This window comes from Cellulomonas sp. KU4C, assembly GCF_056868065.1.
The window spans coordinates 1,886,161-1,996,969 of the sequence record NZ_CP200322.1; the positions used below are offsets into that span (position 1 = coordinate 1,886,161).

111 protein-coding genes, 6 pseudogenes and 1 riboswitch (2 of these 118 running past the window's edge) are annotated in these 110,809 nt (G+C 74.7%); of the genes and pseudogenes, 82 read left to right on the forward strand and 35 right to left on the reverse strand.

Translation table 11 applies throughout. The features are described 5' to 3' along the window. The 27 genes from rplB to AC1VL8_RS09100 all read left to right on the forward strand — a co-directional run. Window positions 1-502, forward strand: partial view of a 50S ribosomal protein L2 gene (gene rplB / locus AC1VL8_RS08970; RefSeq protein WP_389225937.1) — the 3' portion only. The gene continues 335 nt to the left of window position 1, outside the view; the window shows 502 of its 837 coding nt (coding positions 336-837); its start codon lies off the left edge, out of view; the stop codon is at window positions 500-502. Window positions 503-517: 15 nt separating this feature from the next. After that, on the forward strand, window positions 518-799 hold the full coding sequence (gene rpsS / locus AC1VL8_RS08975; protein WP_146838615.1) for a 30S ribosomal protein S19: 282 nt from the start codon (window positions 518-520) through the stop codon (window positions 797-799). A 55-nt stretch (window positions 800-854) separates the two neighbouring features. Further along, on the forward strand, window positions 855-1,220 hold the full coding sequence (gene rplV, locus AC1VL8_RS08980; RefSeq protein WP_146838613.1) for a 50S ribosomal protein L22: 366 nt from the start codon (window positions 855-857) through the stop codon (window positions 1,218-1,220). A 2-nt stretch (window positions 1,221-1,222) separates the two neighbouring features. Next, entirely contained in the window at window positions 1,223-2,065 is an 843-nt protein-coding gene (gene rpsC / locus AC1VL8_RS08985; RefSeq protein WP_389225942.1) for a 30S ribosomal protein S3, read from the forward strand. A gap of 3 nt (window positions 2,066-2,068) precedes the next feature. Further along, the gene (gene rplP / locus AC1VL8_RS08990) at window positions 2,069-2,485 is read left to right on the forward strand and encodes a 50S ribosomal protein L16 (protein ID WP_389225945.1); all 417 of its coding nucleotides are present in this window, start codon (window positions 2,069-2,071) and stop codon (window positions 2,483-2,485) included. Beyond that, window positions 2,485-2,724: a 50S ribosomal protein L29 gene (gene rpmC / locus AC1VL8_RS08995; RefSeq protein WP_309032072.1), complete on the forward strand. Its 240-nt coding sequence runs from the start codon at window positions 2,485-2,487 to the stop codon at window positions 2,722-2,724. The genes rplP and rpmC overlap by 1 nt, the downstream gene beginning before the upstream one ends. A 7-nt stretch (window positions 2,725-2,731) precedes the next feature. Beyond that, a complete protein-coding gene (gene rpsQ, locus AC1VL8_RS09000; RefSeq protein ID WP_389225948.1) occupies window positions 2,732-3,025 on the forward strand; it encodes a 30S ribosomal protein S17 in 294 nt (97 codons plus the stop codon). Between the two features lie 80 nt (window positions 3,026-3,105). Further along, window positions 3,106-3,474 carry a 50S ribosomal protein L14 gene (gene rplN, locus AC1VL8_RS09005; RefSeq protein ID WP_389225951.1) on the forward strand — a complete coding sequence of 123 codons (369 nt, stop codon included), beginning with the start codon at window positions 3,106-3,108 and terminating at the stop codon, window positions 3,472-3,474. Between the two features lie 2 nt (window positions 3,475-3,476). Then, the gene (rplX, locus tag AC1VL8_RS09010; protein WP_389225954.1) at window positions 3,477-3,824 is read left to right on the forward strand and encodes a 50S ribosomal protein L24; all 348 of its coding nucleotides are present in this window, start codon (window positions 3,477-3,479) and stop codon (window positions 3,822-3,824) included. Then, window positions 3,824-4,399 carry a 50S ribosomal protein L5 gene (gene rplE, locus AC1VL8_RS09015; RefSeq protein ID WP_389225957.1) on the forward strand — a complete coding sequence of 192 codons (576 nt, stop codon included), beginning with the start codon at window positions 3,824-3,826 and terminating at the stop codon, window positions 4,397-4,399. Before rplX ends, rplE begins: the two co-directional genes overlap by 1 nt. 1 nt (window position 4,400) lies before the next feature. Further along, a complete protein-coding gene (locus AC1VL8_RS09020; protein ID WP_122147680.1) occupies window positions 4,401-4,586 on the forward strand; it encodes a type Z 30S ribosomal protein S14 in 186 nt (61 codons plus the stop codon). Window positions 4,587-4,668: 82 nt separating this feature from the next. Further along, window positions 4,669-5,067, forward strand: a complete 399-nt coding sequence (gene rpsH, locus AC1VL8_RS09025; RefSeq protein ID WP_389225961.1) for a 30S ribosomal protein S8 — start codon at window positions 4,669-4,671, stop codon at window positions 5,065-5,067. Between the two features lie 25 nt (window positions 5,068-5,092). Next, window positions 5,093-5,632, forward strand: coding sequence for a 50S ribosomal protein L6 (gene rplF, locus AC1VL8_RS09030; RefSeq protein WP_389225964.1), 540 nt, complete (start codon window positions 5,093-5,095; stop codon window positions 5,630-5,632). Between the two features lie 2 nt (window positions 5,633-5,634). After that, the gene (gene rplR / locus AC1VL8_RS09035) at window positions 5,635-6,006 is read left to right on the forward strand and encodes a 50S ribosomal protein L18 (RefSeq protein ID WP_389225967.1); all 372 of its coding nucleotides are present in this window, start codon (window positions 5,635-5,637) and stop codon (window positions 6,004-6,006) included. 37 nt (window positions 6,007-6,043) lie between these two features. Beyond that, complete coding sequence (rpsE, locus tag AC1VL8_RS09040) at window positions 6,044-6,694, forward strand: 30S ribosomal protein S5 (protein ID WP_483074937.1); 651 nt, start codon at window positions 6,044-6,046, stop codon at window positions 6,692-6,694. Continuing rightward, window positions 6,694-6,876 (forward strand): 50S ribosomal protein L30, encoded by a 183-nt coding sequence (gene rpmD / locus AC1VL8_RS09045; protein ID WP_146838591.1) that lies wholly within the window; start codon window positions 6,694-6,696, stop codon window positions 6,874-6,876. Before rpsE ends, rpmD begins: the two co-directional genes overlap by 1 nt. Window positions 6,877-6,878: 2 nt before the next feature. Then, window positions 6,879-7,592: a 50S ribosomal protein L15 gene (rplO, locus tag AC1VL8_RS09050; RefSeq protein WP_483074938.1), complete on the forward strand. Its 714-nt coding sequence runs from the start codon at window positions 6,879-6,881 to the stop codon at window positions 7,590-7,592. A gap of 243 nt (window positions 7,593-7,835) precedes the next feature. After that, window positions 7,836-9,131: a preprotein translocase subunit SecY gene (gene secY, locus AC1VL8_RS09055; RefSeq protein WP_483074939.1), complete on the forward strand. Its 1,296-nt coding sequence runs from the start codon at window positions 7,836-7,838 to the stop codon at window positions 9,129-9,131. Next, window positions 9,128-9,712 (forward strand): adenylate kinase, encoded by a 585-nt coding sequence (locus tag AC1VL8_RS09060; RefSeq protein ID WP_389225981.1) that lies wholly within the window; start codon window positions 9,128-9,130, stop codon window positions 9,710-9,712. The genes secY and AC1VL8_RS09060 overlap by 4 nt, the downstream gene beginning before the upstream one ends. 25 nt (window positions 9,713-9,737) lie before the next feature. Beyond that, window positions 9,738-10,583, forward strand: coding sequence for a type I methionyl aminopeptidase (map, locus tag AC1VL8_RS09065; protein WP_483074940.1), 846 nt, complete (start codon window positions 9,738-9,740; stop codon window positions 10,581-10,583). Between the two features lie 255 nt (window positions 10,584-10,838). Next, on the forward strand, window positions 10,839-11,060 hold the full coding sequence (infA, locus tag AC1VL8_RS09070; RefSeq protein ID WP_483074941.1) for a translation initiation factor IF-1: 222 nt from the start codon (window positions 10,839-10,841) through the stop codon (window positions 11,058-11,060). Window positions 11,061-11,148: 88 nt separating this feature from the next. Further along, the gene (rpmJ, locus tag AC1VL8_RS09075) at window positions 11,149-11,262 is read left to right on the forward strand and encodes a 50S ribosomal protein L36 (protein WP_013117849.1); all 114 of its coding nucleotides are present in this window, start codon (window positions 11,149-11,151) and stop codon (window positions 11,260-11,262) included. Between the two features lie 210 nt (window positions 11,263-11,472). Beyond that, complete coding sequence (rpsM, locus tag AC1VL8_RS09080) at window positions 11,473-11,853, forward strand: 30S ribosomal protein S13 (protein WP_483074942.1); 381 nt, start codon at window positions 11,473-11,475, stop codon at window positions 11,851-11,853. Window positions 11,854-11,953: 100 nt separating this feature from the next. Then, window positions 11,954-12,355 (forward strand): 30S ribosomal protein S11, encoded by a 402-nt coding sequence (gene rpsK / locus AC1VL8_RS09085; RefSeq protein WP_389226002.1) that lies wholly within the window; start codon window positions 11,954-11,956, stop codon window positions 12,353-12,355. Between the two features lie 153 nt (window positions 12,356-12,508). Further along, window positions 12,509-13,519 (forward strand): DNA-directed RNA polymerase subunit alpha, encoded by a 1,011-nt coding sequence (locus AC1VL8_RS09090; protein ID WP_389226005.1) that lies wholly within the window; start codon window positions 12,509-12,511, stop codon window positions 13,517-13,519. Window positions 13,520-13,586: 67 nt separating this feature from the next. Further along, window positions 13,587-14,105, forward strand: a complete 519-nt coding sequence (gene rplQ / locus AC1VL8_RS09095; protein ID WP_483074943.1) for a 50S ribosomal protein L17 — start codon at window positions 13,587-13,589, stop codon at window positions 14,103-14,105. A gap of 88 nt (window positions 14,106-14,193) precedes the next feature. Then, window positions 14,194-14,922 carry an alpha/beta fold hydrolase gene (locus AC1VL8_RS09100; RefSeq protein ID WP_483074944.1) on the forward strand — a complete coding sequence of 243 codons (729 nt, stop codon included), beginning with the start codon at window positions 14,194-14,196 and terminating at the stop codon, window positions 14,920-14,922. Here the strand turns inward: AC1VL8_RS09100 and AC1VL8_RS09105 are convergent. Next, a complete protein-coding gene (locus AC1VL8_RS09105) occupies window positions 14,919-15,680 on the reverse strand; it encodes an ROK family protein (protein ID WP_483076219.1) in 762 nt (253 codons plus the stop codon). The genes AC1VL8_RS09100 and AC1VL8_RS09105 overlap by 4 nt on opposite strands. A gap of 62 nt (window positions 15,681-15,742) precedes the next feature. Here AC1VL8_RS09105 and AC1VL8_RS09110 point away from each other — a divergent pair, with 62 nt between their 5' ends. After that, window positions 15,743-17,095 carry an ADP-ribosylglycohydrolase family protein gene (locus tag AC1VL8_RS09110; protein ID WP_483074945.1) on the forward strand — a complete coding sequence of 451 codons (1,353 nt, stop codon included), beginning with the start codon at window positions 15,743-15,745 and terminating at the stop codon, window positions 17,093-17,095. Next, complete coding sequence (locus tag AC1VL8_RS09115; RefSeq protein ID WP_483074946.1) at window positions 17,092-17,985, forward strand: tRNA pseudouridine synthase A; 894 nt, start codon at window positions 17,092-17,094, stop codon at window positions 17,983-17,985. The genes AC1VL8_RS09110 and AC1VL8_RS09115 overlap by 4 nt, the downstream gene beginning before the upstream one ends. Window positions 17,986-18,129: 144 nt before the next feature. Here AC1VL8_RS09115 and AC1VL8_RS09120 read toward each other — a convergent pair whose 3' ends face one another. After that, window positions 18,130-18,528: a DUF5709 domain-containing protein gene (locus AC1VL8_RS09120; protein ID WP_389226020.1), complete on the reverse strand. Its 399-nt coding sequence runs from the start codon at window positions 18,526-18,528 to the stop codon at window positions 18,130-18,132. A gap of 111 nt (window positions 18,529-18,639) precedes the next feature. Between AC1VL8_RS09120 and AC1VL8_RS09125 the strand changes: the two genes are divergently transcribed. The 7 genes and pseudogenes from AC1VL8_RS09125 (at window position 18,640) to AC1VL8_RS09155 (ending at window position 25,692) form a co-directional block, all read left to right on the forward strand. Next, window positions 18,640-20,337: an ABC-F family ATP-binding cassette domain-containing protein gene (locus tag AC1VL8_RS09125; RefSeq protein ID WP_483074947.1), complete on the forward strand. Its 1,698-nt coding sequence runs from the start codon at window positions 18,640-18,642 to the stop codon at window positions 20,335-20,337. Between the two features lie 208 nt (window positions 20,338-20,545). Continuing rightward, the gene (gene rplM / locus AC1VL8_RS09130) at window positions 20,546-20,992 is read left to right on the forward strand and encodes a 50S ribosomal protein L13 (RefSeq protein ID WP_483074948.1); all 447 of its coding nucleotides are present in this window, start codon (window positions 20,546-20,548) and stop codon (window positions 20,990-20,992) included. Between the two features lie 40 nt (window positions 20,993-21,032). Next, on the forward strand, window positions 21,033-21,521 hold the full coding sequence (gene rpsI / locus AC1VL8_RS09135; protein ID WP_389226029.1) for a 30S ribosomal protein S9: 489 nt from the start codon (window positions 21,033-21,035) through the stop codon (window positions 21,519-21,521). A 157-nt stretch (window positions 21,522-21,678) separates the two neighbouring features. Continuing rightward, window positions 21,679-23,026 (forward strand): annotated as a pseudogene (glmM, locus tag AC1VL8_RS09140) (phosphoglucosamine mutase). Window positions 23,027-23,136: 110 nt separating this feature from the next. Then, window positions 23,137-23,721 (forward strand): annotated as a pseudogene (locus AC1VL8_RS09145) (peptide deformylase); the annotation flags it as partial. Window positions 23,722-24,023: 302 nt separating this feature from the next. Continuing rightward, on the forward strand, window positions 24,024-24,761 hold the full coding sequence (locus tag AC1VL8_RS09150) for a DedA family protein (protein WP_483074949.1): 738 nt from the start codon (window positions 24,024-24,026) through the stop codon (window positions 24,759-24,761). Window positions 24,762-24,981: 220 nt separating this feature from the next. Further along, complete coding sequence (locus AC1VL8_RS09155) at window positions 24,982-25,692, forward strand: hypothetical protein (protein WP_483074950.1); 711 nt, start codon at window positions 24,982-24,984, stop codon at window positions 25,690-25,692. 14 nt (window positions 25,693-25,706) lie between these two features. Here AC1VL8_RS09155 and coaA read toward each other — a convergent pair whose 3' ends face one another. Continuing rightward, entirely contained in the window at window positions 25,707-26,669 is a 963-nt protein-coding gene (gene coaA / locus AC1VL8_RS09160) for a type I pantothenate kinase (RefSeq protein ID WP_389226041.1), read from the reverse strand. An 84-nt stretch (window positions 26,670-26,753) separates the two neighbouring features. Between coaA and glmS the strand changes: the two genes are divergently transcribed. Beyond that, a complete protein-coding gene (glmS, locus tag AC1VL8_RS09165) occupies window positions 26,754-28,610 on the forward strand; it encodes a glutamine--fructose-6-phosphate transaminase (isomerizing) (RefSeq protein WP_483074951.1) in 1,857 nt (618 codons plus the stop codon). After that, a complete protein-coding gene (locus AC1VL8_RS09170) occupies window positions 28,607-28,960 on the forward strand; it encodes a holo-ACP synthase (RefSeq protein WP_389226047.1) in 354 nt (117 codons plus the stop codon). Before glmS ends, AC1VL8_RS09170 begins: the two co-directional genes overlap by 4 nt. Window positions 28,961-29,067: 107 nt before the next feature. Here the strand turns inward: AC1VL8_RS09170 and AC1VL8_RS09175 are convergent, their stop codons facing one another. Next, complete coding sequence (locus tag AC1VL8_RS09175) at window positions 29,068-30,054, reverse strand: LLM class F420-dependent oxidoreductase (RefSeq protein ID WP_483074952.1); 987 nt, start codon at window positions 30,052-30,054, stop codon at window positions 29,068-29,070. A gap of 59 nt (window positions 30,055-30,113) precedes the next feature. Between AC1VL8_RS09175 and AC1VL8_RS09180 the strand changes: the two genes are divergently transcribed. The 6 genes and pseudogenes from AC1VL8_RS09180 to rimI all read left to right on the forward strand — a co-directional run bounded on the left by AC1VL8_RS09180 (window position 30,114) and on the right by rimI (window position 35,405). Then, window positions 30,114-31,727 carry a bifunctional ADP-dependent NAD(P)H-hydrate dehydratase/NAD(P)H-hydrate epimerase gene (locus AC1VL8_RS09180; protein ID WP_483074953.1) on the forward strand — a complete coding sequence of 538 codons (1,614 nt, stop codon included), beginning with the start codon at window positions 30,114-30,116 and terminating at the stop codon, window positions 31,725-31,727. 100 nt (window positions 31,728-31,827) lie between these two features. Then, window positions 31,828-32,448, forward strand: a complete 621-nt coding sequence (locus tag AC1VL8_RS09185) for a nucleoside/nucleotide kinase family protein (RefSeq protein WP_483076220.1) — start codon at window positions 31,828-31,830, stop codon at window positions 32,446-32,448. 26 nt (window positions 32,449-32,474) lie between these two features. Continuing rightward, window positions 32,475-33,642: pseudogene (gene alr, locus AC1VL8_RS09190) on the forward strand (alanine racemase). Then, window positions 33,639-34,178 (forward strand): tRNA (adenosine(37)-N6)-threonylcarbamoyltransferase complex ATPase subunit type 1 TsaE, encoded by a 540-nt coding sequence (gene tsaE, locus AC1VL8_RS09195; protein ID WP_483074954.1) that lies wholly within the window; start codon window positions 33,639-33,641, stop codon window positions 34,176-34,178. Before alr ends, tsaE begins: the two are co-directional and overlap by 4 nt. A 37-nt stretch (window positions 34,179-34,215) precedes the next feature. Beyond that, on the forward strand, window positions 34,216-34,935 hold the full coding sequence (gene tsaB, locus AC1VL8_RS09200) for a tRNA (adenosine(37)-N6)-threonylcarbamoyltransferase complex dimerization subunit type 1 TsaB (protein WP_483074955.1): 720 nt from the start codon (window positions 34,216-34,218) through the stop codon (window positions 34,933-34,935). Further along, the gene (gene rimI / locus AC1VL8_RS09205; RefSeq protein WP_483074956.1) at window positions 34,932-35,405 is read left to right on the forward strand and encodes a ribosomal protein S18-alanine N-acetyltransferase; all 474 of its coding nucleotides are present in this window, start codon (window positions 34,932-34,934) and stop codon (window positions 35,403-35,405) included. Before tsaB ends, rimI begins: the two co-directional genes overlap by 4 nt. A gap of 58 nt (window positions 35,406-35,463) precedes the next feature. On the opposite strand, the gene AC1VL8_RS09210 is transcribed toward rimI, so the two are convergent. Next, on the reverse strand, window positions 35,464-36,099 hold the full coding sequence (locus tag AC1VL8_RS09210; protein WP_483074957.1) for a malonic semialdehyde reductase: 636 nt from the start codon (window positions 36,097-36,099) through the stop codon (window positions 35,464-35,466). A gap of 85 nt (window positions 36,100-36,184) precedes the next feature. Here AC1VL8_RS09210 and tsaD point away from each other — a divergent pair, with 85 nt between their 5' ends. Beyond that, entirely contained in the window at window positions 36,185-37,243 is a 1,059-nt protein-coding gene (gene tsaD, locus AC1VL8_RS09215; protein ID WP_483074958.1) for a tRNA (adenosine(37)-N6)-threonylcarbamoyltransferase complex transferase subunit TsaD, read from the forward strand. Here the strand turns inward: tsaD and AC1VL8_RS09220 are convergent. After that, window positions 37,240-38,386 (reverse strand): annotated as a pseudogene (locus AC1VL8_RS09220) (glutamate--cysteine ligase). The gene tsaD and the pseudogene AC1VL8_RS09220 sit on opposite strands and share 4 nt — an antisense overlap. Beyond that, a complete protein-coding gene (locus tag AC1VL8_RS09225; RefSeq protein ID WP_389226074.1) occupies window positions 38,383-39,588 on the reverse strand; it encodes a class I SAM-dependent methyltransferase in 1,206 nt (401 codons plus the stop codon). Before AC1VL8_RS09225 ends, AC1VL8_RS09220 begins: the two are co-directional and overlap by 4 nt. 246 nt (window positions 39,589-39,834) lie before the next feature. On the opposite strand from AC1VL8_RS09225, the gene groES reads away from it, so the two are divergent. Then, window positions 39,835-40,131, forward strand: a complete 297-nt coding sequence (gene groES / locus AC1VL8_RS09230; protein WP_122149810.1) for a co-chaperone GroES — start codon at window positions 39,835-39,837, stop codon at window positions 40,129-40,131. Between the two features lie 395 nt (window positions 40,132-40,526). Here the strand turns inward: groES and AC1VL8_RS09235 are convergent, their stop codons facing one another. Next, window positions 40,527-40,829, reverse strand: a complete 303-nt coding sequence (locus AC1VL8_RS09235; RefSeq protein ID WP_389226077.1) for a WhiB family transcriptional regulator — start codon at window positions 40,827-40,829, stop codon at window positions 40,527-40,529. A 339-nt stretch (window positions 40,830-41,168) separates the two neighbouring features. Here AC1VL8_RS09235 and AC1VL8_RS09240 point away from each other — a divergent pair, with 339 nt between their 5' ends. The 3 genes from AC1VL8_RS09240 to guaB all read left to right on the forward strand — a co-directional run bounded on the left by AC1VL8_RS09240 (window position 41,169) and on the right by guaB (window position 44,730). Then, a complete protein-coding gene (locus AC1VL8_RS09240; protein ID WP_483074959.1) occupies window positions 41,169-42,299 on the forward strand; it encodes a MerR family transcriptional regulator in 1,131 nt (376 codons plus the stop codon). 147 nt (window positions 42,300-42,446) lie between these two features. Further along, window positions 42,447-43,133, forward strand: a complete 687-nt coding sequence (locus tag AC1VL8_RS09245) for a response regulator transcription factor (protein ID WP_389226083.1) — start codon at window positions 42,447-42,449, stop codon at window positions 43,131-43,133. A gap of 67 nt (window positions 43,134-43,200) precedes the next feature. Further along, complete coding sequence (guaB, locus tag AC1VL8_RS09250; protein ID WP_483074960.1) at window positions 43,201-44,730, forward strand: IMP dehydrogenase; 1,530 nt, start codon at window positions 43,201-43,203, stop codon at window positions 44,728-44,730. Window positions 44,731-44,796: 66 nt separating this feature from the next. Here the strand turns inward: guaB and AC1VL8_RS09255 are convergent, their stop codons facing one another. Then, window positions 44,797-46,353 carry a helix-turn-helix domain-containing protein gene (locus AC1VL8_RS09255; RefSeq protein WP_483076221.1) on the reverse strand — a complete coding sequence of 519 codons (1,557 nt, stop codon included), beginning with the start codon at window positions 46,351-46,353 and terminating at the stop codon, window positions 44,797-44,799. A 152-nt stretch (window positions 46,354-46,505) separates the two neighbouring features. After that, window positions 46,506-47,366 (reverse strand): exonuclease domain-containing protein, encoded by an 861-nt coding sequence (locus AC1VL8_RS09260; protein ID WP_483074961.1) that lies wholly within the window; start codon window positions 47,364-47,366, stop codon window positions 46,506-46,508. A 170-nt stretch (window positions 47,367-47,536) separates the two neighbouring features. On the opposite strand from AC1VL8_RS09260, the gene AC1VL8_RS09265 reads away from it, so the two are divergent. The 7 genes from AC1VL8_RS09265 (at window position 47,537) to ptsP (ending at window position 55,315) form a co-directional block, all read left to right on the forward strand. Then, window positions 47,537-48,091: a type 1 glutamine amidotransferase domain-containing protein gene (locus AC1VL8_RS09265; RefSeq protein WP_483074962.1), complete on the forward strand. Its 555-nt coding sequence runs from the start codon at window positions 47,537-47,539 to the stop codon at window positions 48,089-48,091. A 91-nt stretch (window positions 48,092-48,182) separates the two neighbouring features. After that, entirely contained in the window at window positions 48,183-49,307 is a 1,125-nt protein-coding gene (locus AC1VL8_RS09270) for a GuaB3 family IMP dehydrogenase-related protein (protein ID WP_389226094.1), read from the forward strand. Between the two features lie 500 nt (window positions 49,308-49,807). After that, complete coding sequence (locus AC1VL8_RS09275) at window positions 49,808-50,569, forward strand: DeoR/GlpR family DNA-binding transcription regulator (RefSeq protein WP_389226097.1); 762 nt, start codon at window positions 49,808-49,810, stop codon at window positions 50,567-50,569. Beyond that, window positions 50,566-51,513, forward strand: coding sequence for a 1-phosphofructokinase (pfkB, locus tag AC1VL8_RS09280; protein ID WP_483074963.1), 948 nt, complete (start codon window positions 50,566-50,568; stop codon window positions 51,511-51,513). The genes AC1VL8_RS09275 and pfkB overlap by 4 nt, the downstream gene beginning before the upstream one ends. A 2-nt stretch (window positions 51,514-51,515) precedes the next feature. Continuing rightward, window positions 51,516-51,971: a PTS sugar transporter subunit IIA gene (locus AC1VL8_RS09285; RefSeq protein WP_389226103.1), complete on the forward strand. Its 456-nt coding sequence runs from the start codon at window positions 51,516-51,518 to the stop codon at window positions 51,969-51,971. Further along, window positions 51,968-53,506, forward strand: a complete 1,539-nt coding sequence (locus AC1VL8_RS09290; RefSeq protein ID WP_483074964.1) for a PTS fructose transporter subunit IIC — start codon at window positions 51,968-51,970, stop codon at window positions 53,504-53,506. The genes AC1VL8_RS09285 and AC1VL8_RS09290 overlap by 4 nt, the downstream gene beginning before the upstream one ends. Before the next feature lie 78 nt (window positions 53,507-53,584). Beyond that, window positions 53,585-55,315, forward strand: coding sequence for a phosphoenolpyruvate--protein phosphotransferase (gene ptsP / locus AC1VL8_RS09295; protein WP_483074965.1), 1,731 nt, complete (start codon window positions 53,585-53,587; stop codon window positions 55,313-55,315). Between the two features lie 25 nt (window positions 55,316-55,340). On the opposite strand, the gene AC1VL8_RS09300 is transcribed toward ptsP, so the two are convergent. Then, window positions 55,341-56,258 (reverse strand): helix-turn-helix domain-containing protein, encoded by a 918-nt coding sequence (locus tag AC1VL8_RS09300; protein WP_483074966.1) that lies wholly within the window; start codon window positions 56,256-56,258, stop codon window positions 55,341-55,343. Between AC1VL8_RS09300 and AC1VL8_RS09305 the strand changes: the two genes are divergently transcribed. Then, a complete protein-coding gene (locus AC1VL8_RS09305; protein ID WP_483074967.1) occupies window positions 56,257-56,781 on the forward strand; it encodes a VOC family protein in 525 nt (174 codons plus the stop codon). The genes AC1VL8_RS09300 and AC1VL8_RS09305 overlap by 2 nt on opposite strands. A gap of 21 nt (window positions 56,782-56,802) precedes the next feature. On the opposite strand, the gene AC1VL8_RS09310 is transcribed toward AC1VL8_RS09305, so the two are convergent. The 10 genes and pseudogenes from AC1VL8_RS09310 to AC1VL8_RS09355 all read right to left on the reverse strand — a co-directional run bounded on the left by AC1VL8_RS09310 (window position 56,803) and on the right by AC1VL8_RS09355 (window position 68,422). Then, entirely contained in the window at window positions 56,803-57,399 is a 597-nt protein-coding gene (locus AC1VL8_RS09310; RefSeq protein WP_483074968.1) for a hypothetical protein, read from the reverse strand. After that, complete coding sequence (locus tag AC1VL8_RS09315; protein ID WP_483074969.1) at window positions 57,396-57,857, reverse strand: hypothetical protein; 462 nt, start codon at window positions 57,855-57,857, stop codon at window positions 57,396-57,398. The genes AC1VL8_RS09310 and AC1VL8_RS09315 overlap by 4 nt, the downstream gene beginning before the upstream one ends. A 162-nt stretch (window positions 57,858-58,019) precedes the next feature. Further along, entirely contained in the window at window positions 58,020-58,817 is a 798-nt protein-coding gene (locus AC1VL8_RS09320; protein WP_483074970.1) for a hypothetical protein, read from the reverse strand. Beyond that, entirely contained in the window at window positions 58,814-60,088 is a 1,275-nt protein-coding gene (locus AC1VL8_RS09325; RefSeq protein WP_483074971.1) for a hypothetical protein, read from the reverse strand. Before AC1VL8_RS09325 ends, AC1VL8_RS09320 begins: the two co-directional genes overlap by 4 nt. Further along, the gene (locus AC1VL8_RS09330) at window positions 60,085-60,345 is read right to left on the reverse strand and encodes a hypothetical protein (protein WP_483074972.1); all 261 of its coding nucleotides are present in this window, start codon (window positions 60,343-60,345) and stop codon (window positions 60,085-60,087) included. Before AC1VL8_RS09330 ends, AC1VL8_RS09325 begins: the two co-directional genes overlap by 4 nt. Before the next feature lie 241 nt (window positions 60,346-60,586). Then, window positions 60,587-60,802 (reverse strand): hypothetical protein, encoded by a 216-nt coding sequence (locus AC1VL8_RS09335; protein ID WP_483074973.1) that lies wholly within the window; start codon window positions 60,800-60,802, stop codon window positions 60,587-60,589. Beyond that, the gene (locus tag AC1VL8_RS09340; RefSeq protein WP_483074974.1) at window positions 60,799-62,331 is read right to left on the reverse strand and encodes a diguanylate cyclase; all 1,533 of its coding nucleotides are present in this window, start codon (window positions 62,329-62,331) and stop codon (window positions 60,799-60,801) included. Before AC1VL8_RS09340 ends, AC1VL8_RS09335 begins: the two co-directional genes overlap by 4 nt. A gap of 113 nt (window positions 62,332-62,444) precedes the next feature. Continuing rightward, on the reverse strand, window positions 62,445-63,632 hold the full coding sequence (locus AC1VL8_RS09345) for an acetate/propionate family kinase (protein WP_483074975.1): 1,188 nt from the start codon (window positions 63,630-63,632) through the stop codon (window positions 62,445-62,447). Continuing rightward, window positions 63,629-65,704: a phosphate acetyltransferase gene (gene pta / locus AC1VL8_RS09350; protein ID WP_389226140.1), complete on the reverse strand. Its 2,076-nt coding sequence runs from the start codon at window positions 65,702-65,704 to the stop codon at window positions 63,629-63,631. Before pta ends, AC1VL8_RS09345 begins: the two co-directional genes overlap by 4 nt. A 230-nt stretch (window positions 65,705-65,934) precedes the next feature. Then, a pseudogene (locus AC1VL8_RS09355) lies at window positions 65,935-68,422 on the reverse strand (phosphoketolase family protein). Window positions 68,423-68,677: 255 nt separating this feature from the next. Here AC1VL8_RS09355 and AC1VL8_RS09360 point away from each other — a divergent pair. Further along, window positions 68,678-69,553, forward strand: coding sequence for an SURF1 family protein (locus tag AC1VL8_RS09360; protein ID WP_483074976.1), 876 nt, complete (start codon window positions 68,678-68,680; stop codon window positions 69,551-69,553). 6 nt (window positions 69,554-69,559) lie between these two features. Here AC1VL8_RS09360 and AC1VL8_RS09365 read toward each other — a convergent pair whose 3' ends face one another. Beyond that, window positions 69,560-71,293, reverse strand: a complete 1,734-nt coding sequence (locus AC1VL8_RS09365) for an ABC transporter ATP-binding protein (protein WP_483074977.1) — start codon at window positions 71,291-71,293, stop codon at window positions 69,560-69,562. Further along, entirely contained in the window at window positions 71,274-73,190 is a 1,917-nt protein-coding gene (locus tag AC1VL8_RS09370; protein WP_483074978.1) for an ABC transporter transmembrane domain-containing protein, read from the reverse strand. Before AC1VL8_RS09370 ends, AC1VL8_RS09365 begins: the two co-directional genes overlap by 20 nt. A 108-nt stretch (window positions 73,191-73,298) precedes the next feature. Between AC1VL8_RS09370 and AC1VL8_RS09375 the strand changes: the two genes are divergently transcribed. Next, entirely contained in the window at window positions 73,299-73,727 is a 429-nt protein-coding gene (locus tag AC1VL8_RS09375; protein WP_483074979.1) for a DUF3817 domain-containing protein, read from the forward strand. Here the strand turns inward: AC1VL8_RS09375 and AC1VL8_RS09380 are convergent. Continuing rightward, the gene (locus AC1VL8_RS09380; RefSeq protein ID WP_483074980.1) at window positions 73,711-74,823 is read right to left on the reverse strand and encodes an acyltransferase family protein; all 1,113 of its coding nucleotides are present in this window, start codon (window positions 74,821-74,823) and stop codon (window positions 73,711-73,713) included. The genes AC1VL8_RS09375 and AC1VL8_RS09380 overlap by 17 nt on opposite strands. 165 nt (window positions 74,824-74,988) lie before the next feature. Here AC1VL8_RS09380 and AC1VL8_RS09385 point away from each other — a divergent pair, with 165 nt between their 5' ends. From AC1VL8_RS09385 to AC1VL8_RS09395, 3 genes are all read left to right on the forward strand, one after another. Continuing rightward, entirely contained in the window at window positions 74,989-75,408 is a 420-nt protein-coding gene (locus AC1VL8_RS09385) for a MerR family transcriptional regulator (RefSeq protein WP_389226161.1), read from the forward strand. 19 nt (window positions 75,409-75,427) lie between these two features. Then, entirely contained in the window at window positions 75,428-77,035 is a 1,608-nt protein-coding gene (guaA, locus tag AC1VL8_RS09390) for a glutamine-hydrolyzing GMP synthase (protein ID WP_483074981.1), read from the forward strand. A gap of 327 nt (window positions 77,036-77,362) precedes the next feature. Next, the gene (locus tag AC1VL8_RS09395; protein WP_483074982.1) at window positions 77,363-77,857 is read left to right on the forward strand and encodes an aromatic ring-opening dioxygenase LigA; all 495 of its coding nucleotides are present in this window, start codon (window positions 77,363-77,365) and stop codon (window positions 77,855-77,857) included. A gap of 90 nt (window positions 77,858-77,947) precedes the next feature. Here the strand turns inward: AC1VL8_RS09395 and AC1VL8_RS09400 are convergent, their stop codons facing one another. Both AC1VL8_RS09400 and AC1VL8_RS09405 read right to left on the reverse strand, forming a co-directional pair. Continuing rightward, window positions 77,948-78,550, reverse strand: coding sequence for a hypothetical protein (locus AC1VL8_RS09400; protein WP_389226170.1), 603 nt, complete (start codon window positions 78,548-78,550; stop codon window positions 77,948-77,950). Continuing rightward, window positions 78,550-80,064 carry a PspC domain-containing protein gene (locus AC1VL8_RS09405; protein WP_483074983.1) on the reverse strand — a complete coding sequence of 505 codons (1,515 nt, stop codon included), beginning with the start codon at window positions 80,062-80,064 and terminating at the stop codon, window positions 78,550-78,552. Before AC1VL8_RS09405 ends, AC1VL8_RS09400 begins: the two co-directional genes overlap by 1 nt. 135 nt (window positions 80,065-80,199) lie before the next feature. On the opposite strand from AC1VL8_RS09405, the gene AC1VL8_RS09410 reads away from it, so the two are divergent. Then, window positions 80,200-81,546, forward strand: coding sequence for a PspC domain-containing protein (locus AC1VL8_RS09410; protein WP_483074984.1), 1,347 nt, complete (start codon window positions 80,200-80,202; stop codon window positions 81,544-81,546). Continuing rightward, the gene (locus tag AC1VL8_RS09415) at window positions 81,543-82,202 is read left to right on the forward strand and encodes a LuxR C-terminal-related transcriptional regulator (protein WP_389226179.1); all 660 of its coding nucleotides are present in this window, start codon (window positions 81,543-81,545) and stop codon (window positions 82,200-82,202) included. The genes AC1VL8_RS09410 and AC1VL8_RS09415 overlap by 4 nt, the downstream gene beginning before the upstream one ends. 30 nt (window positions 82,203-82,232) lie before the next feature. Here AC1VL8_RS09415 and AC1VL8_RS09420 read toward each other — a convergent pair whose 3' ends face one another. Next, window positions 82,233-82,703, reverse strand: a complete 471-nt coding sequence (locus AC1VL8_RS09420) for a DUF4190 domain-containing protein (protein ID WP_483074985.1) — start codon at window positions 82,701-82,703, stop codon at window positions 82,233-82,235. A 267-nt stretch (window positions 82,704-82,970) separates the two neighbouring features. Between AC1VL8_RS09420 and AC1VL8_RS09425 the strand changes: the two genes are divergently transcribed. From AC1VL8_RS09425 to AC1VL8_RS09435, 3 genes are all read left to right on the forward strand, one after another. Continuing rightward, window positions 82,971-83,174, forward strand: a complete 204-nt coding sequence (locus tag AC1VL8_RS09425) for a hypothetical protein (RefSeq protein ID WP_483074986.1) — start codon at window positions 82,971-82,973, stop codon at window positions 83,172-83,174. A 66-nt stretch (window positions 83,175-83,240) separates the two neighbouring features. Further along, window positions 83,241-85,808, forward strand: coding sequence for a DNA helicase PcrA (gene pcrA / locus AC1VL8_RS09430; protein ID WP_483074987.1), 2,568 nt, complete (start codon window positions 83,241-83,243; stop codon window positions 85,806-85,808). 90 nt (window positions 85,809-85,898) lie between these two features. Continuing rightward, the gene (locus AC1VL8_RS09435; protein WP_389226191.1) at window positions 85,899-86,567 is read left to right on the forward strand and encodes an AIM24 family protein; all 669 of its coding nucleotides are present in this window, start codon (window positions 85,899-85,901) and stop codon (window positions 86,565-86,567) included. A gap of 130 nt (window positions 86,568-86,697) precedes the next feature. Here the strand turns inward: AC1VL8_RS09435 and AC1VL8_RS09440 are convergent, their stop codons facing one another. Further along, window positions 86,698-87,246, reverse strand: coding sequence for a Clp protease N-terminal domain-containing protein (locus tag AC1VL8_RS09440; RefSeq protein WP_483074988.1), 549 nt, complete (start codon window positions 87,244-87,246; stop codon window positions 86,698-86,700). Window positions 87,247-87,276: 30 nt separating this feature from the next. Beyond that, the gene (locus tag AC1VL8_RS09445) at window positions 87,277-87,501 is read right to left on the reverse strand and encodes a helix-turn-helix domain-containing protein (RefSeq protein WP_389226196.1); all 225 of its coding nucleotides are present in this window, start codon (window positions 87,499-87,501) and stop codon (window positions 87,277-87,279) included. Between the two features lie 165 nt (window positions 87,502-87,666). Here AC1VL8_RS09445 and sucC point away from each other — a divergent pair, with 165 nt between their 5' ends. The 3 genes from sucC to AC1VL8_RS09460 all read left to right on the forward strand — a co-directional run bounded on the left by sucC (window position 87,667) and on the right by AC1VL8_RS09460 (window position 91,238). Then, the gene (gene sucC, locus AC1VL8_RS09450) at window positions 87,667-88,848 is read left to right on the forward strand and encodes an ADP-forming succinate--CoA ligase subunit beta (RefSeq protein WP_389226199.1); all 1,182 of its coding nucleotides are present in this window, start codon (window positions 87,667-87,669) and stop codon (window positions 88,846-88,848) included. Between the two features lie 49 nt (window positions 88,849-88,897). Beyond that, the gene (gene sucD, locus AC1VL8_RS09455; protein WP_389226202.1) at window positions 88,898-89,794 is read left to right on the forward strand and encodes a succinate--CoA ligase subunit alpha; all 897 of its coding nucleotides are present in this window, start codon (window positions 88,898-88,900) and stop codon (window positions 89,792-89,794) included. Window positions 89,795-89,936: 142 nt separating this feature from the next. Next, window positions 89,937-91,238, forward strand: coding sequence for a cell division protein PerM (locus AC1VL8_RS09460; RefSeq protein WP_483074989.1), 1,302 nt, complete (start codon window positions 89,937-89,939; stop codon window positions 91,236-91,238). Between the two features lie 16 nt (window positions 91,239-91,254). Here AC1VL8_RS09460 and AC1VL8_RS09465 read toward each other — a convergent pair whose 3' ends face one another. After that, window positions 91,255-92,001, reverse strand: a complete 747-nt coding sequence (locus tag AC1VL8_RS09465) for a hypothetical protein (protein WP_483074990.1) — start codon at window positions 91,999-92,001, stop codon at window positions 91,255-91,257. A 40-nt stretch (window positions 92,002-92,041) separates the two neighbouring features. Between AC1VL8_RS09465 and purN the strand changes: the two genes are divergently transcribed. From purN to AC1VL8_RS09480, 3 genes are all read left to right on the forward strand, one after another. Then, a complete protein-coding gene (gene purN / locus AC1VL8_RS09470) occupies window positions 92,042-92,686 on the forward strand; it encodes a phosphoribosylglycinamide formyltransferase (RefSeq protein WP_389226211.1) in 645 nt (214 codons plus the stop codon). Window positions 92,687-92,738: 52 nt separating this feature from the next. After that, window positions 92,739-92,829: riboswitch (ZMP/ZTP riboswitch) on the forward strand. A 49-nt stretch (window positions 92,830-92,878) separates the two neighbouring features. Then, window positions 92,879-94,513: a bifunctional phosphoribosylaminoimidazolecarboxamide formyltransferase/IMP cyclohydrolase gene (gene purH, locus AC1VL8_RS09475; protein ID WP_483076222.1), complete on the forward strand. Its 1,635-nt coding sequence runs from the start codon at window positions 92,879-92,881 to the stop codon at window positions 94,511-94,513. A 105-nt stretch (window positions 94,514-94,618) separates the two neighbouring features. Then, on the forward strand, window positions 94,619-95,869 hold the full coding sequence (locus AC1VL8_RS09480; protein WP_389226217.1) for an ROK family transcriptional regulator: 1,251 nt from the start codon (window positions 94,619-94,621) through the stop codon (window positions 95,867-95,869). A 9-nt stretch (window positions 95,870-95,878) separates the two neighbouring features. Here AC1VL8_RS09480 and AC1VL8_RS09485 read toward each other — a convergent pair whose 3' ends face one another. From AC1VL8_RS09485 to AC1VL8_RS09495, 3 genes are read right to left on the reverse strand one after another with little or no spacing between them, the layout of a single operon-like run. After that, entirely contained in the window at window positions 95,879-96,847 is a 969-nt protein-coding gene (locus tag AC1VL8_RS09485; RefSeq protein ID WP_483074991.1) for an NAD(P)-dependent alcohol dehydrogenase, read from the reverse strand. Then, window positions 96,844-97,071, reverse strand: a complete 228-nt coding sequence (locus AC1VL8_RS09490) for a helix-turn-helix transcriptional regulator (RefSeq protein WP_389226223.1) — start codon at window positions 97,069-97,071, stop codon at window positions 96,844-96,846. The genes AC1VL8_RS09485 and AC1VL8_RS09490 overlap by 4 nt, the downstream gene beginning before the upstream one ends. Further along, on the reverse strand, window positions 97,065-97,493 hold the full coding sequence (locus AC1VL8_RS09495; RefSeq protein ID WP_389226226.1) for a hypothetical protein: 429 nt from the start codon (window positions 97,491-97,493) through the stop codon (window positions 97,065-97,067). Before AC1VL8_RS09495 ends, AC1VL8_RS09490 begins: the two co-directional genes overlap by 7 nt. A gap of 219 nt (window positions 97,494-97,712) precedes the next feature. Between AC1VL8_RS09495 and AC1VL8_RS09500 the strand changes: the two genes are divergently transcribed. The 5 genes and pseudogenes from AC1VL8_RS09500 (at window position 97,713) to AC1VL8_RS09520 (ending at window position 104,531) form a co-directional block, all read left to right on the forward strand. Continuing rightward, window positions 97,713-99,068 carry an extracellular solute-binding protein gene (locus AC1VL8_RS09500; RefSeq protein WP_483074992.1) on the forward strand — a complete coding sequence of 452 codons (1,356 nt, stop codon included), beginning with the start codon at window positions 97,713-97,715 and terminating at the stop codon, window positions 99,066-99,068. Continuing rightward, entirely contained in the window at window positions 99,068-99,994 is a 927-nt protein-coding gene (locus AC1VL8_RS09505) for a carbohydrate ABC transporter permease (RefSeq protein WP_483074993.1), read from the forward strand. Before AC1VL8_RS09500 ends, AC1VL8_RS09505 begins: the two co-directional genes overlap by 1 nt. After that, window positions 99,994-100,887 carry a carbohydrate ABC transporter permease gene (locus AC1VL8_RS09510; RefSeq protein WP_483074994.1) on the forward strand — a complete coding sequence of 298 codons (894 nt, stop codon included), beginning with the start codon at window positions 99,994-99,996 and terminating at the stop codon, window positions 100,885-100,887. The genes AC1VL8_RS09505 and AC1VL8_RS09510 overlap by 1 nt, the downstream gene beginning before the upstream one ends. Before the next feature lie 84 nt (window positions 100,888-100,971). Beyond that, a pseudogene (locus tag AC1VL8_RS09515) lies at window positions 100,972-104,051 on the forward strand (alpha-mannosidase). A 75-nt stretch (window positions 104,052-104,126) separates the two neighbouring features. Then, window positions 104,127-104,531 (forward strand): DUF4259 domain-containing protein, encoded by a 405-nt coding sequence (locus tag AC1VL8_RS09520; protein WP_483074995.1) that lies wholly within the window; start codon window positions 104,127-104,129, stop codon window positions 104,529-104,531. 29 nt (window positions 104,532-104,560) lie between these two features. On the opposite strand, the gene AC1VL8_RS09525 is transcribed toward AC1VL8_RS09520, so the two are convergent. Further along, window positions 104,561-105,928, reverse strand: coding sequence for an NAD(P)/FAD-dependent oxidoreductase (locus AC1VL8_RS09525; RefSeq protein ID WP_483074996.1), 1,368 nt, complete (start codon window positions 105,926-105,928; stop codon window positions 104,561-104,563). Between the two features lie 123 nt (window positions 105,929-106,051). On the opposite strand from AC1VL8_RS09525, the gene AC1VL8_RS09530 reads away from it, so the two are divergent. Continuing rightward, window positions 106,052-106,408, forward strand: coding sequence for a DUF3017 domain-containing protein (locus tag AC1VL8_RS09530; protein WP_483074997.1), 357 nt, complete (start codon window positions 106,052-106,054; stop codon window positions 106,406-106,408). A 158-nt stretch (window positions 106,409-106,566) separates the two neighbouring features. Here AC1VL8_RS09530 and AC1VL8_RS09535 read toward each other — a convergent pair whose 3' ends face one another. Further along, window positions 106,567-107,637, reverse strand: a complete 1,071-nt coding sequence (locus AC1VL8_RS09535) for an aquaporin (protein WP_483074998.1) — start codon at window positions 107,635-107,637, stop codon at window positions 106,567-106,569. A 212-nt stretch (window positions 107,638-107,849) separates the two neighbouring features. Between AC1VL8_RS09535 and AC1VL8_RS09540 the strand changes: the two genes are divergently transcribed. From AC1VL8_RS09540 to AC1VL8_RS09550, 3 genes are all read left to right on the forward strand, one after another. Beyond that, window positions 107,850-109,067 (forward strand): NADP-dependent isocitrate dehydrogenase, encoded by a 1,218-nt coding sequence (locus AC1VL8_RS09540; protein WP_483074999.1) that lies wholly within the window; start codon window positions 107,850-107,852, stop codon window positions 109,065-109,067. Between the two features lie 199 nt (window positions 109,068-109,266). Next, on the forward strand, window positions 109,267-110,385 hold the full coding sequence (locus AC1VL8_RS09545) for an ROK family transcriptional regulator (protein WP_483075000.1): 1,119 nt from the start codon (window positions 109,267-109,269) through the stop codon (window positions 110,383-110,385). 46 nt (window positions 110,386-110,431) lie between these two features. Further along, window positions 110,432-110,809, forward strand: partial view of an ATP-binding cassette domain-containing protein gene (locus AC1VL8_RS09550; protein WP_483075001.1) — the 5' portion only. Its footprint extends 417 nt past the window's final position; the window shows 378 of its 795 coding nt (coding positions 1-378); the start codon lies at window positions 110,432-110,434; its stop codon lies beyond the right edge, outside the window.

The window sequence follows — 110,809 nt, forward strand, 5'->3', positions numbered from 1 at the left end:
GCAGGGCGACGTCGTCGAGAACGGCGCCGGCGCCGACATCAAGCCCGGCAACAACCTGCCGCTGCGCAACATCCCGACCGGTACGACCATCCACGCCATCGAGCTCAAGCCCGGTGGCGGCGCCAAGATCGCCCGCTCCGCGGGTGCCTCGGTGCAGCTGGTCGCGAAGGACGGGCCGTACGCCCAGCTGCGCATGCCGTCCGGCGAGATCCGCAACGTCGACCTGCGCTGCCGCGCGACGATCGGCGAGGTCGGCAACGCCGAGCAGTCGAACATCAACTGGGGCAAGGCCGGCCGCATGCGCTGGAAGGGCAAGCGCCCCTCCGTCCGTGGTGTCGCGATGAACCCGATCGACCACCCGCACGGTGGTGGTGAGGGCAAGACGTCCGGTGGTCGTCACCCGGTGAGCCCCTGGGGCCAGCCGGAGGGCCGCACGCGTCGTCCCAACAAGCCGAGCGACAAGCTCATCGTCCGTCGCCGCCGCACCGGCAAGAAGCGCTGATAGGGAGCCTCGAGAATGCCTCGCAGCCTCAAGAAGGGGCCCTTCGTCGACGGGCACCTGCAGAAGAAGGTCGACGCGCAGAACGCGGCCGGCACGAAGAACGTCATCAAGACCTGGTCGCGTCGATCGATGATCACGCCGGACTTCCTGGGTCACACGTTCGCCGTGCACGACGGTCGCAAGCACACGCCGGTGTTCGTGACGGAGTCGATGGTCGGGCACAAGCTCGGCGAGTTCGCCCCGACGCGCACGTTCCGCGGCCACGAGAAGGACGACCGGAAGGGCCGTCGCCGCTGACCCCCGGGTCAGCCAGGCGACTGCCCTGACGGCAGAGACAGAAGGCAGGACAGCAATGGAAGCCAAGGCGAAGGCGCGGTTCGTCCGCGTCACGCCCCAGAAGGCCCGGCGCGTCGTGGACCTCATCCGTGGCAAGCAGGCCGGCGAGGCCGTGTCGACGCTGAAGTTCGCGCCGCAGGCCGCGGGTGAGACGGTCCTCAAGGTCGTCGAGTCCGCGATCGCGAACGCCCGCGAGGGCGCCAAGCGTGCCGGTGAGCGCTTCGACGAGACCAACCTCTACGTCGCCGAGGCGTACGTGGACGAGGGTCCGACGCTCAAGCGGTTCCGCCCCCGGGCACAGGGACGCGCGAGCCAGATCCTCAAGCGCACGAGCCACATCACCGTGGTCGTCGCCGAGCGTGAGACGAAGGGAAGGGCCTGACAGTGGGACAGAAGGTCAACCCGCTCGGGTACCGCCTGGGCATCACGACCGACCACCGTTCGCGGTGGTTCGCCGACTCGACCAAGCCTGGTCAGCGGTACCGCGACTACGTCCGCGAGGACGTCCAGATCCGCAAGCTCATGGCCACGGGCCTCGAGCGTGCCGGCATCGCCAAGGTGGAGATCGAGCGGACGCGTGACCGCGTGCGCGTCGACATCCACACGGCGCGCCCGGGCATCGTCATCGGTCGCCGCGGCGCCGAGGCCGACCGCATCCGCGGCGAGCTCGAGAAGCTCACGGGCAAGCAGGTCCAGCTGAACATCCTCGAGGTCAAGAACGCCGAGATCGAGGCCCAGCTGGTCGCCCAGGGCATCGCCGAGCAGCTGGCGAGCCGTGTGTCCTTCCGTCGTGCGATGCGCAAGGGCATGCAGTCCGCGCAGCGCGCCGGCGCCAAGGGCATCCGGGTGCAGGTCTCCGGCCGCCTCGGCGGCGCGGAGATGAGCCGCACGGAGTTCTACCGCGAGGGCCGCGTGCCCCTGCACACGCTCCGCGCGAACATCGACTACGGCTTCTTCGAGGCCCGCACGACCTTCGGCCGCATCGGCGTGAAGGTCTGGGTCTACAAGGGCGACATGACCGAGCGTGAGTTCGCTCGCGAGCAGGCCACCCAGGCGCCGCGTCAGAACCGTGGTCCGCGTGCGGACCGTGGCGACCGTGGCGGCGACCGTGGCCCGCGCGGCGGCGGCCGTCGGAACGAGCGGACCGAGGCCCCGGCCGAGGCGACCGCTGCTCCGGCTGCGGCCACCGGCGAGGCGACCGCTCCTGAGACCGGAACGGAGGCCTGAGCCGTGCTGATCCCGCGCCGGCTGAAGCACCGCAAGCAGCACCACCCCGGGCGCTCCGGCGCCGCCACGGGTGGCACCGCGATCGCGTTCGGTGAGTTCGGCATCCAGGCTCTCGAGCCTGCGTACGTGACGAACCGCCAGATCGAGGCTGCTCGTATCGCCATGACCCGCCACATCAAGCGTGGCGGAAAGGTCTGGATCAACATCTACCCGGACCGTCCGCTGACGAAGAAGCCTGCCGAGACCCGCATGGGTTCCGGTAAGGGTTCGCCCGAGTGGTGGATCGCCAACGTCAAGCCGGGTCGAGTGATGTTCGAGCTCGCCGGCGTCCCGGAGCCCCTGGCTCGCGAGGCCATGCGCCGCGCGCAGCACAAGCTCCCGATGAAGACCCGTTTCGTGGTTCGCGAGGGTGGTAACTGATGGCTATCGGCACCAAGGACCTGGCTCCTTCCGAGCTGGACGCCTTTGACGACGAGCGCCTCGTGGCCGAGCTGAAGAAGGCCAAGGAGGAGCTGTTCAACCTGCGGTTCCAGTCGGCCACCGGCCAGCTCGAGAGCCACGGGCGCCTCAAGGCCGTGCGTCGTGACATCGCGCGGATCTACACGATCCTGCGCGAGCGCGAGCTCGGCATCCGGACCGCCCCCACGGCGAGCGAGTGAGGACTCGATGAGCGAGAACACCAACGAGACCACCACCGCCCTGGCGGAGAGCCGCGCGTACCGCAAGACGCGCCGTGGCTACGTGGTCAGCGACAAGATGGACAAGACCGTCGTGGTCGAGGTCGAGGACCGGGTCAAGCACCCGCTCTACGGCAAGGTCATCCGGCGGACCAGCAAGGTCAAGGCGCACGACGAGGCCAGCTCGGCCGGCGTCGGTGACCTGGTCCTCATCATGGAGACCCGCCCGCTGTCCGCCACCAAGCGGTGGCGCGTGGTCGAGATCCTCGAGAAGGCGAAGTAAGGCTCGCGCCTCCTCACCACATATCCGTTCGGCCAGGCTCGCCCTCGTGCGAGAACCGGCAGACGACAGGAGTTCTGTAGATGATTCAGCAGGAGTCGCGACTGCGGGTCGCCGACAACACGGGCGCGAAGGAAATCCTTTGCATCCGCGTTCTCGGTGGCTCCGGCCGTCGCTACGCCGGTATCGGTGACGTCATCGTCGCCACCGTCAAGGACGCGATCCCGGGCGGCAACGTCAAGAGGGGCGACGTCGTCAAGGCGGTCGTCGTGCGCACCCGCAAGGAGCGTCGGCGCGTCGACGGCTCGTACATCAAGTTCGACGAGAACGCCGCGGTGATCCTCAAGAACGACGGCGAGCCCCGTGGGACCCGCATCTTCGGCCCCGTGGGCCGCGAGCTGCGCGACAAGAAGTTCATGAAGATCATCTCGCTGGCTCCGGAGGTGCTCTGAACATGGCGAAGATCAAGAAGGGCGACCTGGTGGTCGTCATCTCCGGCTCCCGCAAGGACCGGGGCAAGCAGGGGCGCGTCCTCGAGGTGCTCGCCGAGCGGGACCGCGTCCTGGTCGAGGGCATCCACCGCGTCACGAAGCACACCAAGGCGGGCCAGTCGCAGCGCGGCACCCGCACCGGTGGCATCGAGACGGTCGAGGCGCCCATCCACGTCAGCAACGTGATGCTGGTGGACCCGGAGACCAAGCGTGGCACCCGGGTCGGCTACCGCACCGAGCAGGTCGAGCGCGACGGCCGGACCCGCACCGTGCGCGTCCGCGTCGCCAAGCGTTCCGGTAAGGACATCTGATGACCGTCATCGACGAGAACCGGACCTACCCGATGCCGCGCCTGAAGGTGCGGTACAACGAGGTCATCCGTGGCGCGCTCCGCGAGGAGTTCGAGCACGGCAACGTGAACCAGGTCGCACGCCTGGTGAAGGTCGTCGTGAACATGGGCGTCGGCGACGCGGCCAAGGACTCGAAGCTGATCGAGGGCGCCATCCGCGACCTCCAGCTCATCACGGGTCAGAAGCCGCAGGTCACCAAGGCCCGCAAGTCGATCGCCCAGTTCAAGCTGCGTGAGGGCATGCCGATCGGCGCGCACGTCACGCTGCGCGGCGACCGTGCCTGGGAGTTCCTGGACCGCCTGCTGTCGACCGCTCTCCCGCGCATCCGCGACTTCCGCGGGCTGTCGCCGAAGCAGTTCGACGGCCACGGCAACTACACGTTCGGTCTGACCGAGCAGTCGATGTTCCACGAGATCGACCAGGACAAGATCGACCGGGTCCGCGGCATGGACATCACGGTGGTCACGACCGCCACGACCGACGCGGAGGGCCGGGCGCTCCTCAAGCACCTCGGCTTCCCCTTCAAGGAGAACTGACATGGCGAAGACCGCCCTGATCAACAAGGCCGCGGGCAAGCAGAAGTTCGCCGTGCGGGCCTACACCCGGTGCCAGCGGTGCGGTCGTCCGCACTCGGTGTACCGCAAGTTCGGCCTGTGCCGGATCTGCGTGCGCGAGATGGCCCACGCGGGTCAGCTCCCCGGCGTGACCAAGAGCAGCTGGTAAACAACGACGTCGCAGGTCCGCGGTCGCTCGCCCCTCGGGGCGGGCGCCGCGGAAACCACGGTGAGGAAGGGCGATAGCCCCCATGACGATGACCGACCCGATCGCAGACCTCCTGACGCGTCTGCGTAACGCGAACTCGGCGCACCACGACACGGTGACCATCCCGTACTCGAAGCTGAAGTCGCACATCGCGGAGATCCTGCAGGCCGAGGGATACATCTCCGGCTGGACCGTCGAGGACGCCCGCGTGGGCAAGAACCTCGTGGTCGAGCTGAAGTACGGCCCGAGCCGCGAGCGTGCGCTCGCCGGCATCAAGCGCGTGTCCAAGCCCGGTCTCCGGGTGTACGCGAAGTCGACCAACCTGCCGAAGGTCCTCGGCGGCCTGGGCGTGGCGATCCTGTCCACGTCCTCGGGTCTCCTGACGGACAAGCAGGCCGCCAAGAAGGGCGTGGGTGGGGAAGTCCTCGCCTACGTCTGGTAAGTCCGAGACGGAAAGGAGCTAGCCAATGTCTCGTATCGGCAGAATCCCCGTCCCGGTCCCGGCCGGCGTGGATGTCAACATCAACGGCAACATCGTGACGGTGAAGGGCCCCAAGGGCACCCTCACGCACACGGTCGCGTCCCCCATCGAGGTCGCTCGCGACGACGAGGGGGCCCTCGTGGTCACCCGTCCGAACGACGAGCGCCTCTCGCGGTCGCTGCACGGCCTGACCCGCACCCTCCTGGCCAACCTCGTCACCGGCGTCACCGCCGGCTACGAGAAGAAGCTGGAGATCGTCGGCACCGGTTACCGCGTCGCGGCGAAGGGTGACACGCTCGAGTTCGCGCTCGGGTTCAGCCACCCCGTGTCCGTCACGCCGCCCGCCGGCATCACCTTCGCGGTCGAGAGCCCCACCAAGTTCTCGGTGGCCGGCATCGACAAGCAGCAGGTGGGCGAGGTCGCCGCCAACATCCGCAAGATCCGCAAGCCCGAGCCCTACAAGGGCAAGGGCGTGCGTTACGCGGGCGAGAACGTCCGCCGCAAGGTCGGAAAGGCTGGTAAGTAGCCATGGCGATCACGGTTATGGGCAAGGGCAAGTTCAAGGCCCGCAAGCGCCGCCACCTGCGGCTGCGCAAGAAGGTCGCCGGCACCGCCGCGCGTCCCCGTCTGGTCGTCACCCGGTCGAACCGCAACCTCGTGGCGCAGGTCGTCGACGACGCCGTGGGTCGCACGCTGGTCTCCGCGTCCACCCTCGAGGTGGACCTGCGGGCCGCGGACGGCGACAAGTCCGCCAAGGCGCGTCGCGTCGGCGAGCTGATCGCCGAGCGCGCGAAGGCCGCCGGTATCGACGCGGTGGTCTTCGACCGCGGCGGCAACAAGTACCACGGCCGGGTGGCCGCGGTCGCCGACGCCGCCCGCGAAGGCGGTCTGGCGCTGTGACGACGACCATCCCCGCACGGAAGAAGAGGATCCACTGATGGCTGCTCCTCAGCGCAGCAACACGGGCGAGCTGCCCCAGGGCCAGGGTGGCGGTGACCGTCGCGACGGCGGTCGTCGCGACGGCGGCCGCCGGGGCGACGCCGCGGAGAAGAGCGCGTTCCTCGAGCGCGTCGTCTCCATCAACCGCGTGGCCAAGGTCGTCAAGGGCGGCCGCCGCTTCAGCTTCACCGCCCTGGTCGTCGTCGGCGACGGCGACGGCACGGTCGGTGTCGGCTACGGCAAGGCCAAGGAGGTGCCCGCGGCGATCGCCAAGGGTGTCGAGGAGGCGAAGAAGAACTTCTTCCGCGTCCCCCGCATCCAGGGCACCATCCCGCACCCCATCCAGGGTGAGGCCGCTGCCGGTGTCGTCTTCCTGCGTCCCGCGTCGCCGGGTACCGGTGTGATCGCCGGTGGTCCGGTGCGTGCGGTGCTCGAGTGCGCCGGCGTCCACGACATCCTGTCCAAGTCCCTGGGCTCCTCCAACGCCATCAACATCGTGCACGCCACGGTGGCGGCGCTGCAGGGCCTCGAGGAGCCGGCTGCTGTCGCCGCGCGTCGCGGTCTGCCGCTCGAGCACGTCGCTCCGGCGCCGCTGCTGCGTGCGCAGGCTGCCGGCATCGCGGCGAAGACCGAGAAGGTGGGTGCCTGATGGCTCGCCTGAAGGTGACCCAGACCAAGTCCGCCATCGGCGGCAAGCAGAACCAGCGCGACACGCTGCGCACCCTGGGCCTCAAGCGGATCGGCGACGTCGTCGTCAAGGAGGACCGTCCCGAGATCCGCGGCATGGTCAAGACGGTGACGCACCTGGTCGCAGTCGAGGAGGTGGAGTGACGATGGCAGAGGACAAGGACACTGCCAAGGTCGACGGCACCGCGGCTCCGAAGGCGACCAAGGCGAAGGCCTCGAAGGCGGCGACCACCGAGTCGTCCGCCGCCGAGAAGCCGGCTGCCAAGAAGCCGGCCGCCCGCACGACCAAGGCCAAGGCCGAGGCCGCCGCGGCGGAGGAGAAGCCCGCTGCGAAGGCCAAGGCTCCGGCCAAGGCCGAGTCGAAGGCTGCTGCGCCGAAGGCCGACAAGGCCGAGGCGAAGGCCCAGACCGGCGCCGGTGGCACCCTCAAGGTGCACCACCTGCGTCCGGCCCCCGGCGCCAAGACCGCCAAGACCCGCGTGGGTCGTGGTGAGGCGTCGAAGGGCAAGACGGCCGGTCGTGGTACCAAGGGCACCAAGGCCCGGTACCAGGTGCCGACGCGCTTCGAGGGTGGGCAGATGCCGCTGCACATGCGGCTGCCCAAGCTCCGCGGCTTCAAGAACCCGTTCCGGGTCGAGTACCAGGTCGTGAACCTGGACAAGCTGTCGGCGCTGTACCCCGACGGCGGCGACGTCACCGTCGCCGACCTCGTGGCCAAGGGTGCCGTCCGCAAGGGCGCCCCGGTCAAGGTGCTCGGGACCGGCGAGCTCACGGTGCAGGTGGCCGTGGCCGTCGACGCGTACTCCGGCTCCGCCAAGGAGAAGATCCTGGCGGCCGGCGGCAGCGTCGCGCAGGACTGATCCCAGCGACACGGGGTCGGCGAGGGCGTCCACGCCCCCGCCGGCCCCGTTTCGTCTTCACCGGACCTCGTGACGGGAGTCCGGACGCCCCGTGCGACCCGGCACGGGACGATGTTCACCCGCGGACCGAAGTCCGTTAGGGTTCACCGCGGCGTCGGGCGGACCCGCCCACCACCGTGAGGCCGGGAGCCGCAGTCACCGGCCGGTCAGACGACATCCCGCTTCGGCGGAGCAGGAGGACACGTGCTCAGCGCATTCGTGCGGGCGTTCAGGACCCCGGACCTGCGGCGCAAGCTGCTGTTCACCATCGGCATCATGGTGGTGTTCCGGATCGGCTCGTTCTTGCCGACCCCCGGCGTGTCCTACCCCAACGTCCAGGTCTGCATCGACCAGAGCCAGTCGAACTCGCTGCTGGGTCTCGTGAACCTGTTCAGCGGCGGCGCGCTGCTGCAGCTGTCGGTGTTCGCGCTCGGGATCATGCCGTACATCACGGCGAGCATCATCATCCAGCTGCTGCGCGTGGTGATCCCCAAGTTCGAGGCCCTGCACAAGGAGGGCCAGTCCGGCACCGCGAAGCTCACGCAGTACACGCGGTACCTGACGATCGGCCTGGCCGTCCTGCAGTCGACGACCGTCATCATCACGGCCCGCAACGGGCAGCTGTTCCAGGGCTGCACCGTGGACGTGATCCCCGACGGCGGGATCGTCACGACGCTCATCATGATCGTCACGATGACCGCCGGTACCGGCCTCATCATGTGGCTGGGCGAGCTCATCACCGAGCGCGGCGTCGGCAACGGCATGTCGCTGCTCATCTTCACCTCGATCGCCGCGTCCTTCCCGGGTGCGATGTGGTCGATCGCGGGCGGCTCGGGCGGCATCGGCGCCTTCCTCGTCGTCATGGCGATCATCGTGCTGGTCATCGCGCTCGTCGTGTTCGTCGAGCAGTCCCAGCGCCGCATCCCCGTGCAGTACGCGAAGCGCATGGTCGGCCGCCGCACCTACGGCGGGTCGTCGACCTACATCCCGATCAAGATCAACATGGCGGGCGTCATCCCGGTCATCTTCGCCTCGTCGCTGCTGCAGGTGCCGGCGCTGCTGGCCGGGTTCGGCGACCAGACGGCGGACTGGAAGCAGTGGGTCGCGGTCAACGTCGCCGACCCGGGCGCGCCCCTGCACATCGCGATCTACGTCGTGCTGATCATCTTCTTCTGCTACTTCTACACGGCCATCACGTTCAACCCGGACGAGGTGGCGGACAACATGAAGCGCTACGGCGGCTTCATCCCCGGCATCCGCGCCGGGCGTCCCACGGCCGAGTACCTGGACTACGTGATCACCCGCATCACGGCGCCCGGGTCGATCTACCTGGCCCTGGTCGCGCTGATCCCGACGATCGCGTTCATCATGCTCGGCGTGGGGACCAACATCCCCTTCGGCGGCTCCTCGATCCTCATCGTGGTGGGCGTCGGCCTCGAGACCGTGAAGCAGATCCAGTCGCAGCTCGAGCAGCGGCACTACGAAGGGTTCCTGCGATGAGCTCCACCGCCCGCCTCGTCCTCCTCGGCCCTCCCGGGGCCGGCAAGGGCACCCAGGCCGCGCGCCTGGCCGAGCAGCTGGGCGTCCCGGCGATCTCGACCGGCGACATCTTCCGCGCCAACATCAAGGGCGGCACGGAGCTGGGCAGGAAGGTCCAGGAGTACACGTCCCGCGGTGCCCTGGTGCCCGACGAGGTCACGAACGAGATGGTCCGCGACCGGCTCGCGCAGCCCGACGCCGCGCAGGGCTTCCTGCTCGACGGCTACCCGCGCAACGTGGCCCAGGTCGCGGAGCTGGAGCGGATCCTCGAGGAGACCGGCCGCACGCTGGACGCCGCGCTCGAGATCACCGCGGACGCGGACGTCGTGGTCGAGCGCCTGCTCAAGCGCGCCCAGATCGAGGGCCGCGAGGACGACACGGAGTCCGTGATCCGCCACCGGCTCGACGTCTACGCCGAGCAGACCGCGCCGATCTCCGACGTGTACGCCGAGCGCGACCTGCTGGTGCAGGTCGACGGCATCGGTGCGGTCGACGAGGTGACCGAGCGGCTGCTCGCGGCCCTCGCGTCGCACGTCGGCTGACGCGCCGCGAGCGAGGGAGACCCCCGTGTTCGGACGTGACCGCGTCGAGCTGAAGACCCCCGAGCAGGTGCTGCTCATGCGGCGCGCCGGGCTGGTCGTCGCCGACGCCCTGGCGGCGGCCCGCGCGGCCGCCGTGCCCGGTGCGACCACCGCCGACCTCGACGCGGTCGCCGCGCGGGTCATCGCGGACGCCGGCGCGCAGCCGTCGTTCCTCGGCTACCACGACTACCCGGCGACGATCTGCGTGTCGGTGAACGACGAGGTCGTGCACGGCATCCCGTCGGCCCGCGTGCTGCGGCCCGGGGACGTCGTGTCGATCGACTGCGGCGCGATCGTCGAGGGCTGGCACGGCGACTCGGCGCTGACCGTGGTGCTGCCGGAGGCGGACCCCGCCGACGTCCAGCTGTCCGCGGTCACCGAGCGGGCGATGTGGGACGGCATCGCCGCCCTCGCGTCCGGCGCGGGGCTGGCGGACCGGCTGGGTGTCGTGGGCGAGGCCGTCGAGCAGGCCGTCGAGGCGGCCGCGGCGGACGGCGGCCGGCAGCTCGGCATCGTGCAGGACTACGTCGGGCACGGCATCGGCTCGGCCATGCACCAGCCGCCCGACGTCCTGAACTACCGGACGCGCGAGCGCGGCATCCGGCTGAAGCCCGGCATGTGCCTGGCGATCGAGCCGATGATCACCCGCGGCGACCCCGCGACGGACGTCCTCGACGACGACTGGACCGTGGTGACCGGCGACGGTTCCCGGGCCGCGCACTGGGAGCACTCGGTCGCGCTGCACGAGGGCGGGATCTGGGTGCTCACGGCCGTCGACGGCGGCGCGGCGGAGCTCGCCGCCCGCGGGGTCGCGGTCGCTCCGCTCGCCTGAGCCGCGCGGCGCGCCCGGGGGAGCCCGGGGGACCGGTTTCGCCCGTGCGGTGGTATGGCGTATGCTCGTCCGTTGGGTGTGCGCCCAGTCGTCGCCGCACGTCCCGCCTCCGCCACGACCGTCCCGACGGTCGACCGGAGCGGGCGGTGCACGGCGACCGGACCAGCGGGCACCACGCCACGTGAGTCACCGGCCGGTCGTGCCGGACGGCGCCGCGCGTGGGTCGGAAGTTCAGGACAAGAGTTAGCGGAGGACATGGCGAAGAAGGACGGTGTCATCGAGATCGAGGGCAGCGTGATCGAGGCTCTGCCGAACGCGATGTTCCGCGTGGAGCTGACCAACGGTCACAAGGTGCTCGCCCACATCTCGGGCAAGATGCGCCAGCACTACATCCGGATCCTCCCGGAGGACCGGGTGGTGGTGAAGCTGAGCCCGTACGACCTGTCCCGCGGGCGCATCGTCTACCGCTACAAGTAAATCGACCGAACGAGCATCGCCGTCAGCACGCGTCTTCCCTCGCCCCGGCGACGGGAGACGGGGGCGTTCGGCGGCGGAGGAACAGGCCATGAAGGTCAAGCCCAGCGTCAAGAAGATCTGCGACAAGTGCAAGGTGATCCGCCGGCACGGTCGCGTCCAGGTGATCTGCGAGAACCTGCGCCACAAGCAGCGCCAGGGCTGAGCACGCGAGCCCTGCCGCTCGGCCCAGGCTGAGCAGCACCCCGGTCGCCCCCTGAACCCAGGGGAGGACCACCAGCGCACCGCCGAACCGGCGACGCACCCGCACGACGGGACGTGACCGGTGAACCCCTGGCTCGGAGGCCGGGGCCCGCTGCCAGGCGGGAGGACGGTGCGGCAGACCTCCGAACGAAGTACAGGAGCCGGAAGGCACATGGCACGTCTTGTCGGCGTCGACCTCCCCCGCGAGAAGCGGCTCGAGATCGCGCTCACCTACATCTACGGCGTCGGCCGTACCCGCGCCCAGCAGACGCTGGCCGCGACGGGCATCAGCCCGGACGTCCGGGTCAAGGACCTGGACGACTCCCAGCTCGTCACGCTGCGTGACTACCTCGAGGGCAACTACAAGCTCGAGGGTGACCTGCGACGCGAGGTCGCCGCGGACATCCGCCGCAAGGTCGAGATCGGCAGCTACGAGGGTCTGCGTCACCGCCGCGGGCTCCCCGTGCGCGGACAGCGCACGAAGACCAACGCGCGTACCCGCAAGGGCCCGAAGCGCACCGTCGCCGGCAAGAAGAAGGCCGGCCGGAAGTAGCCCGGGACCGGCCCGCCGCCCCTGCGCCCTCACGGACGCGACGGCCGGGCCGACTCGGACGCACCGACCTCACTGAGCAGCAGCGAAAGAGAACGAGCAGATGCCTCCCAAGACCCGCAGTTCCGTGCGCAAGCCGCGCCGCAAGGAGAAGAAGAACGTCTCCCACGGCCAGGCGCACATCAAGAGCACCTTCAACAACACGATCGTCTCGATCACCGACCCGAGCGGCGCCGTGATCTCCTGGGCGTCCGGCGGCGACGTGGGCTTCAAGGGCTCGCGCAAGTCGACCCCCTACGCCGCGGGCATGGCCGCCGAGGCCGCCGCGCGCAAGGCGCAGGAGCACGGCATGAAGAAGGTCGACGTCTTCGTCAAGGGCCCCGGCTCGGGCCGCGAGACGGCGATCCGGTCGCTGCAGTCCGCCGGCCTCGAGGTCGGCTCGATCCAGGACGTGACCCCCCAGGCGCACAACGGCTGCCGTCCGCCGAAGCGCCGCCGGGTCTGATCGCCCGATCCGTCGCCGGGCCGTCGCGGGCGCAGGGGAGACCTTGCGCCCGCGACGGTGCCGGCCGGTCGTGCGGGTAGACCGAGACCCGTCCGCCCACAGAGTCACCTGCGCTGCGTCATATGGCGGACGCACGCTGAGAGGAACCCCGAAGTGCTCATCGCACAGCGCCCCACCCTGACCGAAGAGGTCATCTCGGAGTACCGGTCGCGGTTCTCCATCGAGCCGCTCGAGCCCGGCTTCGGCTACACGCTCGGCAACTCCCTGCGCCGGACCCTGCTGTCGTCCATCCCGGGCGCGGCCGTGACGAGCATCCGGATCGACGGCGTGCTCCACGAGTTCAGCACGGTGCCGGGCGTCAAGGAGGACGTCACCGAGATCATCCTCAACATCAAGAACCTCGTCGTCTCCTCGGAGAACGACGAGCCCGTCGTGATGTACCTGCGCAAGCAGGGTGCGGGTGACGTGACCGCCGCGGACATCGTGCCGCCGGCCGGCGTGGAGGTCCACAACACGGACCTGCACCTCGCCACGCTGAACGAGAAGGGCAAGCTCGAGATCGAGCTGACCGTCGAGCGCGGCCGTGGCTACGTGTCGGCCAACCAGAACAAGTCCTACGAGGCCGAGATCGGCCGCATCCCGGTCGACTCGATCTACTCGCCGGTCCTCAAGGTGACCTACAAGGTCGAGGCGACGCGTGTCGAGCAGCGGACCGACTTCGACAAGCTCATCGTCGACGTCGAGACCAAGCCGGCCATCAGCCCGCGTGACGCGCTCGCCTCGGCGGGCAAGACCCTGGTCGAGCTGTTCGGCCTGGCGCGCGAGCTGAACGTCGAGGCCGAGGGCATCGAGATCGGTCCGTCGCCGACGGACGCGGCGCTGGCCGCGGACCTGGCGCTGCCGATCGAGGACCTGCAGCTGACCATCCGGTCGTACAACTGCCTCAAGCGCGAGGGCATCCACTCGGTGGGCGAGCTCGTGGCGCGTTCCGAGGCCGACCTGCTCGACATCCGCAACTTCGGTGCGAAGTCGATCACCGAGGTCAAGGAGAAGCTGGCCGAGCTCAACCTGTCCCTGAAGGACAGCCCGCTCGACTTCGACCCGAGCGCCGCCGCGTACTACGACGGCGACGAGGGCGACTTCACCGAGGACGAGCAGTACTGACGCCGGGGAGGCGGCGCTCGCCTGACGCGCGCCGCCAGCCCATCACTGGAACCAAGGAGTAAAGACCATGCCTACGCCCACCAAGGGTCCCCGGCTCGGTGGCGGCCCGGCGCACGAGCGGCTGATCCTGGCCAACCTGGCCACGGCGCTGTTCGAGCACAAGCGCATCACGACGACGGAGGCCAAGGCCAAGCGCCTGCGCCCCCTCGCCGAGCGCCTCGTCACCTTCGCCAAGCGCGGTGACCTGCACGCCCGCCGCCGCGTCATGACCGTCATCCGCGACAAGTCGGTCGTCCACGAGCTGTTCGTGGAGATCGCCCCGCAGGTGGCCGAGCGCCAGGGTGGCTACACCCGCATCACGAAGATCGGCCCCCGCAAGGGCGACAACGCGCCGATGGCCGTGATCGAGCTCGTGCTCGAGCCCGTCTCGCCGAAGCAGGCCGTCGTCCGCGAGGCCACCAAGGCCACCGCGAAGGCCGCGCCGAAGAAGGTCGAGGAGGCGCCCGCCGCCGACGAGACCGTCGAGGAGACCACCGGGGCCCCGGCCGAGGAGTCCGCCGAGACCACCGAGGCCGACAAGGCCTGATCCACCGGTCGCACCGACAGGGCCCGGACCGCGAGCACCCGCTCGCGGTCCGGGCCCTGTCGCGTGCGTGCCGCGTTAGCGTCGGGGGATGAGCGTCCCCGTCGTGCTCGTGCACGGGCTGCGCACCTCCCGCACGATGTGGCGCGCCCAGGTCGCCGCGCTGGCGGACTACGGGCACCCGGCGCTCGCGATCGACCTGCCGGGGCACGGTGCCCGCCGGGGCGAGCGGTTCACGCTGGCCGGCGCCGTCGACGCGGTGGCGGCGGGCGTGGACGCCGTCGGTGGTCGCGCGCTGGTGGTCGGCCTGTCGCTCGGCGGCTACACGGCGATCGCGCACGCCGCCCGGCACCCGGAGCAGGTCGCGGGCCTGTTGGCGGCGTCGTGCAGCACGCGGCCGCTGCCCGCCCTGGTGGGCGGCTGGTCGGTGCTCGCCCGGGGGATCGCGCGGCTCCCGGACGCGGGGGCGGGGCTGAACCAGCAGATGGTCGACCGGGTGCTGTCGGCCGAGGCGGCGCGCGACGTCGCGGCGGGCGGGTTCGCGCTGGACGTCGTCGACGACGTGCTGCGGGAGATGCGCGCCGCCGACCCGCTGGGGGACCTGGCGCGGGTCGAGGTGCCGGTGTGGTTGGTCAACGGGCGGTTCGACCACTTCCGGGGCGAGGAGCGCCGGTTCCTGCGGGTGTGCCGGGACGGGCGCCTGGTGGTCGTGCCCGGGGCGACGCACCTGGTGTCGCTGACCGCGCCGGTGCGGTTCACGCGGGTGCTGCTGGACGTGGTCGACGCGGTCGAGGCGGCCCCCGCGCCCCCGGCCCGCTAGACCCCGAGCTGCCAGGCCCGGACGCCGCCGACGATGCCCGCCTGGTTCGGCACCACGACGACGTCGTCGCCGAGCCGCGCGAGCACCTGCGGCGTGATCTGCCGGGAGTTGCCGCCGCCGAGGTACAGCCGGTCCCAGAGCACCACCGGGCGCAGCCCCTCGACGACCTGGCGCACCCGCCGGGACCAGAGCGCGTCCCCGAGCCGGGCCCGCTGGATCTGCCCGATGTACTCGTCGTACGTGGTGCTGCGCCGCACGGGCGCGTGCGACCACTCCAGGTGCGGGGCGACGCGGCCGCCGTCGAACAGGGCCGACCCGAGCCCGGTCCCCAGCGTGAGCACCAGCTCGACGCCCGTGCCGGACACGACGCCGGCGCCGTGCACCTCGGCGTCGTTGAGCACCAGGGTCGGGACCGCGAACCGCTGCTCCACCGCGGCCCGGATGTCGAAGCCCGCCCACGCCGCGACGAGCTCCGGGTCGACCCGGGTGTGCGGGCCCGAGCGCGTCACGTAGTGCGGGGTGGCCACGACGACGCCGTGCCGGATCATCCCCGGCATGCCGACCGTGGCGCGCTGGAAGGCCGGGAGCCGGCCGGCGATGTCCGCGATGGTGTCGACGAGCCGCTCGGGCGGGAGCGGGTACGGCGTGGGGACGCGCAGCGCAGGGGCGTGCAGCGTGCCGGACGCGTCGAGCACGGAGGCCTTGACGCCCCCGCCCCCGCAGTCGACGGCGAGCGTGTACGGGGTGGACGGGGGCACGGGCACCCGACCACCGTAGAGCAGCGCCGGACGACTGCACGCCGCCCCGTAGGCTCGGGGGCGTGCACGACCAGTCCCACGCCGCAGCCCGACCGCTCGACCGCGACGTCCGCCCCACCGAGGTGCTGGACCGCGCGACCGCCGTCCTCGTCGCCCAGGCCGCGGGTGACGCGCTGGGCGTCCCGTACGAGTTCGCCCGCCCGCCCGGCGCCGCCGAGCTGCCCGAGATGCGCGGCGGCGGCCTCGGCCCCTACGCCCCGGGGGAGTGGAGCGACGACACCCAGATGTCGGTGTGCGTCGCGTGGGTCGCCGCGCGCGGCGGCGGTCTGGCGTCCGAGGAGGAGCTCGACGACGTCGCCGCCCGGTTCGAGGCGTGGCGCACCGGTGGCGCCACCGACGTCGGGACCCAGACGGCCGCCGTGCTCGGGTCGGCGTCCCGACGTGCCGGGCGTCCGGCGGAGCGCCTGCGCGCCGCCGCCGCGGAGCTGCACGCGACCACCGGTCGGACCGCGGGCAACGGCGCCCTGATGCGCACCGGGGTCGTCGGCCTGGTCGCGCTGGACGACCGGTGGGCGACCGCGCGCGCGGCACGGGCCGTCGCGGAGCTGACCCACCCGGACCCGCTCGCGGGCGACGCGTGCGTGCTGTGGTCGGAGGCGATCCGGGTCGCGGTGACCGAGGCGCGCCTCGACGTCCGCGCCGGCCTCGACCTGCTGCCCCCCGAGCGCCGCGCCGCGTGGTCCGGGTGGGTCGACGACGCCGAGCGCCCCGAGCCCGCGACCGACCTGACCGGCAACGGGTTCACGGTCACCGCGCTCCAGGCGGCCTGGCACGCGATCACGGTGCAGCCCCCGCTGCCCGACGGGGTAGCCCTGCCCGGTCAGGTGCACCTGCCCCTCGCGCTCGCGGCCGCCGTGCGGATCGGGCAGGACACGGACACCGTGGCGGCGATCGCGGGCGCGCTGCTCGGCGCGCGGTACGGCACCGCGGCGGTGCCCGCGACCTGGGCGACCGCGGTGCACGGCTGGCCGGGGATGCGGGCCCGGCGCCTGGGTGCGCTGGCCCGGGTGACGGCCCAGGGCGGTCCGGGGGTCCCCGGCACGCCGGGGCAGCAGGCCTGCCCGCTGTGCGGCACGCGCGAGCGGCTCGTGGAGCGCTACCCGGACCACGTCTGCTCCTGGTGCGCGCACGGGGTCACCGACCGCGCCGGGCGGCCCGTGCGGCTGTTCAACGCGTCGATGAGCGGAGGGTTCACCGCCCAGTACGAGGACGGCACGACCGCCGCCGACGAGGTGCTCGCGGGCCGTGTCTGGGTGGACGGCGTCGAGCTGCACGCGCAGGAGGCCCGGTTCGGCGGCACGGTCGTGGTGCTGCCCGCCGGGACGGTGGCGGACCCGACGGCGGTGCGGCCGTGACCGCGCAGGTCCGCGTCCGCGTCGACCTCCGGTACGACGGGACGGAGTTCGCCGGGTGGGCGCGGCAGCCCGGGCTGCGCACGGTGCAGGGGGTCGTCGAGGACGGCCTGGGCGTCGTGCTGCGGGCGGCGCACCGGGGTGAGGGGCCGCCGCGGGTCACCGTCGCAGGCCGGACGGACGCGGGCGTGCACGCGCGCGGCCAGGTGCTGCACGTCGACGTGCCGTCCGAGGCGTGGGCGGCGCTGCCGGGGCGGTCCGACCGCGGGCCGGAGGAGTCGCTGGTGACCCGCCTCGCCGGGGTGCTGCCCGGGGACGTCGTCGCCACCCGCGCGCGCGTCGTGACCGAGGACTTCGACGCGCGGTTCTCCGCGCTGGCCCGGCGGTACGTCTACCGGATCTGCGACGACCCGCGGCTGCGCGACCCGCTGCGGCGCCACCACGTGCTGTTCACCCGGCGCCCGCTGGACGCCGCGGCGATGCACGAGGGCGCGGCGCGGGTGCTCGGGCGGCACGACTTCGCGGCCTACTGCAAGCCCCGGCCGGGCGCGACGACGATCCGGACCCTCGACGAGCTCACGTGGGAGCGGCCGTCGGACGGGCCGGACGCGGGGCTCGTCGTCGCGACGGTCCGCGCCGACGCGTTCTGCCACAGCATGGTCCGCGCCCTGGTCGGCGCGAGCATCGCGGTGGGGGAGGGACGCCGTGGGGTGGACTGGCCCGCGGAGCTGCTGGTCGGCGGGCGCCGCGACCCGTCGGGCACCGTCGTCGCGGCCCACGGTCTCACCCTGGAGGAGGTCGTCTACCCGCCGGACGCCGACCTCGCCGCCCGCGCCCGCACCACCCGCGCCCCCCGCGCGCCCCACGACGTCGACCCCCACCCCCTGCGCTGACCCCACCCCCCACCCCCCACCCCCCCGCGCTGACCCCACCGCCGCCAGGGCGCACGAGACACCACGAGGGCGCATCCCGTGGGATGCGCCCTCGTGGTGTCGCCTACGCCCTCGGTGGGGGCGGGCGCGGGGTCAGAGGCGGGGTCAGTCCTCGTCGACGACGTGGACGGCGGCCTCTTCGGCGCTCGCGGCGCCGCCGTCGATGCCGGAGTCGACGGCGAACTGGTCGTTGCCGCCGGCCTCGACCGCGTCGTCGTCCTCGGCGAGGCGGCCGGCGCGGTTCGGGTCGGACTGCTGCGGGGCCTCCCAGACCTCGGGCTCCTCCTGGGCGACGCGCTGGTCGAGCGTCTCGCCGCGGGACTCCTCCCAGGGGGTCTCGCCCCAGTGCGCGGACGCCGGGCGCGGGCGGTCCGGGACGGTGTAGCCCTCGTCGAGGGGGTCGACGCCCCGGTCGGAGAGCGTGTCCTCGCCGGGCAGCTGGTCGGCGTCGCCCTCGGTCCCGGTCGCCGGGTCGGTGCTGGTGGCAGGGGTGTTCTCGGTCATGGCACCGAGCGTGGCACCGCGGGGGCCCGGGTGCCACCGGTGTGCCCCTTTCTCCGTCGCGCGCGGGTATCCGGTTGGGTCCGGCGGGCCCGGCCTGGGACCATCGGCGGCATGGGTCATCTGGAGGCGCACGACGTGCGCTACGTGCTCCCCGACGGTCGGCCGCTGCTGGGCGGGGTCGACCTGCGCGTCGGCGAGGGGCAGCGCACCGCGCTGGTCGGGCCGAACGGCGCGGGCAAGTCCACGCTGCTGCGGATCATCGCCGGCGACGAGCAGCCGCACGAGGGCGCCGTCGTGCGCACCGGCGGGCTCGGCGTGATGCGGCAGGACGTCGGCCGGATCGCGGACGACCGCTCGGTGCGCGACCTCCTGGCGTCGCTCGCGACGGGCGCGGTGGGCGCGGCGGCGCTGGAGCTCACCGCCGCCGAGCTGCTGATGATGGAGGTCGACGACGAGCCGGCCCAGATGCGGTACGCGCAGGCGCTCGCGGACTGGGCGGACGTCGGCGGCTACGAGGTCGAGTCGGACTGGGACCGGGTGACGGACGCGGTGCTGTCCATCCCGTTCGACCAGGCGCAGCACCGGTCGGTGCGGACCCTGTCGGGCGGCGAGCAGAAGCGCCTGGTCCTGGAGGCGCTGCTGCGCGGCCCGCAGGAGGTGCTGCTGCTCGACGAGCCCGACAACGCCCTCGACGTCCCGACCAAGCGGTGGCTGGAGCGCCGGCTGATCGAGAGCCCGAAGACGGTGCTGCTGGTCAGCCACGACCGGGAGCTGCTGTCCCGGGTGCCGACGCACGTGGCGACGCTGGAGCCCGCGCGCGCGGGGGCGACGGTCTGGGTGCACGGCGGCACGTTCGTCAGCTACGCGCAGGCCCGGGACGCGCGGCGCGAGCGGCTCGCGGAGCTCGCGCGCCGCTGGGACGAGGAGCACCAGAAGCTCGTCACCCTGGTCAACACCCTGAAGACGAAGGCGGCGTTCAACGACGGGCTGGCCTCGCGGTACTCCGCGGCGCAGACCCGGCTGCGCAAGTTCGAGGAGGCCGGCCCGCCGGAGGTCGTGGCCCCCGACCAGCAGGTGCGGGTCCGGCTGCGCGGCGGGCGTACCGCGAAGCGCGCGGTCGTCGCCGAGCGGCTGGAGCTCACCGGGCTCATGCGGCCGTTCGACCTCGAGGTCTGGTTCGGCGAGCGGGTGGCCGTGCTGGGGTCGAACGGGTCGGGCAAGTCGCACTTCCTGCGGCTGCTCGCGGCGGGCGGCACCGACCCGCAGCCGGAGCAGGCCCTCGCCGACGGCGAGCTGCCGATCGACCCGGTGCCGCACACCGGTGCGGCGCGGCTGGGCTCGCGCGTCGTGCCCGGGTTCTTCGCGCAGAACCGCCAGCACGCGCAGGACGCGGCGTTCGCGGGCCGGACGCTGCTGGAGATCCTGCACCGCGGCGAGGGCCGCCGGCCGGGGATGGGTCGCGAGCCCGCGAGCAAGGCCCTGGACCGGTACGAGCTGGTGGCGTCCGCGGAGCAGCGGTACGACACGCTCTCCGGCGGGCAGCAGGCGCGGTTCCACATCCTGCTGCTCGAGCTCGGCGGGGCGACGCTGCTGCTGCTCGACGAGCCGACCGACAACCTCGACCTGCACTCGGCGGAGGCGCTGGAGGTCGGGCTCGCGGCGTTCGAGGGCACGGTGCTCGCGGTGACCCACGACCGGTGGTTCGCGCGGGGGTTCGACCGGTTCCTCGTGTTCGGCGCGGACGGGGAGGTCGTCGAGACGCCGGAGCCGGTGTGGGACTCGGGCCGGGTGGTCCGCGCGCGGGGGTGACCGAGGTCGCACCCCGGCGGCAGGGCCGCGCTTTGACCCCCGGTGAGGCGGCGGCTACCCTGGTGAGTCGTTGTGCTTGCAGTCCGCGTCGACCGGTGCGTTCCCATTCACCGGTCCGTGGACGAAGTGCAGACGGTACTCATCGGCTGACCCCGGCTTCTACGGGATTGCCGTGGACACAGTCAGAGACACAGAGAAGGCAACGACCGTGCGCACGTACACCCCGAAGCCCGGCGACATCCAGCGGAACTGGTACGTCATCGACGCGACCGACGTCGTCCTGGGCCGTCTGTCCACCCACGTGGCGACCCTGCTGCGCGGCAAGCACAAGGCGACCTTCGCCCCGCACGTGGACGGTGGCGACTTCGTCATCGTCATCAACGCGGAGAAGGTGGCCCTGACCGGCACCAAGCGGGAGACCAAGCTCGCCTACACCCACTCGGGCTACCCGGGTGGTCTGCGGGCGACCGCGTACTCCGACCTCCTCGAGAAGCACCCCGAGCGTGTGATCGAGAAGGCCGTGCGCGGCATGCTCCCGAAGACCTCGCTGGCCCGCCAGCAGCTCTCCAAGCTCAAGGTCTACGCCGGTGCGGAGCACCCGCACGCCGCCCAGCAGCCCCAGCCCTTCGAGATCACCCAGGTCGCGCAGGGCTGACGCCCGCGAGGACTCCGAGACAGGACGCGAGGACACACCAGTGGCCGAGACCACGGTCGACATCGACCTTGAGGGCGGCGAGACGCCCAGCAGCTACACCTCCGAGAGCAGCGCTCCCGCGGGCCGGGGCCAGAGCCTCACGGCTCCGGGCCAGGCGCTGGGCCGCCGCAAGGAGGCGATCGCCCGCGTGCGCCTGGTGCCCGGCACCGGCCAGTGGAAGATCAACGGCCGCACCCTCGAGGACTACTTCCCGAACAAGGTGCACCAGCAGATCGTCAACTCCCCGCTGAAGCTGGTCGACGTCGAGGGTCGCTTCGACGTCGTCGCCCGCATCAACGGTGGCGGCGTGACCGGCCAGGCCGGTGCGCTGCGCCTGGGCATCGCCCGCGCGCTGAACGCGATCGACGAGGAGCACAACCGTGCGACCCTCAAGAAGGCCGGCTTCCTGACCCGCGACCCCCGCGTCGTGGAGCGCAAGAAGGCTGGTCTCAAGAAGGCCCGCAAGGCTCCGCAGTACTCGAAGCGCTGATCCGCGGATCAGCGTCGACGGCCGACGGCCCCGGGGGTCCGACCCCGGGGCCGTCGGCTGTTCTGTGCCCTGACGGGCACCGCGGCGCGCCACCGACGGCGCGCCGCTGGCAGGATGCTGGGGGCCGCGTGCGCGGCCGACGACGAGGGGGTCCTCGATGGGACGACTGTTCGGCACCGACGGAGTGCGGGGCCTGGCCAACCGGGACGTGACGGCGGAGCTCGCGCTCGACCTGTCCGTCGCCGCGGCGCACGTGCTGGGCTCCCTGGGGGCGTTCGAGGGGCACCGCCCGCGCGCCGTCGTCGGCCGTGACCCCCGCGCCTCGGGCGAGTTCCTCTCCGCCGCCGTCGCGGCGGGCCTGGCGAGCGCGGGCGTGGACGTGCTCAACGTCGGCGTGCTCCCCACCCCCGCCGTCGCGCACCTGACTGGCGCGCTCGACGTCGACCTGGGCGTCGTGCTGTCGGCCTCGCACAACGCCATGCCGGACAACGGCATCAAGTTCCTCGCCAAGGGCGGCCACAAGCTCGACGACGAGCTCGAGGACGCCATCGAGCAGCGCCTGCGCGAGACCTGGGAGCGACCGGTCGGCGCCGCGGTCGGGCGGATCCGCTCGGACACCGGGCGCGCGGGGGAGCAGTACGTCGAGCACCTGGTGTCGACCCTCGGCAACGACCTCACCGGCCTGCGCGTGGCCGTCGACTGCGCGAACGGCGCGGCCAGCGAGGTCGGTCCCGCCGCCCTGCGCGAGGCCGGCGCGGACGTGGTCGTCATCAACGCGTCCCCGGACGGCCGCAACATCAACGAGGCCTGCGGCTCGACGCACCCCGAGCAGCTGCAGGCGGCCGTCGTGGCGTCCGGCGCGGACCTCGGCGTCGCGTTCGACGGCGACGCGGACCGGTGCCTCGCGGTGGACCACACCGGCACCCTGGTCGACGGCGACCAGATCATGGGCGTCCTGGCGCTGGACCTGCGCGAGCGCGGCCTGCTGGCCCACGACACCCTCGTCGTCACCGTCATGAGCAACCTGGGTCTGCGGCTCGCGATGCAGGCGGCCGGCGTGCGGACCGTCGAGACCGGGGTGGGCGACCGCTACGTGCTCGAGGCCATGCGTGCGGGCGGCTTCAACCTGGGCGGCGAGCAGTCCGGCCACGTGATCCTCGCGGACCACGCGACGACCGGGGACGGCACGCTCACCGCGCTGCAGCTCGCGGCGCGCGTCGCCGCCACCGGGCAGAGCCGGCGAGCTCGCCGCGGTCGTCCGCCGGCTCCCGCAGACGCTGGTCAACGTGCCGGGCGTCGACAAGGCGAGGGCGGCCACCGACCAGCCCCTGGCCGACGCGGTCACCGCCGCGGAGACGACGCTCGGCTCCACCGGCCGGGTGCTGCTGCGCCCGTCCGGCACGGAGGCGCTGGTGCGGGTCATGGTCGAGGCCGCCACGCAGGCGGACGCCGACCGCGTCGCCGGCGACCTGGCCGACGTCGTCCGCGCGCGCCTGGCGCTCTGACCGACGTGGCCGCGCCCCAGGCCCGGATGCCCGCCGCGCTCGTCCGGGAGCACGTGCTGCGGCTGGTCGACGCCGCCGCGGCTGACCCGTCCGGCACGGTGCCGATCGTCCAGGCCGGGCACCCCGCGCTGCGGCTGCGGGCCGTGCCGTTCGACGGGCAGGTCGGCGACGACGAGCTCGGGGCGCTGGTCGCGCTGATGCGCCGCACGATGCACGCGGCCCCGGGGGTCGGACTGGCGGCGCCGCAGATCGGGCTGCCGCTGGCCGTCGCCGTGCTGGCCGACCCCGGCGCCGCGGGCACCGAGACGGGCGCCGTGCGCGAGCGGCCCGCGCTGCCGTTCCGCGTGCTGGTGAACCCGCGCTACGAGCCTGTGCCCGACGAGGGCGACGCCCCGCAGCGGGTCGGCTTCTACGAGGGCTGCCTGAGCGTCGTCGGCTACCAGGCGGTCGTGGCGCGGCTGCGCCGGGTGCACCTCACCGGGCACGACCTGGACGGCACCGCCCTGGACGAGGTCCTCGAGGGCTGGCCCGCGCGGATCGTGCAGCACGAGACCGACCACCTGGACGGGACGCTGTACCTGGACCGCGCGGAGCTGCGGTCGCTGTCCGCCACGGACGAGATCGGCGCGCACTGGGCGTCGGAGCCCCGGCCCGCCGAGGCCGCGCGGACGCTGGGGTTCGACCTCGACGCCTGAGCGCCGGGCGTGGCGTGCGTGCGCGCCCACGAGGAGTTCACACGGCCGTCGCCGAAACGCCGTGACCTCTGTCGGTGCCGCGTGGTGCACTGGGCCGACGGCCGGTCCTCCGTGAGGGGGAGGACGCCGGGACGGATGTCGACCCTGGGGGCGATGCTCGCGTGCGAGCCCCCGGACCACGATGGGGGGAGGACCAGGGGCCGATGGGGGGAGTCCCCCATGTCGGGGCCCGTGCCCACCCACCTAGCGTGGAGCCCGGCGGTTCGTCCGGGCCGCCACGACCACCCAGGAGCTGATGTCACGTGCTGCAGGACTGGATCAGCGCCGTCGAGGGCTGGATACCGAGCCTCGCGGAGTCGCTCTGGGTGTACCCCGCGCTGACCCTGCTGGCGACCGTCGACGGGTTCTTCCCGCCCGTGCCGAGCGAGTCCGTCGTGATCGCCCTGGCGTCGCTGTCCGTCGCGCACGGCGAGCCGCACCTCGCGCTGATCGCGCTGGCCGGGGCGGTGGGGGCGTTCGCCGGTGACCAGATCGCCTACACGATCGGCACCCGGGTCGACGTGCACCGGCTGCGGATGTTCCGGTCCCCGCGCGGCCGCAAGGCGCTCGCGTGGGCCGAGCACGCCCTCGCGCACCGCGGGTCGTCGTTCATCCTCGCCGCGCGGTACATCCCCGTGGGGCGTGTGGCGGTCAACATGACGGCGGGCGCGCTGGGCTACCCGCGCAAGCGGTTCGTCGGGCTGACCGGGCTGGCGGCGGTGACCTGGGCGGCGTACGGCACGCTGGTCGGCGCCGGTGCCGGCCTCTGGCTGGCGGACCACCCGGTGATCGCCGTCGTCGCCGGCGTCGTGGTGGGCACCCTCGTCGGCATCGGGATCGACTGGGTGCTGCGCCGGTGGACCGGTCTCGGCCGCGCCGCGTCGGGATCCGCCCCGGAGGGCGAGCCCGTCGTGCTCAGCCGCGCCGCGGCCCCCGCGCCCGCTCCGACCCCCGCGCCGGCACCCGTGGCCGCCGGCGTGTCCTGCGACCCGACCGACTGACCCCGGGTCACGGACCGGCAACGATCGGGTCACACCCGCTAACGATCCGGTCTCACGGCCCGTCCGCGCCCGGACGCGCACCTACGCTCGAGTCCGGGCCACGACGGCGTCGCCCCCAGCGACGGAGGTCGGGCGGTCCGCCCGCCTCCGTCCCGGGCAGGGTCCCGGTCCGGGGCCCGTCCAGGGTCCCGTTCGGCGGGCGACGAGAGGCGACGGGACGATGGCAGCACCGCACGCCCGCGCGCGCACGAGCCGCGCCACCGGCCGGCCCGCCGGTCGTGCCGCGGGCCCGGTCGCGGTGCTCGGCGCGCTCGGCGTCCTCGGCGTGCTGCTGGCCGGCTGCTCCGGCGGCACGCAGGCCGCGGACGAGGCGGCCGACGTCGCGGCGCCCGGGTCGGCGCGCAGCGCGGTGGCCACGGGTGCGGACTGCCTCGCCCCCCAGGTGCTCGACGCCCTCGGCTTCGACGCCGCGGAGTACACCGGGTCGCGGCACCCCGACGCGCCCGACGCCGGCGTGGTGCCGGACGGGTTCACCGCCGTGTCCGCGGTGACGTGCAGCACGGGGGAGACCCTGACGGACGCGGCCGGCCGGTGGGCCGCCGTGACCGCGCGCCGCCTCGAGGGCGACGTCCGGCCGCTGCTCACCGCGCTGGGCACCCCGGCGACGCTGCCCGCGACGGGGACCGCGCCCACGGCCTGCGCACCGACCGCGCCGCGGACCGCGCTGTGGCTGGTCGACGCGGTCGGCGCGGCGGTGCGGGTCGCGCTGCCCGCCGACGGGTGCGGACGGCTGCCGACGGCCCTCGCGGACGGGATCGCCGCGCTGGACGCCGTCGACGTCGAGCACTACCCGGTGGCGCTGGTCGAGCCGCGCCCCGGTCCCTCGGGCGGCACGGCCTCGGACGGCACGGACGGGTCGGCCGGCGGCTGAGCGCCCCGCCGGCGTCAGAGCTTGCGCAGCCGGGCCCGCCGCACCGAGTGGTCGGCGCCCTTGGTGAGCACCAGCGTCGCGCGGCTGCGCGTCGGCCGGACGTTCTGCACGAGGTTCGGTGCGTTGATCGCGTCCCAGATGCTCTCCGCGCGCGCCACCGCCTCCTCGTCGGACAGGTCGGCGTACCGGTGGAAGTACGACTCCGGCTTCGCGAACGCCGTCGACCGCAGGGACAGGAACCGGTCCACGTACCACTGCCGCACGTCCTGGGTGCGGGCGTCGACGTAGATCGAGAAGTCGAAGAAGTCGCTCACCGCGAGGTTCGACCGCCCGGACACGCCCGCCGCGACGGGCGCGGGCTGCAGCACGTTCAGGCCCTCGACGATCAGCACGTCCGGGCGGCGCACCACGACCTCCGCGCCCGGGACGATGTCGTACGTCACGTGGTCGTACACCGGGGCCCGCACCTCGGCGTGGCCGGCCTTCACCCGGGAGACGAACTGCAGCAGGGCCCGGCGGTCGTACGACTCGGGGAACCCCTTGCGGCCCATCAGGCCGCGCCGCTCGAGCTCCGCGTTCGGGTGCAGGAACCCGTCGGTGGTCATCAGCGCGACGTTCGGGGTGGCGGGCCAGCGCGCCATCAGCTCGCGCAGCAGCCGCGCGGTGGTCGACTTCCCGACGGCCACCGACCCGGCGACGCCGATCACGAACGGGGTGCGCGGGGTGTCCTCGCGCAGGAACGTCGACGACGCGGCGTGCAGCCGACGGGTCGCCGTCACGTACAGGTCGAGCAGCCGGGACAGCGGCCGGTAGATCGCGTCCACCTCGGCCAGGTCGATGGGGTCGCCCAGGCCCCGCAGCCGCGTCACGTCCGCGTCGGTGAGGGGCAGCGGCGTCGACTCCGAGAGCCGGACCCAGTCCTCGCGGTCGAGCTCGACGTAGGGCGACGGCTGCACGGGGGCGTCAGTGGCTCGCACCTGTCGATTCTGCACGACGTGCGGCGGGGCGCCCGACGACGGTCCGCGCCGGGTGCGCCCCCGCGCGCGGCTAGACTCGCGCCCATGTGTGGAATCGTCGGGTATGTCGGTGACCATGAGCCGGACGAGCGGCCGCTCGGCGTCGTCCTGGAGGGCCTGCGCCGCCTGGAGTACCGCGGGTACGACTCGGCCGGCGTCGCCCTGGTGACCGGGGCCGGCGGCCTCGCGACCGCCAAGAAGGCCGGCAAGCTCGCCAACCTGCTCGGGCTGCTCGACGAGCAGCCGCTGCCCGCCGCGACCGCGGGCATCGGGCACACCCGGTGGGCCACCCACGGCGGCCCGACCGACGTCAACGCGCACCCGCACGTCGCCGGTGGCGTCGCGCTGATCCACAACGGCATCGTCGAGAACTTCGCCGTGCTGCGCGAGGAGCTGCTCGCGGACGGCGCGGTGCTGCTGTCGGAGACCGACACCGAGGTCGTCGCGCACCTGGTGTCCCGCGCCTACGCCGAGGTCAAGGACCTCGGCGAGGCGATGCGGATGGTCGTGCGCCGCCTGCACGGCACGTTCACGCTGCTCGCCGTGCACGAGGACCACCCCGACACCGTCGTCGGCGCGCGGCACGACTCGCCGCTGGTCGTCGGTCTCGGTGACGGCGCCAACTACCTGGGCTCGGACGTGGCCGCGTTCATCGCGGAGACCCGCCGGGCGCTCGAGCTCGCGCAGGACCAGGTCGTCGTCATCACGCCGCGGTCCGTGACCGTCACCGACTTCGACGGCAACCCCGCGCAGGGCCGCGAGTACACGATCGACTGGGACGCCGCCGCCGCCGAGAAGGGCGGCTTCCGCTCCTTCATGGAGAAGGAGATCGCGGACCAGCCGCAGGCCGTGCAGGACACCCTGCTGGGCCGGACCGACACCCACGGCCGCCTGGTGCTCGACGACCTGAAGATCGACGAGGCCGTGCTCCGCGCGGTCGACAAGATCATCGTCATCGCCTGCGGCACCGCCGCGTACTCGGGCCACGTCGCCAAGTACGCCATCGAGCACTGGTGCCGGATCCCCGTCGAGGTCGAGCTCGCGCACGAGTTCCGGTACCGCGACCCGATCCTCAACGCCCGCACCCTGGTGGTCGCCATCTCGCAGTCCGGCGAGACGATGGACACCCTGATGGCCGTGCGGCACGCCCGCGAGCAGGGCGCCAAGGTCCTCGCGATCTGCAACACCCACGGCTCGACCATCCCGCGCGAGTCCGACGCCGTGCTCTACACGCACGCCGGCCCGGAGATCGCCGTCGCGTCGACCAAGGCGTTCCTCGCGCAGATCACCGCCGCCTACCTGCTCGGCCTGTACCTGGCGCAGCTGCGCGGCAACAAGTTCTCCGACGAGATCGTCGAGATCCTCGACGACCTGCGCGCGATGCCCGGCAAGATCCAGGAGGTGCTGGACCGTTCCGGGCGGGTGCGCGAGATCGCCCGCTGGATGGCCGACACGTCCTCGGTGCTGTTCCTCGGCCGGCACGTCGGGTTCCCGGTGGCGCTCGAGGGCGCGCTGAAGCTCAAGGAGATCGCGTACATCCACGCGGAGGGCTTCGCGGCCGGCGAGCTCGAGCACGGCCCGATCGCGCTGATCGAGCCGGGCCAGCCGGTGTTCGTCATCGTGCCGAGCCCCCGGGGCCGCGACTCGCTGCACTCGAAGGTCGTCTCCAACATCCAGGAGATCCGCGCCCGCGGGGCCCGGACGCTCGTGATCGCGGAGGACGGCGACGAGGCGGTGCGCGCGTACGCCGACGAGGTGTTCTACGTCCCGCAGAGCCCGACCCTGCTCGCGCCGCTGCTGTCCGTGGTGCCGCTGCAGATCTTCGCCTGCGAGCTCGCGACGGCCCGCGGCCTGGACGTCGACCAGCCGCGGAACCTCGCGAAGTCCGTCACCGTCGAGTGATCGTCGGCGTCGGGGTCGACGTGGTCGACGTCGCCCGGTTCCTGGCGACCGTCGAGCGGGTGCCCGCGCTCCGGGAGCGGCTGTTCACCCCCGAGGAGCGGGACCTGCCGCCGGCGTCGCTCGCCGCGCGGTTCGCCGCCAAGGAGGCCATCGCGAAGGCGCTCGGCGCACCCGCCGGGATGTCGTGGCAGGACGCCACCGTGCGCCGGGTCCGTGGCGAGCAGCCCGTGGTCGAGGTGGTCGGCACGGTCGCGGCCCGCGCCGCGGCCCTGGGCGTGACGCGCTTCCACCTCTCCCTGAGCCACGACGCGGGCATCGCCTCCGCCATGGTCGTCGCCGAATCCGCCTGACCCCCCACACCCCGCGAGGGCGCACGAGACACCACGAGGGCGTACTCCGCGGAGTACGCCCTCGTGGTGTCGGTACCGCCCTCGCATCCCGGGGCAGCGAGCAGGGGTCAGCGGAGGGCCGGGGCCACCTCGCGCTCGAAGAGCTCGATGCCGCTGCGGTCGTAGGCGGCCTCCGCGAAGTAGGTGATCGCGTAGGTCATGCCCAGGTCGCGCAGCTCGGTCAGCTTCGCCACGACCTGCTCCGGGGTGCCGACGAGCGGGCCGCGCCGGAAGTCCTCGGCGATGCCCGGGGCCTTGTCGGGGACGGTGCGGGCGTAGTGCTCCTCGATCCACGCGATCCGGTCGTCGACCTCCGCCTCGGTCGCCCCGATCACCACGTTGTAGTTGGCCGAGCGGGTGATCTCGCCGAAGTCCCGGCCGAGGTCGGCGCAGTGCTGCCGCAGCACCGCGGACTTGTGGGCGAAGCCCTCGGGCGTCCCGTCGAAGTTCGTGTACTGCGCGTGCTCCGCGGCGATCCGCAGGGTCTTGCGCTCGCCGCCGCCCGCGATCCACAGCGGGGGGCCGTCGACCTGCAGCGGCAGCGGGGCGAGCTGGGCGCCGTCGACCTGGTAGTGGGTGCCGTGGTGCGTCGCGACGCCGTTCGTCCACAGCTGCTTCATGATCTGGACGCCCTCGTCGAGCATCGCGATCCGCTCGCCGGCCCGCGGGAACCCGTAGCCGTACGCCCGCCACTCGTGCTCGTACCAGCCGGCGCCGATGCCCATCTGCACGCGGCCGCCGGAGATGACGTCGGCCGTGGCCGCGACCTTCGCGAGGTAGGCGGGGTTCCGGTACGCCATGCACGTGCACATCTGGCCCAGCAGGACGCGGCTGGTCGTCGCCGCGTACGCGTTCACCAGGCTCCACGCCTCGTGCGTCGCCTCGCCGTTGGGCTCGGGGACGGCGTGGAAGTGGTCGTAGACCCAGATCGAGTCGAACGTGTCGCCCGTGTCGGCGTGCTGGGCGAGCCCGTTCATGACGGACCAGTGGTCGCGGGTCTCGATGCCGGTGAGGTCCTGCCGCCAGCCCTGGGGGATGAAGAGTCCGAAGCGCATGGCCCGAACCTAGCCCCACGCCGCGCGCGCGTCCCGACGACCTCGGCCAGGATGGGCGGATGATCCTCGGGTACACGGCAGCAGAGGTCCGCGCGGCGGAGGAGCCGCTGCTCGCGCAGGACGTCCCGCTGATGCAGCAGGCGGCCTCGGCCCTGGCGACGCACGTGCTGCGGGAGGTGGCCGAGCGCCGCGGCGGGGAGCCCGGCGGCGCGCGCGGCGGCGTGCAGGGGGCGACCGTCGTCGTGCTGGTCGGGTCCGGCAACAACGGCGGCGACGCGCTGCACGCGGGGGCGCTGCTGGCGCGCCGCGGGGTGCAGGTGCTCGCGGTGTGCACGACGGACGCCCCGCACGCCAAGGGGCTCGCCGCGCTGCGGGCCGCGGGTGGCCGGGCCGTCCGGGCGGTCGACCCGGCGGACGGTGCCTCCGGCGTGGTCGCGGGTGGTGCGGCGGGCGGCGACGGGCTGCCGCCGGTGTGGCTGGGCGACGCGGTCGCGGAGGCCTACGCGGCGGACGCGGTGCTCGACGGGCTGCTGGGCATCGGCGGTCGCGGGGCCGCCCGCGGCGTGGCGGGGTTGCTCGTCGGGCTGCTGGCGGACCTGCTGGACGACGAGGACGCCCCCGCGGGCGGCGCGGCCGGGCCGCTGGTCGTGGCGGTCGACGTGCCCAGCGGCATCGGCGTGGACGACGGCGCGCTGCCGGACGCCCCGGTGCTGCCGGCCGGGCTCACCGTGACGTTCGGTGCCGCGAAGCCGGGCCTGCTGCTGCCGCCCGCGTCGCGCCGCACCGGCCGGCTCGAGGTGGTCGACCTGGGGCTGCCGCTGCCGGAGCGGCCCGCGGTGGCGCGGCTGGCCCCGGCGGACGTCGCGGGGCTGTGGCCGGTGCCGGGCCCCGAGGACCACAAGTACAGCCGCGGGGTGCTCGGCGTGGTCGCCGGGACGCCCGCCTACCCGGGCGCGGCCGTGCTGACGACGTCGGCCGCGGTGCTGGCGGGGGCGGGCATGGTCCGGTACCTCGGCCCGGGATCGGTGACCCGGTCGGTGCTCGCCGCGCGCCCCGAGGTGGTCGCCGCGCGTGGGCGGGTGCAGGCGTGGCTGCTCGGACCGGGCGTGGACCCGGCGCACCCGAAGCAGGCCCGGCGGGTGCGCCGGGCACTGGACGAGGCGCTCGCGGGCGGGCTGCCCACGGTCCTGGACGCCGGCGCGCTGACCCTCGCGCCGCGGGAGCTGGCGCCGTGGTGCGTGCTGACCCCGCACGCCGGCGAGCTCGCGGCGCTGCTGGCCCGGTGGGGCGAGGACGTGGACCGGGCGGCCGTCGAGGCGGAGCCGCTGCGCTGGGCCCGCCGCGCCCACGACCTCACCGGCGCCACCGTGCTGCTCAAGGGCAGCACGACCGTCGTCGTCGGGGCCGGCGGCGCGGTGTACGCGCAGGCGGACGCCCCCGGCTGGCTCGCGACCGCCGGGGCGGGGGACGTGCTCGCCGGGGTGCTCGGCACCCTGCTCGCGGGCCGGGCGGCGCAGGTGCTGGAGGACCCGCCGCTCGCCGCCGCCCTCGCGGCCGCCGCCGCGCTCGTGCACGGGCGGGCCGCCGCCGAGGCCGTGCCGGGCGGTCCGGTGTCGGCGCTCGCGGTCGCGCACGCGGTGCCGGCGACGGTGGCCGCGGTGCTCCGTGGCTGAGCCGGTCGGGGGACCGGTGCCGGACGCCGCGCCCGCCCCGCTGCCGGACGCCGCGCACGCCCCGCTGCCGGACGCCGCGCTCGCGCCCCTGCCGGACGACCTGCGCCGGCGGGTGGAGGCGCTGCTGGCGAGCACCACCGCGGACGGCGTGCCACGGCGCCGGCTGCTCGGCGTGACGGGCCCGCCCGGTGCGGGGAAGTCGACGCTGTCCGCCCGGCTGCGCGCGGCGTTCGCGGACCGGTGCGTCGTCGTGCCGATGGACGGGTTCCACCTCGCGCAGACCGAGCTCGAGCGGATCGGCCGCGCGGACCGCAAGGGCGCCCCGGACACGTTCGACGCGGCCGGGTACGTGGCGCTGCTGCGGCGGCTGCGGGAGCCGGCGCCCGGCCAGACCGTGTACGCGCCCGAGTACCGCCGGGACCTGCGCAACGGCGTCGCGGGGGCGATCGCGGTGCCCGCCGACGTGCCGCTGGTGGTCACCGAGGGGAACTACCTGCTGCTGGACGACCACGGGTTCGCCCCGGTGCGGGACCTGCTCGACGCGTGCTGGTACGTCGAGCTCCCCGAGGAGGTGCGGGCCGAGCGGCTGGTGGCCCGGCACCGGCTCTTCGGGAAGTCCGCGGACGCGGCGACGGCCTGGACCCACGGGCCGGACCAGCGCAACGCGGACCTGGTCGCCGGCACCCGCGCCCGTGCGGACCTGGTGGTCGAGGTCCCCTGAGCCGGTGGGAGACTGGTCCGGTGAGCATGTTCCCCGCGCGGGCGGTCGTCGACCTCGGTGCCGTGCGCGCCAACGCGCGGGTCCTCGGCGACCTCGCCCCGTCGTCGCAGCTCATGGCCGTGGTCAAGGCCGACGCGTACGGGCACGGGCTGCTGCCGGTCGCCCGGGCGGCCGTCGAGGGCGGCGCGACCTGGCTCGGCGTCGCGCAGCTGTCCGAGGCGCTGGCCCTGCGCGCGGGCGGGATCTCCGCGCGCGTCCTGACCTGGCTGTACGCGCCCGGCGCGCCGCTGGCCGAGGCGGTCGCCGCCGACGTCGACCTGTCCGTGTCCGCGCCGTGGGCGCTGGACGAGGTGGCCGCCGCCGCGCGCGCCACCGGCCGGACCGCGCGGATCCACGTGAAGGTCGACACCGGCCTCGGCCGCAACGGCATCCCCCCGGCGGACCTGCCCGCGGTGCTGGACGCGGCCCTGCGCCTCGAGGCCGAGGGCGTCGTGCGGCTGGTCGGGATGTGGTCGCACCTGGCGTTCGCCGACGAGCCCGGCCACCCGAGCCTGCACGCGCAGGGCGACCTGCTCCGGGCCGCGGCCGACGACGCGACGGCCCGCGGCGCCCGCCTGGAGGTGCGGCACATCGCGGCATCGGCGACGACGCTCACGGACCCGGAGCTGCACCTGGACCTCGTGCGGCCCGGCATCGCCCTCTACGGGCTGACCCCGGTGCCGCAAGCTCGGCGGACCGGACCGGTTCGGGCTGGTGCCGGCGATGACGGTCGAGGCGGAGCTCGCGACGGTCAAGCGGCTGCCCTCGGGGCACGGGATGTCCTACGGGCACCACTACGTCACGGACCGCGCGACGACCGTCGGAGTCGTCCCCCTCGGCTACGCGGACGGGGTGCCCCGGCACGCGTCCGGCGAGGACGGTCGCCCCGGTGCGCCGCTGGGCGTCGGCGACCGACGCCTGGCGATCGCCGGGCGGGTCTGCATGGACCAGGTGATGGTGGACCTCGGCCCCGGCGCGACCGAGCGGGCCGGCGACCGCGTGGTGCTGTTCGGCACCGGCGCCGACGGCGGGCCGACCGCCCAGGACTGGGCCGAGGCGGCGGGGACCATCAGCTACGAGATCGTGACGCGGCTCGGCGCCCGGGTGCCGCGCGTGCACGTGGACAGCGAGCAGGACGAGCGGGAGGTGTCGTGAGCGGGACGACGACGGTGGCCGAGGTGACGGTCGAGCTGACGGACGCGGACGCGACGCGCGCGTTCGGCACGGCGCTCGCGGGGCTGCTGCGCGCGGGGGACCTGGTGGTGCTCACCGGCGACCTCGGCGCGGGCAAGACCACGCTGACCCAGGGCCTCGGCGCGGGCCTGCACGTGCGGGGGGCGGTCGCGTCGCCGACGTTCGTGATCGCGCGCGTGCACCCGCCGCTGCCCCGCGAGGACGGCTCGACGGGTCCCGCGCTGGTGCACGTCGACGCGTACCGGCTCGGTTCGCTGGACGAGGTCGACGCGCTCGACCTGGACACCTCCCTCGAGGAGTCGGTGACCGTCGTCGAGTGGGGCGCCGGGCTGGTCGAGTCGCTGGCCGACGACCGCCTCGAGATCGCCCTGCGCCGCCCGCGCGGCGCCGGCGCGGGCGACCCGGGTGCCGACCCCGAGGACGCCGCCGCCGGCGTCCGCACCGTCACCGTCCGCGCCCACGGCGAGCGGTGGCGCGGCGTCGCGCTGCCGGCCTGACCCCACGACCCCCCACCCTCCGGAAGGAACCCCACCGGTGCCCGTCCTCGCGCTCGACACCTCCGCCGCCGCGTCCGCCGCCGTCGTCGACGACTCCGGCCGCACCCTCGCGACCCGCTCCTCGGGGCAGACGCGTCGGCACGCCGAGGCGCTGACGCCCTTGCTCGACGCCGTCCTGGCCGAGGCGGGCGTCGACCGCCGGGACCTGACCGCCGTGGTGGTCGGGACCGGCCCGGCGCCGTTCACGGGCCTGCGGGTCGGGCTGGTCACGGCGCGCACGCTCGGTCTGGCGCTCGGCATCCCCGTGCACGGGGTGTCGTCGCTGGACGCGCTCGCGCTGGCGACGGTCGACGCGGGGCTGTCGGGCGCGGGACCCGACCTGGCGGGTCGCGAGGTGCTGGTGGTGACGGACGCCCGGCGCAAGGAGGTCTACCACGCGCGGTACCGCGCGGTGGTGGGCGCCGCGACGCTGCCGACGGTCGAGCCGGTCGACGGTCCCGGGGTGGACACCCCCGAGGCGGTCGCGGCCGCGGGCCTGGACGAGCTGTTGGTCGTCGGGCCGGGGGCCGCGCTCTACCCGGAGCTGCTGCCCGCGACCCCCGGCACGCCGACCGAGGTCGACCCTGCTGACCTGGCGCGGGTCGCGCTCGCGCGGCTGGCGGTGGCGGGCGACGGCGTGGTGCTGCCGACCGAGCCGCTCTACCTGCGCCGGCCCGACGCGGTGCCGCCGGCCCCGGCGAAGCGCGCGCGGGCATGACGGAGCCCGCCGACGTCCTGCTCCGTCCCCTGGTGGCCGCCGACCTCGACGCGCTGGAGGACCTGGAGCGGACGCTGTTCGGCGCGGGCGCCTGGTCGCGGGCCGCGCTCGCGGAGGAGCTGGACGGCCCGGGGCGCTGGTACGTGGGGGCGCAGGACCGCGCGTCGGGCGAGCTGGTCGGCTACGCGGGCCTGTGGTTCGACGGGTACGACGGCCAGGTGATGACGGTCGGCACCCGACCGGACGCGCAGGGCCGGGGGATCGGCCGGCTCCTGCTCGACGCGCTGCTGGACCACGCGCGCGAGCTGCGGGCCGGGGACGTGCTGCTCGAGGTGCGCGTCGACAACGAGCCCGCGCTGCGGCTGTACGAGCGCGCCGGGTTCGAGCGGTTCGGCCGGCGCAAGGGCTACTACCAGCCCGAGAACGTCGACGCGTGGACGATGCGCCGCCCGGTGGGCCCGCCCCGCTGACCCTCCGACGACGAGGGGCCCGCACCGGTGCCGGTGCGGGCCCCTCGTCGGTGCGGGCTCAGAGCGTGCGCGCGACGTCCTCGAAGTCGAGGCGCGTCTGGCGCGGGTACGACGCCGGCAGCGGGAAGCCGTCGAGGTCCGCGGGGGCGGTGCCGACGTTCAGCACCATGAGCGAGCGCCACGGGGTGCCGGCGAACAGGTCGGCGTCCAGCCCGGGGGCGTCGAAGCCGGTCATCGGCCCGACGTGCAGCCCGGCGGCGCGCAGGCCGACGATCAGGTAACCGGCCTGGAGGAACCCGTTGTCGCGGGACATCCGCACCCGCGCCTCCTCGGCGCCGGCGAGGTTCTCCCGCACGCCGGCCATGTGCGGGGCGAGGCGGGGCAGGTTCTCGTGGAAGTCGACGTCCGCGGCCACCACCAGGCTCAGCGGGGCGCGCAGGGTCTTGGCCTTGTTGCCCTCGTTCATGTGCGCGACCAGGCGCTCGCGGGCCTCGGGGGAGCGGACCAGCAGCAGGCGCAGCGGCAGCGTGTTCATCGCGGTCGGGCCCCAGCGCACGACGTCCCACACGGCGCGGACCTGCTCGTCGGTGACGTCGCCGTCGGTGAACGTGTTGACGGTGCGGGCGGCGCGGAAGACGAGGTCGGTGATCTCGTCCGGGACCAGGGGCGCGTGCGTGACGGTGTCGGTGCTCATGACTGGTTGAATCCACAACCAACCCACGGCATTCCGGTTGCCTGGGTGAACTGGGTCACACGGACGCTCCGCCTAAACTGGCCCCATGTCCGACGCGCCGCTGGTCCTGGGGATCGAGACGTCCTGCGACGAGACCGGGGTCGCCCTGGTCCGCGCCCACCCCGACCGCAGCGAGCTGCTGGTCGACGCCGTCGCGTCGTCGATGGACGAGCACGCGCGGTTCGGCGGGATCATCCCCGAGATCGCGTCCCGCGCCCACCTCGAGCAGATGATCCCGACCATCGAGCGCGCGCTGGGCACCGCCGGCGTCACCCTCGCCGACGTCGACGCGGTGGCCGTCACCGCCGGCCCCGGTCTGGTCGGCTCGCTCACCGTCGGCGCCGCCGCCGCCAAGGCGCTCGCGTACGGGCTCGGCACGCCGCTGTACGGCGTCAACCACGTCATCGGGCACGCCGCCGTCGACGAGCTCGTGCACGGGCTGTTCCCCGACCGGGTCATGGCGCTCGTCGTCTCCGGCGGGCACTCCAGCCTGCTGCTGGTCGACGACGTCGTCACCGGCGTGCACGAGCTCGGGTCGACCCTGGACGACGCCGCGGGGGAGGCGTTCGACAAGGTCGGCCGGCTCCTCGGCCTGCCCTACCCCGGCGGCCCGCACATCGACCGGCTCGCGCGCGAGGGCGACCCCACCGCCATCCGGTTCCCGCGGGGCCTGACCGCCGCGAAGGACCAGGAGAAGCACGCGTACGACTTCTCGTTCTCCGGCCTGAAGACCGCCGTGGCGCGCTGGGTCGAGGCGCGCGAGGATGCCGGCGAGGAGATCCCGCTCGCCGACGTGTCCGCGTCGTTCGCCGCCGCGGTCGCCGACGTGCTGACCGCCAAGACGATCGCCGCGTGCCGGCGGCACGGGGTCGACACCCTCGTGGTGGGCGGCGGGTTCTCCGCGAACTCCCAGCTGCGGGACATGGCCGCGCAGCGGTGCGCCGAGGCCGGCATCGACCTGCGGATCCCCCCGATCAGGTACTGCACCGACAACGGCGCGATGATCGCGGCGCTCGGTGCGGCGGTGGTCCGGCGCGGGCTGGCGCCCTCGGACCTCGGCATCGGGGTCGACTCGACGATGCCGCTGGAGACCGTCACGGTCTAGAGCGGCCGGCCCGCGCGCATCTCGGCGACCAGCGACGCCACCACGGCGTCCAGCTCGCCCGCGTTCCGCCGAGCCACCGCACGCTGCCGCTGGTAGGACGCCCCCTTGCGCAGGATCACGCGCACCGCGTCCAGCTCCGCCGCGCATCCCAGCCGCTCCGCGACGGGCGCCAGGTCGACCAGCAGCCGGCCCACGGCGTCGGTCACGAGCTCCTCGTCGCCCGCGGCGTTGGTGATGATGATCGCGTCCATCCCGTACCGGGCGGAGCGCCACTTGTTCTCCTGCGCGAACCACGGCGGGATCGTCGGCAGCGGCTCGCCGCGGTCCAGCAGCGTCGAGAAGTGCTCCACCAGGCAGTGCGTCAGCGCGGCGAGCGCGGTGACCTCGAGCAGGCTCGGGGACCCGTCGCAGATCCGGGCCTCGATCGTGCCGAACCGCGGCGACGGCCGCACGTCCCAGCGCACCTCGTCGAACGCGTCGATCACGCCGGTGTGCAGCATGTCGCCCACGTACGCCTCGAGCTGCTCCCAGCGCTCGAAAGGGAACGGCAGCCCCGCGGTCGGCAGCTGCTGGAACATCAGCGCCCGGTTGGACGCGTAGCCGGTGTCCTTGCCGCCCCAGAACGGGCTCGACGCGGACAGCGACTGCAGGTGCGCGAAGCAGGTCAGCAGCGCCCGGGAGATCGGCAGCACCTTGTCCCGGTCCTCGATCCCGACGTGCACGTGCACCCCGTAGATGAGCATCTGCCGGCCCCACCACTGCGTCCGGTCGATCAGGGTCGCGTACCGCTGCTTGTCGGTGACCTTCTGCTGGGCCCACCGCGCGAACGGGTGGGTGCCCGCGCTCATCAGCTCGACGCGCAGCGGGTCGGTGACGGTGCGGACCTCGTCGACGGCGCGCTGCAGGTCCGCGCCGGCCTCGCCCACGGTCCGGCACACCCCGGACACGACCTCCACGGTGTTGAGCAGCAGCCCTGCCGGATCGACGGGTGCTCCCCGCCGCCCGCGGGCCGCACGGCGTCGAGGACCGTGCTCGCGACCTGCCGCAGGTCGCCCGAGTCCGCGTCGACGAGCGCGAGCTCCACTCGATGCCGACCGTCGAGCGCTCCGAGCGCGCGAACGGCAGCCGCGCCGGGGCGGTCACGCGGCGGCGCCCACGGGCTCGACCACCAGCACCTGCTGCTGCCCGGCGACCCGGGTCAGCACGATCGTCGCCGTCGTGGTGCCCCGCAGGTCGAGCTGCCGGCGCAGCTGCTCGGGCACGACCGCGGTGCCGCGCTTCTTGATCGTCAGCGAGCCGACCGACCGCTCGCGCAGGTACGCGCGCAGCCGCTTCAGCCCGAACGGCAGCTGGTCGAGCACCCGGTAGGCCGTGGCGAACGGCGTCGGCTGGAGCACGTCGGAGGTCACGTAGGCGATGGTGCGGTCCACGAGGCGGCCCTGCACCTCGGCGGCGGCCTCCGCGACCAGCCCGGCCCGGATCACCGCGCCGTCCGGCTCGTACAGGTACGCCCCCACGGCACCGACCGGCGGGTGCGCGTGCGCCTCGGCGTCCCCGGCCCGCAGCACCGCGGAGCCGCCGCCCGCGCCGAGCAGCAGCGCGGACCGCCCGGGCCCGTCGGGGGCGAGCGGCCCGAACCACAGGCCCAGCTCCACCACGTCGCCGTCGACCGAGACCCACTGGGCCTCCGCGTCGTCGGGCAGCGCGGAGTGCGGGACGCCCGGGCCGAGCTTGAGCCCCAGGGCGGGCACGCGCTCGCGCACGGCCAGCACCGCGTCCAGCGGCGGCGAGTACGCGGCGGGGTCGTGCACGCGGCTGCCGCCGGTCGTCCGCCGGGCCGGGTCGGCGTAGACGCCGTCGACGCCCTCCGCGGCCAGGTCGAGCGCGAGACCGTCGCCGTGCCGCACGACCGCCTCGGGGAACGCCCGCAGGTTCACGGTCGCCAGCGCGGCCGTCGTCTCGTCGGCGTCGACCGCGAGGACCCGCAGCCCCATCGCGGCGAAGGCCATCGCGTCGGCGCCGATCCCGGACGTGAGGTCGGCCACGTGCTGCAGCCCGGCCGAGCGGTAGCGGCGCGCGTGCTGGGCGGCGACGACGAGCCGGGTCGCCTGCTCCAGCCCGGCGGGGGTGAACAGCATCGCGTCGGCGAACTCGCCGAGCTTGTCGTGCGCCCGCGCCCGCAGCCGGGACTGGGTGAGCGCGGCGGCGACCAGGTCGGCATCGAAGCCCTCCTTGCGCAGCTTCTCGGACAACGCCATCGCCCGCTGCTCGTCGTAGGGCGGCAGGGCGGACAGCAGGGCCCACCCCTCGGGGCTGAGCAGCTTCGCGAGGCCGGACGCGTCCATCGGGCGATCCTCGCACGCCGGGTGCCCGGAGCGCCCCGCGCGGCCCCGCCGGCGGGCGTCCGTGACCGACACGTTTCTGGCACTCGCCTTGACCGAGTGCTAACCGGTTCCTAGAGTGCTGGTGGGCACTCCCTCCGGGGCGTGCCCGCGCACCGCACGGCTGCCGGCACCCGCGACGACGGTCGGCCGTGGACACGGGGCGACAAGGACATCAGGCAGCACTCACACGCGAAGGGGAGGTCCGCTGTGTCGGTCTCCATCAAGCCGCTCGAGGACCGCATCGTCGTCAAGACGCTCGAGGCGGAGCAGACGACGGCTTCCGGTCTGGTCATCCCGGACAGCGCCAAGGAGAAGCCCCAGGAGGGCGAGGTCCTGGCGGTGGGCCCGGGTCGCATCGACGACAACGGCAACCGCGTCCCGCTGGACGTGGCCGTGGGTGACAAGGTCATCTACAGCAAGTACGGCGGCACCGAGGTCAAGTACGACGGCGAGGAGTACCTCATCCTCTCCGCCCGCGACATCCTGGCGGTCGTCACCAAGTGACGCCCCCGCCGGCCTGAGGGCCGGCGACGCCCGACGAGGCCCCCACCGCTCCGGCGGCGGGGGCCTCGTCGCGTCCGGGTGCGCCCGGCCGGGCCGCCGCGCGGGGGTGCGGCGCGACGCCGAGGTAGGACCGGCTGGCCGAGACAGGTCCGCCCGGGGACCTGTCTCGGCGCGGCGGTCCTGTCTCGGCGCCCCGTCGGGCCGCCGCGGACGTGCGCGCGCACGACGAGGCCCCCTCCGCACGCGGAGGGGGCCTCGTCGTCGTGGACGGCGACCGCCGGCGGTGTCGCACCGCCCGTGGGGGTCGCCACGTGGTCAGCCGCGCTCGCGCGCGGCTGCGGGTGTCCGCGACGGCCGGCGGTATCCCACCGCGGGCCGTCGCGAAGCGGGTGGGGTCAGCCGACCTCGGCGCGGGTGCGGCCGGCGCGGCTGGCCAGGGTGGCGGCGCGCTCGTCCTCGGACAGGCCGCCCCAGACGCCGTACGGCTCGCGGACGGCGAGCGACTGCTCGCGGCACTCGTTGATGACGGGGCAGCCGGCGCAGATCGCCTTGGCGGCCTCGGCCCGACGGCGGCGGGCCGCGCCGCGCTCGCCCTCGGGGTGGAAGAACAGGTCCTGGTCGGCGTCGCGGCACGCGCCCTCGTACTGCCACTCCCAGAGCTCCATGACGGGTCCCGGAAGGCGAGAGATCTCAGCCATGGTGTGTCCTCCATCTGTGCGGCGGCGTCAGCCGTCAGTACCTCGTGCTCGGTGCGGGTCCGGCTGCGACTCGGGACCGAAGTCCCTGGTGAGCCGGTGAACCCTGCTGATGAGGACAGTACAACCGCGCCAGCAGTTGTTCAAGACCGTGTCGTGACCGAGTTCTGGCGCGGTTGTGCACAGGGTTGTTCACGCCTGTGGAGCGATTCGGGCAGATCGGGTCGGGCGTGGTCCTGCCTCGCGACCAGGGCTGACGCGATCCGGCCCGGGTCGGCCGCTGGAAACCGCGCCAGATCCCCGGCACAATCACTGCGGGACCACGGGGACGAGACGGACGAGATGCACATCAGCGAGGACGGCGACGCGCACGTCGCCGACGGGACCGACGGCGAGTCGGGCCCGATGCTCACGGTCGCCGCGGTCGCGGGTCGGCTCGGCGTGGCGCCGGCGACCCTGCGCACCTGGGACCGGCGCTACGGGCTCGGCCCCTCGGCGCACACCGCCGGCGCGCACCGCCGGTACGGCGCCACCGACGTCGCCCGGCTGATGACGATGCGCTCCCTGACGCTCGACGGCGTCCCGCCCGCCGACGCCGCGCGGATCGCGCGCGACTCGACGCCCGCCGACGCCGGGGGAACCGCCGACGCCTCGCGCGCCCGCCACCTCAGCGCGGTGCCCGACGCGGAGGTGCCCGCGCGGGGCTCCGGCACCGGGGGGTCCGGCACGGGGACGTCCGGCCCGGACGCGGCCGGTGCCGCCCCGTCCGGCGCGCACGGCCCGGGCACCCCCGACGGCGACCCGGCCTGGACCGGCGTCCCGCAGCCCGCCGCCGCGCCCCGCCCGGTCGACCACCGCGACCGCCCGGCGACGCCCACCGCCGTGATCGACGCCGCCCTGCGCGCCGACGCCCGCGAGGTCGCGAGGCTGCTCGCGCTCGCCCCCGACGCCGACCTGACCCGGTGGTGGGAGGACCTCGTCGGTCCGGCCCGCACCGGCATCGCCGCGCGCACCGTGCTCGCGCAGCCCGGCGACGAGCCCGACGCCCTCGTCGTCGCCGCCGCGCTCGCGGTGCTGCGCGAGCGGTCCGGCCGCGTGCCCCGGCACCCGTCGCGCCGGCGGATCGTCCTGCTGCTCGCCGCCCCCGGTGAGCCCCGCCCGCTGTCCCTGCACGTGCTCGCCGGGGCGCTCGCGGACGCCGGGGTGGACGCGCGCGTCGTCGCCGGGCCCACCGGGCGCCACCGGCTGCTGGAGATCGCGACCATGACGACGCCGTCGGCGGTCGTGCTGTCGAGCGAGCTGCCCGCCCCCGACCTCGGCCTGGTGGCGGCGGTCGCCGAGCAGCAGCCGGACCTGCCGGTCTTCGTCATGGTCCCCGACGAGGCCGCCGCCGCGGTCCCCGCCGGGCCGCAGGTCCAGCGCGTGCGGACCGTCCCCGGACTCGTGCACGAGGTCCGGGCGGTGTGCGGCTGACGGGTTCCGCCGCTGATCACCGGGCGGTCCACCTGAGGTCCACCCGGGATCCACCCCCGCTCCACGCTAACGTCGGGCCGGATCTGGCCGATACAGGAGACAAGCCGGATCCGCCAGGGTCGTGGCACATGCGGAAGGTGGAGGTCGATGGCGGGCGTCGTGGTGTGCCACGGATCGACGGCGGTGCGTGAGCGCATCGTCCTGACGGCACTGGGCGTGCCCGCACTGGCCCCGGTCCGCGCTGCGGCCTCGGTCGACGAGCTGATCGCGCTGGCGCGGCGGGTGCCGCCGACCATCGTGCTCCTGGACGCGCACCTGCCCTCCCCGGGGCCGGTCGAGGCGATCCGCCGGCTGCGGGCGGTCCCGTCGCAGTCGACGGTGGTCATGCTCGCCGTCCCGGGCGACGAGATCGCCCTGGACCGGGCCATCGCGCTGGGTGCGCGCGGCTACCTCGCGCCCGACGTCGGCCGCGCCGAGCTCGCGGCGGTCGCCGCGCACATCCTCGCCAGCCCCGCGAGCCCGTCCGGTTCCGGTGCCGGCGGCCCGGTCGCGCACGACGGGCTCTCCGGCCACGGCGGCGTCGGCACGGCGCCCACCCCGGTCGTCACCCGCACGGAGCTGCCCGCCCAGCGCGACGAGGTCTCCCTGACCAAGCGCGAGGTCGAGGTCCTGGTCGGGATGAGCAACGGCCGGTCCAACGCCCAGATCGGCCAGGAGCTGTTCCTGTCCGAGGACACCATCAAGACCCACGCGCGCCGGCTGTTCCGCAAGCTCGGTGCCGCCGACCGTGCGCAGGCCGTCGCCATCGGTCTGCGTCGGGGCCTGATCCGCTGACGGTCGAGTCGCGGAGGTCACCCTCCGCGACGTCCGGGTGCCCGCCGGGTCGCCGTATCATCGGGGGATGACCGACCTGGGTACCCCTGGATCCGCCGCTCCCGCCGACCCGTTCGGCTTCATCGGTCTCACCTACGACGACGTCCTCCTGCTCCCGGGCGAGACGGACGTCATCCCGAGCGAGGTCGACACCACGACCCGGCTCACGCGTGAGATCTCCCTGTCGATCCCGCTGGTGTCCGCCGCGATGGACACCGTCACCGAGTCGCGCATGGCCATCGCGATCGCCCGCCAGGGCGGCATGGGCGTGCTGCACCGGAACCTGTCGATCGAGGCGCAGGCCCACCAGGTGGACCTGGTGAAGCGCTCCGAGTCCGGCATGGTCTCCGACCCGGTGACGGTGGGCCCCGACGCGACGCTCGCGGAGCTCGACGCCCTGTGCGCCAAGTACCGCGTGTCCGGCCTGCCGGTCGTGGACGACGACCGCCGGCTGCTCGGCATCATCACCAACCGCGACCTGCGGTTCGTGCCGACGTCGGAGTTCACCACCCGCCGGGTGCGCGACACGATGACGTCGATGCCGCTCGTCACCGGGCCGGTGGGCATCTCCAACGCCGACGCCGCCGCGCTGCTCGGCAAGCACAAGGTCGAGAAGCTGCCGCTGGTGGACGACGCCGGCCGCCTGCAGGGCCTCATCACCGTCAAGGACTTCGTCAAGACCGAGCAGTACCCGATGGCCACGAAGGACGCGAGCGGCCGTCTGGTCGTCGCCGCCGCTGTCGGGTTCTTCGGGGACGCCTGGGACCGCGTGACCGCGCTCGTCGAGGCCGGGGTGGACGCGCTCGTGGTCGACACCGCGAACGGCCACGCCCGCCTCATGCTCGACATGGTCCGCCGCATCAAGTCCGACCCGGGCACGCGGCACGTGCAGGTGATCGGCGGCAACATCGCCACCCGCGCGGGCGCCCAGGCGCTCGTCGACGCGGGCGTGGACGCCGTGAAGGTCGGCGTCGGCCCGGGCTCGATCTGCACCACCCGCGTGGTCGCCGGCGTCGGCGTCCCGCAGGTGACCGCCGTCTACGAGGCGTCGCTCGCCGCGAAGCCGGCGGGGGTGCCGGTCATCGCCGACGGCGGCCTGCAGTACTCCGGCGACATCGCCAAGGCCCTGGTCGCGGGCGCGGACAGCGTCATGGTCGGCGGCCTGATCGCCGGCTGCGACGAGTCGCCGGGTGACCTGGTGTTCGTCAACGGCAAGCAGTTCAAGCGCTACCGGGGCATGGCCTCGCTCGGCGCGATGCAGAGCCGCGGCGACCGCCGGTCCTACTCCAAGGACCGCTACTTCCAGGGCGACCTGTCCGACGACGAGATCATCACCGAGGGCATCGAGGGGCAGGTGCCGTACCGCGGCCCGCTCTCGGCGGTCGCGCACCAGCTGGTCGGCGGCCTGCACCAGTCGATGTTCTACGTCGGCGCGCACACCGTCCCCGAGCTCCAGCAGCGCGGGAAGTTCGTCCGGATCACGCCGGCGGGGCTCAAGGAGAGCCACCCGCACGACGTGCAGATGATCTCGGAGTCGCCGAACTACACGGTGCGCTGACCCGTCGGCGCACGACGGAGGGGGCCCGGTGCGACGCGCACCGGGCCCCCTCCGTCGTGTCGCCCGTCAGTCGCGGAACGTCTCGATCCGCGCGCCCAGCTCGACCAGCCGCTCCTGGAGCCCCTCGTACCCGCGGGCGATGATGTCGACGTTGCGCAGGACGCTCTCGCCCTTGGCCGCGAGCATCGCCAGCAGGATCACCACCGCGGGCCGCAGGGCCGGCGGGCAGGACACCTCGGCGCCGGACCAGCGGGTCGGCCCGGTGACCTGGAGCCGGTGGGCGTCGAGCAGCCGGACGTCGGCGCCCAGCCGGGTCAGGTCCGTGAGGTGGATGGCCCGGCCCTCGTAGACCCAGTCGTGCACCAGCGTGCTGCCGGTCGCGCACGCGGCGATGACCGCGAAGAACGGCAGGTTGTCGATGTTCAGCCCGGGGAACGGCATCGGGTGGATCTTGTCGAGCGGCGCGCGCAGGTCGCTGGGGTGTACGGTGATGTCGACCAGCCGGGTGCGGCCGTTGTGCGCGGTGTACTCCTGCGACAGCGTGTAGCGCAGCCCCATCTCGGACAGCGTCGCGAGCTCGATCTCCATGAACTCGACCGGCACCCGCCCGACGGTGATCTCCGAGCCGGTGACGATGCCGGCGGTCAGCAGGCTCATCGCCTCGACCGGGTCCTCCGAGACCGCGTACTCCACGTCGGCGTCGATCTCCGCCTTGCCGTGGACGCGCAGGGTGGTGGTGCCGATGCCGTCGATCCGCACGCCCAGCAGCTCCAGGTAGAAGCACAGGTCCTGGACCATGTAGTTCGGGCTGGCGTTGCGGATCGTGGTGACGCCGTCGCGGTGAGCGGCGGCCATCAGGGCGTTCTCGGTGACGGTGTCGCCGCGCTCGGTCAGGACGATCGACAGGTCCGAGCGGCCCGGGTCGGTGACGCGCGCGTGGTAGCGGCCGGCGGTCGCGGTGACGGCGAGCCCGAACGGGCGCAGCGCGATCATGTGCGGCTCGACGGTGCGGCTGCCGAGGTCGCAGCCGCCCGCGTAGGGCAGGTGGAAGTCGTCGCGCTGCCCCAGCAGCGGGCCGAAGAACATGATGATCGACCGGGTGCGGCGCGCGGCGTCGACGTCGATGGAGTCGAGGTCGAGGTCCTTCGGGACGACGATCTCGAGGTCGCGGCCGTCCGTGGACCAGGTCGCGCGGACGCCCACGGAGCGCAGCACGTCGACGATCCGGTCGACCTCGACGATCCGGGCGACGTTGCGCAGCCGGGTCGTGCCGCGGTTGAGCAGCGAGGCGCACAGCAGCGCGACGGCGCCGTTCTTCGAGGTGTTCACGTCGAGCCGGCCGCTGAGCTGCACGCCGCCCTGCACCCGCAGGTGGGTGTGCTGCGGACCGCCGAGCGTGACGATGGGGGAGTCGAGGGCGGCGCCGATCCGGGTCAGCATCTCCAGGCTGACGTTCTGCGCGCCCTGCTCGATGCGGTGCACGGCGGACTGGCTGGTGCCGAGCTGGTCGGCGAGCTGGGTCTGCGTCAGGCCGCGGTGGCGGCGCGCGGACCGGACGAGCGAGCCCACGTGGGCGAGCTGCTCGGGGAGCGTGGGAGACACGGTGGGGAGGGACGAGGTCACCGTCGGGACGGCTCCGGTCGTCGGGCTGGTCGTGGTCACGAGCACGACGCTAACTCATGGATGAGATATCGGCACGCGTGGAGATGGGGAGAAGGCGTGGAGACGCGCTCGGGGAACCCGACCGCATCTCAGGGATGATGTGACGTGCCTGGTCAGGCGATCAGGGTGTCCTGCACCGGACGGCCGACGAACCGGCGGTCGCGCGCGGGGTCGTGCGCCACGGCGACCTCCTCGACCGGTGCCGCGACGGCGGCGGCCGGCCGGACGGTCGGGTGGACGGTCGGGTGCGCGGCCGGGCCCGCGGACGCCCGGGCCCCACGGCTCGGCCAGGTCGCCTCGGCCCCCGGGCCGTCGTGCCCGCGCTCCGCCCGCCACGCGTTGAACGCCTCCGCCCACGCCTGGTGCGCGGTCACCTGGTAGTCGTGCAGCGACACCAGGTCCAGGTCCCCGAGGTGGGGGAACCGACCGACGATCCGCTCCAGCACGTCGAGCGTCGCGACCACGTCGACGTCCGCGGTGTGCAGGCTGCCGGTGTCGACCACCTGGTAGAACCCGCACAGGTCGACGAGCTTGCGCTTGCCCCGACGGAACCGGTCCTCCGCCCGGTCGAGCACGAGCGGGTCGATGACCGGGCGCAGCGCGCCGCCGAGCCGGTCCTCCACGGTCGGCAGCCCGTGCCGGTGCAGCTCCGCCTCGAGCAGGCACAGGTCGTAGGACGCGTTGTAGGCGACCACCGGCACGCCGTCGCGCACCGCGTCCGCGATCTGCGCGGCGATCTCGTCCAGCGCCCCGCGAGGGGCCGCGCCGTGGGTGCGGGCGTGCTCGGTGCTGATGCCGTGGATCGCGCTGGCGGCCTCGGGGATCGGGACGCCCGGGTCGATCAACCAGGTCCGCACGTGGGTCCCGGCGGCGTCCCGGCGCACCAGCGCCGCCGTCACGATCCGGTCGTGGTCGACGTCCACGCCGGTGGTCTCGGTGTCGAACCCCAGGAGGGGGCCGTCCGTCCAGGTCATGCGTCGTGCTCCTTCCGACCGCCGCCAGCATCCCACCGCCCACCCACGCGCCCGGGGACCCGCGCCCGGCGTGTGGCACGTGCGCGAGCGGATGCGCCCCGAGGCCGCCGGGGTGAGGGTGGAAGGCGTCCCCGCCGACCGCGGGGTCCCCCCTATCGAAGGAGTCGGCAATGGGTCGCCTGACCGGACGGACCGTCGCGTTCCTCACCAGCGACAAGGGCATCGAGGAGCCCGAGCTCACCACCCCCTGGCAGGCCGTCGTCGAGGCCGGGGGCACCGCCCTGCTGGTCTCCGCGGAGCCCGGGACCGTGCGCGCCGTGAACAACGACCTCGACCCGGGCGGCGAGTACCCCGTCGACCGCACGCTGGACCAGGTGTCGGCCGCGGACCTCGACGGACTCGTCATCCCCGGGGGCACCGTCAACGCGGACACGCTGCGCACCCAGGGCGGCGCGGTGGCGCTCGTGCAGGCCGTGCTCGGCGCCGGCAAGCCCGTCGCGGCGATCTGCCACGGGCCGTGGACCCTCATCGAGGCCGGGGTCGTCGACGGCGTCACGCTCACGTCGTACCCGAGCCTCGCCACCGACCTGCGCAACGCCGGCGCCGACTGGGTCGACCAGGAGGTCGTCGTGTCGCAGGCCGGCGGCGCCACGCTCATCACGTCGCGGAACCCGGACGACCTCCCGGCGTTCAGCGGCGCGGTGGTCGACGCCGTGGCGGGCTGACCCGAGCCGGATCGGCCCTGCCCGGACGTCGGGCCGACCCGGGGGACCGGCGCGCACCCGCGGGGGCGGGGCGCGCCGGTAACCTGGGCCGGTGAGCAACGAGATCGAGATCGGCCGCGGCAAGCGGGGACGGCGCGCGTACTCCTTCGACGACATCGCGGTCGTCCCCTCCCGGCGCACCCGGGACCCCGAGGAGGTGTCCGTCGGGTGGCAGATCGACGCCTACCACTTCGACCTGCCGGTGCTGGCGGCGCCGATGGACTCCGTGATGAGCCCGGCGACGGCCGTCGCGCTGGGCCGGGCCGGCGGCCTGGGCGTCCTGGACCTCGAGGGGCTGTGGACCCGGTACGCGGACCCGGAGCCGCTGCTGGCGCAGATCGCCGAGCTGCCGGCCGCCGAGGCCACCGCCCGGATGCAGGAGCTGTACGCGGCGCCCATCCAGCCCGAGCTGATCCGCCGCCGCATCGGCGAGATCCGCGACGCGGGCGTCACCGTCGCCGGCGCGCTGTCGCCGCAGCGCACCCAGGAGTTCTGGAAGGACGTCGTCGACGCCGGCGTCGACCTGTTCGTCATCCGCGGCACCACCGTGTCCGCCGAGCACGTGTCCGGCCGGGCCGAGCCGCTCAACCTCAAGCGGTTCATCTACGAGCTCGACGTGCCGGTGATCGTCGGCGGCGCGTCCACCTACACCGCGGCGCTGCACCTCATGCGCACCGGCGCGGCGGGCGTGCTCGTCGGCTTCGGCGGCGGCGCGGCGCACACCACCCGCGTGTCGCTGGGCATCCACGCCCCGATGGCCACCGCGGTCGCCGACGTGGCGGCCGCGCGCCGCGACTACCTCGACGAGTCCGGCGGCCGGTACGTGCACGTGATCGCGGACGGCGGCGTCGGGCGCTCGGGCGACCTGGTCAAGGCCGTCGCGTGCGGTGCCGACGCCGTGATGCTCGGGGCCGCGCTGGCCCGGGCGACCGACGCCCCCGGCCAGGGCTGGCACTGGGGCCCCGAGGCACACCACCCGCACCTGCCGCGCGGCGAGCGCGTGCACGTCGGGCAGGCCGGGACGCTGGAGCAGGTGCTGTTCGGCCCCGGGCACACCGCCGACGGGTCGCTCAACCTGATCGGCGCGCTGCGCCGGGCGATGGCCACCACCGGCTACTCGGACCTCAAGGAGTTCCAGCGCGTGGAGATCGTCGTCAGCCCGTACCAGCCCCACTGACCCGCACCCCGCACGCCCCCGAGGGCCGCGCCTCCCACCCGGGAGCCGCGGCCCTCGCGCCGTCCCCGCCCCTCCGCGTCGCCCGAACCCCCGGGGACTTCCCGCCGGCCCGCGCCCCCGCCCCCGCCCCGCCCCGCCCCCGCCCCCGCCCCCGCGCGCTCCGACGAGTGGTCACGACACGCTGGCCGACCGCCGCGCGAGGCAGCGTGTCGTGACCACTCGTCCGCCGCTGCGGCTCCCGATGCGGCTCCCGATGCGGGCTCAGGGCCGCTCGGGTGGCCCGGGTGGGCGGGAGCGGGCAGGGTCATCTCGACGGGTGGCGCGCGGGGGCGCGGGGGCGGTGCGGGTCCGGGGATGTGGGTTTGCGGGTTGGGTTCATGCCCGAATGGGTTTGGGTGGTTGCGTTTCGGGGTCCGGTTGGGGCATGCTGAGGGGGCAGCAAGCAGCCCAGCGCCGGGTCCTCCCCGGCGCGGGCCACCGACCCAGCCGACGGAGGCGACGTGTACGCGACGGAGCGCCAGCAGCAGATCATCGCCGCAGCGCGGCGGGACGGCCGGGTCGACGTCGCGTCGCTCGCCGCGACCCTGGACGTGACCCCCGAGACCGTGCGCCGCGACCTCACCGTGCTCGAGCGGCACGGCCTGGTCCGCCGGGTGCACGGCGGCGCGATCCCCGTGGAGCAGCTCGGCTTCGAGCCCGGGCTCGCCCAGCGCGAGGGCCTGCTGTCGGGGGAGAAGGACCGGATCGCCAAGGCCGCCCTCGACGAGCTGCCCGACGGCGGCGCGATCGTGCTGGACGCCGGCACCACCACCGTCCGGCTCGCCGAGCTGCTGCCCACCGACCGCGAGCTGACGGTCGTCACCCACGCGCTGCCGGTCGCCACGGTGCTCGCCACCCGGCCCGGCATCACGCTGCACCTGGTCGGCGGCACGGTCCGCGGCCGGACCCTCGCGGCGGTCGGCACCTGGGCGCTGCGGGACCTCGCGGACATCCACGTCGACGTCGCGTTCCTCGGCACCAACGGCCTGAGCGTCGAGCACGGCCTCACGACCCCCGACCTCGCGGAGGCGGCGGTGAAGCGCGCCCTGGTCGGCGCGGCCCGCCGCACCGTGGTCCTCGCCGACCACACCAAGATCGGCCGCGCGGACTTCGCGCACGTCGCCCCCCTGGAGGAGGTCGACACCCTGGTCACCGACTCCGGCGTCCAGCCCGAGCTCGCGGACGAGATCGAGGCCGCCGGCACCCGGGTGGTGCGGGCATGATCGTCACGCTGACCCCCAACCCGAGCCTGGACCGGGCGCTGCACCTGGAGCGGCTGGAGCCCGGCGAGGTCAACCGCGCCGCCGCCACGCACCTGCACCCCGGTGGCAAGGGCATCAACGTGTCCCGGGCGCTGGCCGCGCACGGCGTCGCGTCGCGGGCGGTACTGCCGTCCGGCGGGCCCGACGGCGCGCAGGTCGTGGCGCTGCTCGCCGCCCAGGGCGTCGACGCGCACCCGGTGCCGGTGTCCGGCGACACCCGGTCCAACATCACGCTGTCCGAGTCCAGCGGCGCCACCACCAAGGTGAACGCCCCGGGGCCCGCGCTGACGGCCGACGAGCAGGAGGCCCTGCTCGCCGCCGTCGACGCCGAGCTCGCCGCGGGGGCCGACGCGGTCGTCGCGGCGGGGAGCCTGCCGGCGGGCGTCGACGACACGTTCTTCACGCGGGTCGCGGACCTCGGCGCCGCCCGCGGCGTCCCCGTGCTGCTGGACACCTCCGGCGCCCCGTTCGCCGCAGCGGTCCGGCACGGCGGGCTCGCGCTGGTGAAGCCCAACGACGACGAGCTGGCCGAGCTGGTGGGCCGCGAGCTCGTGACCGTCGGCGACGTGCTCGACGCCGCGGCGACCGTCCGCGCCGGTGGCACCGACGCCGTGCTGGTCAGCCTGGGCGTGCACGGCGCGCTGCTGGTGACCGGGGCCGGTGCGTGGTGGGCCGGTGGGCCCGCCCTCGTCCCGGTGTCCACCGTGGGGGCAGGCGACTCGACGCTCGCCGGCTACCTCGCCGCCGACGGCGCGCCGGCCGACCGCCTGCGCCGCGCCGTCGCCTGGGGCCGCGCCGCGGTCCTCCTGCCGGGCAGCGCGGTCCCGCGCCCGTCCGACATCCGACTCGACGAGGTCGCCGTCGTGGCCGACCCCAACCCCTCCCTCGCCCTCAAGGAGCTGTGACCATGAGCCTGCCGCTGACCTCCGCCGACCTCGTCGGCGTCGACCTGGTGGCCCGTGACCGCGACGACGCGACGGGGCAGCTCATCGCCCTGCTCGCCGCCGCGGGCCGCGTCACCGACGCCGAGGGCTTCCACGCCGACGTGCGCGCCCGCGAGGCGCAGATGGCCACGGGCATGCCCGGCGGCGTCGGCCTGCCGCACGCGCGCTCCGAGCACGTCGCCGCGCCGAGCCTGGCCGTCGGCAAGCTGCGGGACGCCGTCGACTGGGGCGCCCCCGACGGGCCGGCCCGCCTGGTGTTCCTCATCGCCGCGCCGGCCGGCGGCGACTCCGACCACCTGAAGATCCTCGCCGCCCTCGCGCGCCGCCTGGTGCACGAGTCGTTCCGCCAGTCCCTGCTCGACGCCCCCGACGCCGCCACCGTGGCCGAGATCGTCACCCGAGAGGTCGTGCCGTCATGAAGTTCGTCGCCGTCACCTCGTGCCCCACGGGCATCGCGCACACGTACATGGCCGCCGAGGCCCTCGAGACCGTCGGCAAGGCCGGCGGCCACGAGGTCGTCGTCGAGACCCAGGGCGCCGCGGGCTCGTCCCCGCTGGACCCGGCGGTCATCGCCGCCGCGGACGGGGTCATCTTCGCCGCGGACCTCGAGGTCCAGGACCGCGAGCGGTTCGCGGGCAAGCCGTTCGTCGACGTCGGCGTGAAGAAGGCCGTCCACGACCCCTCGGGGGTGCTCGCGCAGGCGGTCGAGGCCGTCGAGCACGGCGTCGTCGCGGAGCCCGTGGGCGCGCCGGCCGGTGCCGGGCCCCGCCCCGCCACCAAGGTCGACCCGAACGCCGGCGTCGGCACCCGGATCCGGCAGTGGCTGATGACCGGCGTGTCGTACATGATCCCGTTCGTCGCCGCCGGCGGCATCATGATCGCGCTGGGCTTCATGATCGCCCAGGCCGCCTGGGGCGAGTCCGGCGCGGTCGCCGTGACGCAGGTGCCGGTCGCCGACCTGATCTCCAGCTTCAGCATCACGTCCGGGCAGGACTGGGCGGTGCTGCTGTTCCAGACCGGTGGCGCGGCGTTCGCGTTCCTCGTCCCGGTGCTGTCCGGGTTCATCGCGTACGGCATCGCGGACCGGCCCGGCCTGGTGCCCGGCTTCGTCGGCGGCTCCATCTCCGTGCTGGTCGGCGCCGGGTTCCTCGGCGGCCTGGTCACCGGGTTCGTCGCGGGCTTCCTGGCCCTGTGGATCAGCCGCTGGAAGGTGCCGAAGGGCGTGCGCGGCGTGATGCCCGTGGTGGTCACCCCGCTGCTGTCGTCGCTGATCACCGGGTTCCTCATGTTCGTGCTGATCGGTCGCCCGATCGCGAACCTCATGGACGGCCTGACGAACTGGCTCAACGGCCTGTCCGGCTCGAACCTCGTGCTCATGGGCGCGCTGCTCGGCGTGATGATGGGCTTCGACCTCGGTGGCCCGATCAACAAGGTCGCGTACACGTTCGCGGTCACCGGCCTGGCGACCGAGGGCCTGGCCGCCGACGCGGTCCAGTACCAGATCATGGCCGCGGTGATGGCGGCCGGCATGGTCGCCCCGCTGGGTCTGGCCCTGGCGACGTTCATCCGCAAGCGCCTGTTCACGCACGCCGAGCAGGAGAACGGCAAGGCCGCGGTGCTGCTGGGGCTGTCGTTCATCTCCGAGGGTGCGATCCCGTTCGCGGCGGCCGACCCGTGGCGCGTCATCGTGTCGTCGATGGTGGGCTCCAGCGTCACCGGCGCCCTCACGATGGCGTTCGGCTCCGGCCTGCGCGCGCCGCACGGCGGCGTGTGGGTGCTGCCGCTGATCTCGAACCCGCTCGGGTTCCTGCTCGCGGTGCTCGTGGGCACCGCGGTCACCGGCCTGCTGGTGGTCGTGCTCAAGAGCCTCAAGCCGAACCCCGTGGTCCAGGCGGAGCAGGCCGCCGACGCCGCCGCGCAGCCCGTCGTGGCCGCGCAGCCCGCGACGGCCTGACCGCACCCGCACCACCCCGCACCCGCACCACCCGCTGAACGACCCGCACACCCGACCCGACGGAGGGACGCTGCTGTGATGACCACCCGGACCGAGGACCGAGCACCTGCCCCAGGCACGGTGCTGCACGGAGCGGGGGTCGGCCGCCGGGTCGCGGTCGGGCCGGTGGTGCGGGTGCGGCCCGCGCCCACGGTCCCCGGCGACGCCCCGGTGGTCCGCGACGGCGCCCCCGTCCCGGCGGCCGAGCTGCCCGACGCGGTCACGGCCGCGTTCACCGACGTCGCGGCGGCGCTGCGGGAGCAGGCCGACCGCGCGTCGGGCACCGTGGCCGAGGTGCTGGGAGCGACCGCGATGATGGCCGACGACCCCGCGCTCAGGGACCAGGTGCTCGCGAAGGTCGCGGCGGGGGAGCCCGCGGTCGCCGCGCTCGACGCCGCCGTCGGGGCGTTCGCCGCGATGTTCGAGCAGGCGGGAGGCTACCTGGCCGAGCGCGTCACCGACCTCCGGAGCGTCCGTGACCGCGTGGTCGCGCGCCTCACCGGGCAGCCCGCGCCGGGCGTCCCGGAGCTGCGGGAGCCGTCGGTCGTGGTCGCCCGCGACCTCGCCCCCGCGGACACCGCCGCGCTGGACCTCGCGCGGGTCCTGGCTCTCGTCACCGAGGAGGGCGGCCCGACCGGCCACACCGCGATCATCGCGGGGCAGAACGGCATCCCGTGCGTGGTCCGCGCCACCGGGGCGAGCGGCCTCGTCGACGGCGTCGAGGTGGCGGTCGACGCCGCCGCCGGCACCGTCACCGTCGAGCCGGACGAGGCCGTGCGGTCCGCGATGACCGCCCGCGCCGCCGCGGAGCGCGCCCTGGAGTCCGACACCGACCCGGGCGCGACCGCCGACGGCCACCGGGTGGCGCTGCTCGCGAACATCGGCACCGCCGAGGACGCCGAGCGCCTGGCCGACGTCGCCGTCGAGGGCGTCGGGCTGTTCCGCACCGAGGTGCTGTTCCTGGGCCGGCAGCAGGCACCGACCGTCGACGAGCAGGCGACCGCCTACGCCCGGGTGCTGCGCGCGCTCGGCCCGGACCGCAAGGTCGTCGTCCGGACCCTCGACGCCGGGGCCGACAAGCCGCTGGCGTTCGCGAACCTCAGCCCGGAGGAGAACCCCGCGCTCGGGGTCCGTGGCTACCGGCTGGTCCGGTCCGCGCCCGCGCTGCTCGCCGACCAGCTCCAGGCCCTGGCCCGGGCGGGCGAGGAGACCGGGACGACGCCGTGGGTGATGGCCCCGATGATCGCCACGCCCGCCGAGAGCCGTGCGTTCGCCGAGGCGGCCCGCGCCGCCGGCCTGCGGACGACCGGCGTCATGGTCGAGGTCCCCGCCGCGGCCCTGCGCGCGTCGTCGGTGCTCGCCGAGGTCGACTTCGTGTCGCTCGGCACCAACGACCTCGCCCAGTACACGATGGCCGCCGACCGGCTCCGGGGCGAGCTCGTCGACCTGCTCGACGCGTGGCAGCCCGCGGTGCTCGAGCTGGTCGCGTCCACCGCGCGCGCCGGGGTGGAGACCGGCAAGCCCGTCGGCGTGTGCGGGGAGTCCGCCTCGGACCCCCTGATGGCCCTGGTGCTCACCGGGCTGGGGGTCACGAGCCTGTCGATGTCCCCGGCCGCGCTCCCGGCCGTCCGGTACGCGCTGCGCCGGCACACGCTCGACGCCTGCCGGGCGATGGCCGACGCGGCGATCGCCGCCGAGGACCCGGCGGCGGCGCGGGCGGCGGTCGTCGACCTGCTCGACGCCGACGCCCGGGTGGCGCTCGGGGTGTGACGGGCGCGGTCTCGGGCGCGCGGGGTCAGCGGCCCGGCGGCGCCGGAGGTCGGGCGCGGCGCCGGGTGGCGCCCGGCGTCTCGCCGATCACCCGGCGGTAGCGGCGGGTGAAGTGCGCCTGGTCGGTGTACCCGAGGTCCGCGGCCAGCGCGGCGAGGTCCGCGTCCGGGTCGGTGTGCAGCGCGCCCGCCGCCGCCTGCAGCCGACGGCACTCGATCAGCCACTTCGGCGTCAGGCCGGTGTGCGCCCGCACGACCCGGCTCAGGGTGCGCGGGGTCGTGCCCACCGCGTCCGCGAGGTCGGCGGCGCGGAGCACGTCCGTGCGCTCCTCGGCGACCCGGCAGGCCGCGTTCGCGAGCAGCCCGGCGTCGTCGACCCCGGCGGCGACCGGCGCGAGCCACGCCCGCAGCGTCGCGGCGACGTCCGCGAGGTGGTCGGGCCGGTCCGCCGGAGCGGGCGCGGCGGACGGTCCGGACCCGGGGGCCCCCGTCATGGCCGCCGTGAGCGCGGGCAGCGGCGCGGTCGGCAAGGGCTCGTGGGCGCCGACCAGCCGCACCGGGTCGGTCGTGGTGAGCAGCCGGGTCGCGGCCGGGCGCAGCAGCACGCCGACCACCCAGGACCGTCCCGTCAGCTCCTGCACGGACAGCACCCGGTCCGGGCCGTGCAGGTCCGCGCGGCCGGGCTGCACGACGACGTCCGCGCTCGGGTAGGTGAGCACCCGCTGCGCGCGGACCTCGCCGGGCGGCACGTCCCAGTGCGCCGTCCACACGTGCCGGACGAGCGCGTCGAGGTCCGCGCCCAGCGCCGTGCGGGCGAACCGCACCTCCGCGTCGCCCGGGTTGAGGTACCCCGCCGACCCGACCACGTGCCCACCCCCGTCCCCGGACCGGTTGTCCCGTTCGTACCAGACCGCCACGTCACCCCGGCGTGAGGCTCGGGGCATGACCGAGAGCATCGCACCCGCGACCGACACGACCTCCCCGGCCCCCGCGACCGGCGCGCACACGACCGGCGGCGTCCCGCACGGCCGCACCTCGCTCACCCCGCACCTCGTCGTGCACCCGGCGGACCAGGCGCTCGCGTTCTACGAGCGGGCGTTCGGGGCCAGGGTGCTCGACGTGACCCGGCTCGGCGACCTCGTCGGCGAGGCGACCCTCGACCTCGGCCACGGCTGCCTCACGCTGAGCGACCCGATGCCCGCCTACGGCATCGCCGCGCCCGACCCGTCCGCCCCGGCGACCTTCTCGCTCGCGCTCTACCTGCCCGACGTCGACGCCGCCGTGGACCGTGCCGTCGCGGCCGGGGCGACGCTGCGCGAACCCGTCAGCACGTTCGTGTCGGGCGACCGGTTCGGCTCGGTCGTCGACCCGTTCGGCGTGCGGTGGACGCTGATGACCCGCGTGGTGGACCTGGCGCCGCAGGAGAGCGCCGCGCGGGTGGCGCGCTGGGCCGCCGAGCAGGGCTGAGGCGTCGGCCCGCGACTCCCCTCAACCGCGACCCTGGAGGAGGGCGGCGAGGGGGGAGCCGCCGGGTCCGCCGCCGGCGTCGAGGTGGGCGGCCTGGGCGCGCAGGAGGGGGCCGACCTCGTCGGCGCCGTGGGTGTGGTGGCGGTCGAGGGTGTCGGCGAGGAGGCGCAGCAGGTCGGGGGACATCGAGTTCTCGACGTAGATGGTCAATCCCAGGAGCGCGATGAAGTCCCGGAAGCGGGAGCCGTGGGGGCGCAGCCCGAGGAGGACCCTGCCCCCGAGGTGATCGGGGACTGCGGTGACCGTCGTTCCGTCGCCCAGTGGGATGCGGTAGCCGATCCGCCCGCGGCCGCGAATGGCGAGGACGGCCCCGGTCTCGGTGTCGAGCCAGAGCGAGAACGGCATCCAGCACGCGAGCAGCACGCTGACGGCAGTGCTGATCAGCGTGTAGGGCCGGTTCTGCGGGTCTGTGACGAAGTGCCAGATGAATGCGCCGACCAGCAGCACACCCGTGCCGTAGAGCCAGCGCATGGCCGATCGGGTCGTCAGCGCCGGGATCCGCACCATGCCCGTCGTCTCCGGGGGGCGCGCGTAGAAGCGCCACTGCGAGCGGTTCACGGCGCGACCTGCGCGGGCGGGGTGTCGCGCTCAGCCCGGTCGTCGAGCAGTGCCGCCAGCGGTGAGGTGCCTGGTCCGCCGCCCGCGTCGAGGTGGGCGGCCTGGGCGAGGAGCACGGGGACGACGTCGGCGGCGCCCACGGCGCCGTGGCGCTCGAGGGTGTCGGCGAGCGTGCGCAGGACGTCGGGTGACGTGGAGTTCTCGACGTAGAGGGTCATGGCGAGCAGCACCATGAACCGGCGCCTGCGTGAGCCCGGCGACCGCATGGCGAGCAGCACCCTGCCGATCTGGTCCGGGACGAGCGTGACGGTGGTGCCGTTGCCGAGCTGCGTCCGTTCGGTCAGCCACCTGCCGTGAACGGTCACCAGCGTGCCGTTTCTGGTGTCGAGCCAGCTCGATCCCCAGGTCATCCAGAGGGCGCCCAGGGCGAGGAGCCCGACGAAGGGCAGCGACCACAACCCGTCCTCCGGGTGTGTGACGAAGCTTCCAGGCGTAGCCCACCAGGACGAGTACGCCCGTGCCGATCAGCCATCGTCGGGCCGACTTCGTCATCAGCGCCGGGAGAGGGACGAGGCCCTGCACGTCCGGCGGACGCGCGTGCACCTGCCAGCGACCGCGGCTCATCGGGCCTCCTCCGTCGTGGTCGCGTGGGTCGAGACCGCGAGCGCGCGCGCGGCCAGTCCGTGCAGGTGCCCCAGGAGATCGGCCCTGGTGCGGGGGACTGCGGTCAGTGGGTTGTCGGTGCCGGGGTGTGCGGTGAGCAGCCACGCCCCGGCCGGGCCGGTGAACAGGCCGGTCAGCACCGGGTCCGTGTCGCCGGGGATGCGCAGGACGAGGTCGGTGCGGAGCTCGGCCCGGGCCAGCAGGTCGGTGGTCGCGCGCTCCGGGTCGGCCGGGTCTCCGACCGCGAGCGCGGGTCCGGTGCCGTCGGTCGCCTCGAGGTGGACCGTCGCTGCCGTCAGCAGGTCGGGAAGGTCGTCGGCCGGTGCGACGGTGAAGTGGTGCAGCCCGCCGGCGTCGACCTGCTCGACCAGCACGACGTCCGCGACCACGTGCGCGTACCAGAAGTCCTGGCCGAGCGAGGTGGTGCGCGCGGCGCAGAGCACGGCGTCCGGGGCGGCCCGCAGGGTCACCACGGCGTGCACGTCCTCGCGGACCCGGGCGTCGGCGGCGCCGCTCCCGTCGAGGTCGGTGGGTGCCGCCCCGGTCGGGGGTTCGAGCAGACCGCGGGCGAGCAGACCGCGGTACGCGGCGCGCAGGCTCCACTCCCGCGGGCCGTCGGGCAGAGCGGCGAGGTGCGGCTCGACGACGACGGTCGGGGTGCCGCCGTGCAGGACGTGCAGCTCCTCGTCGGTGAGGACCTCGAGGGCGACCGCCGGGGCGGGACGTGTGCCGTCCTCCGGCGCGCGGCCGGTCACAGCGACCCGAACGACAGGACGCGCAGCAGGCCGCCCGCGACGTCGCCCACGGCGTCGGCGGCGCGGCGGGTGACCGACCCGATGCGGTCGCGTGCCCAGTCGACCGCGGCCGACGCCGCCCGGACCCCGACGTCACGCGCACGGGCCGCGGCGTCGCCGATCCCGCTCCACGCCGAGCCGAGGAAGTCCCCGATCGCCTCGCGGTGGTCCCAGACCAGGTTGCCGAGGCTCCACGCGCCGTAGGCGAGCACGGCCGCTCCGGCGACCGCGAGGCCGACGGGGCCGAGCAGGGCGGTGCCGGTGAAGAGCGCTGCCCCGTGCGACGCGAGGAGTGCACCGGCACCGAGCGCCCCCACCGCACCGAGGCCTCGCGTGGCCGCGCCTCTGGCCCCGTCGTACCCGCCCCCGTGCTTCAGATCCACCACACCGCTGTAGATCGTCACCGGCAAGAACGCCCGCCCCAGCACCGCGGCCCCCGGCACGCGCATCCGCGCGAGCACCCCGCTGCCCTCGCCCCCGAAGCAGAACCGTCGCAGCGCCGCCGCGGCCTTCGCCCCCTCGCGGAGCGCGGCGCGGGGTCGGCCGGCGACGGGCGCGAAGCCGGACCGGACGAACTGCCGGTACGCCCGGGCCTTGGACCCGAGCTGCACCGTGTCCTTGCCGACCTGCGCGAGCCGCGCGGCGCCGTCGGGCACGGCCACGGTGGGCCCCACGGCGCGGACCGGCGCGGGCACGCTCACCACGCCTGCGAGGTCCCAGTCGACCGCCCGCACGGGGTCGATCTGCCCGCGCAGCCGCGTGTCGGCGGCGCGGCGCTGGTCGGCGAGGTCCTGCAGCTGGCGGTCGCCGGCACGCACGGCGTCGGAGGCGTCGTCGCAGGCGTCCCGCCACCGGGTGCGCGCGGCTGCCGTGGTCGTCTCGGGTGCGCGGCGCAGCGACCGCAGCAGCGTCGAGGCGGCGTCCTGGCGCTGGCGGATCACCGCGGCCTCCTCGGCGATCTCCTCGACCCGGTTCGCGTACGCCGTGAGGGCGTCGGTGGCGGGGTCGATCGACTCGAGCAGGTGCCGCAGGTTGTCCACGCAGGTCTGCGCCGAGTCCCGCCACGCGTCCCCGGCCTGCCCGGACCAGGCGGCCTCGGTCAGGGTCCCGGTGCGGGAGCGGACCTCCCAGCGGACGTCGGCGAGCGCGTTCACCGTGGTGGTGAGCTGCCGGGACAGGTGCCGCAGCGCGTGCACGTCGCCGGCTCCCGGGTCCTCGTCGGTCCACCTCATGACGTGGCCAGCGCACGGTCGGTGGCCACGAGGGCGTCGGCGGCCGCGCTCGCCGCGGCGCCGAGGGCGTGCAGGGCGGCGCGGGCGTCCCGGAGGCCGTCCCGCGCGGACAGCAGCAGGTCCTCGAGGTCGTCGTCGACCGCGGGGCTGCCGCTCGTGCGTGGCGTCGTGCGGGGCGCGTCGGGGATCTCGTGCTCGAGTGCGCTCAGCGCCGCGCCGACCTCGGCGACCTCGGCGGGTTCAACGACGAGGTCCACGGCGCACCTCCTGACGTCGGAGGTGGGTCGGGCGGGGTGGGGCGCAGCGCAGCACGGTCGACTCCCGGGTGGCGCACCCGTGGTCACGGCGCGCGGACGCGGCCGGTCGACGGGTGTCGGTCGGATCAGGACGTGCGGCTGAGCCACCGAAGATAGCGGCACGACCCGGCCCTGACCAGCCCCTCTTCGGGAGCGTGGCTGACGGAGTCCGGCACCGGCGGCGGCGAGCCCGCCCCTCGGGTCAGGCCGGCGCGCAGGCGGTGCTGGACGTGCCGCCCGCGACCCGGGTGCCCGGGGACGCGCCCGGCCCGGCGGCGGCCTCCGGCACCACCCCGTCGAACTGCACCTGGTTCCGCCCGAGCCGCTTCGACCGGTACAGCGCGACGTCGGCGCGCGCGGCGAGCGTGTGGGCGGCCTCGGCGGGGGACGCCATCGCCCCGCCGAAGCTCATGGTCACCCGCAGCCCGTGGACAGCTCGTGCCACGGGTACGTGGCGATCGTCGCGCGGATGCGCTCGCAGACGGCCTGGGCCTGCTCCAGAGGGGAGTCGAGCAGCACCAGCGTGAACTCCTCGCCGCCGACGCGCGCGACGACGTCGCCGACCCGGACCGCGGCGGTCATGATCTGCGCGACGCGGCGCAGCACCTCGTCGCCGACGGGGTGGGAGTGCAGGTCGTTGACGGACTTGAACAGGTCCAGGTCCGCGACGACGTACGCGATCTCCTCCTCCCGCCCGAGGCGCGCCGCGAGGATCGCGTCCAGGCCGCGGCGGTTGAGCAGGCCGGTCAGGGGGTCGTGGACGGCGTCGTGCTGGAGCGTCTCGTTGAGGGCGGCGAGCTCGGCGGCGCGCTTGCGGGCCTGGTCGCGGGCCTGGCGGACCCGCTCGACGTCGAGCTGCGCGTTGACGACGATGCCGCGGCGCTCGGCGGCCTGGTCGCGCTGGAGCATGACGGCCTCGTGGTACTGCCGGTGGGTGTCGAGCGCGGCCTGCAGGTCGCCGGCGTCCTCGTGGACCTGCACCAGCTCGAGCAGGACGTCGGCGCGCTCCATCGGCCGCAGGGTCTGCTCGGAGACCAGCAGCCCGGAGTGCAGGGTGGCGCGCGCGCCCGCGTGGTCGCCGCGCAGCCGGCGGAGGCGGCCGTGGGCGGCGTGGTACCGGATCGTCAGGTAGCGGGCCTGCACGCGCGGCAGGGCGTGCGCGACCTCCTCCAGGGCGGCGCCGGCGGCGTCGAGCTCCCCGCAGGCCATCAGCGCCCGGGCGAGCCGCACCTGCGCCTCCGCGGCCATCCGCGGGTTGCCGGAGTCGCCGCCGTCGGCGTCGGGGACGCCGTGCGCCGCCTCGAGCCCCTGGGTCGCGAGGGAGACCGCCCGCTCGGCGAGCGCGCGCGAGCGGACCGGGTCGGTCGCGGCCAGGGCGACGCTCTCGTCGGTGTCGAGCTTCGCGAGGCCGGACAGGGTCGCGCAGGTGCCGTCGGGGCGGTTCAGCAGCGGCCACAGGCGCGCGGCCTCGTCGAGCAGCTCCCGGGCCTTCTCCGGGAACCGGTTCATCGAGATGTAGGTGTCCGCGAGGTTGTTCAGCGCCGCGGCCATGCCCTCGGTGTCGTCCAGCTCGCGGCGGATCGCCAGGGACCGGTCGAGCAGCTCCAGGGCCGAGAGGTTGTCGCCGAACCCGTTGTAGACCGCCGCCAGACCCTGCAGCAGGCGACCTTCCCAGGGGCGGACGCCGTGGGTGGTGCTCAGCTCGAGGGCGCGCTCCATCGCCGCGAGGGCCAGGGCGTCGTCTCCGAGGAGGTGGTGCGCCCAGCCCGCGTTGTACTCGAGCTCGATCTCGGGCTCGATCGCCTGCTCGGCCCGGGCCCGCTCCAGCAGCGGGGGGAGGGCCGCGACGCACAGCGCGGGCGCGGCGTCGCACAGGCGGTCGATCCGGTCGAGCTCCGAGCGCCAGGACGGCAGGCCGTCCCTCTGCGCCGCTCGGGCAGTCGTCATGTCTGTCTGTATCGGGAACGGGCCCGGTGCGCTGAACACCCCACCCGGGTGAAACGCGGCGAGGGCCCGCAGCCGCCGGTCGGCGGTGCGGGCCCTCGCACGGGCGTACCGGGTCAGGCGATGGTGGCGACCGCCTGGCGGGCGATCTCCAGCTCCTCGTTCGTCGGGATCACCAGCACGGTGACCTCGGCGCCGTCGGGGGAGATGACCTTCGGCTCCTTGATCCGGCCGGCGTTGCGCTCGGGGTCGACCTGGATGCCGAGGCGCTCCAGGCCCGCGAGGGCGTTGAGCCGGACGATGTCGTCGTTCTCGCCGATGCCGGCGGTGAACGTGATGACGTCGACGTGGCCGAGCTCGGCGTAGTACTTGCCGACGTAGCCCTTGATCCGGTGGTAGTAGACGTCGAGGGCGGTCTTGACCCGCTCGTCGCCCGCGGCGACGGCGTCGTGGACGTCGCGCATGTCGGTGTAGCCGGACAGGCCGAGCATCCCGGACTTGCGGTTCAGCAGCTCGTCGAGCTGGTCGATGGTGTAGCCGCCGACCCGCGCGAGGTGGAACAGGACGGCGGGGTCGATGTCGCCCGACCGGGTGCCCATGACGAGGCCCTCGAGCGGGGTGAGGCCCATGGACGTGTCGATGCACGCGCCGCCGCGCACGGCGGACGCCGACGCGCCGTTGCCGAGGTGCAGCACGATGGTGTTGAGCTCCTCGAGCGGCTTGCCGAGGAACTCGGCGGTCGCCCGGGACACGTACAGGTGCGACGTGCCGTGGGCGCCGTAGCGGCGGATCTTGTACTGCGCGGCGACGTCCTGGTCGATCGCGTAGGTGTACGCGGCCGGCGGCATGGTGCGGTGGAACGCGGTGTCGAACACCGCGACGTGCGGCAGGTTCGGGAACGCGTGCCGGGCGGCCTGCACGCCGGCGACGTTGGCCGGGTTGTGCAGCGGGGCCAGCGGGGACAGCGCGTCGATCTGCGCGAGCACCTCGTCGTCGATGACCGCGGGGCCGTCGAAGACGTCGCCGCCCTGGACGATCCGGTGGCCGACCGCGGTGAGGTCCTCCTCGCGGAGCTGCGGGCCCTGCTCCTCGAACAGGCCGAGGACGAGGCGCATGCCGGTCTCGTGGTCCGGCACGGGCTGCTCGAGGACCGTCGTGCCGGACGGGCCCTCGTGCTTGACCTTGCCGACCTCGAGGCCGATGCGCTCCACGATGCCGCTGGCGAGGGCGTCGCCGCTGGTGGCGTCGACCAGCTGGTACTTGATCGACGAGGAGCCGGAGTTGATGACGAGGACGTGGTTCACTTCGAGCCTTCCGAGGTCAGGGCCTGGGCCTGGATCGCCGTGATGGCGACGGTGTTGACGATGTCCTGGACCAGGGCGCCCCGGGACAGGTCGTTGACGGGCTTGCGCAGACCCTGGAGCACGGGGCCGACGGCGACCGCGCCGGCGGACCGCTGCACGGCCTTGTAGGTGTTGTTGCCGGTGTTGAGGTCGGGGAACACGAACACCGTGGCCCGGCCGGCGACCGCGGAGTCGGGCATCTTCGTCTGGGCGACGGAGGCGTCGACGGCGGCGTCGTACTGGATCGGGCCCTCGACGCTGAGGTCGGGGCGGCGCTCGCGGACCAGCTCGGTGGCGGTGCGGACCTTGTCGACGTCGGCGCCGGAGCCGGACGAGCCGGTGGAGTAGGACAGCATCGCGATCCGCGGCTCGATGCCGAACTGCGCGGCGGTCTCGGCCGAGGAGATCGCGATGTCCGCGAGCTGCTCGGCGGTCGGGTCCGGGTTCACGGCGCAGTCGCCGTAGACCAGGACGCGGTCCTCGAGGCACATGAGGAAGACGGACGACACGACCGAGGTGCCGGGGAGCGTCTTGATGATCTCGAAGGACGGCTTGATGGTGTGGGCCGTGGTGTGCGCGGCGCCGGAGACCATGCCGTCGGCGAGGCCGAGCTGGACCATCATCGTGCCGAAGTACGACACCGAGGAGACGATCTCGCGGGCGCGCTCGACGGTCATGCCCTTGTGCTTGCGCAGCTCGGTGTACTCGGCGGCGAACCGCTCGAGCAGCTCGCCGGCCTTGGGGTCGATGACGTGCGCGGCGGTGAGGTCCAGGCCGAGCTCGGTGGCGCGGCGGCGGATCGCGGTCTCGTCGCCGAGGATCGTCAGCTCGGCGACCTCGCGCTGGAGCAGCGTGGAGGCGGCGCGCAGGATGCGGTCGTCGCTGCCCTCGGGCAGGACGACGTGCTTGCGGTCGGACCGCGCCCGGTCGAGCAGCTCGTACTCGAACATCAGCGGCGTGACGACCTCGGGGGCCGGCACCTCGAGCGCGGCCAGGGCCTCCTCGGCGTCGGTGTGCTTCTCGAACAGCGCGAGCGCCGTGTCGACCTTGCGCTGCGAGTCCGCGGACAGCCGGCCGCGGGTGCTCGCCGCGGCGCTGGCCGAGCGGAACGTGCCGAGGTCGGTGCGGATCACCGGCAGCTTGCTGCGCAGGCCGTCGACCAGGCGGGACACGACGGCCGGGGGCTCGAACCCGCCGTTGAGGATGATGCCGGACAGCGACGGGAAGCCCTCGGCGGCGTGCGCGGTGAGCAGGCCGAGCAGGATGTCCGAGCGGTCGCCGGGGACGATCACGACGACGCCGTCGGACAGCCGCTCCAGCAGGTGCTCGATCGACATGGCGCCGACCAGGACCTCGGTGGACTCGCGGGACAGCAGCTGCGCGTCGCCGCCGATCAGGGTGCCGTCGACCGCGTCCATCAGCTGGCGCACGGTGGGGGCGACGAGGAACGGCTCCTCGGGCAGGGCCCAGGCGGTGGCGCGGGTGGAGAGCTCGGCGCGGACGGCGTCGAGGTTGGCGGGGTCGCACCGGTTGGCGACGATCGCGACGACCTGGGCGTGGCCGGCCTCGAGCTCGTTCGCGGCGACCTCGGCGACCTGGCGGACCTCCTCGGGCGTGCGGCCCTGGCCCTTGACGCACAGCAGCACGGGCGCGCCCAGGTTGGCGGCGATCCGGGCGTTGAAGCCCAGCTCGGCGGGGCCGGCGATGTCGGTGTAGTCGGTGCCGACGATGACGACGACGTCGCACTGGCGGGCGACCGCGTGGTACCGGCTGACGATCGTGGCGAGCGCCGCCTCGGGGTCGGCGTGCACGGCCTCGTAGGTGGTGCCGACGCAGTCCGCGTACGACAGGTCCACGCCGTCGTGGGCCAGCAGCAGCTCGAGCACGTAGTCCGGGGTCTCGGTGGACCGGGCGATCGGGCGGAACACGCCGACCTTCTGCACGGTGCGGGTCAGCAGGTCGACGAGGCCCAGTGCCACGGTCGACTTGCCGGTGTCCCCCTCGGGGGAGGTGACGTAGATGCTGCGGGCCACGGGTGCGGCTTCTTCCTCTTCGAGATCCGGGGGTCGCCCGGCGGGGCAAAGGTGGTGGGATGAATTCTGCCGGACGTGAGCCGCCGGGGCGAGGAGCGAGCCGGTGACCCGTGCCACGCCGGGGGCCCGCGACCGGCGCTGACAGCCCTGCCGGCCCACCGTCCGTGACCTAGGTCCCGGACGGCCGATGGCCCGCACCGGTGCGGTGCGGGCCATCGGCCTCGTGCTCACTACTCGTTGTCACCACCGGTCGCGGCGGTGGCGTTCTGCTGCGGGCCCCCGACCTCGGTGCCGGTCTCGCCGGCGTCGGGCCAGACCCAGTCGCGCACCTCGGGGAGGTCCTCGCCGTGCTCGCGGGTGTACTCGTGCGCCCGGAGCCGCGCGTCGACCATGCGCTGCCGCAGGCCCGCGTGCTTGGAGCCGAGCGACGGCGTCTGGTCGATGACGTCGATCACCAGGTGGAACCGGTCCAGGTCGTTCAGCATGACCATGTCGAACGGCGTCGTGGTCGTGCCCTCCTCCTTGTACCCCCGCACGTGGATGTTCTTGTGCCCCTTGCGGCGGTACGTCAGGCGGTGGATCAGCCACGGGTAGCCGTGGTAGGCGAACACGATCGGCTTGTCGGTCGTGAACAGCGTGTTGAAGTCGCGGTCCGACAGGCCGTGCGGGTGCTCCCGCTCGTCCTGCAGGCGCATGAGGTCCACGACGTTGACGACGCGGACCTTGAGGTCCGGCAAGCTCGCGGCGCAGGATGTCGGCCGCGGCCAGCACCTCGAGCGTCGGGACGTCGCCGGCGCAGCCCAGGACGACGTCCGGGTCCTCGCCCTCGACCTCGGTGCCGGCCCACTCCCAGATGCCCAGGCCGCGGGTGCAGTGCGCGACGGCCTCGTCCATCGTGAGGAAGTTCGGCGCGGGCTGCTTGCCGGACACCACGACGTTGACGTACTGCCGGCTGCGCAGGCAGTGGTCGTACGTCGACAGGAGGGTGTTCGCGTCCGGCGGCAGGTACACCCGGACGATCTCGGCCTTCTTGTTCACCACGTGGTCGATGAAACCCGGGTCCTGGTGGCTGAAGCCGTTGTGGTCCTGGCGCCACACGTGGCTGGACAGCAGGTAGTTCAGGCTCGCGATGGGCCGGCGCCACGGGATGTGGTTCGTGACCTTCAGCCACTTCGCGTGCTGGTTGAACATCGAGTCGACGATGTGGATGAACGCCTCGTAGCTCGTGATCAGGCCGTGGCGGCCCGTGAGCAGGTAGCCCTCCAGCCAGCCCTGGCACTGGTGCTCGGACAGCATCTCCACGACGCGGCCCATCCGGGCCAGGTGGTCGCCCTCGTCCGTCGGCAGGTACTCGGCGTTCCACACCTTGTCGGTGACGTCGAAGACGGCCTGCAGGCGGTTCGAGGCGGTCTCGTCCGGGCCGAAGATCCGGAAGTTGTCCGGGTTCCGGCGGATCACCTCGGTGAGGTACTTGCCCAGCTCGCGCGTCGCCTCGGAGATCGAGCCGCCGGGCACCGGGACCTCGACCGCGAAGTCGCGGAAGTCGGGCAGCCGGAGGTCCTTGAGCAGCAGCCCGCCGTTGGCGTGCGGGTTGTCGCTCATCCGCAGCGTCCCGGGGGGCGTCAGCGAGGTGATCTCGGCCTTGATCGAGCCGTCGGCCTCGAACAGCTCCTCCGGCTTGTACGATTGCAGCCAGTCCTCGAGGACGTGCAGGTGCTCGTCGGTGTCGCGGGCGCTGGCGAGCGGCACCTGGTGCGAGCGCCAGGAGGCCTCGACCTGCTTGCCGTCGATGACGGGCGGGCAGGTCCAGCCCTTCGGGGTCTTGAAGATGATCATCGGCCACGACGGGCGGGTCTCGTCGCCCGCGGCCGCGCGGGCCTTGATCTCGGCGATCTCGTCCATGACGGTGTCGAGCAGCTCGGCGAACCGGGCGTGCACCGCGGCGTGGTCCTCGCCGTCGAACCCGCCGACGAACAGGTGCGGCTTGTGGCCGTACCCGGTCATCAGGGCGAGCAGCTCCTCCTCGGGGATGCGCGCCAGGACCGTCGGGTTGGCGATCTTGTACCCGTTGAGGTGCAGGATCGGCAGGACGACGCCGTCCGCCTTCGGGTCGATGAACTTGTTCGAGTGCCAGGACGTCGCCAGCGGGCCGGTCTCGGCCTCGCCGTCGCCGACGACGGCCGCGACCAGCAGGTCGGGGTTGTCGAACACCGCGCCGTACGCGTGGGACAGCGCGTAGCCGAGCTCGCCGCCCTCGTGGATCGAGCCGGGGGTCTCCGGGGCCACGTGGCTCGGGATGCCGCCCGGGAACGAGAACTGCCGGAACAGCCGGCGCACGCCCTCGGCGTCCTGCGTGATGTCGGAGTAGACCTCGGAGTACGTGCCGTCCAGGTACGCGGAGGCGACGAGACCCGGGCCGCCGTGGCCGGGGCCGGTGAGGTAGAGGGTGGACTGCTCGCGCTCCGCGATGACGCGGTTCAGGTGCGCGTACAGGAAGTTCAGACCCGGGGTGGTGCCCCAGTGCCCCAGCAGGCGCGGCTTCACGTGGTCACGCGTGAGCGGCTCCCGCAGCAGCGGGTTGTCCAGCAGGTAGATCTGCCCCACCGACAGGTAGTTCGCCGTCCGCCACCAGGCGTCGATGCGTCGGAGCGTCTCGTCCGAGACGGGCTGGCCGGAGCCGGTCCGCCAGGTGGCGAGCTGCGACGTCGTCGTACTCATGTCTCTCCCCGTTGTCGCGCAACCACGGATGTGCCGTGGGTCCGGACGTGCTCCCCCCGGACGACCACCAGCCTTGCGGCGCGTCGCGCCGTTTCCCGGGACGTCCGACCTACCCGCCCCGTGGCCGCCGCGGCGGCCTCTGCCATCCAACCCCATCGGTTCACCCGGGGCGAGCCCCGGGTCGGAGCCTGGGGACGAGCCTGGGGACGACGGGCGGCGAGGCGACCCCCCAGGTCCGCCGGGTACCGTGCTGCGGTGCCCGACACCCCGCCCGACGCGCCCGGAGCCGGCGACGCGCCCGCGTCGGGAGCCCCGGACCGCCCGACCCTGTGGCAGGTCGCCCGCACCCCGCGGATGATCGCCCTGCTGGTCCTGTTCCTCGCCGCCGCGGCGGTCTGCGGCCGCCTCGGGGCGTGGCAGCTCGAGCGCGCCGAGGTCCGCGGCGCGCGTGCCCAGGCCGAGCGGCTCGCGGAGATCGAGGCCCAGCCCGCCGTCCCGCTCGAGGACGTGCTGGCGCCGCAGTCCCCGTTCGACGGCGGGCTCGTCGGCCGGCACGTCGAGGTCACGGGGGAGTACGACGCCGCCGGCCAGCTGCTCGTCACCGACCGGGCGCTGGGCGGCCGCACCGGCTACCTCGTGCTGACCCCGCTGCGGGTCGCGTCCGACGACCCCGCCGCCGACGGCGCCGTGCTGCCCGTGGTCCGCGGCTGGGTCGCGAGCGGTGACGCGAGCGACCCGCTGGTCGCGGTGCCCGACGGCGAGGTGCGGGTGACCGGCTACCTCCAGGGCTCCGAGGACTCCGGCCAGCCGCACGACGCCGCGGAGCCGGGCACGACGGACAGCATCTCGTCCGCCGAGCTGCTGGGCGTGTGGGGCGGGCCGATCTGGACGGGCTACGCGGTGCTCACCGACGCCGACCCCGCGCAGGCCGCCGGCATCGAGCTGCTGCCGCCGCCGACGCGCTCCGGCACCGGGCTGAACATCCAGAACCTCGGGTACGCGGCGCAGTGGTTCGTGTTCGGCGGGTTCGCGGTGTTCCTGTGGGTGCGGCTGCTCAAGGACGAGCAGCTGCGCGACGAGGAGCCGGACGAGCCAGCGGGCGCGGCTCCCGCAGGACCGGCGTCGGCGTAGCGGGCCCTACTCCCGCTGCCACGACCGCCACAGCGACGCGTACTCCCCGCCCGCGGCCACCAGGTCGTCGTGCGGACCGATCTCGCTGATCCGTCCCGCGTCCACCACGGCGACCCGGTCGGCGTCGTGCGCCGTGTGCAGGCGGTGCGCGATCGCGACGACCGTGCGGCCCTCGAGCACCGCGGACAGCGACCGCTCGAGGTGCCGGGCGGCGCGCGGGTCGAGCAGCGACGTGGCCTCGTCGAGGACGAGGGTGTGCGGGTCGAGCAGCACGAGCCGTGCGAGCGCGACCTGCTGGGCCTGCGCCGGGGTGAGCGGGAACCCACCCGAGCCGACCTCGGTCTCGAGGCCCTGAGGAAGGGCCTCGACCCAGTCCCACGCGTCGACCGCCCGGAGCGCGCGCTCCAGGGCCGCGTCGTCGGCGCCGGTGTCCGCGAGGCGCAGGTTGTCGGCGAGCGGCCCGACGAACACGTGGTGCTCCTGGGTCACCAGGGCGACGTGCCCGCGCAGCTCGTCGAGCGGCAGGTCGACGAGCGGCACGTCACCGACGGTCACGGTGCCGCCGGTGGGCGGGTGGATGCCCGCGAGCATCCGGCCGAGCGTGGACTTCCCGGCGCCGGACGGGCCGACGACCGCCAGCCGCTCCCCGGGACGCAGGGCGAGGTCGACGCCGTGCAGCACGTCGTGGCCGGGGCGGTAGGCGTACCGGACGCCGGTGGCCTCGACGTCGTCGCCCTCGGGGCGGGCGTCCCGGGCGGTGCGGTCGGGGGCGACGTCGGCGACGCCGAGGATCCGCGCCAGGGACGTCGCACCGACCTGGATCTCGTCGAGCCAGAAGATCAGCTCGCCGATCGGGTGGATGACCTGGGTCGCGTACAGGGCGATCGTGGTGACCGCGCCCACCGTGGCGTCCCCGGTCGACACCAGGTAGGCGCCCCAGGCCAGCACCGCCACGACCGGCAGCACGAACGACAGGTCGACCCCGGGGAACAGCACGGTGCGGAGGTCGAGCGTGCGGCTCTCGGCGGCGAACGCCTCGCGCAGGTCCGCGTCGACCCGGGCCCGGCGTCGCGCCCCGAGCCCGAGGGCGTCGACCGTGCGCGCGCCCTCGACCGACTCGGTGATCGTGCCGTTCAGCGTGGCGTACGCGGCGGACTCGCGCAGGTAGGCGGGCGCCGCGCGGCGCAGGTACCAGCGGGTCACGGGCAGCAGCAGCGGCAGGCCCGCGAGCAGCCCGAGCGCGACCAGGGGGCTGGTCAGGACCGCGGCGACCACGGTGAGCGTGATGGTCGCGACGGTGACGAGGATCCGCGGCACGCCGAACCGGACCGTGTACTGGACGCGGTCGATGTCCGTGGTGGTCCGCGCGACCAGGTCCCCGGTGCCCGCGCGCTCGACGGTGGACAGCGGCAGCCGGGTCACGGTGCCGACGAACTCCTCGCGCAGGTCCGCGAAGACCGTCTCCCCGAGCACCATCGCGGCGCGCTGGGCGTAGCGGATGAGGACGGTCTGGGCCAGCACCGCGACCACGAGCACGAGCACGGTGCGGTCGACCGCGGACGCCGTCGTGCCCGCGACCACCGCGTCCACCAGGCGACCGAGCAGCCACGGCCCGGCCAGCCCGGCCGTCGCGGCCAGGACGTGCAGCACGACCACCACGGCCAGGCCGCGCCGGTGGCGGCGCAGCAGGGCCGAGGTGTGGCGGCGCAGCGCGGGTCCGTCAGCGACGGGCAGCTTCACGGGGTGCCTCCTGGTCGGTGCCCGGCTCGGTGCCCGGCTGGGTGCCCGGCTGGGTGCCCGGTCCCGGGCGGGGCGCGGGGACGTCGGCGGGGTCGTCGTCGCGCGACACGACGGCGCGGTACGCCCGGCCGACGTCGTCAGCGGCGGTGACGAGGTCGCGGTGCCGCCCGGTGGCGACGACGCGCCCGTCGCGGACCAGGGCGACCTCGTCCACCGAGTCCAGCACCAGCGGGCTCGCGGTGACCACCACGGTCGTCGACCCGCGGCGGGCGTCGGCGAGCCGGCGCGCGATCCGGGCCTCGGTGTGCGCGTCGACCGCGCTCGTCGGCTCGACCAGCACCAGCACCTCCGCGCCGGTCAGCAGCGCCCGGGCGAGGGCGACGCGCTGCCGCTGCCCGCCGGACAGCGACCGGCCCTTCTCCTCGACCTCGCCGTCGAGCCCGCCGGGCACGGAGTCGAGGACGTCGCCGGCGTCCGCGGTGGTCATCGCGGTGCGCAGGTCGTCGCGCGAGGCACCGCCGCGCACGTCGAGCTCGTCGGCGAGCACGCCGGTGAACAGGTGCGGCGTGGACTCGGCGACCACGACCCGGCCGCGCACCTCGGCGAGGGCGAGCCGGTCCAGCACGGTGCGTCCCCACCGCACGCGGGACAGCGGGACGTCGGCGGGGTCGGGCCGCGCCGGCCGCGTGGCCTCCGCACCCGCGTCGTCGGCGTCCTCGTCGCCCGTGCCGACCCGGGGCGGGCCCATCCGGCCGAGCCGCAGCGCGATCCGCGCGGACTCGTCGGGGTCGGCACCGACCAGGGCGGTGAGCCGGCCGGGCGCGGCGACGAACCCGCTGGCCTCGTCGACCAGCGGCTCGCCGGGCGGCGGTCCGGCCTGGGGCTCCGCGGGGTCGTCGGAGCCCGCGGCCGGCACGGACAGCACGCCGATGATCTTGCGGGCGCCGACGACCGCGCGGGTGGTGACGCGGATGGCCTCGCTGGCGGTCCACAGCGGCTGCGTGAGGAACGCCGCGAACCCGTAGAACGACACGAGCTGCCCCGGCGTGATCCGGCCGTCCAGCGCGAGCCGCGCCCCTGCCCACACCACCACCGCGAGGAACAGCCCGGGCAGCAGCGTCTGGAGGGCGTCGAGCAGCGACTGGGTCTGCGACACCCGGACCCCCGCGGCGCGCACCCGCTGCGACTGCGCCCGGTACCGCGCCGCGAACACGTCCTCGCCGCCGATGCCGCGCAGGATGCGCAGCCCCGAGACGGTGTCCGCGCCGAGCGTCGTCAGCCGGCCGGTGGCCTCGCGCTGCTCGGACTGCCGCTTCTGCAGGGCGGGCACGAGCGACGACAGCACGCCGACGACGACCGGCAGCCCCAGGAGAACGAGCAGCCCCAGCGGCACCGACGTGCGCAGCAGGACGGCGCCGAGCGTCAGGTACGCGGCCACCCCGCCGACGAGCCGCGGCAGGATCGCGAACACCTCGCCCATCCGCAGCGCGTCCGAGGCGACGGTCGCGACGACCTCGCCCGTGGGCAGCCGGGCGGTGATCGCGTCGCCGGTGCGCGTGACGTGGTGGCCGATCTGCTGCGAGGACGCGAACGCCGCGCGCAGCCAGTTCTCCACCTCGAGCCGGTGGCCCCAGACGTTCGCCCCGACCTGGACCAGGCCCAGCCCGGCGAGCCCGAGGCAGCCGAGCCACAGCGCCCGCCCGAGCCCCGCGTCCAGCCCGCCGTCCACGACGCGGCCGAGCTGCCAGGGCATCAGCGCGGCGGCGACGTTGCCGACCACGGCCACGGCCGTCGCCCCGAGGAGCACGCCGAGCTGGCGGCGCGCCTGCCAGAGCATGAGGCGCAACGGGCCGGTGAGCGGCGGGTGCCCGGGGTCGGGGAGGGGAAGGGGTCGCACGGCCGACCACGCTACGGGTGACCCCCGACACAGCGACACGGGTTTTGGGCTCGGGGTGGGCGAGAATCGGCAGCGCACCCGCGATCCCGCCGAGAGGACCTCCCCGTCATGACCGAGCCCACCGGCCAGCCGACCCCCGCGACCGCGCAGCCGACCCCCGCGCCCGCCGCCCCGGCGCCGCGTCCCGCGCCCGCCGGGTCCGCCGGACGCCTGACGCGCTACCGGGTGATGGCGTTCGTCACCGGCACGATGCTGCTGGTCCTGTGCCTGGAGATGGTCCTCAAGTACGTGTTCCACGCGGGTGGGGTCGACGCCTCCGGGTCCCCCGAGCCGGTGCTGGGGACCTGGATCGCGATCGTGCACGGCTGGATCTACGTGGTGTACCTGGTCACCGTCGTCCAGCTCTGGTCCGCGATGCGCTGGTCGCTGGGCCGGCTGGCGACGATGGCGCTCGCGGGCGTCGTACCGGTGATGTCGTTCGTGCTGGAGCGGCGGGTGCACGCCGAGGCGGTCGCGCGGATCACGCCGGGGCGCTGACCTCCCTCGCCGTGACCGCCCGCCGCGCACGCCACCGGGCGACCGGACGCTCGACGAGCCACCAGCTCGCGGTCGCCGCGATCAGGGTCAGCCCCAGCACCGCCACCGCGCCGGGGAGGTCCTCGGGGTGGCCGAACCAGCGCGCGAGGGCGCCGTTCCACAGGTACGCCGCGTAGGACACGGTGCCCAGCGCCACGGCGGGCCGCAGCGCCGGCGTCGGCAGGCGCCGCCAGCGGGACGCGTAGGAGATCAGCGCGACGGTCGCGACGGCCACCGTCGGGACGCCGAGCACGTACCAGGACGTGTGCGACGCGAGCCCGGGCAGCAGCGTCCCCGCGAGCAGCGCGAGGACGACGCCCACCTCGAGCGTCCGGCGGGTGCGCGGTGACCCGGGCAGCCCGCGCACCAGGGCGTCGCGGCCGAGGTACCCGGCGCAGCCGATCAGCAGGGCGGCGCCCCACGACGAGGGCAGGGCGTAGACGCGCGCGACGTCGGGGACGACGAGCAGCAGCGTGAGCAGGCAGGCCACGAGCGTGCCGACCACCGCCCAGGCGACCGCGCCCCGCAGCAGCCCCCGCCGCCAGGCCCAGAGCAGCAGCAGCGGCCAGACCAGGTAGAACTGCTCCTCCGTCGCCAGGGTCCAGAAGTGGTACAGCGACTCGCTGCCGTGCGGCAGACCGGGGACGTTGATCGTGTAGGTCAGCGCGGCGACCAGCGACTCGGGCACGAGGTGCGCCTCGCCGAGGACGTCGAACACGCCCTCGACCACCACGTACCCCGCGAGCATCAGCAGCAGCGGCGGGTACAGCCGCAGCGCCCGTGCGGCGTAGAACCGCCCGAACCGCACCCGGCCGTGCCGCTCGAGCTCGCGCACCAGGACACCGGTGATGAGCCAGCCGGACAGCGCGAAGAAGATCGTCACCCCGAGGACGCCCGCCGCGCCGAACCGGTCGGGGGCGGCGTGGTTGAGCAGCACCAGGGCGACGGCGAACCCGCGCAGGGCGTCCAGCCCGGGCAGCCGCGCGGGGCGGGTGCCACCGGGCACGGCGGCGGCGTGGCCGGTGCCCGACAGGGCGGGTGCGACATCATCCCTCACGCTACGGAAGGTATGCCGACCAGGCCGGGCCGGGGAACACCCGCGTCCCGACCGGCCACGACCCGCACCGGATCTTCACACCGTCGCACCGACGCTCACGTGAGAGGAGGGTCGCGTCGCCCGTGGCTATGCTGACGGCGCCACAGACCGACAGGAGGTGCCGCCGTGCCGCTGCAGCACATGCAGATCGGCGAGGTCGCGGAGCGCACCGGGCTGTCCCTGCGCACGATCCGGTACTACGGCGAGGTCGGTCTGGTCCGGCCCTCGGCCCGCACGCACGGCGGCTTCCGCCTGTACACCGAGCCCGACATCGCACGCCTGGAGCTGATCAAGCGCATGAAGCCGCTCGACTTCTCCCTCGACGAGATGGGCGACCTGCTCGGGGTGCTCGACCGGCTGAACGAGCCCGGCCTCACCCAGGAGGACCACGACGCCCTCCTGGAGCGGCTCGTGATGTACCGGCTGGCGGCCGAGGAGCGGGCCCGGGCGCTGCGCGAGCAGCTCGCGGTGGCCGAGGACTTCCACGAGAGCCTGCGCACCGAGATCAGCCGGCAGCGCCGGATCGGCGACCGCTCCGGCTCCTGAGGCGCACTACCCTGGTGGGGTGACCGACGCCTCCGCCGTGCCCCTGCCCGCCCCGGACCAGCCGGACCAGCACCGGCCCGTCCTCGTCGTCGACTTCGGCGCCCAGTACGCGCAGCTGATCGCCCGCCGCGTCCGCGAGGCGAACGTCTACTCCGAGATCGTCCCGCACACCGCGTCCGTCGCGGAGCTCGTCGCCAAGGACCCGGCCGCGATCATCCTGTCCGGCGGGCCGTCGTCGGTGTACGCGGACGGCGCGCCGTTCGTCGACCCGGCGCTGTTCGACGCGGGCGTCCCGGTGCTCGGCATCTGCTACGGGTTCCAGGCGATGGCCAAGGCGCTCGGCGGCACCGTCGCCCAGACCGGCAACCGCGAGTACGGCGGCACGCCCGTCGAGGTCGTCGCGGGCGGCACGGTGCTCGCCGGCAGCCCGGACGAGCAGACCGTCTGGATGAGCCACGGCGACGCGGTGCACGCCGCGCCCGAGGGCTTCGAGGTGCTCGCGACGTCGGCCGGCTCGCCGGTGGCGGCGTTCGAGAACCGGGAGCGCCGCCTGTTCGGCGTCCAGTGGCACCCCGAGGTCAAGCACTCCCCGCTGGGGCAGCGCACGATCGAGCACTTCCTCTACGAGGGCGCGGGCCTGGCGCCGGACTGGAACCCCGGCAACGTCATCGCCGAGCAGGTCGAGCGGATCCGGGCGCAGGTCGGCGACGCTCGCGTCGTCTGCGGGCTGTCGGGCGGCGTGGACTCGTCCGTCGCGGCCGCGCTCGTGCAGAAGGCGGTGGGGGACCAGCTCACCTGCGTGTTCGTCGACCACGGCCTGCTGCGGACCGGTGAGGCCGAGCAGGTCGAGCAGGACTTCGTCGCCTCGACCGGCGTGAACCTCAAGGTCGTCGACGCCCGCGAGCAGTTCCTGCACGCGCTGGCCGGGCACACCGACCCGGAGACCAAGCGCAAGATCATCGGCCGCGAGTTCATCCGCGTGTTCGAGGCGGCGGCGCGCGAGGTCGTCGAGGAGGCCGGCGCGCACGGCGAGGAGGTCAAGTTCCTCGTGCAGGGCACGCTGTACCCGGACGTCGTGGAGTCCGGCGGCGGCGAGGGCGCGGCGAACATCAAGTCGCACCACAACGTCGGCGGCCTGCCCGACGACCTGCAGTTCGAGCTGGTCGAGCCGCTGCGCACCCTGTTCAAGGACGAGGTCCGCGCGGTCGGCCTGGAGCTCGGCGTCCCCGAGGCGATCGTCTGGCGGCAGCCGTTCCCCGGCCCCGGCCTGGGCATCCGCATCATCGGCGAGGTCACGCAGGAGCGGCTCGACGTGCTCCGCGCCGCGGACCTCATCGCCCGCGAGGAGCTGACCCGCGCCGGCCTGGACCGCGAGATCTGGCAGTGCCCGGTGGTGCTGCTCGCGGACGTGCGCTCCGTGGGCGTGCAGGGCGACGGTCGCACCTACGGCCACCCCGTGGTGCTGCGCCCGGTGTCGTCCGAGGACGCGATGACCGCCGACTGGACCCGCCTGCCCTACGAGACGCTCGCGGTCATCTCGACCCGGATCACCAACGAGGTGCCGGAGGTCAACCGCGTGGTGCTCGACGTGACGAGCAAGCCGCCGGGGACCATCGAGTGGGAGTGACGCGCGGCTCGACCCCGCGCGTGCGACGGCCCGGCACCCCGAACGGGGTGCCGGGCCGTTCCGGTGTCACCGCGGCGACGCCGTTCCTGGCTGCGACCAGGACCTATGTCCTAGGCTGAATGGGTGCGGGGCCGTGGGACCAAAGGCCTGATCTGCGGGAATCCGCACTTTGTGCACGCAGTCACGAAGCGGAACTGGGCCGCAGGCATGACCTACGTCCCGCATCGCGGCCGCCGGGGGTAGCAGGCTCTCTCCCGTGGGGCTCGCAGGTTCCACCGGATCGGCCGACGGCCGGTCCGCACCGGGGGTATCTGAAGGGAACACCACATGTCTACCGTGGCAGCGACGGGCGGCTCGAAGGCTGCTCGCGTCATCGGCATCATCTCCGCGATCGCCGGCATCGTCCTGGTCATCGCCGGCGGCGTCACCTGGGGCATGATCTCCAGCCACCTCGCGGACGAGAAGATCACCGTCTCCGAGGACGCCGCGGCGTTCGGCGGCCAGCCGGTCACCAGCCCGTGGACCGCGTTCGCCCAGGCCGACATCATCGCCGAGCACGCGCTCAAGGCGACCGACGGCAAGACCTACGCCGAGCTCGAGCAGGACGACCCGCTGCGGACCGTCGCGATGAACGGCTCGTTCCTGCGGGCCTCGCTCTTCACCTCGGTCGTCGCCTTCGGCGTCGCCGCGCTGGTCATGGGCCTCGGCATCATGTTCGTCCTGGTGGGCTACGCGCTCTTCGTCCTGGCCGGCCGCAAGGTCGCCACGGTCGTCGAGCCGCGGGACGCCACGACGGTCACCGGCGAGGGCCTCAAGGCCTGATCTCCGCACCGCACGCACGCAGGGCCGGGACCCCCACGGGGTCCCGGCCCTGCGTCGTGCCCGGCCTGCGTCGTGCCTCGGCGTGACGGGTCAGCGACCCGCTGCGCCGGTCCCGGCCGGGGTGGCGGTGCGGCCCTCGCGGCCGCGGCGGCGCGCCGAGCTGACGACGGACCCGACCAGCAGCGCCACGCCCGCGGCGGCGAGCAGCACGATCAGCGCGAGCTGGCCGTCGATCTCCGCCCCCGCAGCGAGCGCGAGGATGCCGATGCCGACGGCCGCGACCACCAGGCCCCACACGACGGTCCCGGCCCGCGGGCCGCGGTCCTCGGGCAGGGGGAGCGGCGGGAGCGCTGCGGCGGGCGGCGCGGGGGAGGCGGCGGGCGGCGTCGGGGTCGCGGCCCACCGGGCGGCTGCCGGGCCGGGAGCCGAGGCGGCGGGCGCCGGGGCCGGAGCGGGGTCGACGACGTGCTCGTCGGCGTCCGCCTCGACCGTGCCGAACGTGCGCGTGGCGTCCACGGCGTCGATCTGCTGGGTCTCGTCCGCGTCGATGCGCTGCGTGGCGTCGACGGTGTCGAGCCGCTGCGTCTCGTCGGTGCCGGGGTCGGTCCCGCCGACCGGGATCCGCTCGGTCGCGTCCTGCGGCCTGGTGCCGTCCTCGGGGGTGTCGCCGGGGGTGCGGTCGGTGCTGGTCATCAGTTCTCCTCGATGGTGATGCTGCCGATGCCGAGGTCCACGGACAGCGCGATCTGCGCGTCCCGGCCCTCCGACACGGCGTCGCTGGTGAACCGGCGCTGGTTGCCGACGCCGTCGCTGCCGGACGAGCGGCCGTCGACGAGCCACTCGATCTCCCCGGCGCCGGAGGTCACCTCCGCGCTCACGGCGGCGCCCTCCGGGACGATGACGCGGACGTCGCCGACGCCGCCGTCGATCGGCACGACGAGCGTGTCGTCGGTGAGCGGGACCTCGGTCAGGTCGACCACGGCGTTGCCGATGCCGAACGAGAACCCGTCCTCGGCGTCCGCGCGGGAGGTCACCGTGACGTCGTGGTCGCGGAACGAGGGACCGTCGTCCCAGGTGACGTCGTCGCCGTCGCCGAACGCGACGGCCGGGCCCGCGACGACGATGCCGACGATCGCGAGGGCGGTGAGCCCGCCGCCGGTGCGGCCCCGCAGGCCGGACACGATGATCCCGAGCCCGACGAGCAGCACCGAGCCGCCGACGACCACGGACGCGATCGGGCCGGTGTAGGCGCCGGTGCGGTCGGCGACCAGCAGCAGCGCGAGGCCGATGAGGATCACGCCGACCACCACGCCCGTGACGGCGGTGCCGGGACCGCGGCGGGGCGGCTTCGGGGGACGCACGGGCCGCGGCGGCGGGCCCTGCGGGGGCACCGGGGGCTGGGCGGACCAGCCGCGCGGCGGTGCGGGCGGCGGACCGGCGGACCAGGTCGGCGCCGGGCCGGGGTAGGACGGGCCGGTGGGCGCGGGCCCGGCGTGCTGCTGCCCCGGGTAGGTCGGGGCGGGGGAGGGCGCGCTCGCGTACGGCGGGCGCGGTGCCTCGGCGCCCGCGGGACGCGGCGTGCTCGCCGCGGGGGTGGGGCCCACGGGGCCGGTGCTGCTCATCGGGGACGGTCCTTCCTGGTACGGGGGCTGCCACGCGGGCGGGCCCGGGCGGCCCACCCGGTCGCGGCGCAGGGCGTTGACGAGGATCACGCAGCCGGCGACGATCGCCGCGACCCAGGCGAGGCCGCCGAGCCAGCCGGAGTCGAACGGGCCCCAGCTGAACCACCAGTCGCCGGCGCTCAGGCCGAGGACGACCAGGGCGATCGCCCCGAGCAGGGCGATGTCGAACCGGCCCCGGATCGTCTCCTCGAGGTGGATCCGGCCGTCGGTCTGCTCGGGCAGGAGCGCCCACGCCAGGCCGTAGAGCACGAGGCCGAAGCCCATGAGCATCGTCACGCCGACCAGGCCGCGGGCCAGCAGCGGGTCGATGCCGAACCGGGTGGCGACGCCGCCGGCGACCCCGCCGACCCAGCGGTCGGAGGACCGGGACACGCCCGTGCGGCGGATCGCCGCGAAGAAGCCGTTCATCCCGCTGCCGTCGGTCGGGGGTGCCGGGGGCGGCACGGGGCCCGGGGCGCTGTGCCCACCCGGCCCGCCCAGCGGCGTGCCGGTGCCGGACCCGTGGTCGGCGCTGTCGTTCGTCATGCTCCGATCCTGCTCGCCGGGGGACCCCGGGGGCATCGGGTACCCCCCTGATCCGCCCCTGAGTGCACCCGGGGGCGCCCCTGGTCCTGGTCCGGGTGGCGTCCGGGGGGCTCCGTGACGTGTGACGATCGGGGCATGGAACCGACGACCCGGCTGCCGCTGCGCCGCCCCGAGCGCGGCCGCGTGCTCGGCGGGGTCGCGGCCGCGGTCGCGCTGCACCTCGACGTGTCCGTGCGGATGGTGCGGCTGCTGCTCGTGCTGCTCGTGCCGTTCGGGGGCGTGGGCGTGCTGCTCTACGTGTTCTGGTGGGTCACCGTGCCCGTCGGGGACGCGGTCGCGGTCGCCGAGGCCGAGCGGCCGGCGGCCCTGTCCCGGCTCGCCCGGCAGCAGGAGAGCGAGGTCGTCGTCCGGCTGCGGCGGCTGCCGTGGACCCAGATCGCGATCGGCGTGGCGCTGCTCGCCGGCGCCGTCGCGCTGCTGCTGGCCCGGTCCGGCGCGGACGTGGTCGGCAGCTGGGTGGTGCCCGTGCTGCTGCTCGTCGCGGGCGCGGCGCTCGCGTGGAGCCAGCTCGACGCCGTCCAGCGGGAGCGCCGTGGCGGGCTGCGCGGGCCGGTCAGCGTGCTGCGCCTGGTCGGCGGGCTCGTGATCGCGGGCGTCGGCGTGCTGCTGCTGGTCGGCCAGGAGGCGACGCCCGGGACGCTCGTGCAGTCGATGATCGCCGCGGTCGCGGTGCTGGGCGGCGTCGCCCTGGTGCTCGCGCCGTGGTGGCTGCGTCTGGTGCGGGAGCTCGGCGACGAGCGTGCCGCGCGGGCCCGCGAGTCCGAGCGCGCCGACATCGCGGCGCACCTGCACGACTCCGTGCTCCAGACGCTCGCGCTGATCCGGGCGCGCGCCGACGACCCGACCGAGGTCGCCCGGATGGCCCGCGCGCAGGAGCGCGAGCTGCGGGCGTGGCTCTACGACGACCGCCCGGAGCCGGGCACGTCGGTCGCGGCGGTGCTGGCCGCGATCGTCGCCGAGATCGAGGACACCCGGACCGGACCCGACGGCGAGGCCGTCACCATCGAGACGGTCGTGGTCGGCGACACCGCGCCGGACGCGAACACCGACGCGCTGCTCCAGGCCACCCGGGAGGCGCTGCTGAACGCGGTGCGGCACGGCCGCCCCCCGGTGTCGCTGTACCTGGAGGCCGGACCCGAGGAGGTCGAGGTGTTCGTCCGGGACCGCGGGGAGGGGTTCGACCCCGACGCCGTGCCCGCCGACCGGTTCGGGGTGCGCGAGTCGATCCTCGGCCGGGTGCGCCGGCGCGGCGGTCGTGCGGCGGTGGTGTGCAAGGACGGCGGGGGCACGGAGGTGCGGCTGCGGGTGCCGCTGGACCGTGGGGCGCCGCACGGCGCACCTGCGACGGGTGGCGCGCAGGCGACGCCGGGCGGGGGCGGGCCGACCGGTTCCGCCGACGACGAGAGGACGGTGCAGGCATGAACGACGCCCCGGTCGACGTGGTGCTGGTCGACGACCACCTGATGTTCCGCGCGGGGGTGAAGGCCTCCCTGGACGCGCGGGTGCGCGTGGTCGGCGAGGCGGCGACGGTCGACGAGGCCGTGCAGGTCGTGCACGCGACCCGGCCGCCCGTCGTGCTGCTCGACGTGCACCTGCCCGGCGGGGACGGCGGCGGCGGCGCCGAGGTGATCCGCGCGTGCCAGGACCTGCTGGCGGGGACCCGGTTCCTCGCGCTGTCGGTGTCCGACGCGGCGGAGGACGTGGTCGCGGTGATCCGCGCGGGCGCCCGGGGGTACGTGACGAAGGCGATCTCCGGACCCGACCTGTGCGACGCCGTGCTGCGCGTCGCCGGCGACGACGCGGTGTTCTCGCCCCGGCTCGCCGGGTTCGTGCTGGACGCGTTCGGCACGGCTGCGGGTGACGTCGCGACCGGTGACGACGAGCTCGACCGCCTGTCCGCCCGCGAGCGCGAGGTCATGCGGCTGATCGCCCGCGGCTACTCCTACCGCGAGGTCGCCGGGGAGCTGTTCATCTCGATCAAGACCGTCGAGACCCACGTGTCGGCCGTGCTGCGCAAGCTGCAGCTGTCGTCCCGGCACGAGCTGACCCGGTGGGCGGCGGCGCGCCGGCTGCTCTGAGGCGGCCGTGGCCCGCCGCCCGCCGACGGGTCAGACGTTGCAGGTGTAGGTGACGCCGTCGACCTGGTGGACGCCGTCGCCGAGCTCCGCGCAGGTCTGGAAGATGCCGACGAACAGCCCGGTGAAGCCGAACGCGGCGACCAGGCCGACGACCAGCCACAGCGCGCCGACCACGATCCCGGCGATCGCCAGGCCGCGGCCCGAGGCCGTGCCGCGGCGGACCCGCACGAGCGCCACGATGCTGAGGACGAGCCCGACCAGGGCCGTGCACCCGAGGACGGACGTCACGAGCCCGGCGATCGCGAGCGTGGCGGACGGCTGCGCGGGGGAGGGCGCGCCCGGGGCGGGGTACGCGCCACCGGGGGCGGGGTAGGCCGCGCCGGGGGTCGGGTACGCGGCGCCGGGGGCGGGGTAGGCCGCGCCCGGGGTCGGTCCGGGCCGGCCGGGGGGCGGCACGGGCTGGTCGGGGGTCGAGTACGGCGGCGGGACGGGCGTCGACATGGGGCCTCGTTCGTGCAGGTGGGGACGGGGTGCGCGGCGCTGCCGCGTCCGGCATCGTCGCACGGCGGCGTGGGACGATGGGCCGGACGCCCCCCTCGTCCCACCCCGGGAGGACCCCCATGGATCTCGTCTACGGCCTGCTCGTCGTGCTGCACCTGGTCGGCTGGGCCATCGTGCTCGGCGGCTGCCTGGTGACCCTGCGCACGTCGGAGCTTCCCGAAGGGCGCGCTGCACGGCGCCCTCACCGCCCTCGTCACCGGCATCGTGATGGTCGGGCTGCGCTCGGCCGAGGTCGGCGACCTGGAGCCTCCGGACAACGCCAAGATCGCGGTGAAGCTGCTGGTCGCGCTGGTCGTGACCGGGCTGGTCTGGTACGGCAGCCGCAAGCCCGAGAAGGTCACCCGCGGGACCGTCGGCGCGGTGCTCGGGCTGACGCTCGTCAACGTGCTGGTCGCCGTCCTCTGGCGGTGACGGTGCCGCCGGCCGTACCGGCCCGGCTCGGCCGTGTCGGTGGGGACGCCTAGGCTGGATCCCGCCATGACGTCGCTCTTCGAGAACCTCCCGCTGCCCGGACTCGCCCTCTCCGACCTCGGTCGCCTGCCGGCTGCCGTACCGCCGCGTGCCGACGCGGCGGACGACGCCGACGCCCGCCCGGACCGGCGCGACGAGACCGGGCACGGCCGTGCCCCGTCCGTCGACGCGGAGGCGCTGCTGGACGGGCTGAACCCCGAGCAGCGCGCCGCGGTCCTGCACCACGGGGGTCCGCTGCTCATCGTCGCGGGCGCCGGGTCGGGCAAGACGCGGGTGCTGACCCACCGGATCGCGCACCTGCTCGCCACCCGGCGGGCCCGGGCGGGCGAGATCCTGGCGATCACGTTCACCAACAAGGCCGCGGCCGAGATGCGCGAGCGGGTCGCCGCGCTGGTCGGGCCGTCCGCGCGGTCGATGTGGGTCTCCACGTTCCACTCCGCGTGCGTGCGGATCCTGCGGCGCGAGGCGACGACGCTGGGCCTGCGCACCTCGTTCTCGATCTACGACGCGGCGGACTCGCAGCGGCTGCTCACCCTGGTCGCCCGGGAGCTCGACCTCGACCCCAAGCGGTACCCGCCGAAGGCGCTGGCGTCGAAGATCTCGAACCTCAAGGACGAGCTGGTCGACCCCGAGCAGTTCGCGGCGACGTCCGGCGGCGCGTCCGGCAGCGACTTCGACCAGGCGCTCGCGCAGGTCTACACCCGCTACCAGCAGCGGCTGCGGCAGGCGAACGCACTGGACTTCGACGACCTCATCATGACGACGGTCAACCTGCTGCAGGCGTTCCCCGCGGTGGCCGAGCACTACCGGCGCCGGTTCCGGCACGTCCTCGTCGACGAGTACCAGGACACCAACCACGCCCAGTACGTGCTGGTCCGCGAGCTCGCCGGCGCGGGGACGGAGGACGACGGGCTGCCGCGGGGCGAGCTCACGGTCGTCGGTGACGCGGACCAGTCGATCTACGCGTTCCGCGGCGCGAGCATCCGCAACATCATGGAGTTCGAGGCCGACTACCCGGACGCCACGACGATCCTGCTCGAGCAGAACTACCGGTCGACGCAGACCATCCTGTCGGCCGCCAACGCGGTGATCAGCAAGAACGCGGGTCGCAAGCCGAAGCGGCTGTGGACCGACTCCGGCGCCGGCCCGAAGATCGTCGCCTACGTCGCGGACAGCGAGCACGAGGAGGCCCGCTTCATCGCGGAAGAGATCGACCGCCTCGGCGACTCCGACGGGGTGCGCCCCGGCGACGTCGCGATCTTCTACCGGGCGAACGCGCAGTCGCGCGCGCTGGAGGAGGTGCTGATCCGCGTCGGCCTGCCGTACAAGGTGGTCGGCGGCACCCGGTTCTACGAGCGCCGGGAGATCAAGGACGCCGTGGCGTACCTGCGCGCGGTCGCGAACCCGGACGACGACGTGAACCTGCGCCGGATCCTCAACGTCCCGAAGCGCGGGCTGGGGGACCGGTCGGAGTCGATGGTCGCCGCGTTCGCCGAGCGCGAGCGCATCTCGTTCGGCGCCGCGCTGGACCGGGTCGAGGAGGTCCCGGGGCTCGGCACCCGCGCGATCACGGGGCTGCGCGGGTTCGCGCAGATGATGGCGGACATCCGCGACCTGGTGGAGTCGGGCGCCGGCCCCGCGGAGATCCTCGGGGTGGCGCTCGACCGCAGCGGCTACCTCGCCGAGCTGCGCGCCAGCGAGGACCCGCAGGACCAGACCCGCGTCGAGAACCTGGCCGAGCTGCACGCCGTCGCGACCGAGTTCGAGCAGGCGGAGCCCGAGGGCGACCTCACGGACTTCCTCGAGCGGGTGTCGCTGGTCGCGGACTCCGACCAGATCCCCTCCGACGACGGTGGCGACGACGACGGCGAGGCGAAGCCCGACCAGGGCGTCATCACGCTGATGACGCTGCACACCGCGAAGGGCCTGGAGTTCCCGGTGGTGTTCCTCACCGGCATGGAGGACGGCACGTTCCCGCACATGCGGTCGCTCGCCGACACCGACCAGCTCGCCGAGGAGCGGCGGCTCGCGTACGTCGGGCTCACCCGCGCCCGGCAGCGGCTCTACATCTCGCGCGCCGCGGTGCGCACCGCGTGGGGCGTGCCGAACGAGTTCCCGCCGAGCCGGTTCCTCGACGACCTGCCCGACGACCTCGTGGACTGGCGGCGCCGCGAGTCCAGCAACGACCGGTTGCGTGGCCCCGGCGGGTTCCTCGGCGGCCGGTCCGGGTACGCGTCCGGATCGGGCTACGGCGGGTCCGGCAGCGGCTCGGGCGGGTCCGGGTCGAGCGGGTCCGGGTCGGGCGGCTGGAAGAAGAGCACCGCCGCGTCCCGGGCGGGCCAGCCCGCGAAGGCGCCCGGGTCGGGGGGTGCGACGTTCGGCTCCGCCACCCCGCGTCCGGACGCCGCGATCCCGACGCTCGCGATCGGCGACCGGGTGACGCACGACGCCTACGGGCTGGGCACGGTGGTCGCCGTCGAGGGCGGCGGGCCCAACGCGGTCGCAAAGGTCGACTTCGGCACCGAAGGCACGAAGCGTCTGCTGCTGCGGTACTCGCCCGTCACCAAGCTGTGAGGGCCGGCGGGCGCTGACGTCCGCCGGGCGCCGACGTCCGAACGGGTGGACCGGGCCGCGCGCCGCAGCCCGGTCCGGCATGATCGGCCTATGCGCAGCCCACTGTTCGACCAGGTCAACGCCGAGGTCCAGACCGCCGACCGCTTCACCCTGCAGAGCTCGAAGATGCTCAAGGTGACGCTCGGCCCCGACGTGCTCGCGGCGAAGGGCGCGATGGTCGCCCACCAGGGCCAGGTCCAGTTCCACCACGAGTCGTCCGGTTCGCTGGCCCGGTTCGTCAAGCGCGCGATCAGCGCCGACGACCAGCCGCTGATGCGGGTCTCCGGTCCCGGCGAGGTGTTCTTCGCCCGCGCGGCCGAGACGGTGTTCCTGCTCCAGCTCGAGGGTGACGCGATCAGCGTCGGCGGGTCGTCGCTGCTGGCGTTCGACGCCGAGCTGCAGTGGGACATCCACCGCACCAAGGGCGCGGGGATGATGACCGGCGGGTTCTTCAACACCCTGATCCAGGGCCACGGCATGGTCGCGATGACGTCGCACGGCCAGCCGATGATCCTCGACTGCTCGCAGCAGCCCACGTACGTCGACCCGAACGCCGCGGTCTGCTGGTCGGCGAACCTCACCCCGGGCGTCGTGTCGAGCATGAACGTCAGCTCGCTGCTGCGCGGCGGCACCGGCGAGGCGTTCCAGTACGCGTTCCACGGCCCGGGCTTCGTCGTCGTGCAGCCGTCCGAGGGCTACCCGGTCGCCCCCACGGCCTGACCCGCTCGACCGACGTGCCCCGCACCCGCCCGCGGGGTGTGTGGAAGGGTCCTGGCCGACACGCCCGGCGTGTCGGCCAGGACCCTTCCACTCGACGGCGAGCGGCCAGCGGGCCAGCGGGGTCGGCGGGTCAGGCTGCCGTGGTGGCGCCGAGGCGGGTCGTGGTGTCCGCGGCGAGGGCCGCGGGGTCCACGCCGCAGCGGCGGAGCAGCGCGTGGCCGTCGGTGTCGTCGAGGCGGATGATCGCGAGCAGCACGTGCCCGGCCTCGATGCGCCGGTGCCCGAGCCGGAGCGCCTCGCGGAGCGCGACCTCGAGCGTCTTCTTCGCGTCCCGGGTGAACGGCAGGTGCCCGGGGGTGCGGCGCGGCCCGCGGGCCCGGGGGTGGGCGCGGTCGAGGGCGCCGGCGCCGAAGGTGCTGTCGGCGGAGCGGCGCACCGCGTCGAGGTCGATGCCGAGCGCGGCGAGGGCGCCCGCGTCGAGGCCGTCGGTGTCGAACCGGTCGAGCAGCGTCTCCCGGTCGGCGCCGTGCGCGGCGAGCGCCGCCCGGGTGCCCGGGTCCGCGTCCGTGAGCGCGACCAGCAGGTGCGCGGGCGTGATCCGGGGGTCGCCGAGGTCGCGGGCGACCTGCTGGGCCTGCACGACGGCCTCGCGGGCGCCGGTGGTGAACCGTTCGAACATGGGTCTGCTCCTCTGCGCGGTGACGGGCGGTCAGGGGGTGCGGCGGTGGTGCTTCTGGTGCACGGCCTGGCGGCTGACGCCGAGGGCCTCGGCGATGTCCTGCCAGGACCAGCCGAGCTCGCGGGCTCGGCCGACCTGGAGGGTCTCGAGCCGGTCGGCGAGGACGCGCAGGGAGCGCACGGCGCGCAGGCCGGTGGCGGGGTCGCCCGCGGTGGCGGCGGTCAGGGTGCCCGCGGTGTCGTCGGCGTCGTCCATGCCGTCAAGGTTGGTTGACGCCCGGCGATCTGTCAAGACGTGTTGACGGTGCGACCCGGGTCACATATCTCGACGTGGAGATAAACCCCGGGCCCCGGGCTACGATCGTCCGCGGCAGAGCAGCCGATCCCGCAGGGATGCAGGGCGACGGAAGGACCGCGACAGGTGGACCTGTTCGAGTACCAGGCACGCGACATGTTCGAGAAGCACGGGGTGCCCGTCCTGGGCGGGATCGTCGCGACGACGCCCGCCGAGGCGCGCGCGGCGGCCGAGACCCTGCTGGGCGCCGACGGCGCCACGGGCGTGGTCGTCGTCAAGGCGCAGGTGAAGACCGGCGGCCGCGGCAAGGCGGGCGGCGTCAAGCTGGCCCGTTCCGCGCAGGAGGCCGAGGAGCGCGCGGCCGAGATCCTCGGGATGGACATCAAGGGCCACACCGTCCACCGCGTGATGATCGCGGCGGGCGCCAGCATCGCGACGGAGTACTACTTCTCGCTGCTGCTCGACCGGGCCGAGCGCCGGTACCTCGCGATGGCGAGCGTCGAGGGCGGCATGGAGATCGAGCAGCTCGCGGTCGAGCGCCCCGAGGCGCTGGCCAAGGTCGCCGTGGACCCCCGCGTCGGCATCGACCAGGCCAAGGCCGACGAGATCGTCGCCGCCGCGGGCTTCGACGCGGACGTCGCGCCGAAGGTCGCCGCGGTCCTGACGAAGCTGTGGGACGTGTACCGCGAGGAGGACGCCACGCTGGTCGAGGTGAACCCGCTCGTGCTCACCGAGGACGGCCGGGTCGTCGCGCTCGACGGCAAGGTGACCCTCGACGGCAACGCGGAGTTCCGCCACGAGGACCACGCGGCCCTCGAGGACGCCGCCGCGGCGGACCCGCTGGAGGCCCGCGCGAAGGAGAAGGACCTCAACTACGTCAAGCTCGACGGCGAGGTCGGGGTCATCGGCAACGGCGCGGGTCTCGTCATGAGCACCCTCGACGTCGTCGCGTACGCCGGGCAGCAGCACGGCGGCGTGAAGCCGGCGAACTTCCTCGACATCGGCGGCGGTGCCTCGGCCGAGGTGATGGCCGCGGGGCTGGACATCATCCTGTCCGACCCGCAGGTGAAGTCGGTGTTCGTCAACGTCTTCGGCGGCATCACCGCCTGCGACGCGGTCGCCAACGGCATCGTCGCGGCGCTGGGCATCCTGGGCGACCACGCCACGAAGCCGCTGGTCGTGCGGCTCGACGGCAACAACGTGGTCCAGGGCCGGCGGATCCTGCGCGACGCCGCGCACCCGCTGGTGACCCTCGCCGAGACGATGGACGGGGGCGCCGCCGAGGCCGCCCGTCTGGCATCCGTCTGACCTCCCGAACCTCCTGACGCAGCGACGCGAGAGACGAGACAGCACACACATGGCGATCTTCCTGACCGCGGAGTCCAAGGTCATCGTGCAGGGCATGACCGGGTCCGAAGGCAGCAAGCACACCACCCGCATGCTGGCGGCGGGCACCACCGTCGTCGGCGGCGTGAACCCCCGCAAGGCGGGCACCAGCGTCGAGTTCCCGCGCGGTGACGGCTCCGGCCTCACCGTCGCGATCCCGGTGTTCGGCTCGGTGGCGCAGGCCGTCGAGTCGACCCGGGCCGACGTGTCCGTGATCTTCGTGCCGCCGGCCTTCACCAAGGCCGCGGTCATCGAGGCCGTGGACGCCGGCGTCCCGCTGATCGTGATCATCACCGAGGGGGTGCCCGTCGCGGACACCGCCGAGTTCTTCGCCTACGCGCAGGCCAAGGGCGTGCGGCTGCTCGGCCCGAACTGCCCCGGCCTGATCAGCCCCGGGAAGTCGAACGTCGGCATCATCCCGTCGGACATCACCGGCCCGGGCCGCATCGGCCTGGTGTCGAAGTCCGGCACGCTCACCTACCAGATGATGTACGAGCTGCGGGACCTCGGGTTCTCGACGGCCGTCGGCATCGGCGGCGACCCGATCATCGGCACGACGCACATCGACGCCCTCGCGGCGTTCGAGGCCGACCCCGAGACCGACCTGATCGTCATGATCGGGGAGATCGGCGGGGACGCGGAGGAGCGGGCCGCGGCGTACATCGCCGAGCACGTGACGAAGCCGGTCGTGGGCTACGTCGCCGGGTTCACCGCCCCCGAGGGCAAGACGATGGGCCACGCCGGCGCCATCGTCTCCGGCTCCGCGGGCACCGCCCAGGCCAAGAAGGAGGCCCTCGAGGCGGCCGGGGTCAAGGTCGGCACCACGCCGACCGAGACCGCCGAGCTCGCCCGGGCGCTGCTGTCCTGACCCACCTCGCGACCGCCGTGGCGCCGCGCACCCGCGCGCGCACCGGCGGTCGCGTGCTGCCCGGGCGGGCGTGGGGGACGCCACGCGCGGCGCGCCGGGCCGGTTGGGCCGGTGCGGGCGCCACCGCGGGGACGATGGGGGAGTGAGCAGCGCACCCGGCACCCGGCCCGACCGCCGCGCCCCGTCGGGCGCCCGGTCGCGACGGCGGCTGCTGGACGACACGCCCGCGTCGGGGTTCTTCGTGAGCGACCTCGACGGGGCGCCGCGCTGGGTCGGCGGCGCGCTGGCGGGGCTGCAGGCCGCCCTGCTGCCGCTGCTCGTGGTGGTGCTGCCCGCCGTGGCCGCGTACGTCGCGACCTCCGCCGCGCCGGCGACCACGGGCGTGCCGTGGACCCGCGCCGTGCAGGTGGCCGCCGGGCTCTGGCTGCTCGCGCACGGCGTCCCGCTGACGCTCGCCCCCACGGTGACGCTGGTCCCGCTGGGCCTGACGCTGCTCGCGGTGTTCGGCTGCTACGCGTCGGCCCGGCGGTCCGGGTACGCGACGCGGTCCTCGCTCGGTGCCGGGGTCGCGGCCTACACGGGGGTGGTCCTGGTCGTCGGGCTCACGACCGGCACGTCCCTGCTGCACCTCGGCGCGGGCCTGCTCGGTGCCGTGCTGGTCGCGGTCACCGGGCTGGGGGCCGGGCTGCTGCGCCGGCCCGAGGCGCCCCGGCTGCGCGACGTGCTCGACCCGCTGGTCACCCGGCTCCCCGCACCGGTCGCGCACGGCGTCGCCGCGGGCCTCGCCGCCCTCGCGTCGCTGGTGCTGCTGGCGGCGCTGCTCACGACGCTCTGGGTCGTGACCGGGCGCACGATGATCGCCGAGATGGTGCAGGGCATGCGCATGGACGCGGTCGGTGGCGTCGTGCTCGCCGTCGGCGAGCTCGCCTACGTGCCGACCCTGGTGCTGTGGGCGTTCTCCTGGCTCGCGGGGCCCGGGTTCGCCGTCGGCACCGGGACGGTGTTCGGCGTCGCCGAGGTGCAGGCGGGCGCCCTGCCCGCGGTGCCGCTGCTCGGGGCGCTGCCCGAGCCGGACGTGGTCGGCGGCGTGCTGGTCCTCGTGCCGGTGGTGACGGTGCTCGCCGGGGCCGTGGCCGCCCTCGTGCTGCGCCGGCGGCTGGCGACGGAGCGGGCGCTCGACCCCCTGGTGGCGGGGCTGGTGACCGCCGCCACCGCGGGGCTCGGCGCCCTGGTGCTCGCGGCGCTGTCCCGCGGTGGCATCGGGCCGGGCCGGATGACCGAGCTCGGGCCGCAGCCGCTGCTCGTCGCCCTCGCGGTGGCCGCCGGGGTGGCGGTCGGCGCGCTCGTGGTGCTGCTCCCGGGGGACCGGCACGTCCGCGGGGCGGTGCTCGGCCTCGCGCGGCGCACGGGGGCCGCGGCGGCGGGCGCGGTCCGCCGAGGCTGACGCGGGCGGGCGGGTCTCAGGGCCTGCCGGTGAGTCCGCCGGTCAGCCCGCCGCTGAGGTCGTCGAGCCCGTCCTGGTAGGCGCGCTCGCACGCGGCCTCGGCGGACCGGGTGAGCGCGCCCTGCAGGCACGCCTGCCGGTCGGTGTCCAGGTCCCAGGTGAGCAGGGACCCGAACGTCCCCACCAGGAGGATGCCCACCATCACCAGACCGGCGGTGAGCAGCGGCAGCAGGCCGCCGCGCAGCCGCGCGGTGCCCACGGAGACCAGCGCCCGCACGCCCGCCCAGCCGGCGCCGACCAGGAACGCCACCGTCGCGAGCCGCCACGGCAGCGGCAGCAGGCCGACGACGACGCCGGCCACCAGCCACACGCCGAACTGCCGCACGAGCCGGCCGATCCGGGCGAGCACCTCCGGCGGCGGGGTCGGGGCGGGCGGTGGCGGGGTCGCGCCGGAGTGCGGGGTCGCGCCGGGGTGCGGGGTCGCGCCGGGGTGCGGGTCGCGTCGCGGGGTCGCGTGCGGGGAGGCGTCCCCCGGAGGACCGACCTGCGGCGGTCCGACCTGCGCCGGCCCGCCCTGCGGCAGCGCGGCCTGCGCCGGCCCGCCCTGCGGCAGCGCGGCCTGCGCCGGCCCGCCCTGCGGCGACGCGCCCTGCGGCGACGCGCCCTGCGGCGGCGCGACCGGTCCCGGCGCCCGCTCGCCGTCCTGCGCGGGGCTGCCGTCGGGCGTGCGGTCCGGGGACGGCGGGGCGTACGGGTTGCTCACCGGCCCATTCTCGCGCACGCGCCGGTTAGGGTCGGGCCCCATGAGCGCCCCCGACGCCCCGCCCCGCCCCGCGACCCGCTCCGGCGGCCGACTCGTCGTCCTCGTCTCCGGCGCCGGCAGCAACCTCGCCGCGCTGCTGGCGGCCCACGACCGGCCCGGCTACCCCGCGCGGGTGGTCGGCGTGGTGGCGGACCGGGCGTCGGCCGGGGGCCTGGAGCTCGCGCGCCGGGCGGGGGTGCCGACGGCGGTCGTCGCGCCCGCGGACTTCGCCGACCGGGCGGCGTGGGACGCGGGGGTCGCCGAGGCGATCGCGGTGTTCCGGCCCGACCTCGTCGTGTCCGCCGGGTTCATGCGGATCCTCGGTGCGGCGGTGCTGGACCGGTGGCCCGGGCGCGTGGTCAACACCCACCCCGCGCTGCTGCCGTCGTTCCCGGGCGCGCACGCCGTCCGCGACGCGCTGGCGTTCGGGGCCAAGGTCACCGGCTGCACGCTGCACGTCGTCGACGCGGGCGTCGACACCGGCCCCGTGATCGCGCAGGTCGCGGTCGCCGTGGAGCCGGGTGACGACGAGGCGGGCCTGCACGAGCGGATCAAGGTCGCGGAGCGCGCGCTGCTGGTCGACTGGGTCGCGCGGGTGGTCGCCGGCGGGATGCGGGTCGACGGGCGCGTGGTCACGGTCGGCTGACCGGCGGCTCCGCCCGCGCCGGTGGACCTCGCGCGGGCCTCCGGTAGGCTCGTCCCCAGGTCGTGACTGGCGCGAGGTGGAACTGACCACCGGGGAGCGGCCGCAGCAGTTCCGCCGTCGCACCGGCCGCCTGGGTGCTCGGGTCCTGACACCGTCGCACCCGCACGGGTGCCGTCCGACCCGGAGGACCTGATGTCCCACGCCTCGCTGCCCGCCGTGCCCACCGTCGCCGACCCGACCGCCGACAGCACCCGCCGCCCCGTCCGCCGCGCGCTGCTGTCCGTCTACGACAAGTCCGGCCTGGTCGAGCTCGCGGCGGCGCTGCACGAGGCCGGCGTGGAGCTGGTGTCCACCGGCTCCACCGCGGGCACCGTCGCCGCCGCGGGGATCCCGGTGACGCGCGTCGAGGACCTGACCGGGTTCCCCGAGTGCCTGGACGGCCGCGTGAAGACGCTGCACCCCCGGGTGCACGCCGGCATCCTCGCGGACACCCGCCGCCCCGAGCACCTGGCGCAGCTGGACGAGCTCGGCGTGGCGCCGTTCGAGCTGGTGGTGGTGAACCTGTACCCGTTCACGGCGACCGTCGCCTCGGGCGCGACCCCGGACGAGTGCGTCGAGCAGATCGACATCGGCGGGCCGTCGATGGTCCGCGCCGCGGCGAAGAACCACCCGAGCGTCGCGGTCGTCGTCGACCCCGCCGCGTACGGCGACGTGGTCGAGGCCGTCCGGGCCGGGGGCTTCACCCTGGCGGCGCGCACCCGGCTCGCCGCGCAGGCGTTCGTGCACACCGCGAGCTACGACGTCGCCGTGGCGTCGTGGATGGGGAACGTCGCGACCACGACGGACGAGGTCGACGGCGTCGCCACCGGGTTCCCGGCGTGGATGGGGGCGACCTGGGAGCGCGCGGACGTGCTGCGCTACGGCGAGAACCCGCACCAGCGCGCGGCCGTCTACACCGCGGGCCACGGCGCGACCGGTCTCGCGCAGGCGACGCAGCTGCACGGCAAGGCGATGAGCTACAACAACTACGTCGACGCCGACGCGGCCTGGCGCGCGGCGCACGACCACGAGGGCCCGGCGGTCGCGATCATCAAGCACGCGAACCCCTGCGGCATCGCGGTCGGCGCCGACATCGCGGACGCGCACGCCCGCGCCCACGCCTGCGACCCGGTGTCCGCGTTCGGCGGCGTGATCGCGGCGAACGCGACCGTCACCCTCGCGGCGGCCGAGCAGATCGCGGAGGTGTTCACCGAGGTCGTCGTGGCGCCCGGCTACGAGCCCGCCGCGCTCGAGGTCCTGCAGCGCAAGAAGAACATCCGCCTCCTGGTCGTCGAGGGCGCGCCGTCCGCGGGCGTCGAGACCCGGCCGATCAGCGGCGGCCTGCTGGTGCAGGAGGTCGACCGCGTCGACGCCCCCGGCGACGACCCGACCACGTGGACCCTGGCCGCGGGGGAGCCCGCCGACGCGGCGACGCTCGCCGACCTGACGTTCGCCTGGCGGGCGGTGCGCGCGGTGAAGTCGAACGCGATCCTGCTCGCGGACGGCGGCGCCTCGGTCGGCGTCGGCATGGGCCAGGTCAACCGGGTCGACTCCTGCCGCCTGGCGGTGGAGCGCGCGAACACCGGCGACGCCGAGCGGGCGCGCGGCGCGGTCGCCGCGTCGGACGCGTTCTTCCCGTTCGCCGACGGCCTGCAGGTGCTGCTCGACGCCGGGGTCCGGGCGGTCGTCCAGCCCGGCGGCTCCGTGCGCGACGAGGAGGTCGTCGCGGCGGCCCAGGCGGCCGGCGTGACGCTCTACCTGACCGGGACGCGCCACTTCGCGCACTGACGTCGGCATAATGCGACGCACCCCCGGTCGCGTCGGCGCGACCTGAGCGCCGGACCGGGGCCGCCCCGGGGCCGACCCGGTGCGGAGCCGACGGGAGGGGCGGGCATGCGCCGCGGGACCAACCTGCCCCGGATGGGCGACTTCAACCAGACCGTCGTGCTGGACGTCATCCGGCGCGCCGGCGGCGGGCTGGCCCGCGCGGAGGTGGCGCGTCGGACGGGACTCTCGGCGCAGACCGTCACCAACGTGGCGCGCCGCCTGCTCGACCTCGGCCTGGTGGTCGAGGAGGGCGAGGCGGCGCGCCGCGGCCCGGGCCGCCCCGGGACGCTGCTGCGGCTGAACGCGCCGAGCCGGTTCGCCGTCGGGGTGCACCTGGACCCCGCGACGATGACGTTCGTGCTGCTGGACCTGTCGGGCGCGGTGGTGGCGCGGGCGCAGTCGCCGACCCCGGTGCCGGAGGACCCGCAGGCCGTCGTCGACGGGCTGGTCGCCGAGATCGAGGGGCTGATCGCCGCCGCCGGGGTGGATCGGGACCGGGTGCTGGGGGTCGGGATCGCCGCACCCGGGCCGATCGACGTCGAGGCGGGCGTCGTGCTGGACCCGCCGCACCTGCCCGGCTGGCACGACGTGCCGCTGCGGGACGCCGTGGCCGAGCGGACCGGGCTGCGCGCCGTGCTCGACAAGGACGTGATCGCCGCGGCGTGCGCGCACCTGTGGGCGCCCGCGGACGCGGCCGGCGCGGGCCCCGCGCACCCCTCGGACTTCGTGTTCTGCTACCTCGGCACGGGCGTCGCGGTGTCGATCGTGCTGCGCGACGAGGTGGTGCGCGGCATCTCGGGCAACGCGGGGGAGTCGGGCCACCTGGTCGCGGACCCGGACGGTGCGCCGTGCTGGTGCGGGCGGCGCGGCTGCCTGGGGGCGGTGCTCCGCGCGGAGGCGCTGGCGCAGCAGGGCCGCGCGGCCGGGGTCGACCTGCCCGACTGGGGCGACGGCACCGACCCGCGCGCCGTCGACCGCGCGGTCGCCGGGCTCTGCGCGGCTGCGGACGCCGGGCACGCGGGGGCGCGGGAGGTGCTGGCGCTCGCGGGCCGGCGGCTCGGGGCCGCCGCCGGGGTGCTCACCGACCTGCTCGACGTCGGCAGCGTCCTGGTCGGCGGGCCGCTCTGGGACCGGATCGCCCCGTACGCGGAGCCCGCGCTGACCGAGACGGTCGCGCAGCACCCGGTGCCCGGCGCGCACGCCGTGACGGTGTCGTCGTCCGGGTACGGCCCGCAGGTCGGCGCCGTGGGGGCCGGGTGCATCCTGCTGGGGCGGGCGTTCACGCCGCGGCCGAGCGATCTGCTGCTGGTCAGCTGACGCGCCCGGTCAGCCCACCCGCAGCACGACCTTGCCGCGCGCCGCCCCGGACGCGAGGTGGTCGATCGCGGCACCGGCCTCGGCGAGCGGGAAGGTGCGGTCCACCACGGGCACGAGGCTGCCGTCGGCGAGCAGGTCCCGCAGCCGCGCCAGGTCGGTCGGGTTCGCCCGCGCGACGACGCTGCGCAGGCGCTGCCGGACCCACGGGTCGAGGGCGGCGGCGCGGGCCTGCCGGGCGAGCCCGCCGCCGACCACCGTGCCGCCGCCCTCGGCGCCGACCAGCACGAGGGTCCCCCGGGGGCCGAGCAGGCGCCGCAGGTCGCCCAGCGGGGTCAGGCCGCCGGTCACGAGCACGACGTCGTAGCCGCCGCCGGGCCTGGTCGGCAGGTGCTCCCGGTCGACGACCGCCGTGGCGCCGAGGCCGGCCAGGGCGCCGGTCTTCGCGGCGGACGTCGCCGCGGTGACGTGGGCGCCCGCGAGCACCGCGAGCCGTACGGAGAGCGACCCGACCCCGCCGCCGGCGCCGAGCACCAGCACCCGGTCCCCGGCCGCGACCCGGCCGGACCGCAGGGCGTGCAGGGCGGTGGTCCCGGCCAGGGGCGTCGCGGCGGCGCGGTCGTCGGGCACGTGCGCGGGCAGCGTCACGAGGCGGTGCTCGCGGGTGAGCGCCTGCTCGGCGAACGCGGCGTCGCCCGTGCCGAGCACCCGGTCGCCGGGCCGCAGCGCGCGGACGTCGGGCCCGACGGCCTCGACCGTGCCCACCAGGTCCTGCCCGAGCCCGCGCCGCCGGGGAGCCCGCAGGCCGAGGGCCAGCCGCGCCACCGACGGCAGCCCGGTCATCAGGTGCCACTCGGCCATGTTCACCCCGGCCGCGGCCACCCGGACCAGCACCTGGTCCCCGGTGGGCGCCGCGAGCTCGCGGTCGACCACCCGCAGCACCGACGTGTCCCCGTAGGTCTCCCGCTCGACCGCTCTCATGTCCCGCTCCCGTCCGGCTCGTACGCGAACACCTGGTCGATCGGCCGTCCGAGGACGTGCGCGATCTGGAACGCCAGCTCGAGCGAGGGCGACCAGCGTCCCTGCTCGACGGCGATGACGGTCTGCCGGGTGATCCCGAGCGCCTGGGCGAGCTGCGCCTGGGTCAGGCCGCGCTCGGTGCGCAGCGCCCGGATCGTGTTGGTCACGGCGGTCGGCCTCACCACGGGCCGGCTCCGGACCGGGATGCCGCGACCCGCGCGACCGCCGACAGCACCGCCGACGCCACGAAGCCCAGGTAGAGCGCGTTCGCGATCCAGAACCTGTCGGCCTCGGCGAGCGCCAGGGCGAGCCCGGCCACGCCGCCGAGCACCAGGAAGGCCTGACCGACGCGGGTGCCGAGCCGCTCGATCTCGCGCTCGCGCTCGTCCCGGACACCCCGCTCGGCCCCGGCGAGGGCGCCGAGCACGACTCCGGTCAGGATGCCGGCGACGACCGCGGCGCCGACGCTGACCAGCAGCGGCCCGGCGTACGGGACCGCGGTCAGCGGCCCGCCCGCCGCGCGGGTGAGGACGACGGCGAGGTAGGCGGCGTAGCCGAGCACGGCGATCACGCCGGACGCCCACGCGCTGCGCTCCTGGTAGGACATCGTCGCTCCCGTCGTCCGTGTCAAAGATCTTTGACACCCGGACCGTAGGGCCGTGGCGTCGCCGTGTCAAACATCTTTGACACGGCAGGGGTGGGCCCCGGTTCGTCACGGCCCGGTCACGGTCCGGCCCGATCCCTTGACAGCAATTCATCCAGACGTTGTAGTTATCGGGTCCCGGCAGCGCCGCCCGGACCGTGCACGTGGAGCAAAGGAGCATCCATGCGTCAGCAAGCCCTCATCGCCTCGTCCGGCGTCCTCGCCCTCACGATCGGCCTCGCTGCGTGCAGCGGCGGCGGCGGGGGCGGGCAGGACGACTCGACGATCACCGTCGCCTACCAGCGGACCGCCCAGTTCGTGCAGCTCGACGAGCTGCTGAAGAAGGCCAAGGAGGAGTACGAGGCCGCGAACGAGGGCATGACGATCGACCTCGTCGCCATCGAGGCGGAGCAGGACCAGTACTTCACCAAGCTCGCCCTGATGAACGGCTCGCCCGACACCGCCCCCGACGTCATCTACGAGGACACGTTCCAGATCCGGTCCGACGCCGCCGCCGGCTACCTGCTGCCGATCGACGAGTACGTCGAGGCGTGGGAGGACTGGGACCAGTTCCCGGAGAACGCCCGGCAGGCCGGCCTCGGCGACGACGGCAAGGTCTACGGCGTCTCGATGGGCACCGACACCCGCGGCATCTACTACAACAAGGACCTGTTCGCGCAGGCCGGGCTCCCGACCGACTGGCAGCCCGAGACCTGGGACGACATCCTCACCGCCGCGCGCACCGTCAAGGAGAAGCTGCCGGACGTCACCCCGCTGAACGTCTACGCCGGCAAGGCCGCCGGCGAGGCCACGACGATGCAGGGCTTCGAGATGCTCTTGTACGGGACCGGCGACGAGCTCTACGACGCCGACAGCCAGAAGTGGGTCACCGGCTCGCAGGGCTTCACCGACTCGCTCGCGTTCCTCGAGACGATCTACTCCGAGGGCCTGGCGCCGTCGCTCGACGTCGCGCTCGACGCCTCCGTGGGCGCCCGCGTCGCCACCGAGCTGCTGCCCGAGGGCAAGCTCGCGATGGCGGTCGACGGCTCGTGGCTGCCCGGCGGCTGGATCGAGGGCGACAACGCCTGGCCCGAGTGGGAGCAGACCCTCGGCATGGCGGCGATGCCCACCCAGGACGGCCAGGAGCCCGGCTTCACCTCGATGTCCGGCGGCTGGACGCTGTCCGTCGGCGCGAACGCCAGCGACCCGCAGGCGGCCTTCGACTTCATCGCGACCGCGCTGAACCGCGAGAACTCGCTCAAGTACGACACCGAGAACAGCCAGATCGCGGTCCGGACCGACGTCGCCGAGGACCCGGAGTACCTGGGCTACAACCCGTCGTTCGAGTTCTTCAGCTCGCTCGTCGAGTACACGCACTTCCGCCCGGCCACGCCGGACTACTCGCAGATCTCGTCGAACATCCAGGTCGCCGCGGAGTCCGTGGCCACCGGCCAGCAGACCGCCGAGGAGGCCGCGGCCACCTACGACGACGGTCTGCTGTCCATCGTCGGCGAGGACGCGACCCAGGCCGCCGGCTGATGACGGCCGCCACCCTGGACCGGGCGACGGCGGCGGGCCCCACCCGCCCCCGCCGTCGCCCGGGGCGGGCCGCCCTGCGGCTGCTGCCGCTGCTGCCCGCCGTCGCGCTGATGCTGGTGTTCCTCGCCGGGCCGGTGCTGTGGTCGTTCTACGGCTCGCTCACCAACCAGGCGCTCACCGGCTACCGGGCCGCGGCCCCGGAGTTCGTCGGCCTCGACAACTACGTCGCGCTGCTCGGCGACGACGGGTTCTGGAAGTCCGTCGTCCTGACCGTGGTGTTCGTCGGGGCGTCGGCCGTGGTCGGGCAGAACGTGCTCGGCATGGGCCTGGCGATGCTGCTCCGGGCCGCCGCGAAGCCGCTGCGCGCCACGGTGTCCGCGATCGTCGTCATGGCGTGGGTGCTGCCGGAGATCGTCGCCGCGTTCGCGCTGTACGCGTTCTTCTCCACCGACGGCACCCTCAACCAGGTGCTCGGCTGGTTCGGGCTGACCGGCCCGACCTGGCTGATCTCCGTGCCGATGCTCGCGGTGATCCTCGCGAACATCTGGCGCGGCACCGCGTTCTCGATGATGGTCTACGGCGCCGCGCTGGCCGAGGTCCCGCCCGACGTCACCGAGGCCGCCGCCATCGACGGCGCCACCGGCCCGCAGCGGTTCTTCCGGATCACGCTGCCGATGATCCGGCGGTCCATCTCGACCAACCTCATGCTCACCACGCTGCAGACGCTCGCCGTGTTCACCCTGATCTGGGTGATGACCGGCGGAGGTCCGGGGACCGACTCCTCGACCCTGCCCGTGCTGGCCTACCAGGAGGCGTTCAAGTTCGCGCAGGTCGGCTACGGCACGGCCATCGCGACGGTGACCCTGCTGGTCGGCGCGGTGTTCTCGCTCGTGTACATCCGCGTGCTCAAGCCGGAGGTCGACTGATGACCGCGCTCACCGCCCCGCCCGCCGCGACCGGGACCCGGCGGGCCCGGCCCGTCCCGTCGGTCGCCTCGCCCCGCCGGCGCACCGGCCGGCTGCTCGTCACGCTCGCCCTGCTGGTCGTGGCCGTCGCGTTCCTCGTGCCGCTCGCGTGGATCGTCCTCGCGTCGCTCGACCCCGCCGCGACGGTCTCGGTGAAGCTGCCGGAGCGCCTGACGGGCGACAACTTCAGCCAGATCCTCACCTGGGACGCCACGTTCCGGCCGCTGTGGAACTCCACGGTGCTGTCCGGCGGCACCGCCGTCCTGACGGTGCTGGCGTCGCTGCTCGCGGCGTACCCGCTGTCGCGGTACCAGATGCGGTTCCGCAAGTCGTTCCTCTACGGCATCCTGTTCGGCACCTGCCTGCCGATCACCGCGATGATGGTCCCGGTCTACGCGCTGTTCGTGTACCTCGGGATGCTCGACTCCGTGGCGGGCACCGTGTTCTTCCTGGCCGCGACGTCGCTGCCGATGGCCATCTGGATGACCAAGAACTTCATGGACTCCGTGCCGGTGTCCCTGGAGGAGGCCGCGTGGGTCGACGGCGCCGGGTCGATGACCGCGCTGCGCCGGATCGTCGTCCCGCTGATGCGGCCCGGCATCGCGGTGGTGTTCATCTTCGTGTTCACCGGGGCGTGGGGGAACTTCTTCGTCCCGTTCGTGCTGCTCTTCTCGCCCGACAACCAGCCCGCCGCCGTCGCGATCTACAGCTTCTTCGGCACGTACGGCACCGTCGCCTACGGCCGGCTCGCGGCGTTCTCGATCCTCTACTCCGTCCCCGTCCTCGTGCTGTACCTCGTGGTGCAGCGGTTCTCCGGGGGCTCGTTCGCCATGTCCGGGGCGGTCAAGGGCTGACGCCCGGCCCGCGCCCCACGCACCTCTCGCACCCCTCCCGCACCCCACGCACTCGTCGCACCCCTGATCCCCGGAGGTCCCTCCATGCCCGTCGACGTCGACGTCGCCCGTGTCGTCCAGCGCGTGCAGCGCTTCCTGCACGAGCGCCTCACCCCCGCCCTGGTCGCCGACCGCGCCCCCCTGACCGTCACGGCGTGGACCGCGCCGGGGGAGCCGGTGCCGTTCGCCGAGGCGGTCGCGCAGGACTACGCGCCCGCCCCGCTCGGCACCCCCTGGGGCGCGCCGTGGAGCACCACCTGGTTCCGGATGACCGGCGACGTCCCCGCGGCCTGGGCCGGCTCCGCCGAGGTCGCCGCCGGGCGGCACGCCGTCGAGCTCGCGATCGACCTCGGGTTCACCACCACCCAGCCCGGCTTCCAGGCGGAGGGCCTCGTGCTCCGTCCGGACGGGGTCGCGGTCAAGGGCCTGTCCCCGTTGAACCAGGCCGTGCCGTGGTCCGACCCGGTCGTGGACGTGTACGTCGAGGCCGCGGGCAACCCCGACGTCGGCAGCAGCACCTGGTACGGCCCGACGCCGCTCGGCGACCCGCTGACCGCCGGCACCGACCCGCTGTACGCACTGCGGTCCGCGGAGGTCGTGCTCCGCGACGTCGAGGTCTGGGAGCTGTGGCAGGACCTGCTCACGGTGCAGGGGCTGGTCGAGGTGCTCGACGCCGGCTCCACCCGGCACGCCCGGGCGCTGCGCGCGCTCGACCTCGTGGTCGACGCGATCGACCCGTTCGACGTCGCCGGGACGGTCGCCGCCGGGCGCGCGGTGCTGCGGCCGGTGCTCGACGTCCCCGCCGGCGCCGGCGGGCACCGGGTGCTCGCCACCGGGCACGCCCACATCGACTCGGCCTGGCTCTGGCCCGCCCGGGAGACGGTCCGCAAGTGCTCCCGGACGTTCGCGAGCGTCGTGGCGCTGATGGACGAGCGCGAGGACTTCGTGTTCGCCTGCTCGTCCGCGCAGCAGTACGCGTGGGTCGCCGAGCGGCACCCCAGCTGTTCGAGCGGATCCGCGCGAAGGTCGCCGCGGGGCAGTTCGTGCCGGTCGGCGGGATGTGGGTCGAGTCGGACACCAACATGCCCGGCGGCGAGGCCCTGGCCCGGCAGATGGTCGAGGGCAAGCGGTACTTCCTCGACGAGCTCGGCGTCGAGACGCAGGACGTCTGGCTGCCCGACTCGTTCGGCTACACCGGGGCGCTGCCGCAGATCGTCCGCGCCGCCGGGTCGCGGTGGTTCCTGTCGCAGAAGCTGTCCTGGAACGACACCAACCGGATGCCGCACCACACCTTCCGCTGGGAGGGCATCGACGGCTCCCGGGTGCTCGCGCACTTCCCCCCGGTCGACACCTACAACTCCGACCTGTCGCCGCGGGAGCTCGCGCACGCCGAGCGGGAGTTCCGCGACAAGGACGTGGCGACCGAGTCGCTGGTGCCGTTCGGCTGGGGCGACGGGGGCGGCGGGCCGACGCGCGAGATGCTCGCGGCCGCCGACCGCGCCCGGTCGCTGGCCGGCCTGCCCGAGGTCGAGCTCGGCTCGCCGAACGACTTCTTCGCGCGCGCCGAGGCCGAGCTCGACGAGGCCGAGGCCGCCGAGCCCGGCCGGTCGTCGGTGTGGTCGGGGGAGATGTACCTCGAGTACCACCGCGGCACCTACACCTCGCAGGCCCGGACCAAGCGCGGCAACCGGCGCAGCGAGCACCTGCTGCGCGAGGCCGAGCTCTGGGCCGCGACCGCCGCCGTGCGCACCGGCCACGCCTACCCGGCCGACGAGCTCCGCGCCCTGTGGCGGGTGGTGCTGCTGCACCAGTTCCACGACATCCTCCCGGGATCGTCCATCGGCTGGGTCTACCGGCAGGCCGAGGAGGCGTACGCGGACGTCGAGCACCGCGCGGAGGCCGTGATCGGGGCGGCGCTCGCGGCCCTGGCCGGCGACGGCGACGGCACCGTCCGGCTCAACGCCGCGCCGCACGCCCGCGACGGGGTCCCGGCCCTGGGCGGGGTGCTCGCGTCCGACGAGGGCACCGCGACCGGCACGGTCGAGGTGCTGCGCGCCGACGACGGCACCCTGCGCGTCCGCACCGACGTGCTCGACGTCCGGCTCAGCGCCGGCGGGCAGCTCGCGTCCGTCCGGGACCTCGCCGCGGACCGCGAGGCCGTCGCACCGGGTGCCCTCGCGAACCTGCTGCAGGTGCACCGCGACGTGCCGCGGCAGTGGGACGCGTGGGACATCGACGCCGAGTACCGCCGCACCGTGCAGGACCTGCTCGACGCGGACTCCGTCGAGGTCGTCGCCGAGAAGCCCGACCGCGCGGTGATCCGCACCTCCCGCACCGTCGGGACCTCGACGATCGTGCAGGAGCTGACGTTCCGGCCCGGCACCCGCGCGGTCGACATCAGCACCGAGGTCGACTGGCACGAGCGGCAGCTGCTGCTCAAGCTCGCGTTCCCCGTCGACGTGCACGCCGACCGGTCCGCGGCGGAGACCCAGTTCGGCCACGTGCTGCGCCCGACCCACACCAACACGTCCTGGGACGTCGCCCGGTACGAGATCTGCGCGCACCGCTGGGTGCACGTCGGGGAGCCCGGCTACGGGGTGGCGGTCGCCAACGACGCCACCTACGGCCACGACGTCACGCGGTCGGTCGCACCGGACGGCGGCACGTCGACCGTCGTCCGGCAGTCGCTGCTGCGCGCACCGCTGTTCCCCGACCCCGAGGCCGACCAGGGCCGGCACGTGTTCCGGACCCTGCTGCACGTCGGCGCGGGCATCCCCGAGGCCGTCGTCGACGGCTACCGGGCGAACCTGCCGGTGCGGGAGGTCCGCGGGTCCCGGCCCGTGGAGCCCCTGGTGACGGTCGACGCGCCCGGGGTGGTCGTCGAGGCGGTCAAGCTCGCCGACGACGGGTCCGGCGACGTCGTGGTCCGGCTGTACGAGGCGCACGGCGCCCGCGCCCGCGCGCGGGTCGGCTGGGGCTTCGCCGCCGGCGCGGTCACCGAGGTGGACCTGCTGGAGCGCGAGGTCCCGGCCCGCGCGGTCCGGGGGGCCGCCGGGTCGGACGGGGCCGTGGACCTCGAGCTGCGGCCGTTCCAGCTGCTCACCCTCCGCGTCGCCCGCGCCTGACGTCCGTCGTCCCCGCACCCGCCCCCGCCGCCGTTCCCGCACCGGGACGGCGGCGGGGGCGGCTATCGTCCCGGTATGGGTACCTGGGGCTCTGGGCCGTTCGACTCCGACAGCGTGGGCGACCTGCTCGACAGCATCCGGAAGGGCACGTTCACGTTCGCGGACGTGGAGGAGTACGCCGAGGACGACGAGTACCTCGACGCGGACGGCGGCCAGGCGGTGCTGGCGCTCGTCGAGATCGCGCTCGCGCTGCGCGGGCTGCCGCACGCGGAGGTCCCGGACGAGCAGGAGGTGCTGACGGCGGCGGCCCCGCACCTCACCGCGGAGCGCACCGCCTGGCTGCTGGTCCAGGCCGACCGGGCGCTCGCGGACGCCGACACCTCGGAGCTCTACGAGCTGTGGGACGAGGTCGGCGTCGACGAGTGGCGGGTCCCGGCGCTCGAGTCGGTCGCGCGGCTCCGGGCGGCCACCGCCGGCTGAACCCCGCGGGTGGTCCGCCTCGACCCGGCTCAGCCCGCGACGGTGCGCGGCAGCGGGACCGCCGGGTCCGCGGCCAGCGCGCGGTCGAGCACCGGCAGCGCCGCCCCGGCGAGCAGCCGGCGCGCCCCGCCGACGTCGCGCGGGCGGTCGACGGCGAACACCGCGGTCAGCCGGTCGGTCCCGGGCGCGAACCACAGCGCCGTCCAGCCGTCGCCCGCCGCGGGGTCCCCGCGCAGCAGCACCTCGTCGTCGACGCCCGGCGTGCCGTAGAGCGCCAGCTCGTGCCCCAGCTGGGTGGAGAACACGTAGGGCGCGAGGTCCGGCTCGGCGGGCTCGTGGCCCAGCAGCCCGGCGACCGCCACCGCCGGCCCGCGCAGCGCCGCGTCCCAGTGGCCGCCGGGCACCCAGCCGTGGCGGGGGGACCGGCGTCGGGCCGCGTCGCCGACGACCCGGACCCGCCAGGACCCGTCCACCGGCGCGTGCCGCTCGTCCACCACGACCGCGCCGACCGCGTCGACGGCGACGGGCGCGCCCGGGGTGTCGGGACCTGCGGTGCCGGGACCCGGGCCCGCCAGCCACGCGGTCGCGGGTCGGGCGCCGACGGCCGCGAGCACCACGTCGGCGGGCAGGACGGTGCCGTCGGCGAGCGTCACGGCACCGGCCGACGCGCCGGTGCCGGGCTCCACGGCGGCGACCGCCACGCCGGTCCGCAGCCGGACGCCCGCGGCGGCGAACCAGGGGGCGGTCAGCCCGCCGACCCGCTCGCCGAGCGCCGCCGCCAGCGGCACCGACCGGGCCTCCACCACCGTGACGTCGACCCCCGCCCCCGTGGCGACCGTCGCGACCTCCGCGCCGATCCACCCGGCACCGATGACGACGAGGCGCCGGGGACCGCCGTCGGCGCCGGTCCCGGCCAGCGCCTCCCGCAGCCGCTGGGCGTCCGCGGCGGTGTGCAGCGTGAGCGCCGAGGGCCAGGCGGGCGGGTGCACGGCGGCGGCCCCGGTGGCCACGACCACCGCGTCGGCGCGCACCGGCCCGGCGTCGGTGTGCACGGTGACGCCGTCCTCGTGCACCCGCAGGCCCGTGGCCCGCGTCGCCAGCCGGACGTCGTCGGCCTGGGCGAGCGCGTCGACGCCCAGCTCGTCGGCGAGCCACGCCGGCGCGGGCCGGTCCAGCAGGTGCTTGGACAGCGGCGGCCGGTCGTAGGGGGCGACCGGTTCGGCGCCCAGCACCGTCACCCGGCCGGTGAAGCCCTGCGCCCGCAGCTCCAGCACGGTCCGGACCCCGGCGAGCCCGGTCCCGACGACCACCACGTGCGCGAGCGGTCCCCGTCCGGCGGGCGCCACGGGGGAGTCGGGGCGGGTGGGGCCGGTGGCGGGACGTCCGGGATCAGGCACGACGCCACCGTAGCCCGGGGGCGGCCAGGTCCGGGCGGTACCCTCGGTGGCTGGTGCGCGGCCCGAGCCGCGCCGGTGGACGGTCCCGGTGCGCGGGCCCGGCGGACGGGGCTGGAGGCGGCGATGAGCCAGGACGGCGCGGCGACCCCGCTCCCGGAGGACAGGTTCGACTCCGAGGGCCGCCCGCTCGACCCCCGCGCCATCGCCCGTGCGTCGCTCGCCGCGGACCGGAACTGGTCGCTGTGGGTCATCCTCGGGGCGGTGCTGGGCAGCGTCGGGCTCGCGCTGCTCGCCGGCACCTCGGTCGGGGCGCTCGCGCTGGCGGTGTTCCTGGTCTGCTGCGCCGTCGTGCGCGGTGTGGTCCGCGGCGGTCCGGCGGCACTGGTCGTGCGCAGCCGGGTCACCGACGTCACCGTGCTCGCCGGGCTCGCGCTGGCGATCGGCGTCCTGTCGCAGATCGTCCCCAACCCGCTGCCCTGACCGACCCGCAGCCCCCGCCGACACCCGCAGCCCCCGCCGACACAGCGACGCCGAGACAGGTCCGCTGCGCCGAGACAGGACCGTGGAGGCTCCTGTCTCGGCGCGGACGTCCTGTCTCGGCGTCGGGGGTGGCGGCGTCGGCGGGGGCGCTGGCGGCGTCAGCGCGCCGGGTGCACCTCGACCTCGACCTCGTCGAGCTCCAGCTCGAGCTCCTCGTCCAGCAGGTCGTCCTCGGCGGGAGCCGTCGCGAACGCGCGGTACAGCAGCGCGGCGAGCGCGGCGCCGACCAGCGGCGCGACCCAGAACACCCAGATCTGGCCCCACGCCCACGACTCGGCGAAGATCGCCGCCGCGGTGGACCGGGCCGGGTTCAGGCCGCCGCCGGTGACCGGGTAGGCCACGAGCACGGCGAACGCGAGCGTCAGGCCGACCGCGAACGCGGCCTGGTGGCGCGCGCCGGTGCGGTGGGTCGCGCCGAGGTACACGCCGACCAGCACGGCCGCGAGCACGACCTCGATCAGCAGGGCGGCGATCAGCTCGAAGCCGGTGCCGCCGGTGGACGCGGCGATGGGCGAGTGGTCGCCGTAGCCGTTCGCGAGCGCGCTGAAGAACGTCCGCTCGTTGCCGCTGAGGGCGGGCAGCGAGGACCACGTCACGAACAGCACGGCCGTCGCGAGCGCACCGCCGACGAGCTGCGCGAGCCAGTAGGGCAGCACGTGCGTCCACGGCGTGCGGCCGGCGAGCGCGGCGCCGAGCGTGATCGCCGGGTTGAAGTGGCCGCCGCTCACGTGCGACACGGCCAGGAACGCGCCGATCGTGCCGAAGCCGAAGGCCAGCGCGACGCCGGGGACGTCCGTGCCGGTCAGCGTGAGGAACATCGCGGCGCCGAGCCCCGCGAGCAGCACGACGAACGTGCCGAACAGCTCCGCGCCGACGCGCGCGACCAGCGACGGGCCGGTCACGGTGGTCCGCAGCGCGGCGACCGCGACCTCGTCGTCCAGCGGGTCGACGTCCGCGACCGGGCGGGCCGTGCCGTAGCCGCTGGCGGCGCCGAAGCCCGTCGGGATCGCGGCGGGCGCGGGGGCGGCGGCCGGGGCGGGCGCGGCCGTCGGGGCCGGGCTCGTCGCCGGCGTCGTCCCGGTCGGCGTGGGCTCGGGGGCCGTCGTGGGCTCCGGCGCCGTGGGCTTCGCGGCCTCGGTGGGCTCGGGCGTGTCCTGGGGCATGGTCATCCGTTCGTCCGGGGGTGACGGGCGCGGGGCCCGTGCGGTGGCGGGCGCGGGGCCCCGGGGGGCGCTGCGCGCCGGTGCGGCTCCGGGGCCGTCGTGGCGGCCGCCCGGGGTCGGGGCACGGCTGTCAGCATGCCAGGGTTCGCTGTGCCGTGCCTGGACGTCGGGCGACCCAGCGCCCGCGAAGTCTCTCGACGTCAAGTAATCTGGCCCGCATGGCGAAGATCAAGGTGGTTGGACCGGTCGTCGAGCTCGACGGTGACGAGATGACGCGGATCATCTGGCAGTTCATCAAGGACCGCCTGATCCATCCGTACCTGGACGTGGACCTGCGGTACTACGACCTGTCGATCGAGAACCGCGACGCGACGGACGACCAGGTGACGGTCGACGCGGCGCACGCGATCCTCGAGCACGGCGTCGGCGTGAAGTGCGCGACGATCACGCCCGACGAGGCGCGGGTCGAGGAGTTCGGGCTGAAGAACATGTGGCGGTCCCCGAACGGGACGATCCGCAACATCCTCGGCGGCGTGGTGTTCCGCGAGCCCATCATCATCAGCAACATCCCGCGGCTGGTGCCGGGCTGGAACAAGCCGATCATCATCGGCCGCCACGCCCACGGCGACCAGTACAAGGCGACCGACTTCGTGGTGCGGGGCGGCGGCACGCTGACCCTGACGTTCACGCCGGCGGACGGCTCGGAGCCGATCCAGCAGGAGGTCGTGACGTACCCCGAGGGCGGCGGCGTCGCGATGGCGATGTACAACTTCGACGAGTCGATCCGCGACTTCGCGCGGGCGTCGTTCGCGTACGGCCTGCAGCGCGAGTACCCGGTGTACCTGTCCACGAAGAACACGATCCTCAAGGCCTACGACGGCCGGTTCAAGGACCTGTTCCAGGAGGTCTTCGACGCCGAGTTCGCGTCGGCCTTCGCCGAGAAGGGCCTCACCTACGAGCACCGCCTCATCGACGACATGGTCGCCTCGGCCATGAAGTGGGAGGGCGGGTACGTCTGGGCCTGCAAGAACTACGACGGCGACGTCCAGTCCGACACCGTCGCACAAGGCTTCGGCTCGCTGGGCCTCATGACGTCCGTCCTCATGACCCCCGACGGGAAGACCGTCGAGGCCGAGGCCGCGCACGGCACCGTGACCCGACACTACCGCCAGCACCAGCAGGGCAAGCCGACGTCGACCAACCCGATCGCGTCGATCTTCGCCTGGACCGGTGGCCTGAAGCACCGCGGCAAGCTGGACCAGACCCCCGAGGTCACCGAGTTCGCCCAGACGCTCGAGGACGTCGTCATCAAGACCGTCGAGAGCGGCAAGATGACGAAGGACCTCGCGCTGCTCGTCGGCCCGGAGCAGGCCTGGCTCACCACCGAGGACTTCCTCGCCGCGCTGGACGAGAACCTGGCCGCCCGCCTGGGCTGACCGCCTCGACCGCGACCCGACGGCCGCCGCCCGCACCCGCGGACGGCGGCCGTTGCCGTCACCCCCTGAACGCACCCCGGCGACCCCGCCCGGGCGGTGCTGGGGTGCCTCGTCCGCCTGTATCCTCGGCTACGTGGGCACTGAGAGGGTGACCCCGGGTTCGCAATCTTCACTGCGTGAAGCCAACCGCGCCCGGATCGTGAGTGCCGTCCAGCAGCGTGGCTCCCTCACGCAGGTCGAGCTGGCCGGTGTCACGGGGCTGTCACCCGCCACGGTGTCGAACATCGTCAAGGAGCTCACCGGCGCCGGGGTCCTGCACACCGCGCCCACCTCCCGCAGCGGCCGCCGCGCCCAGGAGGTCACGCTCGCCCGCAACCTCGGGCTGGTCGGCGGCATCCACTTCGGCTCCCGGTCGCTGCGCGTCACCGTCGCCGACGTCGCGCACCGGGTCGTCGCGGACCAGCGGATGCCGCTGCCCCCGGACCACCGCGCCGACGCGGGCCTGGAGCGCGCGTCCCTGCTGCTCACCGAGCTGGTCGACTCCGTCGGCACCACCGTGTCGGAGGTGCTCGCCGTCGGGGTCGGCGTGCCCGCCCCGGTCGACCCGGAGACGGGCCGGATCGTCTCGGTCGGCGTGCTGCGCGGCTGGGACGGCGTCTCGGTCTCCGACGTGCTGGAGCGCCGGCTCGGGGTGCCCGTGCGGGTCGACAACGACTCGAACCTCGGGGCGCTCGCGGAGCTGCGGCACGGCGCCGCGCGGGGTCGCCGGCACGTCGTCTACCTGAAGGTGTCGCACGGCGTCGGCAGCGGCCTGGTCGTCGACGGGCGCGTGTTCCACGGTCGAACCGGAGCGGCCGGCGAGTTCGGGCACATCACGATCGACGAGAACGGCCCGATCTGCCGGTGCGGGAACCGCGGCTGCCTGGACGCGCTGATCGGCGCGCCCGCGCTGCTGCGGATGCTCGAGTCCAGCCACGGGCACCTGACGCTGGCCGACGTGATCTCCCGCGCGCAGGAGGGCGACCCCGGGTGCCGGCGGGTGATCTCCGACGCCGGTCGGCTGCTCGCGGTGGCCGCCGCGAACACCTGCAACCTGTTCGACCCGGAGCTCGTCGTGGTCGGCGGCCGGCTCGCGGAGGCGGGCCCGATCCTGCTGGACACGTTCCGGAACGTGCTGGCGCAGCGCACGCTGCCGAGCACCGCCGGGCCGGTCGAGGTGGTCGTCTCCGAGCTCGGCACCGCCGCGGAGGTCCGCGGGGCGCTGGACCTGGCGCTCGACCACGCGGGCATCGCCCGGACGATGGCGGTGGCAGGATGAGCCGGTGCAGCACGGCACGCGGCAGGGACGCAGCGGAGGAGGACCAGTGAGCTCACCCGCGGCTGCGTCGACGAGCACGCCGGTCCTGTCGGTGCGGGGGGTGTCCCGCAACTACGGCGCGGTGCGTGCCCTCGTCGACGTCGACCTCGACATCCACCCGCACGAGGTCGTCGCGATCGTCGGCGACATCGGTGCGGGCAAGTCGACGCTCGCGCGGGTGATGTCGGGTGCCCTGGCCCCCGACTCCGGGCACATCGAGCTCGACGGGTCGGCGGTGCAGCTCGCGTCGACCCGCGTGGCCCGGGAGCACGGCATCGCCGCGGTGTTCCAGGACCTCGCGCTGTGCGAGAACCTCGACGTGGTGCAGAACCTGTTCCTCGGGCAGGAGATCCGGCGCGCCGGGATGCTCGACGAGCGGCAGATG

Excerpts from the sequence above, each read along its gene's own strand:
- AC1VL8_RS09300 (WP_483074966.1), bottom strand. The coding sequence starts at position 56,258 with ATGCCCCGAGCCTCACGCCGGGGTGACGTGGCGGTCTGGTACGAACGG.
- AC1VL8_RS09395 (WP_483074982.1), top strand. The coding sequence starts at position 77,363 with ATGTCTACCGTGGCAGCGACGGGCGGCTCGAAGGCTGCTCGCGTCATC.
- AC1VL8_RS09060 (WP_389225981.1), top strand. The coding sequence starts at position 9,128 with ATGAGCTCCACCGCCCGCCTCGTCCTCCTCGGCCCTCCCGGGGCCGGC.
- rpmC (WP_309032072.1), top strand. The coding sequence starts at position 2,485 with ATGGCTATCGGCACCAAGGACCTGGCTCCTTCCGAGCTGGACGCCTTT.
- AC1VL8_RS09125 (WP_483074947.1), top strand. The coding sequence starts at position 18,640 with ATGGGTCATCTGGAGGCGCACGACGTGCGCTACGTGCTCCCCGACGGT.
- AC1VL8_RS09340 (WP_483074974.1), bottom strand. The coding sequence starts at position 62,331 with ATGACGACTGCCCGAGCGGCGCAGAGGGACGGCCTGCCGTCCTGGCGC.
- AC1VL8_RS09420 (WP_483074985.1), bottom strand. The coding sequence starts at position 82,703 with ATGTCGACGCCCGTCCCGCCGCCGTACTCGACCCCCGACCAGCCCGTG.
- AC1VL8_RS09425 (WP_483074986.1), top strand. The coding sequence starts at position 82,971 with ATGGTCGGGCTGCGCTCGGCCGAGGTCGGCGACCTGGAGCCTCCGGAC.
- sucD (WP_389226202.1), top strand. The coding sequence starts at position 88,898 with ATGGCGATCTTCCTGACCGCGGAGTCCAAGGTCATCGTGCAGGGCATG.
- rplE (WP_389225957.1), top strand. The coding sequence starts at position 3,824 with ATGACCGTCATCGACGAGAACCGGACCTACCCGATGCCGCGCCTGAAG.
- purN (WP_389226211.1), top strand. The coding sequence starts at position 92,042 with ATGAGCGCCCCCGACGCCCCGCCCCGCCCCGCGACCCGCTCCGGCGGC.
- AC1VL8_RS09405 (WP_483074983.1), bottom strand. The coding sequence starts at position 80,064 with ATGACGAACGACAGCGCCGACCACGGGTCCGGCACCGGCACGCCGCTG.
- AC1VL8_RS09285 (WP_389226103.1), top strand. The coding sequence starts at position 51,516 with ATGAGCCTGCCGCTGACCTCCGCCGACCTCGTCGGCGTCGACCTGGTG.
- AC1VL8_RS09325 (WP_483074971.1), bottom strand. The coding sequence starts at position 60,088 with ATGAGGTGGACCGACGAGGACCCGGGAGCCGGCGACGTGCACGCGCTG.
- AC1VL8_RS09265 (WP_483074962.1), top strand. The coding sequence starts at position 47,537 with ATGGGTCGCCTGACCGGACGGACCGTCGCGTTCCTCACCAGCGACAAG.
- AC1VL8_RS09210 (WP_483074957.1), bottom strand. The coding sequence starts at position 36,099 with ATGAGCACCGACACCGTCACGCACGCGCCCCTGGTCCCGGACGAGATC.
- AC1VL8_RS09020 (WP_122147680.1), top strand. The coding sequence starts at position 4,401 with ATGGCGAAGACCGCCCTGATCAACAAGGCCGCGGGCAAGCAGAAGTTC.
- AC1VL8_RS09245 (WP_389226083.1), top strand. The coding sequence starts at position 42,447 with ATGGCGGGCGTCGTGGTGTGCCACGGATCGACGGCGGTGCGTGAGCGC.
- AC1VL8_RS09540 (WP_483074999.1), top strand. The coding sequence starts at position 107,850 with ATGGCGAAGATCAAGGTGGTTGGACCGGTCGTCGAGCTCGACGGTGAC.
- AC1VL8_RS09400 (WP_389226170.1), bottom strand. The coding sequence starts at position 78,550 with ATGACCAGCACCGACCGCACCCCCGGCGACACCCCCGAGGACGGCACC.
- AC1VL8_RS09240 (WP_483074959.1), top strand. The coding sequence starts at position 41,169 with ATGCACATCAGCGAGGACGGCGACGCGCACGTCGCCGACGGGACCGAC.
- rplR (WP_389225967.1), top strand. The coding sequence starts at position 5,635 with ATGGCGATCACGGTTATGGGCAAGGGCAAGTTCAAGGCCCGCAAGCGC.
- AC1VL8_RS09155 (WP_483074950.1), top strand. The coding sequence starts at position 24,982 with ATGGCAGCACCGCACGCCCGCGCGCGCACGAGCCGCGCCACCGGCCGG.
- pcrA (WP_483074987.1), top strand. The coding sequence starts at position 83,241 with ATGACGTCGCTCTTCGAGAACCTCCCGCTGCCCGGACTCGCCCTCTCC.
- AC1VL8_RS09415 (WP_389226179.1), top strand. The coding sequence starts at position 81,543 with ATGAACGACGCCCCGGTCGACGTGGTGCTGGTCGACGACCACCTGATG.
- AC1VL8_RS09410 (WP_483074984.1), top strand. The coding sequence starts at position 80,200 with ATGGAACCGACGACCCGGCTGCCGCTGCGCCGCCCCGAGCGCGGCCGC.
- AC1VL8_RS09485 (WP_483074991.1), bottom strand. The coding sequence starts at position 96,847 with ATGAGAGCGGTCGAGCGGGAGACCTACGGGGACACGTCGGTGCTGCGG.
- AC1VL8_RS09175 (WP_483074952.1), bottom strand. The coding sequence starts at position 30,054 with ATGCGCTTCGGACTCTTCATCCCCCAGGGCTGGCGGCAGGACCTCACC.
- AC1VL8_RS09305 (WP_483074967.1), top strand. The coding sequence starts at position 56,257 with ATGACCGAGAGCATCGCACCCGCGACCGACACGACCTCCCCGGCCCCC.
- AC1VL8_RS09440 (WP_483074988.1), bottom strand. The coding sequence starts at position 87,246 with ATGTTCGAACGGTTCACCACCGGCGCCCGCGAGGCCGTCGTGCAGGCC.
- AC1VL8_RS09480 (WP_389226217.1), top strand. The coding sequence starts at position 94,619 with ATGCGCCGCGGGACCAACCTGCCCCGGATGGGCGACTTCAACCAGACC.
- rplX (WP_389225954.1), top strand. The coding sequence starts at position 3,477 with ATGGCGAAGATCAAGAAGGGCGACCTGGTGGTCGTCATCTCCGGCTCC.
- tsaD (WP_483074958.1), top strand. The coding sequence starts at position 36,185 with ATGTCCGACGCGCCGCTGGTCCTGGGGATCGAGACGTCCTGCGACGAG.
- AC1VL8_RS09235 (WP_389226077.1), bottom strand. The coding sequence starts at position 40,829 with ATGGCTGAGATCTCTCGCCTTCCGGGACCCGTCATGGAGCTCTGGGAG.
- AC1VL8_RS09500 (WP_483074992.1), top strand. The coding sequence starts at position 97,713 with ATGCGTCAGCAAGCCCTCATCGCCTCGTCCGGCGTCCTCGCCCTCACG.
- AC1VL8_RS09520 (WP_483074995.1), top strand. The coding sequence starts at position 104,127 with ATGGGTACCTGGGGCTCTGGGCCGTTCGACTCCGACAGCGTGGGCGAC.
- AC1VL8_RS09535 (WP_483074998.1), bottom strand. The coding sequence starts at position 107,637 with ATGACCATGCCCCAGGACACGCCCGAGCCCACCGAGGCCGCGAAGCCC.
- pfkB (WP_483074963.1), top strand. The coding sequence starts at position 50,566 with ATGATCGTCACGCTGACCCCCAACCCGAGCCTGGACCGGGCGCTGCAC.
- AC1VL8_RS09445 (WP_389226196.1), bottom strand. The coding sequence starts at position 87,501 with ATGGACGACGCCGACGACACCGCGGGCACCCTGACCGCCGCCACCGCG.
- rpsE (WP_483074937.1), top strand. The coding sequence starts at position 6,044 with ATGGCTGCTCCTCAGCGCAGCAACACGGGCGAGCTGCCCCAGGGCCAG.
- AC1VL8_RS09260 (WP_483074961.1), bottom strand. The coding sequence starts at position 47,366 with ATGACCTGGACGGACGGCCCCCTCCTGGGGTTCGACACCGAGACCACC.
- rpsM (WP_483074942.1), top strand. The coding sequence starts at position 11,473 with ATGGCACGTCTTGTCGGCGTCGACCTCCCCCGCGAGAAGCGGCTCGAG.
- AC1VL8_RS09505 (WP_483074993.1), top strand. The coding sequence starts at position 99,068 with ATGACGGCCGCCACCCTGGACCGGGCGACGGCGGCGGGCCCCACCCGC.
- AC1VL8_RS09120 (WP_389226020.1), bottom strand. The coding sequence starts at position 18,528 with ATGACCGAGAACACCCCTGCCACCAGCACCGACCCGGCGACCGGGACC.
- rplV (WP_146838613.1), top strand. The coding sequence starts at position 855 with ATGGAAGCCAAGGCGAAGGCGCGGTTCGTCCGCGTCACGCCCCAGAAG.
- AC1VL8_RS09225 (WP_389226074.1), bottom strand. The coding sequence starts at position 39,588 with ATGGACGCGTCCGGCCTCGCGAAGCTGCTCAGCCCCGAGGGGTGGGCC.
- rpsQ (WP_389225948.1), top strand. The coding sequence starts at position 2,732 with ATGAGCGAGAACACCAACGAGACCACCACCGCCCTGGCGGAGAGCCGC.
- AC1VL8_RS09495 (WP_389226226.1), bottom strand. The coding sequence starts at position 97,493 with ATGTCCTACCAGGAGCGCAGCGCGTGGGCGTCCGGCGTGATCGCCGTG.
- rpsK (WP_389226002.1), top strand. The coding sequence starts at position 11,954 with ATGCCTCCCAAGACCCGCAGTTCCGTGCGCAAGCCGCGCCGCAAGGAG.
- AC1VL8_RS09290 (WP_483074964.1), top strand. The coding sequence starts at position 51,968 with ATGAAGTTCGTCGCCGTCACCTCGTGCCCCACGGGCATCGCGCACACG.
- infA (WP_483074941.1), top strand. The coding sequence starts at position 10,839 with ATGGCGAAGAAGGACGGTGTCATCGAGATCGAGGGCAGCGTGATCGAG.
- rpmJ (WP_013117849.1), top strand. The coding sequence starts at position 11,149 with ATGAAGGTCAAGCCCAGCGTCAAGAAGATCTGCGACAAGTGCAAGGTG.
- rplF (WP_389225964.1), top strand. The coding sequence starts at position 5,093 with ATGTCTCGTATCGGCAGAATCCCCGTCCCGGTCCCGGCCGGCGTGGAT.
- glmS (WP_483074951.1), top strand. The coding sequence starts at position 26,754 with ATGTGTGGAATCGTCGGGTATGTCGGTGACCATGAGCCGGACGAGCGG.
- AC1VL8_RS09100 (WP_483074944.1), top strand. The coding sequence starts at position 14,194 with ATGAGCGTCCCCGTCGTGCTCGTGCACGGGCTGCGCACCTCCCGCACG.
- purH (WP_483076222.1), top strand. The coding sequence starts at position 92,879 with ATGTCCCACGCCTCGCTGCCCGCCGTGCCCACCGTCGCCGACCCGACC.
- rpsH (WP_389225961.1), top strand. The coding sequence starts at position 4,669 with ATGACGATGACCGACCCGATCGCAGACCTCCTGACGCGTCTGCGTAAC.
- rplQ (WP_483074943.1), top strand. The coding sequence starts at position 13,587 with ATGCCTACGCCCACCAAGGGTCCCCGGCTCGGTGGCGGCCCGGCGCAC.
- guaB (WP_483074960.1), top strand. The coding sequence starts at position 43,201 with ATGACCGACCTGGGTACCCCTGGATCCGCCGCTCCCGCCGACCCGTTC.
- AC1VL8_RS09435 (WP_389226191.1), top strand. The coding sequence starts at position 85,899 with ATGCGCAGCCCACTGTTCGACCAGGTCAACGCCGAGGTCCAGACCGCC.
- AC1VL8_RS09510 (WP_483074994.1), top strand. The coding sequence starts at position 99,994 with ATGACCGCGCTCACCGCCCCGCCCGCCGCGACCGGGACCCGGCGGGCC.
- rplO (WP_483074938.1), top strand. The coding sequence starts at position 6,879 with ATGGCAGAGGACAAGGACACTGCCAAGGTCGACGGCACCGCGGCTCCG.
- AC1VL8_RS09180 (WP_483074953.1), top strand. The coding sequence starts at position 30,114 with ATGATCCTCGGGTACACGGCAGCAGAGGTCCGCGCGGCGGAGGAGCCG.
- AC1VL8_RS09530 (WP_483074997.1), top strand. The coding sequence starts at position 106,052 with ATGAGCCAGGACGGCGCGGCGACCCCGCTCCCGGAGGACAGGTTCGAC.
- rpsS (WP_146838615.1), top strand. The coding sequence starts at position 518 with ATGCCTCGCAGCCTCAAGAAGGGGCCCTTCGTCGACGGGCACCTGCAG.
- ptsP (WP_483074965.1), top strand. The coding sequence starts at position 53,585 with ATGACCACCCGGACCGAGGACCGAGCACCTGCCCCAGGCACGGTGCTG.
- AC1VL8_RS09375 (WP_483074979.1), top strand. The coding sequence starts at position 73,299 with ATGACCGAGCCCACCGGCCAGCCGACCCCCGCGACCGCGCAGCCGACC.
- rpmD (WP_146838591.1), top strand. The coding sequence starts at position 6,694 with ATGGCTCGCCTGAAGGTGACCCAGACCAAGTCCGCCATCGGCGGCAAG.
- rimI (WP_483074956.1), top strand. The coding sequence starts at position 34,932 with ATGACGGAGCCCGCCGACGTCCTGCTCCGTCCCCTGGTGGCCGCCGAC.
- rplN (WP_389225951.1), top strand. The coding sequence starts at position 3,106 with ATGATTCAGCAGGAGTCGCGACTGCGGGTCGCCGACAACACGGGCGCG.